Origin of the sequence: Gilvimarinus sp. 2_MG-2023 (assembly GCF_030547685.1) — a bacterium.
In the GTDB taxonomy this organism is placed as follows: domain Bacteria; phylum Pseudomonadota; class Gammaproteobacteria; order Pseudomonadales; family Cellvibrionaceae; genus Gilvimarinus.
This window is the reverse complement of sequence record NZ_JAUOQM010000005.1, coordinates 15,570-130,912: the sequence shown is the minus strand read 5'-3', so window position 1 is coordinate 130,912 and position 115,343 is coordinate 15,570. Positions and strand designations below refer to the sequence as shown.

The window sequence follows — 115,343 nt, the reverse complement described above, 5'->3', positions numbered from 1 at the left end:
CAGAAAGCCGATGTCGTGATCGCGAGATCGACGATCTTCTAATACCGCGCGAAACTGGGGACGGCGTAATTGCGCCGCTTCGCGCAGTGCGGGGTCACCGGTCACTTGATAGGCGAGCCAAAGCTGCCCTGAGTAGAACCCCATGACCCAGTCGTAGCCCTGACAGTAAGACCAGCGATTGCCTTCTTTGCCAATTTTGGGGTTGCGCGCTCCGGCCAGTACGCGGGATTCGTTCAGCCGGTCAACACAGCGCATCAGCGCTTCCCGGTGGGCGAGGGTCGGCGCGGGGTCGTCCTTCCGGGCGAAATAGGATGCTTTTTGAACCTGCATGACACTTTACCTTAGTAAAAATTAACGAAAACATTGTGCTTTAGAGAAAAAGTTTCGTCAATATCTATTTTTTCGTTGATATTTCTTGTTATATTTGCCACCATCAAAATCATAGGTCGTATCACAGGGGTAAGCCCCAGGAGGTTGAATAATGCGCTTTGGTTCTGTCGCGTTTAGTTTGCTGACCCTGTTCATCCTCTCGGGCGCTGCGCCGTCGTGGGCTGAAACCTACCGCATCGCCACCAGTGTCCAGAAAGATGGAACCGCCGGTCGCCTTATAGAGGAGGCCGCTCTGAACATAGAGCAACGCACCGATGGGCGCGTGCGTTTTAAAATTTTTCACAACGGTCTGCTGGGAGATCAGCTGCAGTATCTGCAGCAGGTTCAGCGTGGCGTTATCGACGCCGGATTGGTTAATAGCGCGGCTCTGGAAAGCGTGATTCCCGAATTCGGGGTGGTCAATATGCCCTACCTCTTCCGTTCGGCAGATGAGTACCGGGCTGTGATGAGCAGCCCACTGGTGCACGAGACATTGTTTGCCTCGGCTACCCGCCACCACTTTGCGCCGCTGGCGTTCCTTAGCAGTGATTTTCGCAGTATTTACACGACCGTGCCGGTGCGGGACATTAATGACCTAAAGGGATTGAAGTTGCGCAGCATTCCCAGCAAAACCTATGTAGAGATGCTGCAGCGTTTCGGCGCCACGCCTGTGTTGATGCCATTCGGGGAGCTTTACTCGGGCTTACAGCAAGGGGTAGTGGACGGTGCTGAGGGTGGGCTGGCTGGCCTGTATCAAGCAAAGTTTGGCGAGGTTGCCAAGTATGTTTTGGTGACCGAGCAAACACGTTTGACCGATTTTGTGGTCACAAGTCTACAGTTTCCCCAAAAAATGGCGCCAGAGGATTGGGCGATTGTTGAAGAAGAATTTCGCCACGTCAGTCTTAAGTCGGTTGATTTCGCCGAAGCCAATGAGGCGGAGACGGTGGCCCTCGCCAAGGAAGAGATGGGCGTTCATTTTATTCAGGTGGATAAGGCACCATTTATCAAAGCCGTTCAGCCCATGTACCGCGAAACGCTTCAAGACCCTAAGCAAGGCGTGATTTTGGAAGCAATCTTTCGTGCCGCCGGCCGCGATATACCCCAATAAACGATCATTGCGAGTGAGCCACCCATGACCACACCACAACCTGCAATCGGCACTGGCCGAACATTCACCGCTCTGATCAGTAAAGGGCTGGGGTACAGTCTCGCCGCTTTGTTGGCCTTAATGTCTCTGGCAATTTTTTATCAGGTGCTGTCCCGTTATTTTTTTAATGCTCCGAGTATGCTGACGCAGGAGTTTTTACGCTACGCATTAATTTGGTTAGGGTTGCTGGGCGGTGGTTATTGTTTCCTTCTCGGTCGGCACTTGAACCTGCCGCTGTTGATGGATGTCCTTCCCCGCAGGGGTGAGCACTTTGTCCAAGCACTGAACCATTACCTGACACTGACCTTTGGGCTCATACTTGTCTGGGGCGGTTACGACTCTTTCTTCTTTAACGCCCTGATGCGGACGCCGATGTTGCAAGTGCCGGTGGGGACTTTGCAATTGGTGTTGGTGTTGGCGGGGTTGATAACGGCCTATTCTCAGCTGCGCAGCTTGGCCCTAATGTGGAAACAGCCGGAAACTACGTCCTTACTGCTGGTGTTGCCGTTTGTGTTGCTCAGCGTCATCGTTGCCACCGTTTGGGCGATAGCCGATGCGGGCCTCTTCCAGCAATGGGGGGCGAATAATCCTGCACTAAGTTCCTTGGTGGTGATGTTCGGGACTTTTTTTGTTTTCTTAATTATTGGCAGCCCTATTGCGGTGGGGCTCGCCTTCTCGGGCATACTGACGCTGTTTTTGCACGTTAATCCGGCTACGGTGATGCCCACTATCGGCGAAACTATATTCAGTGGGCTAGACAGCTTTGGTTTTCTGGCGTTGCCCTTTTTTGTTCTTGCGGGCAACTTGATGAATGAAACCGGATTGGCTCGGCGTCTTATCGATTTGGCCATGATGTTAGGGCAGCGCATACCCGGCAGTTTGTGGCAGGCCAACATCCTGTCCAATATGTTGTTCGGTACCTTGTCGGGTTCTGGTATCGCGGCCGCGTCAGCCATTGGCGGAATTACCAGCCCGGTCGCGCGCGAGAAGGGCTACGATATGCCCATGACTACCGCTATTAATGCGGCGTCCGCCCCGGCCGGAATGTTGATTCCTCCCTCCGGCGCGCTGATCGTTTACTCTATCATCACCGGCGGTAGCGCCTCTATTATCGCGCTTTTTGTCGCCGGCTATTTGCCCGGCCTGATCATGAGTGGCTGCGTTATGTTGGTCGCTTTGTGGTATGCCAAGCGCAAGGGCTACGCTGCGGAAAGCCATCGTTACGGACGAAGTGAAGTTGGGCGGATTATTCTGCGGGCGATCCCTAGTTTGCTGATGGTGGTGTTGGTTATTGGCGGTATTCTGGGTGGCGCTTTCACTGCCATCGAAGGGTCGGGCGTCGCTGTGCTTTACAGTTTTATTTTGGCATTGCTGTATCGTACTCTGAGCGTGAAGTCGTTAATGAAGGTGCTGCTCGATACGGCGGTGGTCTCAGGCGTTATTTTATTCCTCATTGCCTGCTCGGGGTTGATGAGCTGGACCATGACGTTTACGTCGATTCCGGAAACGATTGGCCATCTACTCACGCTGGTCAGTGATAATAAGTACATTATTCTTTTGATGATTAATGCGATTTTGCTGATTGTCGGCGTATTTATGGATATGTCTCCGGCAATGCTGATTTTCACCCCGATTTTCTTCCCGGTGGTCACAGAGCTAGGTGTGGATCCCATCCATTTTGGCATTATCATTGTGTACAACCTTGCGCTGGGGTTAGTGACTCCGCCGGTCGGTACCGTTTTGTTTGTTTCCTGCAGTATTACCGGTGAAAAAATCACTCGAATTATTTCGCCACTGCTACCTATCTTTGCCATGCAGGTTGTCGGCCTGTTGTTGGTTACCTTTTATCCCCCCATCAGTCTCGCTTTGCCTAGACTGCTGGGTTTCTAAATTAGCAATCGTCCATAGAAAGTGCCCAGTTTGGGCCTAATGACATAGGAGAAGTAAGATGAAAATTGCGTTGATGAACGAATTTAGTCAAGCAGAGAAAAACCCAACCATTCTTAACGAGCTTGAGTATGTGGGGAGCAACGGCGGTCACACCGTTTTTAATGTGGGCATGGATGGTCCGGATGACCACCGTTTGACCTATATCCACCTGGGGATTATGGCGAGTCTCTTGTTAAATTCTAAAGCTGTAGACTTTGTTATCAGTGGTTGCGGAACTGGGCAGGGCTCGTTGATGTCACTCAATGCTTATCCGGGTGTGACTTGTGGTTATTGTATTGATCCTTCGGACGCTTACCTGTTTGCGCAAATCAATAATGGTAATGCCTTAGCTTTGCCTTTCGCGAAAGGTTTTGGCTGGGGTGCCGAGCTGAACATGCGCTATATCTTCGAAAAAGCCTTTGAGTCCGAGCGTGGTCAAGGTTATCCGCCCGAGCGTAAAGCCTCACAGGTTGAGAATGCGGGGATTCTTAATAACATTAAAGAGTGGGTGGCTAAGGATTTTGTAGAAGCGCTCAAGAGTATTGATCCGGCTTTGGTAAAAACAGCGGTATCGGGTAAGCGTTTTCAGGAATGCTTTTTTGAGCACAGCCAGGATGAAACCTTGAATGCATTTGTACGAGAGGTGTTAGAAGCCTAGCGAATCATCACAGGCGGCACTGTTGTGTCGCCTGTGATTTGTTAATTGTTTGAGCCTTTACCTCTCAGAGGTATAGTCAAGCTGGATTGTGCAAGACTACAGTGCGATACAGTTGCCGCTTCGGGTCCACATTCTTTGCGACTTACCGGTCACTCCTAAGGCGATACTCTCGAAAAAATGATATTAAAAATAGAAGATTTTATTGCGTCTTTTAGTTTTATTTCGACGCCTTTATAGATATTTTTATAGTTGCTCAAATCAAGTGCGATGCATCAAAGAATATCCAGCTCATCCCACAGTGCGTCAATCTTTTCCTTAACGGCCGGATCCATTACGATGGGTTCACCCCATTCGCGGTCGGTTTCGCCGGGCCATTTGTTGGTGGCATCCATACCCATTTTGGAACCCAGCCCGGAAACGGGGGAGGCAAAGTCGAGGTAATCGATCGGCGTATTTTCTACCAGTGTGGTGTCGCGCGCAGGATCCATGCGGGTGGTGATGGCCCAAATCACATCTTGCCAGTCGCGGGCGTTGACGTCGTCGTCGGTGACGATCACAAATTTGGTGTACATGAATTGTCGCAGGAATGACCAGACGCCCATCATGACGCGCTTGGCGTGGCCGGGGTACTGTTTTTTCATGGTAACCACGGCCATGCGGTACGAACAGCCCTCGGGCGGTAAGTAGAAATCGACAATTTCCGGAAACTGTTTTTGCAGCAGCGGGATAAACACTTCGTTCAGGGCCAGGCCGAGTACGGCGGGTTCATCCGGTGGGCGGCCGGTGTAGGTGCTGTGGTAAATTGGGTCGCGCCGGTGAGTGATACGGGTGACGGTGAATACTGGGAAGTTATCCACCTCATTGTAGTAACCAGTGTGATCGCCGTAGGGGCCCTCGGGTGCCATGTCGTCGGGGGCAATGTGGCCCTCTAATATAAACTCGGCCGAGGCGGGCACTTGCAGTTCGTTATCACCAGCCTTGATCACTTCCGTTTTATCGCCGCGCAAAAGTCCGGCGAAGGCGTATTCGCTTAACGTGTCGGGTACGGGGGTGACTGCGCCTAAAATGGTGGCCGGATCGGCGCCTAAGGCCACCGCTACGGGAAAAGGTTGGCCCGGATTTGTTTGCTGCCATTCACGAAAATCCAAGGCGCCGCCGCGGTGACTTAACCAGCGCATAATCAAACGATTTTTACCGATTTTCTGCATGCGGTATATGCCGAGGTTTTGTCGCTCTTTGTGCGGCCCGCGAGTGATAACCAAAGGCCAGGTAATGAGTGGTGCGGCATCCCCCGGCCAGCAGGTTTGGATAGGGAGTCGGTCAAGGTCAACGGCGTCGCCTTCTAATACCACCTCTTGGCAAGGCGCTTTTTTTAATACCTTAGGTGCCATATTTAAAACTTGCTTAAAAATGGGCAATTTTTGCCATGCGTCTTTTAAGCCTTTGGGTGGCTCGGGTTCTTTTAAAAATGCCAGCAGTTTACCGATCTCGCGCAACTCGGTTACCGACTCTTCGCCCATGCCCAGAGCGACGCGCTCGGGGGTGCCGAATAAATTACCCAGTACGGGGATGTCGTAGCCTTTGGGGTTTTCAAACAACAGGGCGGGGCCACCGGCACGCAGAGTGCGATCACAGATTTCGGTCATTTCCAGATTGGGGTCAATCTCGGCGCTGATGCGCTTTAGTTGGCCACGTGCTTCGAGCTGTTGAATAAAATCGCGAAGGTCGCTGTACTTCATGGTAAATCCGGATGCGGGTTACGGGTTATGAAAAGTATAACGAAAAACGGGGAACATTTTACGTTCCCCGTTTTTCGTCAACCATTCACCGATTTATTACTTTCTCTTCATAGAGAGGAAGAACTCATCGTTGGTTTTAAAGTCTTTGAGCTTGTCGACCAAAAACTCAGTAGCCGAGACGTCTTCCATGTCGTTCAGCAGGCGGCGCAGAATCCACACGCGCTGTAGCTCATCGTCTTTCATTAGTAGGTCTTCGCGACGGGTGCCAGAGCGGCGGACGTTAATGGCCGGATAGATGCGTTTCTCGGCGATCTTGCGGTCCAGGTGCAACTCCAGGTTACCGGTACCTTTAAACTCTTCGTAGATGACTTCATCCATCTTCGAGCCGGTATCGACCAATGCGGTGGCGATAATAGACAAGCTGCCGCCCTCTTCAATGTTGCGCGCGGCACCAAAGAAGCGTTTGGGGCGCTCCAGAGCGTGAGCGTCGACACCACCGGTGAGTACTTTACCGGAGGAGGGGATGACGGTGTTGTAGGCACGGGCTAAGCGGGTGATGGAGTCGAGCAGAATAATAACGTCTTTTTTGTGTTCAACCAGACGCTTGGCGCGCTCAATGACCATGTCGGCCACTTGTACGTGGCGGGCCGGTGGCTCATCGAAGGTTGAAGCTACCACCTCACCGCGCACCGAACGCTGCATTTCGGTTACCTCTTCCGGGCGCTCGTCGATAAGCAAAACAATCATGTGACACTCGGGATTGTTGCGAGTGATCGCCTGAGCGATGTTCTGCATCATAATGGTTTTACCCGCCTTGGGCGGTGCGACAATCAAGCCGCGCTGACCTTTACCGATAGGAGAGATTAAGTCGATGATGCGACCGGTCAAATCTTCGGTAGAGCCATTACCAGCTTCGAGCTGTAGACGTTGATCAGGGAAGAGCGGGGTGAGGTTTTCAAACAGAATTTTGTTGCGGGAGCTTTCGGGCTTGTCAAAGTTAATCTGATTAACCTTGAGCAAAGCGAAATAACGCTCGCCTTCTTTAGGGGGGCGAATCTTGCCCGCAATGGTATCACCGGTGCGCAGGTTAAAGCGTCGAATTTGGCTGGGTGATACGTAGATGTCGTCGGGGCCCGCTAGGTATGAACTGTCTGCCGAGCGCAGGAAGCCGAAACCGTCCTGAAGGATTTCTAATACCCCGTCGCCGTAGATGTCTTCACCGCTTTTGGCGTGACGTTTAAGGATATTAAAGATAATGTCTTGCTTGCGAGAGCGAGCGAGGTTTTCTTGACCCGTTTCGCGAGCGATATCAATCAGTTCTTCAATGGGTTTCTTTTTTAGATCGGTTAGATTCATACAGTTGGACTTGGTTGTGAATGAATAAGTTGCAGGAATTTGCGGCCCAGCAGGCTAAGTGACAGATACCATCGGTTTAAGGATTTAGGCACCATCGGTAAAGCCGGCGCGTATATTGTTGTTTTGCGACGCAAACTTCAATTAAATTTCTATTACAGTGCTCAGGTTTGATACTCCTAGCTTGCGAATACCCACAGATTTAAACTCTGGAAAGTAAAGAAGGTAGCAGGGAGTCTTAATTTTGCCCAAATCTGGCGGGTTGGTGGCGCTGATACCGGGCTGAACTAATGAGAGCTGTAACAAGTGATTCGGAGTATAGCGGCAAATTTCAAAAAGTGCAAAGCCCTGAAAAATTATCTGGAATGATTAACGCCGCGGTTTCACGGCGTTAATAATGGGTAGTGTATCGCTGAGCTGTTAAAGCACAGATTCGATAAACTCAACCAGTTGCGGGCGTGACAAAGCGCCCACTTTGGTTGATTCAACACTGCCGCCTTTGAAAATGATCAGTGTGGGAATACCGCGAATACCAAACTTGGCCGGAGTCTCCTTGTTGGCATCGACATCCATTTTGGCAATTTTAATCTTGCCTGCGTATTGATCCACCAGTTCGTCGAGCACGGGGGCGATCATTTTACAAGGGCCACACCAAGCAGCCCAGAAATCGACCAATACCGGTAAGTCGGACTGTAGTACGTCGGCATCAAAGGAATCGTCGGTAACGTGAACAATAGCGTCGTTACTCATAATCAAAAAGTCTCCAAACCCACTATTGGGTAATTAGTGTTCAGTGCATTGTCATTGGGAATGCACCTGATATGGGGGCTGAGAACAAAAATTAAAGCCCTCTGTCCGCCTGAGCTGGGTAAATAATAAGGATAGTCCCGCTTGCGTTCAAGCGAGCGCTCGCTATGACGGTGATTGTGAGCAGCTATTTTACGCGAAATTCAGCCTTTGGGGGCGAATCAACGCTCGGCAATGCGGTTGTCGACATTGATGCCGGGTGTTAAGCCAAGTTTGTCCAGGGCATTGGTTAGGTCATCCAAAGTGATCGGTTTGCACAAAAAATGATCCATGCCGCAGGCAAATACGGCCTCGCGGTGCTCTTGCAGGGCGTGGGCGGTGAGCGCGACAATGGTTGTGGCGGTTAGATTATTGCGCTTTTCGTAATCGCGAATGGCTTCGGTGGCCTCAAAACCATCCATTTCCGGCATTTCACAATCCATCAATATAAGATCGTAACCGCCCTCACTGGTGCGAAGCGCCTCCAGGGCTTGGCGACCATTCTCCGTCATCATAGGTTCGATGGATAATTTACCCAGCAGGCCCTTGATGACCATGCGGTTAACGGCGTTGTCTTCGGCGACCAGCACTTTTAAATGCGTCAGCGAGTTGTGTTTACGGATGGGATCGGTTTGATTGCGCTCCCCTGTGGCCAGTGTGACCCCCTGAGTTGTGCATAAAGCGGCGTAAAGCTTCTTTTCAATGATAGGTTTGCGGAGAATATTGGCGATCGCCAAACGCTCCAATGCGCCAGTGGCCAGTGCTTCATCTGAACCACTAAGTAAAATAATGGGCAGTTGCTCGGCGGTTTGCTCGCGCCGAATTCGCTCGGCGAGCTGTAGGCCAGATAAAATAGGCAGCTGCTGGGATAGCAAGGCAATATCAAAGTGCGAGCCTGCCTCGAGTGTTTCCAGAGTCTCACTGGCACTGCTGAGGCTCACAAGCTCAATGCCCCAATGGCTGCAGTAGTGAGATATCAGCGTGCGTATGGCTTGGTTGGGTTCGGTTAGTAGCAGGCGCTTACCTGCCAGTGCTTGATGTGCCTCGGGTATGTTGGCAACGCTATTAGACGGCGCAAAGCAGGCGGTAAACCAGAAAGTGGAGCCCATACCTTTGCGACTGAATACGCCGATCTCCCCGTGCATTAACTCCGTAAGGCTTTTGCAAATAGCTAGCCCCAGCCCCGTGCCGCCGTAGTGGCGGGTGGTGGAACTATCGGCTTGGTTAAAGGCGTCGAACAGAGTGTCTTGTACGGTTTTACGGATACCAATACCGGTGTCGCTGACACTGACTTTGATTTTGGGAGCAATGTCGGTACTGTCCTCTTCCAGCGCCACATCGACCGAGATTACCCCTTCGCTGGTAAATTTGAATGCGTTACCCACCAAATTAGTAATGATCTGTCGCAACCGGGTGGGGTCGCCGCGCAGTTTGGTGGGTATTTCGGGAGCAATATAGCAATACAGTTCTAGGCTGCGCTTGTTGGCCGTGGCCCCAAACAATTGAATGCAATCCTCCACCAGCGAGCGAATATCGAACTCTGCGGTTTCCAGCTCCATTTTGCCCGCTTCAATTTTGGAGTAATCGAGAATATCGTTAATGATGTCGAGCAGAGTTTCACCGCTGCGGTGGATTACCTCTAAATAGTGTTTTTGGTTATCGTCCAGACGTGTGTCGCGTAGCATTTCCACCATACCAATCACCCCATTCATAGGAGTGCGGATCTCGTGGCTCATGGTGGCCAGGAACTGACTTTTGGCACGGTTGGCATCTTCGGCGATCAGTTTTTGCCTGCGCGATTCTATTTTCTCTTCTTTTTCTGATAATAAAGCCAGCTCCATAGAGCGGCGACGCTCAATATCGTCGAGCAGTGTCTCACGCATGTGGTTGATGGCGTTGGTGACATTGTCCAGTTCATCCGGGGCTTGGTCAGTCTTAATGCGATTCAGTGTTAAGGGAGTGGACAATTTTTTAAGATTGAGCTGGTTAGCGTATTGGGCAATGGTGACCATATGACGGGTCAGCATTGTGTGGATTAGCCATAAAATCAGCAGTGAAATAATCAGTGTTTTACCGCCTTGAATGGCAGCAATAAAGAAGGCGCGTTCAAACAGTTTATCGTAAATACTGGTCAGGTTGGCAGTGACCGTGAGCGTGCCGAGGTGCTGGGCGCTGGTGCTGGCATCTTGATAGATTAGCTCGTACTGCTTGATCAGGTAACGGTTGGGGTTGCTCTTTATGGTGCTGTTGTTAATGTTGGGATGAGCGGCGGTCAGAGTTTGGGGTTGATTGTTCCAATCGTGCCAGTCGACTTGTACCTGCACCACGTCGGCCACTTCTAAAACACCGTCTACCTGGATTTGCAGTTGCTCTTGATCGAAGCCCCACAGGCTTTTGGTGATGCTGGCCAGAGTGCTAACTCTAACTTGGTCGAGGCGCTTCTCCAGCGAAGAGACGTCATCGTTAAAGCTGGCGTAGAGCTGAAAAATAATGGCGATCAGGGTAATTAGGGAGCTGCATATAATAATCAGCCCGAGCAAACGGGTGGCGATTGGGTTCTCGCGGGCGTATTTAAAAAAGGACAGCATGTAAGTGGTGTCACATCCGAATGGTCTGCTTTTAGTAATTGTAGCAGTGAACGCAGGAAAGTCAGATGTTTAGGTCCGATTCTTTTGCAAAGGGCGATGGTGGCGAAACTTGTCGCGCTGTTAAGGCCAAGGTTTAATTGTCGCTTAGGTGTAGGCACCTAAGACATCGTTGAGAAATCGCATGCCGAGCTCAGTGGTGCCGATACGTAAATGGCGCGGGTGTACTAAGCCTTTATCGACTAACCCTTGCCAGTGCGGTTCGAGTGCTTGTGAGGGGAGGCCGGTGCGGGCCGGGAATAGCTCGGGAGCGCAGCCCTCGTTTAACCGCAAGGTGTTGAGTAAAAACTCTAGCGGTAGAGCCGTGGGGTCAATGGCCTCGCGGCCGGCAACAAATGGGTTGCTATAGCGCCCCGGGCCTTGTTGTGCCGATAAGTAAGCCTCGGGCTGACGAGTCTTCCACTGGCGGAACACATGGCCCGGGTTGGGCTGGGTGATTTTACCGTGGGCCCCGGCACCAATACCCAAATAGTCGCCAAACTGCCAGTAATTGAGGTTGTGTTGGGCGCGTGCGCCACGGGCGTAGGCCGATACTTCGTAACGCTTAAAACCGGCCTGTTCAAGCCTGGCGTGACCCTCATCCTGAATGTCAGCCAGGGTGTCTTCAATCGGTAGTGTGGGAGGCTGACTGTAAAACACGGTGTTGGGTTCGATGGTGAGCTGGTACCAGCTTAGGTGCTCGGGCTCAAGCGATAGCGCGGTGTTTAAGTCGTCCATCGCCGCACTCAAGCTTTGGCCCGGCAGGCCGTGCATTAAATCGAGATTGAGGTTATCGAAGCCGGCCCGGCGTGCGGTGTCCGCTGCTCTGAGGGCCGAATGGCTGTCGTGAATGCGCCCCAGTGCTTGCAGTTGTTCGTCTTGAAAGCTTTGAATGCCGATGGACAGGCGGTTGACGCCCGCGGCGCGAAAGCCTGTGAACTTGTCTTGTTCAAAGGTGCCCGGGTTGGCTTCCAGAGTAATTTCTATGTCGTCGCTAAAACCGAGAGTGCGTTCGGCGTGGTCGAGTATCTGACCGATCGCGCCGGCGGAAAATAAGCTGGGGGTACCGCCGCCGAAAAAGATACTGGTGAGCTTGCGCCCTTGGGCCAGCTCGGCATCGGCGAGTAAGTCCTGCGCTAGGGCTTGGACATAGTCCCGCTCGGGCAGCGTCGTGTCACTTTGGTGGGAGTTGAAATCGCAGTAGGGGCATTTGCGAACACACCAGGGAATATGAATATACAGAGACAGCGGTGGAAGCGTGAGCACAGAGGTTAAGTACCAGGTTAAGACATTGCGCCGCTATTATCGCATGTGTGAGATAAAAAAACGGGCCCATTTGGGCCCGAGGTAAGGAGAATAAAACGAGCAGTGGTCATTAGAAGCTTAGCTGCACACTCACCCAAAAGTTGCGGCCGGCATCTTTAACGTTGTAGTTATCGGTAAAGACCACTTCACTGACCGCACCGCGACCCGTGGCCAAGGTATAGACACCGTCGTTGTCCAGGTCGACATATTCGGTGGTGTAAGAGGTGAAGTCTTCATCTAGCAAGTTATTAACACGGCCAAAGACGGTGATGTTGTCGGTCACTTCATAGGTAATGCCTAGGTGCAGCAACGCGTAATTTTTATAGTACAACGGCTTGTCGAGCACGCTGTCCCAACTGCGGTAGCGGTCTGAGCGGAACTCTCCCTGTAGCATCATGCTGAGATTGGGCAAAATGGTCCAGTTGATAGAGGCATTGGCCATGTGCTCGGCGGTGTTGGTCAGCGGCTGACCTTCCTCAGGGCCGCTGGTCTGTTCGCTGTCGGTCCAGGTGTAGTTGGCATTCAGCGACCAGCTGTCGCTCAGAATATAGCGCCCGGCGATTTCTACGCCCTGAATATCCACTTGGTCGATATTAATTTTTTGACTGTAGGTGTCGTAACCGAGACTGTCGTAGGCACCCAGATTGACACAGGGGCGTTGGCCGCCGGTGGTCTCACAGCTGTAAATGGTATCGCCACTGGCAATTTTGTCGTCAAAGCGAGTGTTGAAATAGGTGGCATTAAAGTTGTGACCATCATTGCCGGTCCAGTAGATGGCAATTTCGCTGTTGACGCTGGTTTCTGGCTCCAGGTCTGGGTTGCCGGCAAACGGCGAGGTGCCCTGGCCGCCAAAGCCGGTGATGCCGTCGTACAGATCCGTAGTTTGCGGCGTTTTATAACCGGTGGCCACACCGCCTTTAACGGTCCAGTTGTTGTTAATGGTGTACACCCCGTACAGGCGCGGCGATACCTGACTGCCGAACACATCGTGTTCGTCGTAGCGCACGCCGGCGGTGATGGTGAATGGAGTGGCTAGAGTCCAGCTGTCCTCTACAAACAGAGAGTACATTTCTTGTTTTTGAATGCCGCCGGGGTTATTGGTTTCTAAACCGAATACGCCATCTTCCAGCTCGCCGTCAATGACCTGGCCGCCGAGCACAAATTTGTGGCTGCCGGCAGCTTCAAAGGGTATGTCGACGCGGGCATCGAGTGTGTACTGGCGGCTCTCCAGTGGGCGGTCGGGGCGCGGCAGGAAGGTGGTCTCGGCCAGATTGCGGCGCTCCTCTTCGCTCATGCCGGCATATTCGCCGGTGCCATCGTACATCTCTTGTAAGTGCAAGCGCTCTTCCACACTCAGTGGCAGGGTGCGACCGTCGTTGGCAGTGTCGACGTAAGACAGTGACAGGCTGCTGGTGCCGAAGCTCCAGTCGGCGTCGTGGCTCAAGGACCACCAGGCGCGGTTAAACTCTTGATCAGCGGCGTAACCGGCACGAGGGTTTACCTGTCCGCCACTGGTTTGCCACAGTGCTGCGATATTGTCTTTGGTGCCCAGTGGGTAAGACAGTTCACCGGTGTCCGGGTTGGTAAACGGTGTGTTGTCGTAAACCTGCTCGGAGTAGTCGTAAGCAAGACGCAGAGTGTGGTCGCGGTTTGGTGTCAAAGTTAAGGTGGCGCCGTATTCCTGACTTTCGCTGTCGACTGTGCGTCCGCCGCTGCCAAATCCGAGGCTGCGATAATGCGTTGTGCCATTGGGGTCGACGGCAGGCTCAAACTCAGGCGATGAGGCTTCGGTATCGTACAGACTGCCGCGCACACCAAGGGCGAGCGTGTCAGCAATCAGTGGTCCGGCCACGAAAAAATCCGCTTGGGTGGCATTGCCGAAGTCGCTGTTTTGCTGAATATTACCGGCTAGGTTAACGGTGCCGAACCAGTGGTCGATATCTTTTTTGGTGATGATGTTGATGACACCACCGAGCGCGTCGGCGCCGTACAGGGTGGAGGCCGGGCCGCGAATCACTTCAATTTGTTCGATGGCTTCCGCCGGAGGCATATGGCCAAACGCGTTGCCGCCAAAGTTGTTGGGGTAGATGTCGCCGTGGTTGTTTTGGCGTTTGCCGTCAATCAAATACAGGGTGTATTCGCCGGTTAAGCCACGCATACTGACGCTGCCCTGGCCGGTTTTGTCGCGCGTCGTGCCGATATCAATACCTTCTTGGTATTTGAGCATATCCAGTAAGTTAACGTGGGGGCGGGTGAGAATTTCGGTTTGATCGATTACCGAGATACTGGCTGGCGCATCCACAAGCTTTTGTTCAAAGCCCGAGGCGGTTATCACCATTTCTTCTACTTTTTGATTGTTGTGTTCGGCGTTGGCGGCCATTGTGGCTAATAACGCTGTGGTGCTGGCCGCTCCAATCAGTAGTTTATGGTGTAGCGCGGTACCTTGTGACATATCCTGTCCCCCAATTGGTGTGATAATGAAGGTGAGAATTATTCACATTTACGGATGATAATGCAAGAGAAATCTATTCGCCGCTTGCTAATGTACGTAAATTCAGTGGTGGGTGGGTCTTTTAGGGCGCGCCGGACTTGGATATAGAAGGAGAAGCTAAGCTTTGGGTTCTTATTGCGTTGATTTCTTGGAGGGGCGATAAATCCCATCAGGCCCAACTAAGTGTTGTGCCTGATGGGGCGATGTTTAGGGAGTTACGGACGAGGGTCGTCCAAGACCCAGCGTACATTATCCACTTGCAAGGTGACGCCGCCTTGCTCGCCGGCCGGCAAAATAGCGAAGGGAGTATTGACTGAGGTTAGGTCTAGCCCGCCTGTGACAAAGTCTGCCACCGGAATAACAACCGTTTCCCAATCAGCACTGCTGTCTAGGCTTATCGGGCGGTCACCAGAGGTGCAAGGGTGAACGCAGTCGGCCTTGACGATCAGCTCAGTGGTTTGCGGGCTGTAAATATCAAACACTAGGTAGCCGTTGTTAAAAGCGCTGACATCGCGCACGGTGCCCGGCTCGGTTTGGATAAACATCAGGCCGTTGCCCCCGGCTTCGGTGAACTCGCCCTGAAATACTTGGCCGCGAGCGACGTCATCCGCATCAATAATGCTGATCTGTACATGGGAACCGCTGGCGCTCCACTGGCCGATATTGCCCCAAGCCATGTCCACGGCATCAATAAAGATATCAAAATCTTCGGTGAGTGCCAGCGGTGGCTCCACCGGTTTAACGTCGCAGTTGGTGGCTCCACCCAAACAGGTAAGGCGGATGTTTTTCAGTTGCACATGAGCGGTGCCGTCGATCGGCTCAATGACAAACGGGTTGGTGATATGCGTGTAATCTACCGTCGGGCCCCACCATTCGCCATCGTTGGCCTTAAGGGACCAAAGGCGTACAGCAACCTCGGACCACTCGGCGGCTGCACCGACATCGGCGGGTATCTCAATTTCGTGAAAGCTAAGATCGGGCCAGCCGCTGTCGAGTTTAATACGCAGCTTGGTGCCGGGCTCAATATCCAAAACTCGTAAATCAAAACGTAGCTCACCCAGATTTTTAGCACGGCTGTGTAGGTTGTCGCCAAAGTTAAGACCCGTCTCGGAGGTTAAAAAAGCCGCTGCAGGCAGGGCAAAAAAGTCCAAGTCCCATACGGTTTCACCATCGGGGCCCGTGGCACTGGGCATTGAAGTGATAGTGCTGGCGTCCTCGGGGTAAATGCCGGGGGTAAGGCCAGAGGATACCTCACCTGCATCACCTTCTAGGGTGAGTGTTTGAACGCCGTCTTGATAGAAATACAGTTCATCGCGGCTGTCGGCGGGTGGTACGTGGCCGCTGATTGACTGTGGCGCTTCGCCAATGGTGGCGCAGCCTCGGCCAGTGACCGGATCGGCCGAACATTGGTAAACACGAACATAGTCAACTTCCATCGTTTGTGGAAAGCTAGTGCTTCCGTCCGGGTAGGGAAGCCAATCGGCGGCCCCAATGGCGAGATTTAAAATCATATGAAAAGGTTGGTCAAACGGTTGAGCACCGGAGGAAACTCGATAACCCGCTTCTTGCCCCGCCCAATGGTAGTTAAACCAGTTGCCGCTATTGGTGGCGAAATGTACGTCGTCCACATACCAGCGTATTTCACCTTCTTCCCATTCAACCGCATAGGTGTGGAATTCATCCCAGATGTTGGTCGGTGGTATATGGGGCGCACCGCTGTTCTGGTTCCAGGGCCATGAGAAACCGTAGTGCAATGTGCCGTGCACGGTGTTTGGGTCTGAGTCGTGGTCGGTGGTGCCGGGAGCAAAGGCTTCGAAAATATCGATCTCGCCACTTTGTGGCCAGCCGCCGTAGGCTTGGTCGGTAGGTAGCATCCAAATTGCGGGCCACATACCGCGTCCCATGGGCATACGCGCGTGGATTTCCATGCGGCCGTATTGCCAGTCGGCTTTGCTCAGCGTGCGTAAGCGAGCAGACGAGTAGTCTTTACACGCGGAGGTATCGTTAGGGTCATAGGCAGGGTCTTCCTGACTGACAGAAGGGCCGCAAATTTGACTGGGCTCTTCGCGCGCTTCGATAATTAAGTGACCGTCTTGTAGGTAGCTGTTCGCGGGATCGTCGGTATAACACTGGCCCTCATTATTACCACCGCCCCAACAGTTGACCTCGTGTTCCCACTTTGCAGAATCAATACTGACACCTTCAAATTCATCCTGCCAGACCAGATCCCAGCTCGATTCACTGCTAGTCGATGACGAGGAGTGGCTGGAAATAGAGCTGAATGCGACAGAACTGTTGGAACTTGTCGAACTTGATGAGCTTGAAGAACTCTCGGAGCTTGAGGATTCTTCGGAACTAGAAGAGCTCTCAGAACTAGAAGAACTAGAAGATTCCTCGGAGCTGCTGGATTCTGATGATTCAGAGCTTGCAGAGCTAACAGCGACTACTGAACTTGCCGAAGCCTCGCTGGAAGCTGCCTCGGAGCTGGCAATACTCGATTGCACGGAAGAGGCAGCCGCAGAGCTTTGTGAGCTCTGAGCGGGGGATGAGCTGGAAGAAGCCTCGGAGCTGATCGCCGCATCACTGGACGCGACGCTAGAGGCCTCGGAGCTGGCGAGGCTTGATTGCTCGGATGAAACTGCAGAGCTCTGTGTGCTAGACGTTGACGATGAGTTGTTGTTCTCAGTGCCGTCGCTAGTACCACCACAGGCGGATAAGGCAAGCGCTAAGGCACTCACCAGTAAGGGTAAGCCAAAATTCGATGACATGTTGACCTCGTTATTATTGTTTATAGAGGGAGCTGCTCAATAAAAAGCGCAGCCGCAAATTGCGATTGCCGATACCTTTAATGTAACGGTCTGGGCACGAGGGTAGTGTGTCTGGCGGTACGAGATCAGTCGTCCCAGTTTACTGGAGCTTTTGAAGGTGGGCGGAGTGTCTTGTTAGCGAGCAATAAATGACCATTCCCACTTTTATAGTGGGGCTGATACCAAAATAAAACCCCTGCCGGGGGTTAGTGGAATATAAAAGAGGGGTGTTGGGTTATTGTGTGAGTTGCGCCAATAGAAGTTTTAGCGCCGCCGCCCGGTGGCTGATTTTGCCTTTTTCGTCTTTCGATAATTCGGCTGCAGCACATTTGTGAGTCGGCACATAAAACAAAGGGTCGTAGCCAAAACCGCCATCACCCGCTGGTGCCGACAGGATTCGGCCCTCCCAGCTGCCTTGGCAAATAATGGGGGTGGGGTCTTCGGCGTGGCGCATATACACCAACACACACTGATACCGTGCCGTGCGGTCTTGCTCGGCGACGTTTTCCAGCTCGCACAGGAGCTGTTCATTGTTGCTGGCATTGCTGGCGCCGATTCCTGCGAAGCGGGCAGAATAGATACCGGGGCGGCCATTGAGGGCGTCCACCTCTATGCCTGAGTCGTCCGCAAGAGCCGGCAGGCCGGTTGCGCGGCAGGCATTGCGAGCCTTTAAAATGGCATTTTCCACAAAGCTTAAGCCGGTTTCATCTGCATCACTTACGTTGTAATCCGACTGCGGCTTGACGGCAAAACCGACACCGGCTAACAATTGATTAAACTCTTTCAGTTTGCCCGGATTGGAGCTGGCAAGAACGATAGTCTGCATAATTATTGACTGTCCTTAACGTAGAGCGTGCGAGAAAACTTGAGTGGTAATGGCTGCTCGCTACCCTCGGGGGTAACGTCAATGGCGAAATTAAAGACCTCTTCGTTCGTGTGTCGCAACGGGGCAATAAAATAGGTCGCCTTGCCCTCGTTAATGGTTTGGAATTTGAGTGTTTGCATTCGTTGAATCAGGTTAGTGGCTGTGCCCGTTACCTGTGCGGGCAGGCCTAAGTGAGAGGCATCTCCGTCGGTTTTGGTAACGCTAATATTGATCAGTACCTGATTGTCGGCACGGCTGATTTGATAAATATTGGCAACATCGACCGGCACAAACGCACTGTTAAACACACTGAAATGGACGGTGTGATCTTGAAAAACTTTACTGCGTTCGCTCTGCTCAATAACCCGCGCGTCAGGGATTTCGCGTGGCGCTGCGATGGTTGTAGAAGTCCATAACATCGAAAGTAAAGTGGTTAAGACTATAAAAAAATTGGCCAGTAACTGCATAGGTTGTCGCCTATTTTGCAAGGTGGTAAATGGCTGTCTCGCCGAAAAAATTAGGCGCTAAGTCGCCCAGCATTTGGGCCGACTGTTCGTTGACTACCCGGCGGTGCAAGACGCTGATGTGTTTTTCGCGGCACAGAATTTCGAAATCGGTAAAAGTGCAAAAGTGAATGTTCGGGGTGTCGTACCACTCGTAGGGCAGCAAATCTGATACAGGCATGCGTCCGCGAACCGCCAAGTGGAAGCGCGCCTTCCAGTGGCCGAAGTTGGGGAAGGTAATAATGCACTCTTTGCCCACTCGCAGCATTTCATCCAGCACGATATGGGGGTAGCGCATGGTTTGCAGTGCTTGGGTCATCACTACAGTGTCAAAACTGTTGTCTTCGAAGTTACTCAGGCCGCGGTCGAGATTTTGATTGATCACATTAACGCCGCGGCTGATGCAGGTCTGAATCTGAGCCGGGTCAATTTCTAAACCGTAGCCCGAAACCTGCTTGCTGTCGGCCAGCAGCTTTAACAAGGTGCCATCACCACAAGCGAGATCCAGCACCCGGCTTTTCTCGCCTATCCAGTTTTGCAATTGATTAAAATCAAATCGCATAATTACTCCGTTTCGATTCTGGCAAGGTAGCGGCTGAAGGCTTCACGGTAGTGCTCATTGGGGAGCAAAAAGGCGTCGTGGCCGTAGGGCGACTCAACTTCGGTGTAGCTGACATTTTTTTGTGCGTCGATTAGGGCGTCGACAATTTCGCGTGAGCGTTCAACCGGGAACCGCCAGTCGGTACTGAACGAAGCCACGTAAAAGTCGCACTGGGCGCGGCGAAAAGCGACGCTGGCATCGTCGCCGTATTCGCGTGCTAAATCGAAGTAATCCAGCGCGCGGGTCATAAGAATATAGGTGTTGGCGTCAAAGTTTTTAGAAAATGTGTCGCCCTGATAGCGCAAGTAACTCTCGACCTGAAATTCCACTAAATCTTCCAGCCCCTGATCGAAACTGCCAGTGCGCAACTCGCGGCCAAACTTTTCACCCATCACATCGTCCGACAAATAGGTGATGTGGCCAATCATGCGGGCGATAGCTAAGCCGTTTTTGGGGTAGGTGTCATGGCTTTGATAATCGCCGTGATAAAATTCCGGGTCTTTTAATATGGCCTGACGGGCGGTTTCATTAAAGGCAATATTTTGCGCACTTAATTTCATGGCCGAGGCGATCACGATACAGTGGCGCAAACGATCGGGGTACTCCAGTGCCCAGCGCATGGCTTGCATGCCGCCCAAGCTGCCGCCAATCACAGCCGCCCACTGATCAATACCCAGCGAGTCGGCAAGCCGGGCCTGGGAGTGAACCCAATCGCGTACCCGCAGTTTAGGGAAGTCCGCCCCCCAAGGGCTGCCAGTGGCCGGGTTAATACTGCGCGGGCCAGTGGAACCGCTACAGCCGCCGAGGTTATTAAGCGACACGACGAAAAACTTATCGGTATCGATCGGCTTGCCCGGGCCAATATAGCCATCCCACCAGCCGGGTTTGCGATCTCCCTCGCTGTGAAAACCCGCTGCGTGATGATCTCCTGAGAGTGCATGGCAAATCAGTACGGCGTTCGACTTGTTGGCGTTAAGGCTGCCGTAGGTTTCTACCACGAGCTCGTAAGTCTCTAGAGTACGGCCGCTGGCAAGGCGCAGCGGTTCATCGAACTGCACGGTAAACGGGGTTACCAAGCCAACGGAATCTGGAGCGGAGCTTTGGGTCATTGATGTCTCTTGATCATCACCGGATAAGGCGGCAAAAGCGCAAGTCTAAAGTCGCGCTTGCCTGCCTGCAAGTGTCGGGCCTCATTTAGCCCGTAAAGCGGGGTTAGATTAGGCTTGTTTTCGAGCCGCCTGTAAAGATACCACTTTGGCCTCTGGGGTGGGTTTGGCAGCGGGGGCTCGGGTGACTTCTAAGAACAGGGGCTTCAAGTCGCCGCGCGCGGTGGCCAAAGCGTGCAGGCCTTGCTCTAGCGATTGGATCTGTTCGTGGTGCGAGCGAGTTTGCGAGCGCATTTCACCCAAGCGCATCATGTGGTGTTCCAACAGTTTTTTCTGGTGTTGGTTGTGATGGGTTAGTGGTGTTAACGCATCTTGCAGCCAATCGTTAATATCGCGGCGCAAATCACTGAATAGGTTGTTGACCTCTTTAACCAGTGTACCCAAAAAGCGGCTGATCAGAGTGTTCTTGGTGGCCAGGACGCTGTTGAGTGAGCGGCGTAAACGGTCGGCATTGTTTTCCAGATTACGGAGACGGCGACGGTGGCTGGTGATATTGAGCTTATGGCTGTGGGCCATGGCTGCGGCCTCTGTGCCGTGCTCTGGGCGGTCGTAAATACTGGCCAGTACTTTGTTGGCCCGCTCGATTTCACGCACTAAGTGATTAACGCTGGTATCGACGTTGTCGAAAAAATCGCCAATGGCTTGCGATAGGCCCACCGTGGTCCAGCTTTGCATCATACGTTCTTGAGTCTCTTCGCTTAACCCTTGAACTTTGCTTTGGGTTACTGGTGCCATTAAGGCGGTGCGCTGGTTATTGAGCAAGCGTTGGCTGGTTTTTAGTGACAGCGATTGTTTATGGAAGCGGTGGTGCGCGTTGCGAATTTTGTCTCGCTGACGGGTCAGTTCGTCGATAGCATCCTGATCGGTGGCTTGTTGTAACGCATGCAGTTCGCTCTCGCTCTCATCAATGCGGCGAGTAAGGCTATTGTATGTATTGACGATCATCTCGTGGCTGTTGCTGACTAGTCGGTGACTGATGATCTGCTGCTGCGAACGCAGGATGCACTCGGCCAAGCGCTGTTCCAACTGCGGGAAATTACTTTGCAAAAGATCGGCACGACGATTTTTGACTTTGGCCAGCAGTGCTTTTTTGGCAGAAATGGGCAGGATATATTCCGGCGCCAGCTCCAACAGCTTGGCCGTTTGCAAGCGCACGCGTTCTATATTGGCGGCTACTTCTGCCTCGGGCGTGAGTTCATCCCAGAGTGTATCGATTTTGTTGAGTAGCCCCAGCACAGCGGTGCAGCGGTCATCGCGCAAGCCGGAAATATGGTCGCGCCAAATGGTCATATCGCTGGCGCTAACGCCGCTATCGGCCGCCATTAAAAACAAAATTGCCTGGGCCTCGGGCAAGGTTTTTAAGGTTAATTCCGGCTCGTTGCCCAGCGCGTTCAGCCCCGGTGTGTCGACAATACGCAGGCCTTCTCGCAACAGGGGGTGGTCGAAGTTAATTAAGGCGTGACGCCAGGTGGGGACCTGCACCAGACCGGTTTGTTCATCGACTTCCAACTCGCTAGCGCTGAAGCCGAACTTAATGGCCTCTTTGCGGGTCACCATTTTACTGGCGGAAACCTGGCCGATTGCCTCGGTGACCGACTGGAAGTTGTCCGGGTCAAAACTAATGGTAAACCAGTTCTGCGGAATGCGCTTAAAGCTTTGCATGCTGGTGGCGCTGCGGCGGGTTTCGATCGGCAATAGGCGCACACAGTTTTTGGGTTGTTTGGCGTCCCAGAAGATCTCGGTGGGGCACATGGTGGTGCGCCCGGGCTGGGAGGGCAGAAAGCGACCGTTGTTTTGGTTGTACAACAGGGCGTTAATCAGTTCGGTTTTACCGCGTGAAAACTCGCCCACGCAGGCGATCGTGAATTGATCGCCGCCGAGTAGCTTGCGGGCTTTGTGCAGGTAGTTTAAGGCATCTGAGGTGACCAGCTGGTGTTTTTCACTCCAGTGGCAAAAGCCTTGTAGGCGTTTGTCGAGAGCTTGCTTCCAGGCGCTGTACTGCGCCATTTGCCGATGTAATGCCTTAATGTCCATGTTATTAGTGTTTTCCCGTGGTTTCGCCCAAACGTGACCGTGTTCGCTATTAAAGCGCAAATTGCCCCTGTCAGCCAGTTTTTAGCCTAAATGACAGGACTGGCGGGACAATTTGCGGGATTATCGGTCTATTATGGTGGCGTTAAAACCCCAGCAATAGACCTCTCACGCCCAGAAGGCCGGCCAGTGCCGGAATCAAAAACTGGTTAAACAGATTGAGAATCAAAAAGAAAAAGATCGGTGAGATATCAATCGGCCCCATGGCGGGGATGATTTTGCGCAGCGGTGCCATGGCCGGCTCCACCAGTTGGCGCACTAATAAAAGCGCCGGATTCTGGCTAAAGGGCGCGATCCAGCTGGCGACGATATAGACGATCATGCCAACAAAGTAGATTTGCACCAGCATTTTTAAAATGCCAATTAGCCCCATAGGGATGACCACCAGTGGGTTAAGCAAACCCTGGCCAGCCACTAAGTAAATTAACTGCCCAGCAACCCACTGCAGCAACATGGCTAACACTAAAGATGCCATGTCGATGCCGTAAATGCCGGGAATAACCCGGCGCAATGGCAGTAATAATGGGTTGGTAGCCTTACCGATGCCCTGAGAAATTGGGTTGTAGAAGTCGGCGCGTGTCAACTGCAGCAAAAAGCGCAGTAGTACAATTAGCATGTACAGCGACCCCAGAGTTTGAATTAGGTAGACCAGCATTTCCTGCATGGTGTTCATTGTCTCTCCTCAGTAATTGGGCACGGTTTAAGTGATATTGGGGCAAAATCTTATTTTGCCAGCTCATCGGATAGGCTTTGTGAGCGTTTGGCGCAGTCGTTCATGGCTGTATCAACCAGTGCGGATAAATGGCCCGTCTCAAACGCATTTATGGCCCGCTCGGTAGTGCCTCCGGGCGACATGACTCGTCGTTTTAACTCACCCACCGGCACATCAGCACGGCCGGCCAAAGTGGCGGCCCCCAATGCCGTTTGTAGGGTGAGTTGGCGCGCTGTTTCAGGGCTGAGACCGAGCTTTTCGCCGGCGTCGATCATCGCCTCCATAAACAAGAAGTAATAGGCCGGGCCCGAGCCCGAAACAGCGGTGACGGCGTGCATTTGAGCTTCATCTTCTACCCACACACACAGCCCAGTGGCATTGGCGATTTGTTCGGCAAAGGCTAAGTCGTCGCGGTTGGCCTTGGCATTAGCGAACAGGCCACTGGCGCCGACGCCAACCTGAGAGGGGGTGTTGGGCATGCTGCGCACAATGGCGAAATCACCGTCCAGCCAACGCCCGAGGGTGGCGGTATCAATGCCAGCCGCGACCGACATGATGAGTTGTTGATCCAGCGCGCCACGCAGGGATGCACAGGTCGCTTGCAGCATTTGCGGTTTAACCGCGAGCACGATTACATCGGCCCACTGGCAGGTGCTGAGGTTGTCAGTAGAGGTGTGAATCCCCAGTTGCGCGGCGGCTCGCTCGGCGCTTTCGGCGCTGCGAGTGGTGGCGCGGATAGACTCGGATGGGTATTTCTGTGCCAGTAAGCCTTTGATAATAGCGCCGGCCATATTGCCGGCGCCGATAAATGCTATGTTTTTAATCATTAGGTATAACCTATTTGTGCGGGGGGGTGGTTGGGGGTGTCGCGCGCGGGCCAAAAATATCGGTGCCGATACGGACCATTGTGGTGCCCGCGCTAACGGCGGCCTCTAGGTCGGCGGACATTCCCATCGATAAACTGTCTAGTGGCCCCTTGCCGGTTGGGGCTTCGGAGCTGGTCTCATTCAGCGCTACCAGCAATTGATGCATGCGGATAAAGCTTTCCCGCTGTTTGTGAGCATCTGACTGGGGGGCGGGAATCGCCATAAGGCCGCGCAAGTGAATATTGGGCAGAGCGTTCACCTCGCGGGCGAGGGCAGGCAGTTGTTCGGGCGTCACACCGGATTTGCTGTCTTCACCGTCTATATTAACCTGCAGACAGATATTCAAAGCTGGCATAGTGACCGGGCGCTGTTCGCTGAGGCGCTTGGCGATTTTGAGTCGATCGACACTGTGCACCCAAGCAAAGTGCTCGGCAATGGCGCGGGTTTTGTTGGATTGTATGGGGCCGATAAAATGCCATTCGATATCGGGTAAGTCCGCCAGTGCCTGTTGTTTGTCTAGCGCCTCCTGTAGATAATTTTCGCCAAATCGGCGCTGGCCGGCTTGGTAGGCTTGGCGTAAACACTCGGCCGGTTGTGTTTTACTGACCGCGATCAGGGCAATATCCGCATCGCTGCGATGGGCTTGCAGAGCGGCTTGTGTTAATCGAGCGGTGACATTGGCGAGCTTCTCGTCTATCTTGTGCATTTGGTTCCCGACATTTGCCCGCGCTTGGCATATCATAATAATGTGCGCAGCATTAACAACAATTGAACAATATTAAGGGTTTAGCTGTATGGATATCACGGAGCTCCTCGCCTTCAGCGCCAAACAAGGCGCCTCAGATTTGCACCTCTCGGCCGGCTTGCCGCCCATGATTCGTGTCGATGGGGACGTGCGGCGGATTAACCTGCCCCCCATGGATCACAAGCAGGTGCATAGTTTGATCTACGAGATCATGAATGACAAGCAACGCAAAGACTTTGAGGAGTTTCTGGAAACGGACTTTTCATTCGAAGTGCCAGGCGTCGCCCGCTTTCGGGTAAACGCTTTTAATCAAAACCGCGGTGCCGGCGCAGTATTCCGTACCATTCCTTCCAAGGTGCTCACCATGGAAGAGTTGGGTATGGGGCAAGTGTTTCGCGACGTCAGTTCGGTGCCGCGCGGCTTGGTTTTGGTGACCGGACCTACCGGTTCTGGTAAGTCCACCACCCTGGCGGCGATGATGGATTACATCAATGACAACAAATACGAACATATTTTGACCATTGAGGATCCGATCGAATTTGTTCACGAGTCAAAAAAATGCTTGGTCAACCAACGTGAGGTGCACCGCGACACCCACGGCTTTAGTGAAGCCTTGCGCTCGGCGTTGCGTGAGGATCCGGATATTATTCTGGTGGGTGAGCTGCGTGACTTAGAAACCATTCGGTTGGCGCTCACAGCGGCCGAGACGGGCCACTTGGTGTTTGGCACCTTGCACACCACCAGCGCGGCTAAAACCATCGACCGGGTAGTGGATGTATTCCCTGCCAATGAAAAGGCCATGGTGCGTTCCATGTTGTCGGAATCACTGCAGGCGGTGATCTCGCAAACGCTGATGAAGAAAAATGGCGGCGGTCGGGTTGCGGCTCATGAAATTATGCGTGGCACCCCAGCTATTCGTAACTTGATCCGTGAGGATAAAGTGGCGCAGATGTACTCGGCTATTCAAACCGGGGCATCGGTCGGTATGCAGACCATGGATCAATGTTTGGAAGACATGGTGGCGCGCCGTATTATTTCCCGCGAGGCGGCTAAAGAAAAAGCCAAGATGCCGGAAAATTTCTAAGAACGCAGGAAGCTCAAGCGTTGTGCAAGGTACACCGCCAGCGCTTAAGTCGTTGAGAAAACATAAAATATTTGGGTTCCTATTATGGATTTCGATCGATTATTACAATTGATGGTGGATAAGAACGCATCGGACTTATTTGTGACCGCTGGTGTGCCGCCATCTATCAAGCTGCACGGTAAAGTGGTGCCGGCCACCGCAACGCCGCTGGCGCCGGAAAAAGCGCGCGAGCTGGTGCTGTCAGTCATGAACGAAAAGCAGCGCAAAGAATTTCTAGAATTTAAAGAGCTTAACTTTGCCATTAGTGCCCGCGGTATTGGTCGTTTCCGGGCCAGTGCTTTTTATCAGCGCAATTTGGCAGGTATGGTGTTGCGTCGCATTGAAACGCAGATTCCTAAGATTGATGATTTAAATTTGCCTGAGGTTATTAAAGAGCTGGCCATGACCAAGCGCGGGTTGGTCATGTTTGTGGGGGCAACCGGTACCGGTAAGTCCACCTCGCTGGCGTCGATGATTGGCCATCGCAATCGCAACTCCAAAGGGCATATTATTTCAATCGAGGACCCCATTGAATTTATCCACCAGCACGAGGGTTGTATTATTACCCAGCGCGAGGTGGGAATTGATACGGACTCGTTTGAGGTGGCACTGAAAAACACCCTGCGTCAGGCGCCGGATGTGATTTTGATTGGTGAGGTCCGCTCGCGCGAAACCATGGAGCACGCCATCGCTTTTGCCGAGACTGGTCACTTGTGCCTGTGTACTTTGCACGCCAACAATGCCAACCAGGCGCTGGACCGTATTATTCACTTCTTCCCGGCCGACCGTCACCGTCAATTGTGGATGGACTTGTCGCTTAACTTGCGCGGTATTGTGGCCCAGCAGCTGATTCCAACGCCGGATGGCAAGGGCCGCCGGGCCTGTTTGGAAGTGCTGCTCAATACACCCTTGATGTCGGATTTGATTCGCAAAGGTGAGGTGGGCGAACTAAAAGAATTGATGAAAAAATCCACCGAGCTGGGCATGCAAACCTTTGATCAGGCGTTGTACAGCCTATACGACGGCGGTGAAATTACCTACGAAGACGCCTTGGCGCACGCCGACTCACCCAACGACCTGCGTTTGATGATCAAACTCGGTTCAGAAACGGATGCCACCTACTTATCCAACGCGGCCGATAGTTTATCCATGGAGGAAGAAGATAGCGGGCGTGGGGGGCGGATGTTTTAAGGGGGCTTCGCCCTTAGCGGAACGCAGTACGCAGAAGGCCAAAGGGTGCCCCTTTAAAGGGGCGCCCTTTGGTTTGACGATCAGCGGTAAGTTTCTTGGCTCGTTACAAGAAGCATTAATACAACTGCATTCTGCATTCAGTGTTCAGTGTTCAGTGTTCTCGCCCAGCCACGTCTCCAATATAATCCTCGCCGCGATGGCGTCTACCGGGTCGCTGCGAAAGTGGGTGGAGCCGCCTGCGGCGAGGTGTTCTTCTTTGGCGGCCACGCTGGAGAGCCGCTCATCAACCATTTCTACCCGGTGGCCGAAGCGGCCGTGAATACGATTGGCGAATTTGCGTGCGCGCGGGCAAAAATCATTTTCCGTATCGTCCATATTCAGCGGCAAGCCCACCAGTACTAAATCCGGTTGCCATTCATCGAGCAGTTGTTTGATCTCATCCCAGTTGGGGATGCCATCGCGGGCCCGCAGTTCGGTTAGGGCGGAGGCGTTGCCGGTGGCGGTTTGACCTACGGCCACACCGATACTGCGCAGACCATAATCGAAGGCCATAAGACTGATATTGTCTGCCATTAGGCGTGACCGACGCTATTGGAAATCAGGTTAAGGTCAATGCCCAGATCGCGAGCGGCGGCAGACCAACGTTGTTCGGCGGGGGTGTGGAATAAAATTTGATCATCTGCGGGCACGGTCAGCCAGGCGTTTTCGGCAATCTCTTGCTCTAGTTGGCCCTGCTCCCAGCCCGCGTAACCCAGCGCCACGATATAGTGCTCGGGCCCTTCACCGCGACTCATGGATTCGAGAATATCTTTTGAGGCGGTCAGGGCGATTTGGGGTGAAATGGACGTGGTGGATTGCCAGCGCTGTTGTTCTAAATTGGGGTGCAGTACAAACCCGCGCTCAGCGCCGACTGGGCCGCCGGCCAGAGCAGTACTCTGGGCGGATGTGTCGTCACAGGATAGGCCTAATTGTTGATAAATTTCCGCCAAGGTAATGTCCATTGGCAGATTGATAACCAAGCCCATAGCGCCATCGTCGGAGTGCTCACAAATGTAAGTCACACTGTGAATAAAGTTGGGGTCTTCCATGCCGGGCATGGCAATCAAAAATTGATTGCGCAGGGAGCCTAGCTCGAAGCTTGAGGTGTTGGGGGTGTTGCTTGATGTTGTATTCGTCATGGCGTGAATATGGGGGCTGTGGGTTGGAAACTCAAGGGATATCTAGGCCCGGGCGGCGGCGAGAAAAGAGCCGGTCGCTTATTAGTCGGAGGTTGCAGCCGTCGATAGGCCATTGATCTCAAAGCTCCAGGTGCGGATGATTTGCAGCTGGTCAAACTTTTCGCGCACGCTGGCAGGAATGGGATCAAAGGGCGCGGCCAGTCGAATGATTTGTAAGGCGGCCTGGTCGAGCATGCTTACGCCAGAAGACTCAGATAACTCTAAATCGCGAATCGTGCCATTGGCGTTTAGCGTGACAGTCATGCGCAGCTTGCCGGTGATGCCCTGACTGAGGGCCTGCTGGGGATAATTGGCGTTGCCCACCTGTTCAACCTTGCGGCCCCACTCCAATAAATAGGCGGCCTCGGGGGCGGTTTTGGTGGCTACCGAGGTGAGTCGACGTACGCGAGGGCGCTTGGCGTACTCTTGGCGCTGACGATCCAGCTTGGCTTGCAAGCTGGCGATTTCGGGGGTAATCATCGGTTGCTCTTCGGGCAGCCCTTCGCGCGCCTGTTCTTGTTGCTCGCTGATATCATCATTGTGTTTTTGTACGTTGCGAGAAGACTCACCCTGAGTGGTGATGACTTGGGTGAGCTGATCGGCGGTTTGATCGGCGGCCTGTACTTGCGCCATGGGATTGATGTCATTCACCGTGGGGGCGGCAAAATCGGCCTGCTGATCGGTCGTAAGTTGCTCGTTAGCCAGCTCGGTGCCACTGGCCTCCTGGTTGTGCTGAGCGAGAAAGTTGGCGTCTTCCGGGGCGATTTCGGTGCTGTGGGTGGCCAGTGTAATTTCCAGCGTGGGGGCCGCATCGCTCGGTTTGGGGATGGTAAAGCTGAGACCAAAAATCAGCATGGCATGTGCAATAACCGCAATAAAAACGGTAAAGCTCAGCCGATCCGCTGATTTAACACTGGTGTCGATGCCAACCGCAACCTGGGCTTGACTGCTCATGTGTGCGGGATCGCTTTAAGGCTGTTTTCAATCGACTGGATTAACTTCTCGCCAATGCCTGTGTCGTAGGCCTGGTCGATCTCGCGAGCACAAGTGGGGCTAGTGACATTAATTTCGGTTAGGTAGTCACCGATCACGTCTAGGCCAACAAAATACAGGCCGCGCTCTACTAAGGAGTCTTTGACTTGATCGACTATCCAGTAATCACGTTCGGTTAAAGGCTGTGCCACGCCGCGCCCGCCTGCAGCAAGATTGCCGCGGGTTTCGCCTTCGGCGGGGATGCGCGCCAAGGCGTAGGGGATGGCCTCGCCATTTACCACTAGTATGCGTTTATCGCCGTTGCTGATCTCGGGAATAAACTTTTGCGCCATGGTTAGGTGCTGGCCGTGATTGGTCAGTGTTTCTAAGATAACGCCGACATTGGGATCATCACCTTTACAGCGGAAGATACTGCTGCCGCCCATGCCGTCTAGAGGTTTGAAAATGACGTCACCATGCTCGCGATGAAAGGCTTTTAGCTGCTGCATTTGCGCGCTGACAATCATCGGTGGGCAGCATTGAGGAAATTGGGTGGCAAACATTTTTTCGTTGCAGTCGCGCAGGCTTCGTGGGTTGTTGACCACCAGCGCCCCTTGTCTTTGGGCAGCCTCAAGCAAATACGTGCTATAGATATAATCAGTGTCAAAGGGCGGGTCTTTACGCATCAAAATGGCGTCTAATTCACCCAGTGGGCGATCGGCTACTGGGCCTAGTTTGTACCAGCAATCGCCGTTGTCGAACACTTCGATCGGGCACATGCTGGCCCGGGCTTGCTCTTGAGACTGATAGAGATCGGTGATCTCCATGTAGTAGAGTTTGTGGCCGCGCGCTTGAGCGGCCAACATCAGGGCGAGGGTAGTGTCTTTGTAGTAGGCAATATTTGCGATGGGGTCCATCACAATGCCGATCGATAAGCTCATGGTGTTAATCCGGCTGGTTCAGTCCGTAGATGGTCAGGCAGTCGTAAGTTATCCCCTTGGCGATGGTTGCGCAAGTCCTGTTTCATCATAATTGTGTGGAATATCAAAACGCTTAAAAAGTTAATTTACGTATATATTCAGGCGGTTATAGATTAACCCTACAAACTATGTTAAAAGTTGAGCATAGAATAAAACAATAGAATTTATTGCGGCCGGCTTAAATGCGTATTAAGGTGACAGGCGTGAACCAGATCGCATTTTGGGCCTCAACGATACTAACCAGCGTAAAGGTCAGCAGGTATGGACGTGAGTTTGGAAAGTCTAAAAATAATGGTCATCGACGATAGCAAAACGATTCGTCGAACCGCGGAAACATTGTTAAAAAAAGCCGGGTGCACCGTGATTACGGCCACCGATGGTTTTGATGCATTGGCAAAAATAGCCGATACGCGTCCGGATATTATCTTTGTGGATATTATGATGCCTCGTCTTGACGGTTATCAAACCTGCGCGTTGATTAAAAACAATACCGAATTTAAATCTACCCCAGTGATTATGCTGTCCAGTAAGGACGGTCTATTCGATAAGGCCAAGGGTCGCATCGTGGGGTCGGATCAATATTTAACGAAACCGTTTAGTAAAAGCGAATTGCTAGGTGCCATTGAAGAGCACGTAAAGCAAGCACAGGCTTCGTAATTATTAACCAATAACAACTTCTCTTTTTGATACCTCGGGGACGCTATGGCTAGAGTATTAATAATCGACGACTCGCCGACTGAGACGTATAAATTAACCACCATGTTGGAAAAAAGTGGGCACGCTGTCTTGACTGCACCCAATGGCGAAGAGGGTGTGGCCTTGGCCAAAAAAGAACTACCCGATTTGGTATTGATGGATATCGTGATGCCGGGCTTAAATGGGTTTCAGGCTACACGCCAGCTGACCAAAGCGCCGGAAACTGCTGATATTCCTGTGATTATTGTTACTACCAAGGATCAACAAACTGATCGTGTGTGGGGCATGCGCCAGGGGGCTCGCGCCTATTTGGCTAAGCCAATCACGACAGATGTGTTGATGGATGCCATTAGCGAAGTGATGGCATAAGTGGAATGAATCCGCACCGGATTAAAAACAATAACGGATCATAACTATGGCAGAAGCATCGAGCGCTTTTCATGCTCTGGCTCAGTTAGCGAATCAAAGTCGGCAGGCCGCACAGGGATTGCCGGCGCAGATTGATGCTCGCGAACAATGGAGTGGAATTGGTTTTTCACTGTTAGGCAGTTACTTTATTGCCTCAATGGATGAAGTCTCTGAAATGCTAGAGGTACCGCATTACACCCACTTGCCGGGTGTCCAGCCTTGGGTGCGGGGTGTTGCTAATGTGCGCGGTCGTTTACTCCCACTGTTTGATCTCGCCGCCTTTTGCGGCGGTCGGTTAGTGGGGGGGCGTAAGCGGCGCAGGGTGCTAGTTCTGGAGACAGAAACTCTGTACAGCGGCCTCATTGTTGACCAAGTCTTTGGTATGCAGCATTTCCCTGTGGATGAGTTCCAACAAAAAAGTGGCGATATCGTAGATCCTATTCGCCCTTATGTGCAGGGCAGTTATATCGGTGAACAGCAGCAATGGAATGTGTTTTTGTTGTCTGAGTTAGCCCAAGATCAAAGATTTATCAGTGCGGCGCGCGACTAGCGTGCATTAAAACGAATATCAATGGATAAAGAAGAGTGGGCCTTTAGTGTCAGCTCTTTCTCAATTTACGAACAACAAGCTAAAAAAGTCGGTCGGGAGTGAGTCAATGAAAACTGAGTCCAGAACTATCGCTGCGACGATCAAGGGTAATCCTGTGATTGTTTTTGCCGGCGTCTTGCTGGTGGTGTTTTTGATCGCAGCGGCGGTCGTATTCACCATCGTACAGCGCAATGCAGATAACGATCAGCGCTATCTTCAACAGGCGGCCGAGCTTCGTGCTCAGGCGTTCCGGTTAACAGGTCTAACGCGGGACGCCACCGCGGGTGATGAGGAGGCCTTTGGAGAGCTTTCTCAGGTTGTTAGCACGATGGATGCTACCTGGGCCAGTTTGCGAGATGGCAGCGCCGAGCTGCGTTCGGTGCTCACCGCTGAGTTTGATGATTTTGGTGGGGTTTGGAAAGAGCTGAAAGGCCAAGCCTCGATTATTCTGGACAACCAAGAAAACATTGTTTTCATTAATGAAAAAGGTCGCGAGCTAAACGCCAATCTGCCGACCCTGCAGGCACAGCATAATATTATTGCTGAAATTCTGCTGGAAACGGATGCTCCAGCCGAGCAGCTATCGCAAGCGCGCATGCAGTCATGGCGAGCCGAGCGTATCGGGCGCAACGTTGACAAAATGCTTCGTGGTGGTGACGAAAGCGATGTTTCGAAAGTGGCGGATCAGTTTAACCGCGACGCCAATATATACCAGCGAGTACTGAACGCCATGCAAAGTGGCGATGACATGATGGGTATTTCTCAGGTAACGGATCCCGACGCCCGTGCCAGCCTAGAAGAAGTATCCACTTTGTTTGATGGCATCAGTGGTTCGATTCAAACAATATTTGATGGTGCTCAGCCGCTGTTTGCTGTGCGCTTAGCTGAAGAAATCATTCTCGATCAAACCCCTGCTTTGCTGCAGGCATTGAGTGAAATCAGTGACACCATTACGGCGCAGGAAACCGAGCGTCCAATCAATGAAAACGTGATGGTAGTGCTGGTGGCTGCGGCTATTCTGGCTCTTGGTGTTATCGGCTTCTTGTTGTATCAAGGTACGCGTAAACGTCTTGCGGTGACCGCCGAAGCCAATGAGCGTAACCAAACAGCAATTTTGCGATTACTTGATGAGTTGGCCGACTTGGCCGATGGTGACTTAACTACGACCGCTACGGTAACCGAGGATTTCACCGGTGCGATTGCTGACTCGATTAACTACACCATTGACCAGCTGCGGATCTTGGTGGCGCGCATTAACGAAACGGCCGTAAACGTATCGGCTGCAGCGCAAGAAACCCAGCAAACTGCCCTACATTTAGCCGAGGCATCTGAGCACCAAGCGCAAGAGATTGCCGGGGCATCGGCTGCGGTTAATGAAATGGCAGTTACCATTGATCAGGTATCGGCCAACGCCTCTGAATCTGCCGCGGTGGCAGAGCGAGCGGTATCCATCGCCAGCAATGGCGCCAAGGTGGTACAAAACACCATCAATGGTATGGATACAATTCGCGAACAGATTCAAGATACCTCGAAGCGTATTAAACGACTGGGTGAGTCATCTCAGGAGATTGGAGATATCGTATCTTTGATTAACGACATCGCCGACCAAACCAACATTCTGGCACTTAACGCTGCGATTCAGGCCTCGATGGCCGGTGATGCAGGCCGTGGTTTCGCGGTGGTTGCGGATGAGGTGCAGCGCCTTGCGGAACGTTCGGCTGCTGCGACTAAACAGATTGAAGCGCTGGTTAAAACCATTCAGAACGATACCAATGAAGCGGTTATCTCGATGGAACAAACCACCTCTGAGGTGGTGCGCGGTGCGCGTTTGGCACAAGACGCCGGTGTGGCACTGGAAGAAATTGAAAACGTATCCACCAGCTTGGCGGAATTGATTCAAAACATCTCCAACGCCGCCCGTCAACAGGCATCGTCGGCCGGTCATATCTCGAATACGATGAATGTTATTCAAGAGATTACAACTCAAACATCCGCGGGTACCAGTGCAACGGCACAGTCGATTGGTAATCTTGCTGCCATGGCCATGGATCTACGTGAATCGGTAGCCGGTTTCAAACTACCGGAAGAAGATTCCGGAGAAATGGACTTGTCTAGCTTTGGGCAAACGCCTGCCATCGGTACTGATGTAACTCCAGAAGCAGAGATTGAGCTTGATGATGTCGTCGACCTGGATGATAACGACGTGGTCGATTTGAACGACGAAGTGGAAATCGACATTGACGGTGACGACGATGATGACTTGGATATTACTGGCAGCAGGAAAACGGTGTAACTGACAGCTTCGGCGCAGTCAGTTAGGCAGGCTATACGATGGGCTGGTCTTTACGCACCATTGCAGATCTAAGCGACGCTGAGTTTGGTCAGTGGGCGACGTTGCTGGAAGAGAGAGCGGGTATTCATCTTTCTTTTCCGCAAAAGTCGCTCCTGCAATCTCAACTATCCATTCGCATGCGCGAATTGGGTTACGACAGCTATGCCGAATATTATTCTCTGGTGACCGATGGCTTACAGGGCCGTTTAGAATGGTCTATTTTAATCGATCGGATAGCGGTTAAAGAAACCAGTTTTTTTCGTCATCGTGCCTCTTTTGAATTCGTTAGACGCCTACTGCAAGACAAAATCAATAATCAACAACTAACTGAAAGCTTCGATGTATGGAGTGTTGGCTGCTCTACCGGTGAAGAGCCTTACTCGCTGGCTATGGTCATTAATGACTGCTTTGAGCTGGCTCAGCTTGAACCCTACTACGGCGTTACCGCTCTCGATATCAGCTCTACTGCACTGGCTAAAGGGCGACTCGGGCGCTACTTGCCCCGATCATTGGAAAACATGACGGGAGAAGAGTCCAAGCGTTATTGCACTTTGTGTAGTGATGGCAGCTATGAAGTGGTTCGTAAGCTGCGTGACCGTGTATGTTTAACTCACGGTAATGTATTACAAATTCAGGATATGCCAGCGGTGCAAATGGACGTTATATTTTGCCAAAACCTGCTAGTGTATTTTCGTCGCTGGTTGCGACGCGATATTTTGAATTCGCTGGTGGATCGTTTAAAGCCCGGCGGCGCATTGATCATTGGTGTTGGTGAAGTGGTGGAGTGGGATCACCCTCGGTTGCAACGCGTTGCCAACGAAGAAGTTCAGGCCTATGTCCGTCACCAGTAAAAAAACAACGAGGAAGGCGTTAGATGGCAGATAATCGCAACTTCGCGGCCCTAGATTGGGTAATTAACGAAATTGCCGAAACGCTTACCCAAGCAAGGCAGTCGCTGGAGTCCTATGTGCAGGATACCAACGATAAGTCACGCTTGCGCTTTTGTCTGACGCACATTCATCAAGTGCGCGGCAGTTTGCAAATGGTCGAGTTCCACGGCGCCGCTATGCTGGCCGAAGAAATGGAACAATTAACCCAGGCCATGATTGGCGACAGTATTGATAATCCTGGTGAAGGCGCTGAAGTTTTAATGCGCGCCATATTGCAATTTCCTATTTATTTAGATCAGGTTAAATCTTCGCGCCGCGACAACCCACTGGTTGTTTTGCCTTTGTTAAATGATTTGCGCACCGTGCGCGGCGAGTCATTGCTGTCCGACACCAATTTATTTATGCCAGATCTGTCGCCGGCGAAGAAAGTCAGCGGTGAACCACTCGATCTGTTAAAAGATAACGCCCAGTTTAAGGCGACTGTACTGAAATTACGACAAATGTATCAGTACGCTGCGGCAGGTTTTATTAAGTCCGTGAATGCCGATGAAAACCTAGCGTATTTGCAAAAAGTTTTTCAGCGTTTATATCGATTGACCTCGGGTACCGCGCGTCAAAGTCTCTGGCAGATAGCGGTGGCTTTAGCTGAAGCGTTGGAAATGGATGCCGTCGAGTCGAGTGTGTCTATTAAAAATCTTCTACGGCGCCTGGATCGTGAAATAAAAGTTTTGGCTGTGCATGGCACAAAAGCTTTACAAGTGGCCAGCGACGATGAGCTGCTGAAAAACTTACTTTACTACGTGGCTCGCTCAGGTAAGCATGCCCCGGGATTCGCCAGTGGCTCCTTTCTTAAACAGGTCTATGAGCAGTATCAGTTAGAGTCAGCCCTGCTAGAAGGCAAGGAGGAGGCCAGTGGTGACAGTTCTCTGTCTAGCCCCGATCCTGAAGCCATGCGTTCGGTGGTCACTGCATTAAAGGTTGAACTGGACGGTGTTAAAAAAGCATTAGATTTGTGTCTGTCGGGTGCTGACAAACAAAAACCACTGAGCGATGCAGTTGCTATTATTAGGCGTGTAGCCGATACCATGGCGGTGTTGGGTATTGGTGATTTGCGTCGATCCATTCTTGATCAAGGCGCTGCATTAGAACTTGCGGTTGAAGGGCAGACAGAGCTGACTTCAGATCAACTAATGGCCGTTGCGGGTCAAATCATCGACATTGAAGGTGAGCTAGATGTGCTCGCCGCCAATGCGGGCAAAAGCCCCGATAAAGTCGTTAAAGACCAGGCAGGTATTACACTTTCCGATGCCAAAGCCTCCGTTATGCGTGAGTCGCGCAATGGCTTAGAGCATGCGAAAGACGCTATCGTTGAATATATTGCTTCGCAGTGGAATCGAGAACATCTTGTTAAAGTGCCACAAATGCTGCGCGATATTCGCGGCAGCTTAGAAATTGTACCGCTGCCTCGGCCCGGTCGTATTCTCAGTGCTTGTGCGCGTTATATTGAAGAGCAGTTATTGCAAAAAGAGCTGACGCCTGAATGGACAACTCTGGATACACTGGCCGATGCGATCACCAGTGTGGAATATTATTTAGAACGGCTCAGCGGTGAAAGCAGCGAAGAAGAAAATGATCTGCTGTTATTAGTGGCTGAAGAGAGTGTGGCGGAGCTGGGTTACGCGGTTACTAAGTTTTCCGGATCTACATCGGCAGACGACAAGGCCGAATCGGACGAACACGAGTCAGTTATTTCCAGTGATGAGCACGAGTTGCAGCAAGCCTATGCTTCTGTGGTTGATGCGGATAGTGCATCGCCCGATGATGTCGATTTAGAAATCGATACCGACTCAGAAGTGGAAGTTGGCTCTGATGGTTCACTTGAGTCTGAGCTGGACAACAATGAAACGTTAATCGAAAGCGAAGAGGAATCTGCACCTCCAGTGGTTCAGGTTGAGGAAGCTGCGCCTGACGAAGACGAAGTTGATGACGAAATTCTCGAAATATTTATTGAAGAAGCCGGTGAAGTTACCGAGGCAATTACCGAGTATTTTCCTCGCTGGGCGCAAGACTTTGAAGATGGTAATTCATTAACAGAATTTCGCCGCGCGTTCCATACGCTTAAAGGTAGTGGGCGCATGGTTGGCGCCCATGATTTAGGTGAGTTGGCTTGGGCTGTGGAGAATATGCTCAATCGTGTTATCGATGGCACAATCAACCCCGGCACGGACCACGTCACTTTCATTGAAAATGTGCGCCTCAAGCTGCCTGGCTTGATTGACGCCTTTGCCCAGAAGCAACCTACGCCAGAGCCCGATGTGATCAGTCGCATGCGAGAGCAGGGTGAGCAGCTCTCTCGTGGGGAGACTCCGTTTGATTTAATTCCCCTTGCGTCGACTGAGTCGGGTCAGGCCTCTGAAGCGCCAATCACTGACGATAATGTAAGTAATCAAATAGAAGAGGATCAAGAAGAACCCTCAACTATTGACCCTGCCGATGATGACGCACAGTTGTGGGACATTTTTAGTAGCGAAGCGCTCACACATCTGCACCTTGTACAAGAATATATCGATCGTATGGAAGCGGCCCGCCCCTTATTTGAGCCACCCAGCGATGACATGCAAAGAGCACTGCACACGTTAAAAGGCAGTGCGCATATGGCCGATATTACGCCAATTGCCGAGTTAGCAACGCCGCTGGAAAAATTTGTCAAAGAATTGCGCAGCTATCAAATTAATATCAATGACGATATTTTACAGCTACTGCGCGACGGTGTTAGCTATACCCATGAGGCGCTTGAAGAGCTCAATCACGGCACCAGTGTTGTTATTCCCAAGCTAGATCAATATCTGGCACGTGTCGCTGAACTTAGGGAAATATACGTCGCGCCTTTGGCAAAAATGCAAGAGGGCGATGCTAACGGTAAGCGACAAGTCGACCCTGAACTATTGGCAATCTTTATGGCAGAGGAGATGAATGTCCTTCTCGATGCCGATGAATTATTGAATGCTTGGCAGCAACAGCCAGAACCCGTTGACCAGCTGTCGCCTGTTATCGACGAGTTGAAAAATTTAACCCGCGGGGCTGCACATGCCAACTTGCCCCCTATGGCGAGCTTGGGCGATAAACTGTATCAGGTGTACCTGCGCATTATTAATGGCGAGCTACAGTGCCAAGTTGATTTGTGTGCAGACTTGATTCGAATGCACACCGCCCTGCTGGATATGGTCGACGCGGTTGCTGCAGGGCAAAACCTGACGCCAATACCACCGGCCATAGACGCGGCGCTGGCTCAATGGCTTGACGGAGCTTCACCTGGCGCTAGTCTGTTAGCCGAAGCCGAAGCCGAAGCCGAAGCCAGTATTAGTGAAGAAGAAATTGAACTCTCTGCTATTCCCGCCCCCGATGTGGAAGAAGTTAACTTAGGTGAACTCGACTTAGAGGGCTCAGATAATGTTGAATCTTTGCCCGTTGCGGGCATTGATTCAGATATTGAAGCTGAGCTAGATATAGAAATTGAGCTTAGTTCGGAATCAGAGTCAGAACCAGAAGTAGAGTCGGCGCTGGAAGTAGAGTCAGAGCCGGAAGTAGAATCAGAGCCGGAAGTAGAATCAGCAGAGTTAAATGTCAGTGAAGAAACTGAAGCACCTGTTGAACAAATTGATGATAGCGCCTTTGCTGAAGATGTTGAGGTGGAAGACGAACTCGATGAAGAAATTTTAGAGATTTTCATGGAGGAGGCCGACGAACTCAACGAAGATATTGAGCGCTCGTTGCACGACTGGCAAGAAGACTGGAACAATCAAGATTGTGTCGAAGAGCTTAAGCGTAGCTTGCACACCCTTAAAGGTGGCGCTCGACTGGCGGGTTTAACGGAGTTGGGTGATCTTACCCATGAGTTCGAAAGTAAAATCATCGAACTTAATATCGCCGATATGAACGAAACCATCCATAAGCAGTTGGTCAGTTATCAAGATCGTATCCACCATGGTGTGCAGGTGGTTCGAGCAAAATTGAATGGTGAGACTGCCCCTACAGCGCCAAATTCCGTTGGCTCTGCAGCACCAGTTGAAGAGTCGGCGGGTGTAGACCAGCAGCCGTCAGCGACAATACCGGGTCCAGCTGAAACTGAAACAGGGGAGCAGGGAAAAATATTGCCGTTTGCCCCCAAGCCGAAACAAAAGCCACAAGCATCAGGCCCTGGCGGCGGCTCGGGACAGGTCGCAACCACCGGTGCGCAGGCACAGCATCTAGCGGCCAAGCGAAGTGGTCCACAAGAGGTTGTAAAAGTATCGGCAGAATTGTTGGAAGAGCTGGTTAACCTAGCCGGTGAAACATCGATTGCTCGTTCGCGTGTAGAAGAGCAGGTAGGTGATGTCGGTACGGCTTTGGATGAAATGGACTCGACCATTGAGCGTCTGCAAGAGCAGTTGCGCCGTTTGGATATTGAAACCGAAGCACAAATATTGTTCCGCCAAGAGCAGTTAGCTCAGCACGAAGATTTTGATCCGCTGGAAATGGACCGTTACTCGGCCCTACAGCAATTGTCGCGATCGCTGGTGGAGTCGGCCTCCGATTTGTTGGATTTGCGTATGACGCTGGCCGACAAAACTCGGGACACCGAAACTCTATTGCTGCAACAGTCGCGTATTAATACCGACTTGCAGGAAGGGCTAATGCGTTCGCGTATGGTGCCCTTTACACGTCTAGTACCTCGCTTGCGCCGGATTGTACGGCAGGCGGCCACTGATTTGGGTAAAGATGTCAGTTTTGAACTCGACAACGTTGAAGGTGAGCTAGACCGGTCGGTGCTAGAGCGCATGATTGCACCGCTGGAGCACATGCTGCGTAACGCCGTTGACCACGGTATTGAAACCAAAGAAGAGCGCGAACAGGCCGGTAAAAATGAAGCCGGCCGAATATCGCTTAATCTGTCTCGCGAAGGCGGTGATGTGGTCTTGCGTCTGACCGATGATGGTCGGGGTATTAACCTTGAGCGTGTGCGGGCCAAAGCCATTGAGCGCGGTCTGATGAGCGATGATGCTCAGCTGTCCGATCAGGACATTATGCAGTTTATTTTGCATGCCGGTTTCAGTACGGCCGATAAGGTTACCCAGATTTCCGGTCGCGGTGTGGGCATGGACGTAGTGCACTCCGAGATTAAGCAGCTAGGTGGCGCTATGTTTATCGCCTCACGCTGGGGTGAGGGCACCGAATTTACCGTTCGCTTGCCATTTACCGTATCGGTGAACCGCGCTCTGATGGTGCAAATCGGCGACGATTACTACGCGATTCCACTCAATACCATTGAAGGTATTGTGCGGGTTAGCCCGTTTGAATTAGAGCATTACTACCAAGATGAATCGGCCCGCTTCGAGTACGCCGGCGAGCAATATTTGGTGCGTTATTTGGGTGCCTTACTAGACAGTGAGGCACTGCCGAAGCTGGACAGTCAATCGCTACCGCTGCCCGTTGTGTTGGTGCGCAGTGCAGAAAATACCGTTGCACTACAAGTTGACCGCCTTATGGGTAGCCGCGAAATTGTGGTAAAAACCTTGGGTGCTCAGTTCAGTGCGGTGAGTGGTGTTTCAGGCGCGACCGTAATGGGGGATGGCTCGGTGGTTGTGATCCTCGATCTGCACGCGCTGATTCGTGAGCAACTTGCTCTCGGCTTGGCTGAATCCACGTTGCTTGAGCCGTTTGCTATTAAAGAGGTAGCGCAAGAAGACGACGTAGAAAAAACCGTTATGGTGGTGGATGACTCTGTAACCGTACGTAAAGTTACCGGGCGCTTCTTGGAGCGTGAAGGTTACAATGTAATCACCGCCAAAGACGGTGCCGAAGCCATATTACTGCTGCAGGACCATATTCCTGATGTCATGCTGCTGGATATTGAAATGCCGCGTATGGATGGTTTTGAGGTCGCAAAAAACATTCGCACCAGCTCGCGATTAAAACATTTGCCCATTATTATGATTACCTCACGTACCGGTGACAAACATCGGGAGCGAGCACTGGGCTTAGGGGTGAACCGCTATATGGGTAAGCCCTACCAAGAAGATATCCTGCTGACCAATATCAAAGAATTGGTTGATGGAAGTGAGGACGAATAGATGAGCGCACCGCTGCGACTGGGAGTATTGGTCGATAGCGAAGCGAAATTATCCCTGTTGAAAACCGCCGTGGGTCAGACAGGGCAAAAAATTGAATATTGCGCCTTGGTGCCGTCAGTGGATGACGATAAGCAAACCGAAGTACCCATACTGTCACTGGATGATTTAGATCGTATCAGTGGCTTGGATGCTTGGCTGGTGGACATTATTCACGCCGAAGACGATGCCGGATATGTACCCGGCGCGCCTATTTTAAACGCATTATTGTCGGCTTCGCAGCCGGTGATACTGAATGACAGCAGTGAACTTGGATCAACGCCGGCCGATCGCCTAGCGTGGATTAGGAAAATTAAGTCGCGCCTGCAGCGGCTGATTGGCGAGGTTAACCTGCAACATCAACAAGCCGCGCCAGAGGTCTGGATACTGGCAGCCTCCACCGGAGGGCCGGCAGCGGTGTGCAATTTTTTGCAGGCCTTAGAGCCTAATCTAGGTTTGGGTTTTCTTTATGTTCAGCACATTAATGAGGGCTATTCGCCCACATTAATGAACATGGTGAGTCGCGCTGGAGAGTATCCTGCTGTGATGGGAGAACAGGGTTCGGTCATTCAGGCCAATACCGTTACCTTGGTTGACCCTATGCAACGAGTAGAGGTGCAAGAAAATAGTACGTTGATTTTGCACGATGAGCCATGGGGTGGCTGTTACCAGCCCTCGATTGATCAGCTGGCAGCAAATTTAGCCCGTTCCCACCGCAACCGCTGTGGCATGATTGTGTTTTCAGGGATGGGAGAAGACGGCTCGGCTAGCTGCCGGTTTATCAAGCAGCAAGGTGGCGCGGTTTGGGCTCAAGCGCTGGATGATTGCGTGGTTGATTCCATGCCCACCGCGGCCATCGCAACAGATTGCGTTGAATTTAGTGCAAAACCGAATGAGCTCGCTCAGGCGCTGGCTCAACGTTTGCACAAGCAAGAACCATTTACTGAGGAACCGTTCGCTCATGAGAGCTCAGCAATACATCGAATCTGATTCACATCAGGAAATCGCGAGCTTGTTGATCCCTATTGTCGACAAGTTACTGCTGATGCCCAACGTAACCGTGGCAGAAATTGTGCCGGTCGCGCAAATTTTACCCGTGGCCAATAGCCCCGAATGGTTGCTGGGCGATTTCCCTTGGCGCGAGCGCAATATACCGCTAATGTCCTATGAGTTACTCAATGGCCACGCTAAACCAACGATTAACTCGCGCTCGCGTATCGCCGTACTCAACACATCAGGCGAAGATGAAGATCTTGGCTTTATCGCCATTTTAACTCAGGGGTTACCTCGTTTGGCGCGGGTTACACCCGATGAAATCGCAGAAACCAAAGACGCGCCTCACGACACATACGACGATATGGCCGTGAGCTGGTCGGGTGAGTTGGCTGCTATTCCATCGATTGTTCGCATGGAGCAGGCCTATCTGAAGGCACGCCATAATTTCTAACACAGTATGAATAGCAGGAAATGTATGCAACCCAAAGGGTTAGTTGTTTGGTTGATACTGGCACTGCTTGCCAGTGCTTGTGGTGCAGAGCGGGATGAACCGTTCGATCCAGGGGTAACAGATGATGACGACGAAACGGTAGAAAGCATTAGTGTGCGCCGTGTTATCAGTGACGAGCAACCCTTACTGGCTATTGATGGCCAAAAGCAATTGTTAGTGTTGCGCGATGAAGACAATTACTTTTTGTTTCTCGATCGCTACACCGATCAAGCACTGGCTTTCGATCCTGACTTTGATGAAGGGCAAGTTGTACTCATCGACATGGGTGATCGCGACGATAATAATTGTGACTACGCCCTTGAGTTACAGTCGGTGTCGGCGCAGGTAATCGATGACGATGCCGCGCAGGTTAATGTCGACTATGCGCCGCTTAGTGTAGATACCTCCGAGGTCTGTCCCGAGGAAGACGCGTTAAGCATTCGCCCGTTCTACTTTTACTTTGTGGAAACTCGCAGTGAGTTAGTGATTCACGAAACCGTTGATGACTGATCAGCCACAGCTCAATTTTGTAAGTCGCCCCAGAGATACTGCAGTATAGAGATTGCGGAGAGTGGGGCGGTCTCGGTACGCAAAACCCTAGGACCCAAGGTTAATGCTGTAAAGCCTGCCCCTTGAGCTGCAGTAATTTCTATATCGCTTAAGCCACCCTCGGGGCCCACCAGTAAGGCTGCCGATGAGGGGGGCGAATCACCAACGGCTAAACTCTGGTTGTCGCGATGGTGCAGTACATATTTGTGATCCCCTGCGGCTAACGGCAGGTAATCAGTCAGCGTTGTAAGCTCGGCTAATTCGGGGGGGTGATTGCGCTGGCATTGCTCACAGGCACTGATGGTGATTTGGCGCCAGTGCTGCCACTTTTTAGCGAGCCTGTCGCCTTTCAGTTTTACCTCAGTACGCTCGGTTAGTAGCGGTACGATACGTTTGACACCCAGTTCAGTGGCTTTTTGTAATACCGTGTCGAAGCGCTCCCCTCGAGACAGCCCAATCGCCAGTTCAATCCCCAGAGGCGATTCACGATCGCCGGGTAAAAATTCACCGAGAGCGATAGTCACACATTTTTTACCTACCTGACCCAAAGTGCCCCGATATGCACCGCCCTGGCCGTTAAACAGTTCCAGCTCTCGCCCTTCGCTCATACGCAATACGCGGCTGATGTAGTGAGCTGTGTCACCCCCGAGTTCGAGAGTTGTGTCAGGGGTTAAGGGTTGCTCGGTATAAATTCTGGGTATACGCATACTGTAACCTGTACCAGAAAGGAGTAAGCTGGGTTTGGCCGCTGAGATACCAACAAGGAGGCTATAGTAATGATTGTATCGGGTTTACAGCACATGATTTACCCATCGAGAGTGCTTTATCACTTGTATTGCTTGCCTTGAGATTGTTAATGGTCAGCGGATCATAACCCTAAAATTTTGAATGCGTATTTTAACCCAAATAGCGACCCTTGCGAGTTTAAGCTGGGAACTTGAGGGATGGATATGAGCCAAAAAACTCGTCACAGGAGCGGAGTATGCGACAATTTGCATTATTTGGGCTGTTGTTATCATTGGGGATGAATGCCCTCGCCGAAAGTTGCCCAGAGCACTTGGGCGGAGAGTATCGCAAGCTTCATGCTTCCGAGTCAGTGAATTTATGTGACGTTATCAATAAAAAGCCCGCTCTAGTGGTGAATACCGCCAGTCACTGTGGTTATACCAAACAGTTTTCGGGGCTCGAAGCGCTGCATCAAAAATACCAAGCTGAGGGGTTGGTGGTGATCGGTTTTGCCAGTAACGCGTTTAAGCAGGCAGCAAAATCGGAAGCCGAAGCGGCCGACATCTGTTATACCAATTACGGGGTGAGTTTTACCATGCTGGCGCCCACCGAGGTGACCGGCACTGAGGCCAATGCGTTATTTCGCTGGTTGGCCGAGCAAACCGTAGCGCCTAGCTGGAATTTCAATAAATACCTAATCAACCCAAAAACGGGTGCGGTGAAGCACTTCGACAGTCGAACGGCGCCTAATAGCGAGGCGCTGACCAAAGCAATAGAAGCGGCGCTATAACAAGCCGATTATTCTTGTTCCAGAGAAATATCCCAGTGGCCGTCACTGTCCTGATGCAAATGTATCAAGATGGGTTGGCAGCAGACGTGGCAATCTTCGGTGTAAGAGTGGTCGGCCCCAGCTGATGTATCAATTAATAATGTCAGCTGGGCGTCGCAAAAAGGGCAGTGCGCGGAATGTTCTAATAAACCATTCATCGCTGGTATCCGTTATAAAACCTTAGAAGCGATAGTCTAAGGAGGTAGTAATGGTGGTGAAGCGCTGGTCCTGCACGTGGATTAAGCTTCGATATTCAAAATTTAAGTTTATTTTGGGCGCTATTTTAAAGCCTGCACCAAGCCCCCAAGAGAAATCATCTTCTGAAATAGTGGCCGTGGCGCCATTGCCCACAACGGTGTATTCCAAGTCGGTGTAGCCGAGAAGTGCGTAAAAACTACCGGTTTGGTTTACGGCCTCGGCGCGGTAGTAAACACTCATCGAGTTATCGATATCCATTTTTACTGTACTGGGTACATCCGCTTCTAGCCTTAGCTCTTCATTGCCCAGCCCTTCACTGTAACGAACTTCACCGCCCAGCCAAGCATTGTGTTTGTAGCCGCCAAAGATCTCTGCAGTCCACAGGTTGGCTTTGTGAAACGAAGGACTGTCGTCGACATTCACCGCTGAGGCGCCAACCCCGGCAAAAAAACCTCGATTGCTATCGGCTAAAGCAGAGCCACAAAACAATAATGCAGTGGGTAAAACTAGAGCAGAAATCATTTGGGACAGTTTCATAATCGTTTAACCTTGACGTTAAAAGATCCAGGCAATCAATAGCCAGATCACAATAAAGAAGGAGAAGAATCCTCCCAGTATAAATTGCAGCTCACCGATCAGACCATCACCTGAACTAATGGCAAATACAACCAGCAGCGCCATGGTGACGAAAAATGAAATAACAGCGGCATCTTTAAGACCTACACCAGCACTAAAAATGCCGTCGGTCGCTTCCCCTAGCAAAGGTAGCGCCAGTACAGTGGCAGCCAGGGCGAGCAAGCCTACAACGACGAGGGCGACTAATGTCGCCCGTGCTTGAGTCTTGTCTTTGTCGTCGCTGCTCACGGTGGCGCCTCGTTAGTCGTTGGCTTTAATAATATCGCGCACGGTATTCGGATCGGGCAGTCCTTTGGCGACAATTTCTGGTGAGTCACCTGCGGTATACAGCTCGATAGTGCCAGTACCAAAAACGCGATTCCAGAAGGACTGTTTGACCTTAACCGTGCGAATACTCTTGATATTGAGCTCGGAGCGCTCTTTGCTGAGCAGGCCCTGCTCAAACAAAACGTCTTCGTCGGTAACAACCAGACGCGATGATTTGTTTTTTAAGTGCCACACCAGAAAAATGATGAAGCCGATGCCTACTAAGCAAAGAATTAAAGTCGCAATAAACCCTAGAGGGTTGTTTTTGAACATTACCGGGTTGGCTGCGTAAAGCTCTTTCATGTAGTTAGCCTAGCTCGTGAGTTTTAATCCAACAATGCCCACGAGTATAAGGGCAATACTACCTAGGCGCAAAGCACCGAGCTGCTCGCCGAACAAGAAATACCCCGTAATAACCGTCCCCATCGCGCCAAACCCCATCCAAACCGTATACGCAGTACTTAGGGGCAGTTGGCGCAGGGCCAGAGCCAGCAACGCTAAGCTGCCCACGACGGCAATAAGAGTGAACAAGGTAGGCCACAGGCGGGTAAAGCCATCGGTATATTTGAGCCCGGTCGCCCAAGCAATTTCCAGCAAGCCGGCAAAAAACAGTAATATCCAGGACATAATGGAGCAATCTCGAGGTGGGGCCGTCCCCTTATGCAGGTAGCCTGTGGGTCGTCCCACAGGGCGCTGTTGGCTAAGTCGGGTTGCCCCGCAGCCGACAGCGGTCGGTATCAAGCTATAGCATCGACTAATCTAAGGTTGATATAGTTAAACTTCAATAGGGAAAAGAGACTTTAAGTCATTATGTTAGAAGCCGTGTGGATTGCCTTTGCGTTTAGCTTGGGGTTGTTAGTGCGGGCAGTGGGCTTGCCGCCACTGGTGGGATACCTTGCCGCAGGCTTTGCTATCAGTGGGCTGGAGTATTATACCACTTTGCCGGAACACGGTGATGAGGTGATCTCACACTTGGCGCACTTAGGTGTGTTGCTGTTGCTGTTTACGGTCGGCCTTAAATTGCGCGTACGCAACCTGGTTCAGCCGGAGGTCATTGGCGGTGGTTTACTGCATTTTGTCGCCTCGGTAGCGCTATTAACCCCCGGTATCTATCTTCTGCTCGATATTACTGCGTACGAGGCGCTGCTGCTCGGGGTGGCGCTGTCGTTCTCCAGTACCGTACTGGCGGCTAAGGTGCTGGACAGTAAGCGCGAGCTGCGGGCCTTCCACGGCCGAGTGGCTATTGGTATTTTGGTAATACAAGATTTGTTGGCGCTGCTGGTGATCAGTGTGGCCGGGGGCACCTCTCCTTCGGTGTGGGCGCTATTGGTGTTTGCGCTGCCGCTGGTCCGCCCCCTGTTGTTTAAGTTACTGGATGTTTGCGGTCACGATGAGCTGATGGTGCTCCTTGGCTTGTTGTTAGCTCTGGTTATTGGCGGCTTGGGTTTTGAGGCGCTGGGGTTAAGCTCCGAATTGGGTGCGCTGGCGTTTGGGGTTTTGTTAGCCAAGCACAAGCGTGCCACCGAGCTGTCCAACTCCCTGTGGAGCATCAAAGAGGTCTTTTTGGTCGGCTTCTTTTTACAAATTGGCATGAGTGGCTTGCCCGGAATGGATGCGCTAATACTGGCCGGAGCAGCCACCTTGGCCTTGCCTTTGAAAGGCCTGTTGTTTTTTGTGCTACTGATCGTGTTTAAACTGCGCGCTCGCAGTGCTTTTCTGACATCGCTGGCGCTCACCAATTACAGTGAGTTTGGTCTGATTGTGGCGGCGATTATTTTGCCCCAATGGCTGGTGCCCTTAGCACTGACGGTTGCTGTATCGTTTGTGGTATCAGCGCCGTTAAATCGTATTGCCCACCCATTTTACGAACGCTTAGCCAATAAGTTGTTGGGTTTTGAGCGCAACCTACATCACCCAGATCAGCAACCCATCTCCCTCGGCGAGGCTGAGGTGCTGATCTTTGGTATGGGGCGCACGGGAACGGCGGCGTATGAACAGCTTAAAGACAAGGTGCCGGGCTTAATTGCGTTGGACTCCGATCCAGGTAAGGTCGATCGGCACCGGCGTGAAGGGCGCTCGGTGTTATTTGCCGATGCCGAGGACCAAGTCTTTTGGCAGGGGTTGAAAATGGACAGTGTGCGTGCGGTCATCCTTAGTATGAGCGATATCGAGGCTAAAATGATTGCGGTCAAACAGTTGCGCCAGCGCGGCTTTACCGGCTTTATTGCCTCGCATACTCTGTTTCAGGACGAAGCCGATAAAATTAACGCCGCCGGCGCCGATGAAACCTATTTAACCATGTCGGAAGCTGGTGTCGGCTTGGCTGAGCATGTGCAAGAGGAAGTGTACTCGCGTTCATTGGCAGACGGTTAATCCACAGTAAGGAGTGCTTATGAAAGTTACCGAATTTATGTCGTCGAAGGTGGTCGTGGTCGAGATGGATGACACCCTGAAAACGGTACAGCACTTGTTTGATAAAACGACTTTTCATCATCTGTTGGTGGTGGACAAACAGCAATTGGTCGGCGTTATATCCGATCGTGACCTGCTGCGGGCGTTGAGCCCGAATATTGGCACTGCGGCAGAAACAACCAAAGACTTGGCGAGCTTAAACAAAAAAGCCCATCAAATTATGACGCGCAATCCAGCCACCTTGACGCCCGACGCAGGCCTACCCGAAGCGGTGCAAGTGTTTAACGAGCAATCGGTATCGTGCATCCCCATTATCGATGATGAAAGGCATGTGAAGGGTATTGTCTCTTGGCGCGATATTATGCGGACCTTGGGCGCAGCCTATGCCAAAGCCCGAGCGAAAACCTAAAGCCATTCAAAGCAACAGAGATTAATATGCAAGCTATTGGATTTACTGCAGATAAAACACTGCGCTATCTCAACTGTGAAAAACCTGTGGCAAGGGGCCAAGACATACTGGTGCGAGTAAAAGCCGTTGGTATTAATCCGGTGGACGAAAAAATCCGTAGCCGTGTTACACCGGCGTCGGGCGAGCAGCAAATATTGGGTTGGGATGCCGCTGGTATAGTGGAAGCTATTGGCGACCAAGTACAGGACTTTCAGCCGGGTGATGAGGTTTGGTACGCCGGTGCTATCAACCGGCCCGGCTGTTTTAGTCAGTGGCACTTGGTGGATCAACGTATCGTTTCTCATAAACCGCAAAGTTTAACGTTTAACGCGGCTGCGGCCATGCCTTTAACCTCGATAACCGCATGGGAATTACTGTTTGACCGCTTTGGCGCAAGCAGCGATAGTGAGGGCTATTTATTGGTGATCGGTGGTGCTGGCGGCGTGGGCTCCATGTTAATTCAACTGGCGAAAAAGCTCACTGGTCTTAAAGTGATTGCCACCGCATCGCGCCCTGAAAGCTGTGCATGGGTTGAGCGTATGGGGGCCGATATAATCGTGGATCACAGCCAGCCTCTTGATGTCGAGTTAAAAAAGCTAGGCATCGGTGCCGTGCCTTTGGTGGCATCCTTAACCCATACCGAACAACATTTGCCAAGCATTGTTGAGCTTATCGCCCCTCAAGGTAAGCTCGGTGTCATTGACGATCCATCGGCGCTGGATATCATGCCCTTTAAGCGCAAGTGTGTATCGGTACACTGGGAGTTTATGTTTACCCGGTCACTGTTTAATACGTCCGATATTAAACAGCAGAAGAAAATCTTGCATCAGGTGGCAGCGGCTGTGGATAACGGTCTGCTGCAAAGCACTTTGGCACAAGATTTGGGCCCTATGACGCCGGAGGTTGTTACCCAAGCGTTGAGTGAAGTGGCGAGTGGGCGAATGTTAGGTAAGCTGGTTATGGCGGGTATTGAGATTGAGTGATCAGCCTGCGGTTTAACTTAAAGGATACGCCAAAAAGATAAAATGGCCGATATTAACCGTGGCATGAGTTATCACCGCCATGGCAAAACGGCGAGTGTAGGTAAACACCGCGCAATATAAGCTGCCGGCTAACACATAGAGGGCAAAGTAAGGGTGATCGGGCGGTAGGTGTGCTAATGCAAAAAAGATCACGCTAACGATGGCTGCTACGCCAATAGCCAGGCGGCCATCGCCCCATAACTGAGTCAATTGTTGTTGTAACTGTAAGCGAAAAAACGCCTCTTCGGCGAGTACTGTAATACCGATATTAATCAGTAAGAACCACACAATACCTGCGGGCAGCTTGACTTGCCAAGCTACGCCTAAGATGTAAGCCGCCGCTAAAATTATAATCGCCGCCAGTAGCGCCAGCACAAGGCTTAAGCTGAGGCTTTTAGCGCGGCCGGTCACGGGCCATAGCCAGGTGATTACCAGGATTCCTGCTAATCCTTTGCCCAAGTTTGCGTACAGCGTAAAATCTAAGCTGATAAAGTGATAGAGCAGCGGATAATGAAAACCTTCTGGTCGGTAGAGCGCAATAAAAAATCCGAGAGCCAGGCCGAATAGCCACAGCCCCACTTTGCCCGGCCTATGCCAGCGATAGTCTGGCGATGGGTGCCAGGCCGTTAAGGCAAACAGGCAGGTATTAAAGACAAACAGCATTGCCAGTATAGCCAGGGGCAAGGCATCGCAAAGGTAAGCAAATAGCGCCGCCGCAAGTAGGGCAGCGCTAAGGTTGGGGCGGGTTAGCAGTGGGTGGGGCATATGCATTCCTTGCGGTACTGCAATAATTTATACCGTGCGCTGGTAAATTAAATCCCACACGCCGTGGCCCAGCTTTTCGCCGCGCACTTCAAACTTGGTGATCGGGCGGTAGTCGGGGCGCCCGCTAAAACCGCCGGCGCTTTCGGTGTTGGCGTAACCATCGGCGGCCTCCATCACCTCTTGCATATGCTCAGCATAGTTTTCCCAGTCAGTGGCCAAATGCAGAACACCGCCAACGGCTAATTTTTGTCGAATTTTTTGCACAAACTCTGGCTGCACAATACGCCGCTTATTGTGCTTCTTTTTATGCCAGGGGTCGGGGAAATAAATTTGTACGCGGGCTAAACTGTTGTCGGCAATACAGTCGTCCATCACATCCGTGGCATCGGCCATATACACTTTAAGGTTTTTTACCTCTGCCAGGCCCGCGGTCTGAATTAGACGGCCGACACCCGGGGGGTGAACTTCAATGCCGATAAAATCTTTGTCGGGCTCGTTTTGGGCCATCTCTAGAAGAGAGGCGCCCATGCCGAAGCCAATTTCCAGCACCAGTGGTGCCTCCCGGCCAAACGATTGCTCGGTATTTAAGGGGCCTTCGAACAGGCTGGCACCGTATTGAGGCCAATAGGTTTCAAAGGCTCTTTTTTGGCCGTCGGTCATGCGGCCGGCGCGGATGACAAAGCTGCGAATGGATTTTTTTTTGTATTCGGGGCGAAATTCTTCGGTCATGGTGTGGGTTACTTAAGGTGTTTAAAAGCGGCGATAAACAGGCAAATCCAGCCCAGCATAAAGCACAGGCCGCCAATGGGAGTTATGGGCCCCAGCCAGCGGGCGCCAGTGAGTGCTAAAGCGTAGAGACTGCCACTGAACAGCAGTGTACCTAGTATAAACAGCCCGGCGCTGGCCGTGAGCCAATTGCCCGGTGTTAGTTTAACTAAAATAGCCAACGCTAACAGCGCCAACGCATGGTACATCTGATACTCAACGCCGGTCTGAAAGGCTGATAGTAAGTTGTCCGCAAGCTTATGTTTGAGCCCGTGTGCAGCGAATGCACCGAGGGCGACAGCGATTAAGCCGAAGGCGGCAGCGGTGGCGAGTATCAGCTGTGGCATGGTGGGTTATCTTTAGGTTAAAACAAAAAAGCCGCGCAGGGCGCGGCCTTCCGGTGACAGTGGGCGGGGTTTAGGCAGCCGCTTCCATCATGGTTTTTACTTTTTTCATGGCGTTTTTTTCCAGCTGGCGAATGCGCTCAGCGGATACGCCATACTCGGCGGCCAGATCATGCAAGGTGGATTTACCATCGCTCAGCCAGCGGCGTTGCAAAATGGTACGACTGCGATCATCCAGCTGAGCCATAGCGTTTTCAAGCCCATTGACGTTGGTCGCTTCCCAGTCGGCCGCTTCTAATTGCACTGCCGGATCTTGGCGCTTGTCTTCTAGGTAGTGGGCTGGGGCCACAAAGTGGCTGTCTTCGTCTTCGTTTTCCGGTGCGTCGAAAGCCGCGTCGTAAGAAGACAGGCGGCTTTCCATTTCGCGTACATGCTTAACTTCAACGTTTAAGTCTTCGGCCACGGCCTTAGCTTCATCGTTGGTTAGCCACGCTAAGCGCTTCTTCGCACCGCGTAGGTTAAAGAACAATTTGCGCTGGGCCTTGGTGGTGGCCACTTTGACAATGCGCCAGTTCTTTAGAATAAATTCGTGTATTTCGGCTTTAATCCAGTGCACGGCAAAAGAAACTAAGCGCACGCCTTTTTCTGGGTTGAAGCGTTTTACCGCTTTCATAAGGCCGACATTACCCTCTTGGATTAAATCACCCAAGGGTAGGCCGTAACCGTTGTAGGAACGGGCAATGTGCACAACAAAGCGCAGATGGGCCATAATTAGGCGCCGCGCCGCGTCGACATTGTCGTTGTAGTAAAGGTCTTCAGCGAGGTTTTTCTCTTCCTCTTGGGATAAGACGGAAAAACCGCTGACAGCCTGCACATAGGCGTTGAGGTTCGCCCCTGGCGATAGATTCCCCAATGGCTGTAGGCTAGTGCCCATACTCGTAAACTCCCGAAATTTAACCTTAAGTTGTCCCCAAACCGTTCGATCTGGGGTCGTTTAGTCTAGCATTACTACTTGGAGACTGCCAATAACCAAAAGTTCCCATCTTTTGGTAGTCTTTTCAAGGGCTTAGTACATCTTTACCCAGTTGAGTGGGTGCGGGGGATAAAACCGGCTGTTTACTCTGGTTTTATGGCGCGTAAATGACGCCCCACTGCCAACCAGGCGCCAGCGAGGCCTACTAAGCCGGCCAATAGCACCAACTGTAAGCTGGTGTAAAAGTTAAGCCCCTGCAGGTGAAACTCACTGTGATAAAGGTTGGCAAGTTTTGCCACCGGTACCGACAGCCATCCCAAGCCTAAGGCCAATAAAATCAGCGCAATCACTCCGCCGCCTAAACCGTACCAGAGTCCGGTGTACAAAAACGGGCGGCGCACGTAGGCATCGGTTCCGCCGACAAGCTTCACTACCACGATTTCATCGCGGCGATTTTCAATCGCCAAACGAATGGTGTTGCCAATGACCAGCAATAGACCTAGCACCAAGAGCAACGCTAGAAAGAATACGCCACGCGAGGCGAGATCGATCAATTGCTGCAGCCGTTGTACCCACATCATGTCCAGTTTGGCTTCATCGCTCAGGGCGTGATCGTTAAGTGATGCCAGCAGTTGCTCCAGTGCGGCCCCTTGGCTGGCCTCTGCCCGCGGCTGCACCAGAAGAACCGGGGGCAGAGGGTTTTCCTCTAGATCATTTAAAACCTCACCGAGCCCAGAATGCTGGCGAAACTCGGCCAGGGCATCAGAGGGGCTGATGTAGTCTACCTGCTCAATACCCGCCTGTTGGCTCAACTCCGTGCGCCAACGCTCTATGGCCTCGGGGGCCGTCTGGCGCTTGATAAACACGGAGATTTGGCTGGAGTCCTGCCAGTTGTAGCCCAATGCCTGTACGTTTTGCAGCGCTACATACAAGGTGGCGGGTAGAGCAGTGGCAATGGCGACCACCAGCCAGGTCAGCAAGCTTTGCAGGGGGGAGCGGGTTAGCCGGATAAGGCTTTCAATGGCGCAGGTGCTGTGGTGTGCCTGCCAGGCTTCTAGCCGGTCGCGCCACTGGGTTTTACTGTGAATGGCGCCCTTGGGGCGAGCGGGTACTTGGTTGGGGCGGGCCATTATACGCCCCCGCCGGAGACGACCCGGCCCTGCTCTAGATGCAGTACTCGCCGGTTCATGCGTTCGATGAGGTCGATGTCATGGGTGGCGATTACCAGCGTCATCCCCAGCTCGTTAAACTGGCGGAACAAATTCATAATCTCGGCCGACAACTCGGGGTCGAGGTTGCCGGTGGGCTCATCGGCCAGTACCAATGCGGGTTTGTTGACCACCGCGCGGGCGATACCAACGCGCTGCTGTTCCCCGCCGGATAGCGTTATGGGGTTTTGTCGCTCTTTGTGTAGAAGTCCGACTTTGTCCAGAGCGGCCCGCACCCTGCGGCCAATGTCGGCGTTTTGAAAGCCCGCCACCTGCAGGGGCAAGGCGATATTGTCGAATACACTGCGATCGAACAACAATTGATGGTTCTGAAACACGACGCCGATATCGCGCCGGTAGTGGGCAATCTGTTTGGCGCGGATACGCTCAGTGTTGCGCCCGCCCACCACGACTTGGCCGCTGGTGGGGCGTTCCATCAACATAATGAGCTTCATCAGGGTACTTTTACCGGCGCCGGAGTGGCCGGTTAAAAATACCATTTCGCCGCGCTCAATATGAAAGTCCACCCGGCTTAAGGCGTCTTGCCCGGTAGCGTAGCGCTTGCTGACTCCGCTGAATTGAATCACCGGTTAAACAGGGCCTCAACAAAGGGTTTGGCGGCGAAGGGTTGCAGGTCGTCAATACTTTCACCCACGCCAATAAAGCGCACCGGCAAATTAAATTGCTTAGTTAGGGCAAAAATGACTCCGCCCTTGGCGGTGCCGTCGAGCTTGGTTAAGACTAAACCGCTGACGCCCGCGGCCTCGGTAAAGTGCTTGGCTTGGCTGACGGCGTTTTGGCCTGTGCCGGCATCCAGTACCAGTAGGGTTTCGTGCGGGGCACTGTCATCGAGCTTGCCCATCACGCGACGCACCTTGGACAACTCTTCCATTAGGTGGTCTTTATTGTGCAGACGGCCGGCGGTATCGGCGATGACGACATCCGTGCCGCGCGATTTAGCCGCTTGTACCGCATCGAAAATAACCGAGGCGCTGTCAGCGCCCGTGTGCTGGGCAATAACGGGTACCGCATTGCGCTCGCCCCACACTTGTAGCTGCTCCACCGCGGCGGCGCGGAAGGTATCCCCCGCGGCCAGCATCACCGACTTGCCCTCGTTTTGCAGGCGTTTGGCCAGCTTGCCGATGGTGGTGGTTTTCCCCACCCCATTGACGCCGACAATTAAAATCACAAACGGCGAGTGACTGGTATCGATACTCAGTGGTGCCTCAGCCGGGGCGAGTAGCTCGCCCAGCGCTTCTTGCAGGGCGGTGAACAGCGCTTGTGGGTCAGATAATTGCTTGCGCGCTACCCGGTCGGTGAGATCGGCAATGATGGACTCGGTCGCCTCCATGCCCACATCGGCCACCAACAGCTGGGATTCAATATCCTCCAGCAGCTCGTCGTCGATTTCTTTTTTACCCAAAAATAGATTGCCGAGGCCCTCAGAAAACTGCCCGCTGGTGCGCGACAAACCGCGTTTAATACGACCGAAAAACCCCTCTTTGGCGGGTTTTTCCGGTGGCTCGGAAGCCTGAGTGGCAGGCTCTGGAGCGCTGGACTCTTGTGTGTTGGGCTCAGGCTTTTGGCTGATGTCGGTTTGGGGCTCTTCAGGAGCGCCTTTTTTAAAGCGTTTGAAAAACATGGGTGCAGGTAACCCTTATGGAGAATCAACAAAGGCGCTATCCTACCACTTCTCAGGAGTAGGGAGAGACCGTTGTGTCCAAATCGCGGGCAAGAGCAAAAAAAACCATCGTAAAGCCGCAAGTTTTGCGCATTATTGGCGGTCGTCACCGCGGCCGCAAGCTACCCGTGGCCGATGTAGACGGGCTGCGCCCCACTGGGGATCGCATTCGCGAAACACTATTTAATTGGTTGGCGCCTTGGTTGCCGGGTTCGCGCTGCCTGGATTTATTCGCCGGTACCGGCGCGTTGGGGCTGGAGTCGCTCTCGCGCGGGGCCAGTTTGGTGGAGTTGTGGGAACAGCACCCCGCGGCGGCCAAAGCCATCGCCGAGTCTTTGCAGCTATTGCAGGCGCCCGAGGCACACTTGCGCCGAGGCGACACCTTGGTCGCGCTGGCCCAAGCACCTAAAGAGCCCTTCGATGTGGTGTTTCTCGACCCACCCTTTGCCGCCGATTTGTGGCAAAGCTGCATTGACGCGTTAGCCCCTTGGCTGGCGTCAGAGGCTTGGGTGTACATTGAATCTCCGCTTGAGGCGCGTTATCAGGTGCCAGTTAATTGGCAAGTGCACCGGCAAAAGCAGGCGGGCCGGGTCTGCTATGCTTTGTTTCGGGTGCTATAAGACTGAATAACCACCCGGCGAGTGGTCGGGCTGGTAACGCGCTGATGATTTTTGTAGTATCCGCCCCTTAAAACCCCAATTGAGAATAATGCTATGCGCAAGGTCGTCTACCCGGGCACGTTTGACCCGATCACCAATGGCCACAAAGATCTGGTAGAGCGCGCTTGCCGCCTGTTTGATCATGTCGTCGTCGCTGTGGCAGCCAGTACCCGAAAGCAACCTTTGTTTGATCTGGAAGCTCGGGTGGCGCTGGCGCAAGAGACGCTGGCGCACTTGGATAATGTCGAGGTGTGTGGTTTTGATAACTTGTTGGTGGAGTTCGTTAACGACCAGGGTGCCCATGGCGTATTGCGGGGTTTGCGTGCGGTGTCGGATTTTGAATACGAATTTCAGCTGGCCAATATGAATCGGGCCCTAGACCCGGAAATGGAAAGTTTATTTTTAACTCCGGCGGAGCACCTCTCTTATATCTCCTCATCCATTGTGCGCGAAATCGCCGCGCTAGGCGGTGATGTCAGTAAATTTGTCACGCCCGAGGTTGAACTGGCTCTTAAATCTAAGTTCCAAGAGCGCCGCTAGCCTTGAAGGGGTGTTTGGTGGACGCGCGGGTTTGAATTGCAGTTGAGGGCGTTGTTGGGCATTATGCTGCCCTCGTTTAAAAGCGCTGTTTTGAAAAAGCCGTAGGTCTAATGTCACACAATCTAACATATCAATCACAACGTTTGAGCCACTGGGTGCAGCGAGACGCGATTCCCGTTTGGCTCGAGCGCGGTATTCACCCTGAGCTGGGTGCCAGTGTAGAGCGTTTGACCGCACACGGGCAGGCCGATACTCAAGCGGATGTACGGGTGCGAGTTCAGGCCCGCCAAGCATTCTTTTTTACCGCCTGTGAAGCCTTGGGGTGGTGTGCTGACGGTGCAGCAATCGGTGCGGGTATGTTGAAGTTTGTCGAGACGTGCCAAGTCGAGCCAAGTGTTGGTGGAGGCTTCCCTCGCTTGCTCAGTCCCGAGTTTAAAGTCTGCGATTTCGATCAAGACTTGTACGATCACGCCTTTTTTTTGCTCGCCTACGCTTGGCAATACCGTGTAACAAAAGACGCCTCGGTGCTAGCGAAGGCTGATGCATTAATGCAGTACCTAGATCGAGCTTTTGCCTCACCTTACGGCGGTTGGAGTGAAGGCAATTACGTTTATAAGTGGCGCCGGCAAAATCCCCATATGCATTTGTTCGAAGCTTTTATGGCGCTGTATGAAGCCAGTGGCGATCGGCAATGGTTGCTGCGTGCAGGGCATATATTCGATTTGTTCGAGCGTTTTTTTTTCTGTGCCAAGCAAGGTGTATTGCAAGAGTACTTTTTCTCGGATTGGCGGCTGGCCAGCGGGGCTGATGGCCAAATTATCGAGCCTGGTCATATGTTTGAGTGGGTGTGGTTGTTGGACTGGTATCAGCGCTTATCTGGCCGCGATCTAGGCAACTACTTACAGATATTGTATCGGCGTGCCTATGAGCTGGGCTACCAAAGTGATAGTGGCTTAGTGTGCGATTCTGTCACCGCTGCAGGTGGCATTTTACAGCAGACTAAGCGTTGTTGGGGGCTGACAGAGATGATAAAAGCTTGCCTAGTTATGGCCGAGCATGGTGATCCAGAGGCAGAAGCATTGGCCGCAGTCGGTATTGAGTCACTTTTCACCTATTATTTGTGTGGCATAACTCCCGGCACTTATGTGGATCAACGCGGCGCGGACGATGAAATCGTAGTCGATACCGCACCGGCCAGTACGCTTTATCATTTAATGGTTTTGATCCAGCATCTGCAAGCGTTCCTGGCCGGTCGCGAAGCCAAATAATCACCGCCAATTGACAGTGGATTAGGAATTGTTGGCGGGAACCGTGGTGCTTTTACGAATCACAAATTCCGCCGGTAATACATTTTCTTGTTGTACCAGCTCTTGCCCGTCGAGCAGGCGCAACAGTATATCCATCGCCAAGCGGCCCATTTCATCTGCCGGTTGAGTCACCGTAGTTAAGCTCGGGTCGCAATAGCGCGCATAGCTAATATCATCAAACCCAGTTACCGAAATATCTTCCGGCACTTTTAGCCCTTGCGCTTTAAAGGTTTGGACCGCCCCAATTGCCATTTCATCATTCATACAAAACACCGCTGTTGGCAGTGGCGTCATGTGGCAAAACTGCTTGGCGCTGTTGAGACCCGACCAAGCGGTGTAATCCCCCTCGGCAAGTAATGCGTGGTCGTGCTCTATACCAGCGACCGCTAGCGCTTCATAAAAACCCGCTAAGCGGTCTTTAGTGTGAGGGTTTGTGCTAGGGCCGGAAATAACCCCAATTCGGCGGTGACCGAGGGAAATTAAATACTCCACCACAGAGCGCGCTGCGCCGCGGTTGTCGATTCGCACTCGCGGTCCGGAGCTGGCTTCGCAGTCAGACACTTTGACATAAGGTATGTCCTCGCCAATGGCGAGAGGTGAGCTTGGGTTATCGGGATGCAATTGAATAACGCCATCGGCCATACGCGTTTCTACCCGCTGCACATAGGCTTTCTCTCGCTCGGGCAGGCCGTGGGTGTTGCCCAACAAAACCGCATAGCCTTTTTGTTGGGCGCGCTCTTCGATTGCCCGCACAATTTGCGCTGAAAACGGGTTGGTGATGTTGGGTACTAAAACCACTATGGTATGGCTTTTCGCTGAACGAAAGCTGCGTGCCAGCATATTCGGCCGGTAGCCCACCCGCTCAATGGCCGCATGCACTTTGTCCAACCGAGCCTGCGACACTTTATGGGGGTCACTAAGCGCACGCGAAACCGTCGCGACGGAAACCCCAGCTTCTTTGGCTACATCTCGAATGTTGGACACGGCAGGCTCGTTTGGTTTTTTGTTGGTGTGGTGGGATATTAGCATACTGGTGGGAGTGGGTTGGCCTTGGTGGCTCTTAGGTTATACGCCGGGCCTCAACCATCTGGCTTTCTCGGCAACATATTATCGCTGGGATGAAAATAAGATTTCGACTTTTGGAGTAGGTGCTTTTTACTGCAAAAGGTAACCAAGTCGCTCATGCGCAAAATCCAGGCTAGCTTGTGGGCGTTTTCAGTGCATTAACCTTCTTTATACAAGCTGACCCACTAAAATAAACCTGAGCTTGCCTCACTTTAGTGGGTACATTAGGTCAGGCATCTGGAGGTGAAAGTGCTGAACTATACAAACCCATGTAAAGCATGGGAATATTCAAGAGAGTTTAACGTTCGGACGGTAAAAATGAGCTGCTGTACGACTGTGAACTTGCCCCATTTTAGTAACATCACCTAGATGATGTTCGTTTGATTTTTGTGACAGGCTGTAAGGGACGTTATGAATCCGGTTGATATTGGCAAGGCCTACGATCAAATCACGCACTTATGGCAGAGTGAGAAGTTTAATCTTTTAAATGGTATAGAACCTCACAAGAAGGCTGTTTCTTTTGTTAAAACCACCGGTACGGCGTTGGATATTGGGTGTGGCTGTACGGGCAGATTTATCGATTTGTTATTGGCTGAAGGCTTTACCCCAGAAGGGGTGGATATATCTGCAAAGAAAATTTCTCTGGCCCAAAAGAAGCATCCAGAACTTACCTTTTACCATAAAGATATTTGTACGTGGGCTATACCTCGAAAATACGATTTTATTACAGCGTGGGATAGTCTTTGGCATATTCCATTGAATGAGCAGAGACGTGTTCTTACCAAAATCGTCGAGAGTTTAAACAAAGGCGGGGTGTTTATCTTCTCTTTCGGAGGAACGGACGAGCCTGATGATCACACGGACAGTTTTATGGGCCCGGAGGTCTACTATTCAACCTTGGGCACGAGCGGCTTCTTATCTGTATTAATGGAGCTTGGGTGCATATGCAAGCATCTTGAATTTGATCAACACCCAGAATTTCATGCATACATTATCGTACAAAAAGCCTAAAAGGCGTACGTTGATAAGGGTAAAAACGAAGGTATTTATCTTTTAGGTGTTTGTCTTCAGTTCCATAACCTAGATATTTTGAGCCGCCCTATAATAGTGGTGAAAGCCTCGATTCCCAGCTTTTAATACGTTTTCACCAGTCGTCCAAGTATTGTTCGACCATCCTGTTTACTCCTGCTGGAGCTTCCATTTTATCTCCCGATTCGTTTTGGCCTGAGCCGTCGTGGCCCTGAATAAGGACTGAAATGTCAGTGGTTTGAGCGCTCCATATCTTCCTCGGTGGCCTTCTTTGTGGGTGTTCAAGCATGTTCTTCATGCCTATTGATCTTCCTTTGTCGATTTATATATACAATTATTTGGCTGAAAAATGGCCTTGACTTTAACTCCCAAGCTGTTAATTTGTCTGATAAATCGATTTAGTAGAACGTTTTAGTAAATCGGTTTATAGGGTTGCCATGGATGAAAGCCAATTATTTATATAAAAACCAATACGGCACCACGCCGTAAAAGGGGAGTTTATGAAAATTAAATTAAATAAAATCAATAAGGTACTGCAAAGCCATAGATCCCAAACCTTGATTTGTAGTACGGCTTTAGTTGCTGTTTTAACAGCGCCAACTGCAATCGCTCAAGAGAGCCAAAGCTCGCAAGCAGACGGTAAGATTGAAGAGGTTGTGGTTACCGGGATGCGAAGCTCGTTAACCAATGCGCTCGCCGAAAAGCGCGAGTCGAATAATTTAGTTGAGGTGATTCAAGCGGTTGATATCGGTAAATTACCCGATCAGAATTTAGCCGAGGTGCTGGAAAATGTTTCCGGTATCCAGATTACCCGAACCGCCGGTGTGGGTACCGGTGTTCAAATACGTGGCACCAATGCTAACCGAACCGAGATTAACGGCGTATCGACTGTGGGCTCGGGGGCCGGGCGAAGCGGCATCAGTTTTGATGATGTGTCAGCCAGTATTATTTCAGCGGTTGAGGTCACAAAAGCGCCCGATGCAAAAACGATTGAAGGCTCTGTTGGTGGCACTATAAATTTAAGAACCATTCGCCCGCTTGAGCTAAATGAAACTCTGGCGGCGGTTAGAATTCAAGGGGAGTCAAGCAGCCTCTCTGATGATGGGATGACGCCACGTTTCTCTGGTACCTATGGCGACAACTGGGAGACAAGTGCTGGTAACTTTGGTGTTGTGATTAGTGGTAGCTATGCTGAGCAAGATGTTACTGCATTCCGACCGCGCGTAGACCGGGATCATGTTGTCACCTCCGATGGCGGCACCGCCAATGCGCAAGATTTCGATTTTCTTGGCATACAATTCTTAAATCAAGATTACGATAATTTCGAATATGAAACCGTAAATTTTTCCGGCTCACTTGAGTGGGAACCCAATGATGATATGCGTTTGTATTTTGACAGTATCGTCAATGATCAAGAGCGATACTCAGAAAGTGTCGCCGTGCAAGCGTCGGGCGTCAGTGATCTGATTGGCGTGTCGGTGCCTAGTGAATTCGAAACTGTAGACTTTGGCTCTTTAGGTGGTCAAGACCTTGGCAGTATTCAGGCGGCAATCAAGGGTGTTATTCCTGTTGAAGACGGAGGGGCCGATCCGAACTTACGTTTTGCCGGAGATACCATCTCGCGTGTTACTAAGAGTGAAATTTTTAGGCTCGGCGGTGATTGGAGTGGTGAAAACTTAAAGACCACCGTAGAGTTGTCATCCTCGAGATCGGAGTCGACCAAACCTCAAATTAACACAACGCTTAACTTCATAAATCCTAATGCAGCGGTTAATTCATCCAATGAAAACGGAACTCCGTTTGTGTATGATTTAACAGGTGGATCCTTGGCTTTTGACATTGCATTCGATGAGGCTAATGCTCCCAGCGCTGAAGATATGATGAACCCGGCTAACTATATGCTGCGTTCGGTAGACACCGCGCGGGATCTCACCGAAAACACAGAAGATGCGTTCCGTACCGATTTCGAATACAATCTTGACTGGTCTGTATTCACCACGCTGGATTTTGGCTATCGCTACAGTAAAGCCACCAGTATGACGGATCAGATCCGTGCTAACGTCAGCTTGCGCAACTACGACGACAGCCCAACAGGCGATCTTTTCGCTGAGTTGCTTACCGCCGGCCCTGATAACTTTGGCGATGCTGACGGGCGGGATTTGTTTGTACAAGACTTCCTTATGATCAACCCAGATATGATCGCTGCCGATCAGGATAACGTGTTGAGTTTGCTCAATGATGCCGTAACCGCTCATGGCGGCTCAATACCAGTTACCGCACCAACCTCGGAAGTCGATGCCTTCTTTGATATCGAAGAAACTACCAACGCACTTTACGCACAGGCCAATTTTTCTACTAACTATATTCGCGGTAATATCGGTCTGCGTTATCTGGAAACGGAAGTTGCCTCAACCGGAAACTCGACCACAACCGATGGTGATGGAAATCCGACGGTTTCACTCGTTACGACTGTTCGCGATTACGACTTCTTGCTGCCCAGACTTAACATTGTGGCTGACCTGACTGATGAAATCGTGCTGCGGGCGGGTTGGGGTAAAGACATCCGTCGTCCGGACTTTAACGACCTCTCAACTTCAGTGACTTACCCGCTGAGCCCTAACACTTCTGTGGCGGTGGGAAATCCGGGGCTGACTCCAGAAGAGGTTACCTCGTTCGATATTTCTGCTGAATGGTACTTTGCTGAAGCAAGTGTATTAAGCATCGGCTACTTCCATAAAACCCGTAAAGATTTGCATGTAGGTCAGCAAAATAACCCCTACGAAGATCCAGAAACTGGTTACCGGGATATTGTCGGGCCTGAGTGTGAAGAGGGGGGGATCTGGAATCCTATCGCGGATATCAACGTATTTGGCCCTGTAGGTGTCGGTGTATGTGTGCCATGGGCCACTACTATCAACGACACTGGTGAGACAACTCAGGAAGGGGTTGAGTTGGCAATACAGTACGACCTGGCAGGATTTGAGGATCAGCTTGGTTGGGCGTCAGGGTTCGGTATATTGGCAAACTACACCTTTCAGGAATTTTCTGGCGGCGAGGCTGTTGATACAGCGACAAGCCGTGCCAGCGCAATCTTTGCAGCATCAACGGGCAACGATGATATAGACGTTTCCGCAAAACAGCAATTGATAGACCTGTCTGAGAATGCCTATAACTTTACGCTCTACTATGAAAAATACGGGCTGTCGGCTCGTATGCGTTATACCTGGCGTGAAGCATATCGCTCAGAGGACTTCGGTAGCACCTTTAACTACCCGTGGGGCTTTCCGGTAGTACAAGAAGACCGCGGTCAGCTTAATGCTAGCGTGAGTTACGATGTAACTGACCAGCTCAATATAGGTATTGAAGCGGTCAATTTAACGGAGTCTAAAGTGGAGCAGTCTTGTGTTAATGAAGGCGCATTGTTGTGCTTCCAAGGTCTTACTGATCGTCGTGTGACCGTTGGTGCTAGTTATCGTTGGTAGGCCTTTAGTGTTACTGCGTTAATGTTTTAAATGATCAATGCAGACGCTTAGGTTGTGTACAAATCTTATTGAATGTTCGTGGACACTATGCCGTATCCAGTACGGCATAGTGTCTTTGAGCCACTTATTATAAATTTGGCTCCAAAGCTGTCTGCTATTACTCACAATGTGTTCGGGAACTATAGAGTATGAAAATTTTTAAAGTACTGTTGAGTGCGGTGATATTTGTTTCGCTTGCCGTTGATGCTAAAGAACAAAAACATTATAGCCTCACCGATGCTGACGTGACGGTTGTCCGTGGTGTTATTACCGCCTCTACGTTGACCGATCAAGCCGGTGAAAATTATCGGCCAAATATTGTTATTGCCGGTACACTGGATGACCAGAAAATCACTGGGATTGGCGATAGAGTTTTTCAAGCTAAAGGTTTAGCCAGTGTGAAGCTCCCTGCAGAGTTAACCTCTATTGGCAACTTTGCCTTTCAGAATAATCGTTTAACCGAGGTGGATTTGCCCGATAGTCTTACCACTATCGGAGAGGGAGCATTTGAGTTTAACGGCATAACCCATGTGGATTTTCCCGCGGGAATTACCCGTATTGCTGATTGGGCTTTTGCCACGAATAGTGTTGTTGAAGTGACTTGGCCGGATGGACTAACCGCTGTAGGCGATAGTGCTTTTCGCGACAACAGTTTGATTGTCGTTGATCTACCGGCGGGGGCGACTTCTATTGGCGAGTTTTCTTTTCAGAATAACCGTATTATCCAGGTTAATTTTCCCGCTGGGCTGACAACCATTGAGCACAGTGCGTTTAATGTGAACTTTCTCACCCACGTAGACTTGCCGGCCGGCCTTAAAGTTATTGAGGATAGTGCTTTTCGCGATAATCGCTTAACCAGTATCGAATTGCCGGAGGGGTTAGAGTCTATTGGCTATAAATCCTTTCTCGCCAATCGCTTAACTCAGGTGGAATTGCCTGCAAGTCTTAATTATATTGGCGAAGAGGTTTTCAAAATTAACGAAGGATTTGAAGGGTTTACTCTGCCTGAATCTACAATTGATGGCTCTGAAGTGAAATGGCAAGAAGGTAGTGGTGTTGTGGTACAGGGCGGCTATTTTGTTAAACCTGAGGATTTTGAAAAAAGCTATACCGTAATCGTGAAAGAATAATCAGGTTAAAGGCGGTTTTATGGGGCGGCGATATAGTCTATTTTAACGCCGCTGTTTGTTAAAGATTGTATAACGCTGTCTTTATAAGCCGAGCCGCCTTTATCTGTCTGAATCACAAATCTGTAATCAGTGTCGTTGTTTAATAATCGCGCTATCTCGGTAGACAACGCCTCGATACTCAATGATTCCTTGTGTATTGAAGTAAATACTTCGTCGCTATTATTGATGGCAATCATTACCAGCTCTGGCTTATCGCCAGAGGTGTATAAGGTGGTGTCTTTATCGCATGCGCTGAGTACCGGCGCGAGCAATACCCAAAGTGTTAGAAATCTAACGTGTCTGCTACGCATTAATAAATTTTATGTGTTCGTTAAGGCGCCAAAAAATACAAACCTGTATTATTGACCCAAAGACAAGCATCAGCCAGTCAAAGGAGCTTGCAGAGATTGATAGAGCTTGGCTCAATACTCCAATGATGACGCCAAAGGCTAAAGAGATGACAAATGCTTTGACCGAGATAGGAAGTGCTAGGGCCGTCATTCTTGCTATATAATCAGTACCATCGTCACCTTTATTAGAATGGTAAGTAAAACTTACCCCAAAAATAAGAATTCCGATCATTACAATCGCTTCAATCAAAACCGCCATTAGGCTAGCGTGAGGTGTCAATGCAGTGAGATAAATGGCAATTGTCACAAATATTGAAGCTGCTAAGTAGTATTTACGCCATTCGTTTTGATTGACATTATGGTTTTTAATGTCTTTAGAGAGAGCGGCAGTTTTCCAGATGTACATAATCATTCCTTATTTTAATTATTCTAGAGTTGTCGACTGTGTAAGTTCTAGCAAGCTTCTGCTACCGATTTTCCTGATTATTATGAAAATAATGACATTGATTCATCTGTGTGGCAAGTTGTTAGCGAGCCAGGTCAAATTATAAGCATTGTCAAATTATGGGTAGCGTTAACCCCGAAAAATGTAACTAATTATGCTCGGCAGTTGCAAAAAGATCTAATACTTACCGCAGGTCAATATCTTATTTTGTTGCAATAAAAACTAATGCTGCAATCGCCATTGCCCAGCCCGCTAATGCCGCGACTTTCCAAACACGCTCCGGGTGTCTTTCAATTAAGGGCTTGTGCTTGGCGGTCAGCCAGTTAGGGTTGGGGCGTTTGATATCACGCAACCATTCAGAAAGTGCTTCGTAGCGCTGCGCGGGTTGTATATAAAGAGATTTTTCCAAAGCTCGGTCTAGCCAGACAGGAACAAGGGGGTTAAATTGTAGGGCGGACCGGTAAGTAAGCTTTTGAAATTGTACTAACGACATGGCTTTGCCGTAGGCGTCACCATAAGGGTGTTTTCCGGTTAGCATTTCATAGACTAAAACAGCGAGAGAGAACTGATCCGAGCGCGGGCCGGTGAGGCCACCGTAACGGTACTCGGGCGCGGAATAATCCAGTGTCCCCAGCACCTTGTCGGCGGCAATGGGTGAGGCCATCTCTTCAATGCCGGCAACCCAGCAAGAACCAAAATCAATCAAGCAGGCTCCCCAGCGTCCCATAACAATATTGTCGGGTTTTAAATCTTGATGCAGGGTGTCTTTACGGTGCAGGGCACGCACGCCGGTAACCAGTTGTTCGGCAAGCTCAATGGCATCGGCCACGGCGAAAGGCGCCCGCTGGTGAATCAGCTCCCCGAGGGTGGGGCCGGGAATATATTCGGTTAAATAATACAGGCAGGTGCGTGTTTGGCTGGGCTCGACTACTCGCACTACTTGGCGGTTGTTGAGTCGTGAGCCAATCCAGGACTCGCGCACAAAGCGCTCAATAAACGCGGCATCGTCTTGATAATTGGGAGACGGGGTTTTCATTACTAATAAAGTGCCATCGGCCCGCTTTACTAAGTAAACCTGGCTGCGCTCAGATTCGTGCAGAATTTTTTCCACCGTTAAGCCGTCAAGACTTTGGCCAACGTCCAGTATCGGGGGGAAGGGCAGGCGCGATAAAACAGTAATAGCGTCACTTTCACTGGGCCTGCCCACGTCATCGATTCGTGCTGCCTGTACACTGATATTATCTTGTGAACCATTGGCAAACGCTGTGTCGTGCAGGGCTTGAACAAGGGTGTCGAGGTTAGGTGTCTGCTCGATATGCTGCGCCAAGTCGCGCGCACTGATGACATCGTGCAGTCCATCGGTACTGAGCAGGTAGATGTCGCCGCGCTCAATCTCGTGAGATTGCATATCCACTTCCAGGGATAAATCAGCTCCCAGTGCGCGCGTTAAGTAAGTAGTGCTGTGGTCAACACGCTGACTGTGGTCCCGTGTTAGTTGCTCTAAGCTGCCGTGGCGGTATCGGTAAATGCGGCTGTCACCGATGTGAAAGGTGAACATCTTATCGCCTTTTATAATCAGCAGCGACAGCGTGGTTAGATGGCCTTCTTGTCGAACACTGTTCTGGCTTTGGCTCCAAAGGTATCGATTGAGCGATTGAATCACACGATTGGCCGACTGTCCGGTACGCCAGGTGTCGGGGGTGGCGTAGTAGTCGGCCAAAAAACCTGTGATCGCGGTTTGACTGGCTTGCTTGGCTGATTGGGAGCTGCTCACCCCGTCGGCAATGGCCAGAGCGATGCCTTTAGTTGCTAACGCGGCGCCCTCGGGGAAACGAGCCCCGACGGTATCTTGATTTTCATCTTTGCGGCCAGCCGCACTGATTTGAGCAAAGCTGACTGCCAGAGAGGACTGTAAATGTTCCATAGGCGCGCTATTAGAATTATCGTTGCCTGTCATCATAGCGCGTCCCCAAGCCAGCGCAAACGCGCCGGCATTATGGTTTTTAATATTAGGTAAGTTCGATCTGAGTGATTGAACCATCATCGTTGACTTCGTGCATGTGCCCGGCCGGCTCTTCTAAAAACTGCACGATCAGAAAAATAATCAGCGCCGAGCCGCCAATGACCATAAAGAAGGTACTGGCATCGACAAAGCTGTAAACCGTTAAAAATGTTACGGCACCCACATTGCCAAATGCGCCAGCCATACCGGCAATTTGCCCGGTCATGCGTCGCTTCACCAGTGGTACCATGGCAAATACGGCGCCTTCACCGGCTTGTACAAAGAACGAGCAAAACATGACTGCTGCAACCGCCAGGGGAATCGGCCAGCTACCGCTGACTTGTGACAAAGTGAAGTAACCAATAGTAAGGCCGATAATAAAAATCGACATGGATAGTCGACGGCCAAATTTATCGCTGATGTAGCCACCACCAGGGCGAGCCACTAAGTTCATAAAGGCGTAAGCGGCGCCCAAGGCCCCTGCTGCTGCCAGTGACATACCCTCAAAGGTCTCTAAGAAAAAGGCGGGCAGCATTGATACGACCGCCAGCTCAGAGCCGAAAGTCACAAAATAAGCCCAGTCTAAAATGGCCACTTGCTTAAATTTGTACTTGTCGTGCTCGGCTACCGCGCCACCTTGCAACAACTCTTTATTGACCTTGTAAATCTGGCTGAACTGATAGCCGCACAGCACCGCTAATAATAAGTACATAACATAAGTCATGGTTTGACTCAGTAAGCCGACCCCTGCGGGGGACAACTTCCAGGCCAGAACGGCTAAGATAATATACATCGGCAGGTTCATGGCCAGATAAAAATAGAAGTCTTGTTTGCTGGTAACTTCCAGGCCGCCGGTTTTCTTGGGCTTAAAGTAGGTTGAGCCTTTGGGGGTGTTGCGCGCTCGCAAATAAAAGACCACTGAGTAGGCCAATGCCATTAAGCCGGTACAGGCAATCGCATAGCGCCAGCCATCTTCGCCACCAAACATTAGCGCTACCGTAGGCAGTGTGAAAGCTGCTGCTGCGGAGCCGAAATTACCCCAGCCACCGTAAACGCCTTCGGCTAAGCCGACATTGCGCGCAGGGAACCACTCCCCAACCAGTCGAATGCCAATAACAAAGCCGGCGCCGACAAAGCCTAGCAAAAAACGGAACAGGGCCAATTGTTCGTAACTTTGAGCACTGGCGAAGGCCAGGCACATAAGACCACCGGCCGCGAGCAATAGAGTGTACACAATACGCGGGCCGAATTTATCGACCAGTATGCCGATAATTATCCGGGCGGGAATGGTTAACGCCACATTGAGTATCAATAATGCCTTCCATTGAGCTATGCTCATATCGAAGGCTTCCATTATCAATGGTTTCAACGGCGCATGGGAAAACCAAACGACAAAGGTGAGAAAAAAGGCAAACCACGTAAGGTGTAAAAGCCTGATATTGGCCTTGGTAAGATCGACTAAATTTAACTTTTGTGAGTTCATTGCGCGAAATCCATCGGGTAAATTGGGCAAACTGTCATTGCGGTGATGTGTGTCCGCACATGGCAAAACAGCTATAGAGCAATGGTTGTGCCAGCTCACAATGCTGCGCATTGGTGCGCCGCGTTGAGCTTATGCTGTGCGGCCGGTCAAGGTGAGTGTTATATAATGGTGCTTGTGTTGGTGGTGTTTGGTGGCCTTGTTGCATATTGGGGCGCGCTTAGGGGGTCATGGCTGGTGCAAAAAACACGCAGGTGCACGGAACTGGTTCACGGGGGTTTATTGAATTCTATGGTCGAGCGCGGAGAAGTGTGTGACAGATAACCAAAAATTTACTGAGATCCGCTCCTTGCTTGGGCTCGCGACTAATCAGCGAGCACCTGTAACGGTCTCTGCCTTACACAGTGTCGATCATGACTTTTATCAAGCTGAAGATATCTGGCCCGCCTATCAGGCCTTACCCTATGGGAGCAATGCGGGTTTAGCTGGGCTGTACGCCACGTGGTTGGCCAAGGCCTTGGCTGACAACCTTTTAGTACCAGAAGATCTGCAGTCATATAAAGAGCAGTTACTGAACCGTATCCTTACTTACGTGGTGAGCGATGAATCGTTGCAACTAACAGTACTGCACGGTAACCGCCGCGCCCTCGATCAGTGCTTCTTTCATTTGCAAACTTGGTACAACGGCTTAGGGGCCAGCGGTAGAAAATTTGTCGAGCGTGTCGAGTTATTGTGTGGGGCTATGCAGTCTGACACCAGTGTTTGGGCCCAAGCGCTTGAAGACTTCAATAAACTTGGTGACCGCGAGTTGGATAAGGCAGCAATGTTAGCCGAGCGCATGCAAGTTTCAGAGTTAGGTCGTATTCGGGCTGCCACGGCGCAACAAAAAGTGACCGATATTTACAATCACGTGGTTGCCCGACGGATGCTGCCAGAGTCAGCACTGGTGTTTATCGAAGAGGTCATTTTACCAAGCTTGCAGTTCGCTTTGATAAACGGCGATGATCACGATTCTGAGCGAAATTTTTGGGAGCGTTCGTTGCGCTTACTGGTCTGGGCACTGAACCCAGAAAAGTCAGAGGAGGATCGGCAAGCATTCTTTCAAAAAGGTCCAGCGTTACTATCGCAATTAGAAACGGCCAAAGCCAATCAAGTATGCACACCTGATGTTTACCAAAGCCATCTGGATGATTTGTCGACTCAGGTGATTACGCTGCTGAAAGGCCAGACCATAGATACGGTGGAGGCCGCTAAAAAACAAGAGTCAGAAGATGCAGAATCCCTGAAACAGTTGCAAACTGGAGCGGCGCAGCATCAGTTTGCCAGTGGGGATTGGATTGAATTTAATGATGGTCAGCAGCGCTTGCGTTGTCAGTTCTTAATGCAAGCGCCGGGCACAGACAAATTATTATTTGTGAACCGTAACGGTCATAAAGTGTTGCAAAAGTCAGTGGCAGAGATTGCCGCTTGCTTTGATGCTGGTATCGCCCATGAAATACCCCACCTGCCGGTTTTGTCGGCAGCGCTAACGGCAGTCAATGCCAGAATGGGTCAGTTGCAACAACAACTTGAAGCCCGCGCTCAGGTCAAACAACTTGAGCGGCAAAGGCTGGAGCGTAAAGCACTTGAGATTAAGCAGGCCAAGGCAAAAGTGCAGGCAGAGCGCAAGGTCGCTGAAGCCAAAGCGCGCGCTGAGGCGGAGCGCTTAGCGCAGGAGAAAATTGAACGCGAACGACAAGAGCGCGAACAGCAAGAAGCGGAACAGCGCGAAGCTAAAGAACAGGCCATGCGCGACCTGATCGATCAGCTCACCCTGGGTACCTGGGCCGATTTACCTACAGAAGCTGGTAAAACCGTGCGTTGTAAATTGGCGGTAAGCTTGCGCTCAACGGGTAAGTATATATTTGTCGACCGGGTGGGGACTAAGGTGGCCGAGTTGAAATACGACGAGCTGCTTGAGTTTTTACTGCAGGGCAAGGCTGTTTTTTATCAGCCGGAGCAAGGGTTTGAAAATCGGTTGGAGAATATTGTGCGTGGCTTAAGGCGCACTGAATAACAATGATAAAGGATAGATAGCAAATGTCTCACGCCACAACGTCGCCAGATCAACGTCAAGAATATCGGTTAAATGCCTCCGAAACCGTCTACCTTGAGCTGGAAGCTGGCCAAGATAATGAGCCGGCTAAAATTGTGATTAGCCGCTCTACCGACTTGTCCGCTAATGGCTTGCAGGTGGAGTTAGATCGTCCCTTGCCAGCAGGTCATATCTACCCGTTGTGTATACAGCTGCAAAACCCAGAGGTGCGTTTTGTCTTGACCGGTGAGGTTAAGTGGTGTCGTTCGGCGGTTGGCCGGTATCAGGTGGGGATTGCGTTATTCGAGTCGGATAATACCGCCATTCAGGCCTGGAAAGAGGAGGTCGCTCGGCGTTTAGCGGCGCAATAATAGCCAACCATTACCAGAAAGGGTTCTCGGTATCGTTAACGCTGTTTTAAGCCTGTACATTTAGCCGAAGGCCTCTTAAGCTCCTCTACTAATAGATGCCCAGAAGGCACTAATAATTAAAAACGACTAAGCCCGAGGTGATAAACGTGGCGATACCCTCTTCTCATAAGCTCTCTCTCTTGGAAAAAAGCGGTTACGCCATGGGCGACGCCGCGGCTAACCTAGTCTGGCGCGGTGCTCTGGCCTATTTGGCTGTGTTTTATACCGATACCTTAGGTATTTCTGCGGCCGCAGCGGCCATACTCTTGCTGATTGTACGCGTCTCTGATGGTATCACCGATATCGTGATGGGCATGATCGCCGATCGCACTCAGTCTAAGCACGGCAAGTTTCGCCCATGGGTTTTGTGGTCAGCCCCGGTGCTGGGCTTGTTTATGGTGTTGTCATTCACCGCGCCGGATGTCAGCTTAGAAATGAAGTTGGTATGGGCTTATTTCACCTATATAGGTTTAACCCTCGCTTACACTGTTAATAACGTACCTTATTCGGCCCTTATGGGCGTGATGACACCGAGCCATGAAGAGCGCAGCGTACTTTCTGGTTACCGTTTTGCGGGGGCATTTTTAGGCGGTGTATTAGTTATGGGCTTTACCCCAGATTTAGTCGCTTTTTTTGGTCAGGGTGATGAGGCTAAAGGTTATCAGCAAACGATGTATGTATTTGCGGCGCTCTTGGTGCTGTTGTGTTTAATGACTTTTTTTACTACCAAAGAGCGGGTGCAGCCGACAAAGACCAGTGGCTCGCTGGGCCAAGAACTTAAGGATTTATTGGGCAACCTGCCGTTTATTGTGGTGCCGCTGTTGTCGATCTCCCTGTTCTTTTACTACCGCAATCTATACTCAGGTTTGTTTTTTGCCGTGGTTATGGCGTTCACTTGGTTCGCTGTGCAAAAACTGATTAGAAAACCAGAAAGTGAAACCACCCCATCGCAACGCGACCTGATCGATTTGTTAACCAATAAACCTTGGTTAATGATTCTCGGGCTTGGCTTTTTAACCATGCTGTTTAATGGCATTAAATATGGGGTGATTGCCTATTACTTCAAACACTTTATTCACGATCCAACCCTGACCGGTCGCTACTTTATAGCCCTGTTGATTACTTCTATTATCGCGGCGCTAGTCTGTGGTTACTTTTCGCGTCTAGTGGGGAAAAAAGCCTTATTTATTGCCTCTTTGTTGATCAGTGGTGTGTTGACCGGTTGTATCTCTTTTTTAGGGGCGGGGGATGTGAAAATCTTATTTATACTCGGTTGTGCCGCCGAATTTTTTGCCGCATTTATGCCGGTACTGGTTTTCAGTATGCTGGGCGATGCTGCCGATTACTCTGAGTGGAAGCACGGCCGACGCGCCACGGGCTTGTTCTATTCGGCGGGCACTTTTATTCAGAAAACCGGCGGCGGCTTTGCCGGGGCTTTGGTGTTAGTGGTGCTGGGTTCGTACGGTTATGTCGGCACCGACCCCAGCACCATCGCGCAAACCACCGATGGCATGATTTTGCTAATGAGTTGGATTCCGGCCGTCTTTGCTTTTATCGCTGTCTTATTGCTGATTGTTTACCCGCTCAGCTCTGAGCGCATGAGTGAAATTGAAGCCGATTTGGAAGCGAGAAGGGCACAAGTCGCTTAACGCTAAAGATAAATCCACGTCTATTCAAAAGGGCTGACTATTCAGCCCTTTTTCGTTTCTGCACAATATGTTGATACCGTTAAAGACTAAAGCGTGCTGAGTTTTATTAGAGATGCTCTTAAGCTTTTGATTTGTTTTAAATGTAAATCCATTCAATAGCTTGAACAGAATTCCTCCGAATCAGGAAATGGGGCATTGGATTTTAACTAATTCCTCGAATGATATTTGAGAAATATGTGTCCTAGCTTCCCCTATGTTGATTGGGAAAGTATTTTTTTAATAAGTCCTTCTCCATCATCCGTGACAGCCCCGCTTTAGATTTTCCCGTAGCAAAGTCATAGGTGTCCTCTTCTTGCTCATAAAAATCCACGAGTAAATCCCGAAATGTTTCCGCAATAGGACGTGTTTGGTAGCCTGCATTAACGGCTTTTTGCGTTGAAATAGCAAAGGTTCCACGGTCCTTTTGCCGGGGTGCCCACATGGGTATATCAACGTACGGGCGGAATTTTTCTTTCGCCAAGTGCTCATGGGGGATCCAGATTAGTTCACTCGGTTTGGCGCTTAAGGCTTTTAGGCCATATAAATAGGCATCGAAGCGTTCGGTGGTAAAGGTGTTAAAGGCGCCTTTTAATTTATCCTCAATTGCCAAGGCGATAAACCGAGCCATGTCTTTCATGTCGATAAACTGAGTTGTGTCAGCGCCGTCACCGGGAGCCGCAATAATTCCTCCTTGCTGTAAGCGTACAGGCCAGTAGCGTTGATTGTCAGATACATGTGTCATGCGCGCCCCACTAATAGAGTGAGGACGCAAGATACAGCCGTGGGGGAGAGAGCTCACCATTTTATCCGCGATGCGTTTAGCTGCATCGTAGTCAATCATCGTGTAGTTACTAGGCATGGTGTCATCGGGTAGCGGGAAAGATTCGGTGATACCGGCTCGCTCTTGCAGTGCTTGATAAGGGTAAACCGCCATACTGGAGATGTAGATATATTGCTCACAACGTTTTGCCAGTAGCTTTAGAGTGTCACGCACGCATAGAGGGCTCTCATTCCAGGTATCGATGATGACATCCCAGCGGCGTTTGCCTGCTAAGGCCGCCAGCCCTTTACCTCGATGTTGGTAGCGATCTCCTCGTAGCTTTTCAACCTTGGGGAAGAGCTGAGGGTTGGTTTGGCCCCGGTTGAATAAGGTGATGTTATGCCCTTGAGCAAGGAGTTTCTCAACGATGGCTGGACCGGTATAACGGGTTCCGCCAAGAATGAGTATTTCTTTTTGTTCTCCTTTGAGCAGCTTAGTTCCGAGGCTATGGGGTGCCATGGCGACAGTACTTAATAGGCCTGTTGTTCTTATAAAGTCACGTCGATTCATGCGAGTCTCCTGTTTTCTAGTAGCTGCAATGTAGTCTTTCATAGGATTAAATACTTGTTAATCTCATGGTAAAAATCTGACCAAAACTTGACATCGTCACTTATATATTCAATTTTCTCCAAAAAAGACGAGCTAAAGAGGGCTAGATTAGATATGAGATGCACAGAGACTGCTTTTTGTTATTATGCTTCTGGTCAACACATCGGGGCTGCGTTTTGAATTACCAATTTTCGACAATTATCTTTAAACCCAATGCATTAGTGCTTGTGCGAGGAGATCAGAGTGTAGATATCGATAAGCAAACAGCGACTTTGTTACTTTTGCTTATCGAAAATGCCAATATCCCCGTCAGTCGACACAGCATGGTAGAGACGATTTGGCAGGGTAAAGTAGTCAGTGACGCGGCTATTTCCAGTGCCATTCGCCGTTTGCGCAAAGCGCTTGCTGAATTGGACTCTGAGCAGACCTTTGTGAAGACTATCCCCAAGGTTGGTTATCAATGGCAGCTTGGGGTCTGTGAAGCTATCCAAAGTGAAGATGCTGAGACATCAGAGCACCTAGTAGCGGAGCGCTTAGCTCCAATAAACGCAGTGACTCGTCTTCGACTAATATTATCAGGCTCTGTTTTGGCAGCTGTACTATTGTTGCTCGTGTATTGGCAAGCTGACAAACGGCCTGTGGAAGTCAAAGCTGTCCCACCGGCTTTCACACAAGCCTGGCATCTGTGGGTGCAAAAGAGAGAAGAGCTTTTACCTAAATCGGTCGACTACCTAGAACAAGCCCTACAGAAAGACCCTGATTTTTTTGAGGCACACAATATGCTGGCTCACATATACTCTTTTAAAATGAGTCGTCATATGGGCCTATCTGATGATGAAATTGTTCAGCGAGCACAAAGGCATATCCAAGCTGCCGAGAAACTTGCCCCTGGCAACATCAACTCTCGCATTGCTCGCGCCATGTTGAACTTATTTTATTTACGTAATTTAAGTGAGGTAGATGTTTACTTAAACTGGGCGGAAGAACAAAACAACTGCAGTGCGCTTTGCCACTTTCTCGCTGCACATGCAAGTTATGTATTGAAGAAAACTGATCGTATGATATTTCACGCCGAAAAGGCCTACGCTATTCAGCCCGATCATGTTCTTTACATATGGGAGCGCGCTTGGGCACAGTTTATGGCAGGTAACTATGAGCAAGCGCTTGTGCGGACTCAGGAAGCCGAGCATTTTATTTCTCGTACCAGTCACATTATCCGAGCCATGATTGCTCAAGCCCAAGGCTCAAATGAGCTATCTCTTACCCATTGGATACGTTACTACCAAAATAAGAAAAAATTAACAAAAGCACAAGCGCAGGATTTACAAGGAAAGTTTGTCACTCAATCCAATTCGACTATTGCTCTTGAATTAATGAGCTTAGTGGGGGATATCCCTCCTGATCAAAAAATTAATTTGTATTTAATTGCGAAGGAAAAGGAAAAAGCTTTGGCGACAATTTTGAACACCAAGGGGCGCCAGGATATGACGTATATACTCGGTGCCGAGATGAGCCCTATTTTTACCAATGCTTATAATAACAAGGAGCTGAAAAAAATTGGTGAACATTTGTGGGGACAGTGATATCAATATACCTTGTTGTGCTGCAAGGATGAAAATTACAATGGCATATTCCCAGAAACGACAGAAATGGGGGCACTCACAAACTGAACAATGCCACAGCTCTAAACCAAAGTAAAAGTCCGGGCTGCGAATACGTTTGGTGGCCATGGCGTTAGTGTGGCAACAGGCTGTCGGTGGCGAGCCTGACATGGGGTAAAAGTCTGTGTTAGGCTAGGGTCACTAAGTATCACCTGTGTCTGTCAGGTGCGTAATAATCATATATAAAACAATAACGTACAATTATTATGAATACTCAAAGCATCACCCGCTGGGTGGGGGTCGCGGCACTTGCGGCGGCAACTTTACTCTTTCTCTATGTCACGCTCTTTGATTCCTTTGCCAATGGATTGCCAGTGGTGATTGCGGCTTTATTCATGGCAATTGCCTGTAGTGTCCTTGGTGTCTTGCGCCAAGGGGCTTATACCTTATGGATTCTTACCGCGGTAACCGCTTCGATGTATTTTCCGGAGTTGTTTCGGCAAGTTGGCAGTTTTGACCTGAAACAACTCATTGTGCCCTTGTTACAGGCGATTATGTTTGGCATGGGTACGGCCATGAGTGTCAAAGACTTTGCCGGTGTGGTGAAAACCCCGCAGGCCGTAGGAATTGGCCTGTTGTGCCAGTTAACGATTATGCCGGTTATTGGCTTTTCTTTGGCTTACACATTTAATTTTCCGCCGGAAATTGCCGCCGGGGTGATATTGGTTGGCTGTGCGCCCAGTGGTTTGGCCTCCAATGTGATGGCTTATATTTCTAAATCGAACTTAGCACTTTCCGTAACTTTAACCGCTGTGGCTACAGTATTGTCGCCGTTTACCACGCCATTCTTAATGAAGGCGTTTGCCGGTGAATATATCGAAATAGACGCTTGGGCCATGATGTGGACGATCACCAAAATCGTCATTCTGCCGATTATTGCAGGCTTGGTGTTTAACCACTTTTTACACGGCCGAGCTCAGTGGCTGGATAAAGCCATGCCGCTGGTGTCTATGGCGGCTATCGCGTTGATTATTGTGGTCATTACGGCGGCGGGGCGCGATGCGCTCTTACAAATTGGTTTGTTGTTGATTCTCGCCGCCTTTATTCACAATGTGTTGGGATACATGATTGGTTACGGCTGCGCCCGCTCGCTTAAAATGGATGAACAGTCTTGTCGCTCAATCGCCTTTGAGGTCGGTATGCAGAATACCGGTTTGGCCTCGGGCATAGCCAGCGAAATGGGTCGGGTGGCAACTCTGGGCTTGGCGCCGTCAGTATTTGGCCCGCTTATGAACATTACCGGTTCGGCCCTGGCTTCGTGGTGGAAAGGTAAGCCGCCGCAACATCAAACTGAATAACGAGTGGCGCAAGGGCTTAATCTGTACTTTGATTACCTGTTGAGGTAGGCCAACGGGCAAAGTCGGCCGCAGCTCAAGCGGCATTAGGGTAATTAGTGTGAGGTGCTGACAGTCAGTTAAGGTCCCTCTTGTGTGGAAATTCCCGCCATAATATTATACGTACTCATACTTACTTAAGGAAAGAGTGCTATGCAGTGCGTTCGTTTTGGCTTTCTTGTTATTTTGTCGGGCTTGTTAAGTGCTTGTGGTGGTTCTTCTTCTGATGAGGGGAGCGGTGCTATTAGCAGCTCGACATCCTCATCCAGTAGTTCAACCTCCATATCATCCAGCGTGAGCTCATCAAGCTCTAGTATCGATTCATCCAGCTCCTCGTCGGTGCAGAGTTCGCCAAGTAGCTCTAGTGTCGATTCATCCAGTTCCTCATCAGCACAGAGCTCACAAAGCAGCTCGAGTTCGGAGCCTAGTTTACTGACGGGCGTCTTTATCGACAGCGCTGTCGCAAATCTGGATTACCAAACTGCATCTACCTCGGGGCAAACCAGCCCCAATGGTGAATTTCAATATGCGGCAGGAGAGTCGGTAACTTTTTCTATTGGTGATTTGCAATTGCCTGTTGTGGTCGGTGGGTCTGTTATTACCCCGATGGACCTAGTGGGCACAGCCGACCCGCGCGATAAGCAAGTATTAAATATTGTACGCCTGCTGTTAACCCTGGATAAAGACGGGGATTCTGACAATGGCATTGAGATTGCCGATGAGGCTAAAACGGTAGCTACTCAGGTAGATTTTACTCTGTCGGCTAATGCATTTGCTTCGTCTGCGGCTGTCGTGAACTTGATAGCTAATGCAGGGCAAGATTCAACGGTAAATGAGTTGGTGAGTGTTGATGATGCTCAAGCTCATTTTGCCCAATCATTGCAATTGAACGGCACCGAGAATTATGTATTACAGGGGACTGAAACGATTGTTGCCTCTGGGGCTGAGCCTACGTACTACGGTGTTTCAGGCATTATTACCCTAGCGTCGGATGGCAATTGTTATTTGTCGGCTAGCGAAGGGTACCGCGCTGCGTGTACTTATGATGCTACTAGTGGGGAATTGATTACCGACTTTGCCACGGTGACAGGAACTCTGGGGGCAAATAGTCTCACCATTATTGCTAAGCCCAATATGGCCGGTGGTGAATCTGTGTCCGCGTTTTTTCATGCTTCAGAGGAGGCGACTGTTAACGTGAGTGCGGGAACTTATAGCATATCGGGCCAAGAGCTGATTGCACAAAATGATAGTAATCCTCAGGGTCCGGATGTTACAAACCTGGCCGGAACTTTCACCATTAATGCTGATGGCAGTTGCGAGATTAGCCACAATGAGGGTGATATTAGCTGTCAGCTTGAGGGAAGTGAAATACAGGGTACGGGGGATGCGGCCGGTAAAGTTATGGGAACGGCTACCGAGTCAGAGCTGACAATTGTGTACCACTCGCCAGGTGATGAATTGGTATATGGTTACCTGATCGGTTCACGCTAGCAGGCAGAATAGTACCAATTTACCAATACTTAAAAAGGGTCGGAAAATCCGGCCCTTTTTAATGCCTCACACAGCGGTTAGTGCGCCCACTCTTTTTCCAGTAAGGTGGCTTTATCGCCATCGAGCTTGATTTCATTTTTGTGGGTTTTCTCGCCCTCTACAAAGTAAAATTCATACACAATCACACCGTCCATCTGTTTGCTTTCGATAATGCGCTGCGGGGTTTGCTCGGCAAAGTGTTGTGCGTAAACTGCCTGAACCGGCTCTGGACATTCAGCCAGTGTTAAGTCGCGTTGAATTTCCACCACCTGCCACAGGCCCTGTTCATTGAGGAGCATATCGAACTCTATTTCGGCACCCGCCGCGGTGACACCTTCCAGGTCTAAGTATTGATTGCCGTGCTTGGATTCTTTTTCCGCCTCTTTAAGGACAAATCCCGGCGCCAGTTTCTGTATCTCTTCTAGCGCCTGGGCGGGTACGGACTCGCCGGTGATTTCTTGTTTTTGGTAGAGATCGGAGCCGACGTCGGACTGGCCGGCTACGGCGGAGCCGCCAATGCCAATGGCAGCGCTAAACAATAGGGGGGTGATAGCATTTTTCATAGTGATACCCTGTGGTCGGGAGTGAAATTAACGATTGTTTTGATCCGTTTAGCTGTCAGCGGGCTCAGCAGGCGGTAGGGGCCGCCGGTTGTTTTAATTGTTTTAGTCGCCCCGAGAGTTTGCCTTGGCCTGTACGGTTTGTAAACACGCCTCGCCTGGGGCGGTCGCGACGGCTTGGCAAATAAGAGTCGAGGCGGGTAAAGCCATCACAAGATGGAAGCTTGGCGGCGTATCAGGTAAAATGTTGCGCTCTATGGCCCACCTCGGCGAGTGCACACTCAAAGTAGATTAAACAATGGCAAAAGTAAGATTAGTCGATGTGGCGGCTCACGCCGGCGTCTCAAAAAGTACGGTATCTCAGTTTCTCAGCGGCCGATTTGACTATATGTCGAAAGACACTAAGGCGCGTATTGAGGCGTCTGTCGCCGCTTTGAACTATGTGCCCAATGCCATCGCCCGCAGCTTAAAGACCAACACTACCAAAACCATCGGTTTAGTCGTTCGCGATGTTACGGGTTTCTACACCAGTCGCACCATTCGCGGTATCGACGATTTCTGTAAAAACAGCCAGTACAATGTGCTTATTTACAGCACCGATTTTGACCCCAAAAAAGAAGCCGAGGCCCTGCAGAACCTGAGCCAAATCAACGTCGACGGTATTGTTATTGCTCCCTCCGGGGCAAACACAGCGTTGATCGATAAGCTGCTGGGGCAGGGGCTGCCCATTGTCCAATTCCAGTTAGAGCAAGATGGTACCGAAAAATACATTATTTTGTCGGATTACAAAAAAGCCGCTTTTGAGGCCACAGAATACTTGCTCAATCTGGGGCACCGCAAAATTTGCTTTGTGACCCAAGAGTTCGAGGCGATGAAGTCCCGCCGCGATCGCTATCAGGGTTACTGCGAGGCCCTTGAGGCCCAGGGTGTAGCCTACTCAAAAGACTTGATTTTGCACTGGCAAAGAGAAACCGGCTTTTCACGGTCGCCGGTGGATTTGTTGCGCTCCGAGGTGGCTCCTACCGCTTTTTTCTCACAGCATTTGGCCATTACCATCGAGCTGTTAGAGGTGTTTAATCGGCACAATATTGCCATTGGCCAAGATGTGTCACTGCTGGGGTTTGATGATATCCCCATGGTGGAATTCTTTAAAACCCCAGTGACCGTTATCAAGCAAGAGCCCTACGATATTGGCCAAGAGGCGGCTAAGTTACTGCTGACTCTAATTAATCAAAAAGAGACTCCCGCGCAACGTATTACCACCCCTTGTACCTTGGTGCCACGCGACTCCTGTCGCAAGCTCAATTAATCGAGGCAATAACGGCCGAGCCCTGAGCGATCAGGCTTACCCGTATTCGCTCCAGTCACTTTTCGGTGGTTGGGCGTAAACCTTCAAAACGCCCACCTTCCTAATAGCGCTGGGTAACAACCAGCCTTATAGCCTGAGTACGCAAGTGGCTTTTTCAGCCACTTGCTGGTCTACACTCAATTGGGGCGAGGGCTGGTGCGCACCCAAAAAATCATTTATTGACTGAGTTCACGGTTTGACATTCGCTGAGAATATGATAAATTATTAACTAAACCGATTTAGTAAAACGTTTTACTCGATATGGTAAGGCGTCTTTAGGACTGTATATTTATGAAAATTGACAACATTGAAGTGTTCGTTAGCTGCCCGGGAAGAAACTTCGTAACCGTCAAGGTAACCACCGACGACGGCGTTACCGGATTGGGCGATGCCACCGTGAATGGCCGCGAGCAAGCGGTGGTGGCGATGCTGCAAGAGCATGTTATTCCCTGCCTGATCGGTCGCGATGCGCACGGTATCGAGGACATTTGGCAGTATCTCTACAGGGGCGTTTACTGGCGCAAAGGCCCGATTAATATGGCGGCGATAGCGGCCATTGATATGGCCTTGTGGGACATCAAAGGCAAGGTGGCCGGCCTGCCGGTCTATCAATTGCTGGGCGGCAAAAGCCGTAAGGCGGTAGGTTTGTATGCCCACGCCAACGGCGAAACCATTGAGCAGACCCTGGCCAATGCCGAACAGCACGTTCGCAACGGCTTTGGTGCGGTGCGATTGCAATCAGCAGTGCCCGGACTGGATGTAACCTATGGCGTGTTGGGCGATAAAAAAGACTACTTTGAGCTGCAGGGCAACCGCCCGCTGCCGCCGGAGGAGTCGTGGTCGACGCCCAAGTATATGGAGATGATCGTCGAGCTGTTTGCCGAGGCGCGCCGCCGCTTGGGCAACCAAGTGCAGTTGCTGCACGATGTGCACAGTCGCTTAACGCCAATTGAGTCGGCCCGTTTAGGTAAATTGCTGGAACCATACAACCTTATGTTTATGGAAGACGCCAGCATTGCCGAAAATCAAGACAACTATAAAGTGATTCGCCAGCACACCACAACGCCGCTGGCCATCGGTGAAACTTACAACACCATTTGGGACTGCAAAGATTTAATTCAAAATCAATTGATCGATTATATCCGCGTGGCTGCCACCCACGCCGGCGGCATTACCGCGCTGCGCCGGATTACTGATTTTGCCAGCCTCTACAATGTAAAACTGGCTCCACACGGCGCGCCCGATTTGTCACCCGTGTGTTTTGCCGCGCATATGCATTTGGATGTGTGGGCACCTAATTTTGGTGTGCAGGAATTTGTCGGTTTGGGCAACGAACAGTTGCAACAAGTGTTTCAGCACAACCATCAGGTACACGATGGTATGGCCCACGTCAGTGATGCGCCGGGCCTGGGGGTTGAGTTAAACGAGGAGGCCGCGCTCGCGCTGCCGTACAAACGCTCGTATTTACCAGTGAGTCGTCTGGAAGACGGCACCATGTGGAATTGGTAACACTCAATCAAGTTATAAACGAAATCAGATAGGTGGAAAGATGGCTAAAACAGTAAAAGTTCTCGTAATGGGCACCGGCTTTGCCGGACAGGGGCATACCGATGCGTTTCGCGCAGTGGGTGCCGAAGTGGTCGGTATGGTGGGTAGAACACCGGAAGTAGTGCGTGAAGTGGCAGAAAAAATGGGGATTCCTTACGCCGGAACCGACTGGCAAAAAGCTCTGAATGAGTGCCAGCCGGATTTGGTTTCGATTGCGACCCCCGGCGGCGCTCACTACGAGCCGATCAAGCAGGCGATTGAGCACGGCTGCCACGTGTTTTGCGACAAGCCCCTAACCGATACCGGTGACAGCGCCATCGAACTGTACAAGCTGGCCGAGGCAAAAGGTGTAAAAACCGCCTTTGCCGCCAGCTTCCGCTACATGCCAGACATTATGCACGCCAAACGTTTGGTGGCCGAGGGTGTTATTGGTGAGCCGGTCGAGGTTGAGTGTATTTCACATTTTAATCTGGAGCGCGAAATCCCCTTTGGTTGGTCGCACCGTGCAGAGCAAGGTGGTGGTCGCCTCAATAATAACTTCACCCATAAATTGTCTATTGTAACTTCTGTTATCGGCGAAAAGATCACCGATATTATTGGTGAAGTACGCGATGATATGGGTAAGGCGCCTATCGTTGAAGGTGTTCGCAACTTTAAAACACGCCGCGATTTTATTCCCAAAGATATTAACGATCCTAACCTGAAATGGGGTGAGAGCAACGTCGAGTGGACTTACACTGTGCTCGCCAAATTGGAAAGCCCGCACGCCAGCAAGCCGGTATCCGTTCTGTTTAAACACGGCGGCCTGAACCCGCGTTTCCATGAAGACCATATTGTTTTTTACGGTACCAAAGGCGCTATTTACATCAAAGGCCATTACGGTAGCGGCCCACTGTATTTGTGGGGGCAAGGGCAAGAGTGGCAGCAACTGCCACTGCCACAAGATATTGTCGACGATATGCCTAAGGTCGAAGGCGATACCGAGCGCAACTGGCAGTATTTAGCGCGCGAGCTGGTAAAAGATATTCAGGGCGAGCAAGTGCCGCCGTATCAAACCTTCAAAGAAGGCAGCCAGTATCAACAGCTGATTGACCTTATCCGCAAAAATAATAATTGGACAGATGTAACGCATCTGCAATAAAGGTTCTTTTTATGGTTATTGACTATATCGTCATCGCCGGTTACTTCATTCTGGTTCTGGCTGTTGGTTTCTCCTTTACCAAAATGGCAAAGCACTCCACCAGCGATTACTTTCGCGGTGGCGGTCGCATGCTTTGGTGGATGGTGGGCTCGACAGCGTTTATGGCGCAGTTCTCGGCCTGGACTTTTACCGGTGGTGCGGGCAAAGCATTCTCCGATGGCTTTGCCATCTGTCTGGTCTTTTTTGCCAACACGGTCGCTTACTTTTGTGGCTGGGCTTTCTTTAGTCATCGCTTTCGCCAAATGCGGGTGGACACACCATCGCAGGCCATCAAGCGGCGCTTTGGCGACCAGAATGAGACCTTTTTTTCCTGGGCGTTGATTTTGTTCAGCTTTATTAACGCGGGTGTTTGGCTTAACGCATTAGGCGTGTTTGCCAGTGCGGTGTTTGAAGCCGATATTGCCGTGACCATTATCGCCACCGGGCTTGTTGTGCTGTTTATTTCAGTGCTCTCGGGCTCTTGGGGTGTGGTCGCTTCTGACTTTGTGCAGACTTTGATTGTGGCTGTGGTGTCCGTTGCCTGCGCCGTGGTCGCCTTGGTTAAAGTGGGCGGGCCGGTGGAGTTGGTCAGTAATTTTCCCGGCGGTTTTATAATGGGGCCGGATATGAACTACGGCTTGATTTTGGTGGGTACGTTCGTCTTCTTTCTCGCCAAGCAACTAATTACCATTATGAACATGCACGATTCATTTCGGTTTTTGAATGCGAAAGACTCTGACAATGCGCGCAAGGCTTCATTGCTTGCCATGGTCTTGATGGGGGTGGGTAGTATCATCTGGTTTATTCCTCCCTGGGCATCCGCCATTCTCTATCCGGATGCTGCCACAGCTTACACCCAGCTTGGGGATAAAGCCGAAGACGCGGTTTACTTAGTGTTTACCCGCAACGCAATGCCGGTGGGTACCGTGGGCCTTCTTATGGCCGGTTTGTTTGCCGCTTCTATGTCGTCAATGGATTCGGCACTCAATAAAAATGCGGGTATTTTTGTGCGCAGCATCTATCAGCCATTTATCAAGCGTCGCGGTCGCGAGACCGATGACAAAAAGCTGATGAACGTCAGTCGATTGGTAAGCCTTATTAACGGCATATTGGTTATTGTTGTGGCGCTTTACTTTAAATCGCTGAAAGAATTGAGCTTGTTTGAGTTGATGATGTCGGTATCAACCATGATTCAAGTGCCGTTAATGATTCCTTTGTTGTTGGGGTTGATTATTCGCAAAACTCCGCAGTGGGCACCTTGGGCTACCGTCGCATTGGGTATGGGCGTGTCCTGGTTTGTGGCGAAAGTTTTTACCGCGCATGTTTTCGCCGATATGGTGGGAATGCCAGCGATCACGGATCGCGAAGCGGTAGACATTAACTTGATGATCACCCTGGCCGGCCACATCGTAATTACGGCGGGCTTCTTCTGCCTCACGACGTTGTTTTATCGCGCAGACAAAGATAAGTGCAAGGTGGAAACCGATAAGTTTTTTGCCGACCTGTCAACGCCGGTAACCTCGGAAGAAGGGCAGGACAACTACGATCGTCAGCAGCGTTTAAAACTCGGCTTAATGATAAAAATCATGGGTGGCGGCATGCTGCTGCTAACGCTGATACCCAACCCAATGTGGGGGCGTGTAATGTTTGTTGCCTGCGCATTTATTATTTTTGCAATGGGGGCAATGCTGCAAAAAAGTGCCAGTACACCGCCGAACAAATCCAGTTCTGCTGCGGCCTAAGGGCCCGGGAGAAGGTGCCTTGAGCAGGCTCATTCTATGTCATGAGTCTGCTCCTTTTTATTCTCTGCGATGGCAGGTCTTTGGCCATCGCCTCAACCCCTTTACCTTAAGACTCGGTGGACAGGCATTGCTGTGAAAGGCTCCGGTGATTACCTAAAGCAAAATGGCTCTTTAGCCTGGCCTTTGGCCTTTAATGCGCTTTTGATCCAGTCCATGCTGATGATCGACACTCTGTTGGTGGCGCCGCTAGGAGAGTTGTCGGTTGCAGCAATGGGTATTGCGACCACCATTATTACTTTTGTTTTAGGGGTGGAAATTGCCATCGGCAACGGCATTCAAATGCTGGTGGGAAAGGCCTACGGTTCGGGCAAAAAAGACGATTTAAAAGTTGCGTTCTGGGCCGGGCTTTTGATCAATAGTCTTACCGCCCTGTTTTTTTTCCTTCTGTTAGTGTTGGCAAGTAAAGATCTGGTTAACTTAATTACAAACGATACCTTGTTAGCGCAAGCGACACTCCGTTATTTAGAGGTGGCGCAGTATGTCGTTCTGATTACCGCCTATACCCAGACGTGCACAGCTTTCTATAACGGAGTGGGGAATTCCAGAATACCCCTGGCGGGCTTTTTATTGGAAATTCCGCTCAATGTTGCCCTGAGTTACAGTCTTATTCACGGTGTGGCCGGGTTTGCCGGTATTGGATTGGCGGGGGCCGCTTGGGGGAGTTTGCTGGCAATTGTGGTGCGTGGCCTCTTTTTAACGGTGACTTTTCGCCGAGCGACCTTTAGTTTGCGTTATCCAGCAGGGCGCCCCTTTGCGTTAGAGTTAAAGCCACAATTTGATGTGATTTACCCCATCGCGGCTAACTTTATCATTCTTTCGGTTGGCGCGACCGTTTACCAATTATTATTCGCTCAGCTATCGGTTTACTCTTTTGCTGCCATCACCTTGATTTTCCCCTGGCTGCGGGCCGGCACTCAATTTGCCAATGCCTGGGCACAAGCGTCAGCTATTACTATTAGTCAGGCGTTAGGAAAGCGTCATATCGCTGCGGTACGAGATTTTATCCCGGCCTCGACCAGAGTGGGTATGGGATTGTCAGTCGTTGTGGCGTGCTTGTTTGTAGTATTAAGTCAGTGTTTGGGGCTGATTTATCCCGATGTAGCACCGCAAACACAGCGCGCGTTAATGTTGATCGCGCCGCTTTATATTGTGCTACCTATCGTGCGCGCTTACAACACGTTAGCGGGCAACATGCTGCGGGCACTGGGGCAAAGTTCACGCGTTTTAAAAATTCATTTTTACACCCAATGGGTGCTGGCTTTACCGCTCTGTGCTTTTCTTATTGTGGTGCTTGATGCATCTGTATTTTGGGCTTTCGCCATAATTCCACTGGAAGAAATATTCAAACTATTACCGTTTTATCATTATAAAAAACACTCTGCGTTGCACCTTCGTAATGCGCCGCTAAGTGACCTTTAAACTATGCCAAGAGGATGAATAATGACAGTGTACAGAATGATAAAAACCACGCTGACTCTGCTAGTCGTGTCTGTATCGATTGCCGGTTGTGCCAATCAATCGGGCCAGGCGAGTGTCAGTCTGACGCATGGTGTGGATGAGTCGGCCGGCGGCCTTCCCGCCTATATCGTCAGTATTCGCAATGCGACTTTTTATCTGGAGAAAACCGGTGGTGGTTTATCCAGTATGGTGGATAAAGACGGTATAGACTGGTTGGGCTTTCACGATGAAAAAGGCTCGGGTTGGCAGGGGGAATATCGTGGTTTTCCTAATGCAGTTCATAAGCAAGCAGGCAGTTACTTTCATGCCATGAATGCAGGCACTGACCCATCGACCTCTCAAGTGGAGATCAATACCGATCAACATGTACGCATTGTATTTACCTCAGACAATGGTAAATGGCAAGGACAGTGGGACTTTTACCCCGATCGTTGTGATTTCACTATGAGTCAGGTTAGCCTCGGCCACCGGTATTGGGTTCAGTACGAGGGTGTGCCCGGCGGTAGTATGGATGATAGTGACTTTTGGTTTAATTCGGCTAGTCGCAATAAGCACCCGATCAATGACGCTTATATTGGAGATCTTCCGGCACCGGAGTGGTACGCTTTTGGCGATGCGAAGCAGCCGCGTATGTTGTATCTCGTACACCACGAAGACGACGAGCACCCCGATGATTACGTCAGTCGACCCTATATGACAGTGCTCGGTTTTGGTCGCCACGAAAAGAGTAAATTTTTAACCACCCCGCAAACCTTTTCCCTCGGTTTTGTTGAGTCGGTGGACTATGGTGAAGTAGAAGCTTCAGTTAAACGTACCTTATCGCAATAACTTCTTCTCAGGGCGATTCTCGTCTCTTTCCGACAGGCATGTCTTAGACATGCCTGTCGGTTTTTTTCATGCTCTTATCGCTAGACGAAGTATTATTGCGCGGTGCCGTATCAGCCGTCTTCGCGTATACCAACTCCCGCGAGTTCAGGACTGAATTTGGATCGTGAGTGTGACTTTCAGGTAGGTGAAACCTTACCAAACTGATCGATAGCACCATATAACGTAATAGGTTCGTACCGATTACCAGTGTCGGCAGATTGTAGCGCGTTAAAGCGAACCAGCTCTCTGACTTACGGCCCAAAAAAGGTGTCTTGTGACGGTTTAACAATTGTATTGTGGATAAATACGACAGTTGGCGCGATACACCGCCTAGCTATAATAAGAAAATGTTACTTAAGTCCAGATTTGGCTAAAGTGTGAACTGCGTCACATTATTTATGTGTATTCGGACGCAAAAACAGAAAATATTCAAATTTTAATAATGTTAAATAACCGCTGCCCCCTTTTGTATATTCTTTAAATGAATATGCGTGTTTGGTAGCCGTGAATATTTGTTTCTATTGGTATCGTTAACGGGAACACTCCGCCCTCTTTTGGAGCGGTCTCTTGAAATATCAACATTGCTTTTCGTAAGATGCCCGTCGACTTCGCACATATTGATTTTACAGTCTCAAAATTAGGCGAAAAGTAAACTCATAAGGAAAAGGATTCCTACCCCGAGTGAAGTGCTTACCCCCGAGTAGTGATAAGCGTTCTAAGTAGTCTCGATGATAAAAGCCTAACTGATACCTTCGGTATGGCGAATGTCTTCGACGTGCTCACAGCTGTAACGATCCTACCTATAGGAGTAAGACTCCAATGCGTGCCCACGCTTTAGGTATTGAGCTAAACCAATAAAATAAGAGAAAAGTGTTAGCTATGAAACTCAATAAATTGATGATACTCATCCCCCTGGCCCTATCTGGCAGCTTTGCCAATGCGGCCACTTTTGTTATGGAAAAGTACGGCACCGGCTATTCCATTGATGGCAACGGCGGCGCCCAAGAGGGGCAGCAGCTGTACTTGTGGGGTACCAACCTCAACAATGCCAACCAACAGTGGGTTCAACTTGACCGTGGCAACGGTTATTACTCCTACAAAAAGCAAAACACGAATCTATGTTGGGATGCCGGTAGCGGCGGTTCGCGCCGACAAGCGGTCACTCTAGAAACGTGTAATGACGGCGATTACAACCAGCAGTTCTCTAAGGTGAAAATTTATTCCGGCACTGAAATTTATCGCTTTGAGAAGCGCAACGCCTCGGGCTTTTCGTTAGATGGGGCCGGTGGTGCGGCAAATCGTCAGTCTATTTACCTGTGGAACTCCAGTGACACCAACATCAATCAGCAGTGGGAATTGCACCGTGTGGATGATGGCAGCAGTGATGGTGGTGGCTCCAGCAGCGGCAAACTTGATGTAGATACGGCGTTTGACGATGGCAGCAGTCACTCCAGCTACCCTGCCTCTAAGGCGGTGGATGGCAATACGGCCTGGGCCTCTCGTTGGGCAGCATCCGGGTCGCCGGTTAACTTAACGGTTCAGCTGGAAGAAACCAGTGAAGTGACCGAGGTCGGTATTGCCTGGGGGCGTGGAGATTCGCGCGCTTACACCTTTGAGATCTACGCGCGCCCCGGCACCAGTGGTTCCTGGACCAAGGTGTACGACGATGTCAGCACGGGCTCGACAGCCGGTATTGAAGTCTTCGATATTACCGATATTGATGCACAACAAATTCGTGTAAAAACCTTTGAAAATACCGCGGGCACTAGCTGGACTAATATTACCGAGGTTGAAGTGTATGGCAGCGGCGGCTCCGGTGGTGGTGATAACGGTGGCGGCGACAACGGCGGCGGTGACAATGGTGGCGGTACTCCTCCATCTGGCTCGGCCGATATTCCATCGGATTTGATGGATAACTGTAACCAGTGGAAAATTACCTACCCTGACGGCGTAGAAGATAAAACTCTTTGTGGTGAAGACAACAATGAGTACTTCTATGTAAATAATGCGGGTAACGGCATAGTGTTTTATGCCCCGGTACGCGACGGGAATGGATCAACGCCTAACTCTGATTATATTCGCTCAGAGTTGCGCGAGCGCGAGTCAGATGGCGGTTCAGATATTTACTGGACCACCTCGGGTACACACGTGGTTTATGTGAAACAGGCTATTACTCACTTGCCAATCGTGAAAAGTCATTTGGTTGCCACTCAAATTCACGGTAACAAAGATGATGGTATCGATGACGCTATGGTGTTGCGTTTAGAAGACGACCACCTGTTCTTGAGCTTTAACGGTGGGAAGTTGCGTAGCGATGTAACCATTACCAATAACTATAGCCTAGGCACCGTCCACGAGGTTATTTTTGAAGTGGTCAATGGCAAGCACTACGCGTACTACAGTGAAGATGGCAACCTAGAAAGTGCTTATAACTCAGGTAATGCCAGCCAGTACTTAGTGCGCGATGGTTCTAACGACTACGTGATGGACCGGAGCTACGATGATGCCTACTTTAAAATCGGTAACTACACTCAAAGTAATGCCGAAAAAGAAGGCAGTGAAACCGGTAAGTCGAACAACTATGGTGAAGTGGTTGTTTATGACTACTGGGTAGAACACTGATAGCTCTCCCCTTAACTCCCGCCCATTAAGGGCGGGAGCTTTTCTTCGTCGCTCTTGATGTTCAGTCATTTTGAGCGACACTATTATTTAAAAATTCATACCCACAACCGTGATAAAGCTCCTGCTTGCAGTGAAGTGTTGCCCCCTTGTGCGCAGCTACTTAGCTTTAGTCACGTTTGACTAATAATAAAGGTATTACTGTAATGAAAATTCAAAAATTTTTACTGGCCTCTACCTTGGCGCTCATGGGCTCTATGGCCCATGGGGCCACCTTTGTGATGGAGAAAGTTGACACTGGCTATGCCATTGACGGTAATGGCGGCTCTCAAGTTGGCCAACAATTGTACCTATGGGCGACTAATCTTAATAACGTCAATCAACAGTGGGTCCAGCTCGACCGCGGTGATGGCTATTACGCCTACAAAAAACAAAATACGAACTTATGTTGGGATGCCGGCAGTGGCGCATCGCGCCGTCAAGCGGTCACTCTGCAAACCTGTGACAGCAATGATTATGATCAGCACTTCGCCAAAGTGAAAGTGTATTCTGGCAGCGAAATTTACCGCTTTGCAAAGCGCAATGCTTCGGGCTTCTCTCTCGATGGCAACGGTGGGGCGGCCGATCGGCAGTCCATTTATCTGTGGAATTCCAACAGCGGCAATATCAACCAGCAGTGGGAATTGCATCGTGTGGATGATGGCGGCAGTGATGGCGATAGCGGTGGCACCAGCGGCGGTAAACTTGCCATAGATACGGCGTTTGACGATGGCAGCAGTCACTCCAGCTATCCCGCCTCTAAAGCAGTGGATGGTAATACGGCCTGGGCCTCTCGTTGGGCGGCATCCGGATCGCCGGTTAATTTAACGGTTCAGTTGGAAGAAACCAGCGAAGTGACCGAGGTCGGTATTGCTTGGGGGCGTGGAGATTCGCGCGCTTATACCTTTGAGATTTACGCACGCCCTGGCACCAGTGGCTCTTGGACCAAGGTGTACGATGACGTTAGCACGGGCTCGACAGCCGGTATTGAAGTCTTTGATATCACCGATATCGATGCACAACAAATTCGGGTAAAAACCTTTGATAATACTGCGGGCACTAGCTGGACCAATATCACCGAAGTTGAGGTGTATGGCAGCGGCGGTTCCGGTGGAGGAGATAACGGCGGCGGTGATAACGGTAGTGGCTCTGGTTCAGACATTCCCAGCAACATCACTAACGGAAGTATCTTTGATCTCGAAGGGGATGATCCGAACCCGCTGGTAAACTCATCGACTCTGCGGTTTTTACCATTAGAGGCTCGTTATACCTCGCCTAATGGTAACGGCTGGCGCCATGAGTATAAAGTCAAAAGCAGCTTGCGTGTTGCCATGACCGATACTTACGAGGTGTTCGAGGCCGATGTTAAAGTGGATATGTCCGATGCGGGTAAAACCATTGTCGCGCAGCACCATGCCAGCGATACCGGCACCATTATGAAACTGTATGTATCGGATTCGTCCGAGTCTGGCTTCGATGACAGTGTTGCAGGCAACGGTATTTTTGATGTCTATGTGCGTCTGCGTAACACCAGCGGCAACGAAGAGAAATACGCGCTGGGCACAATCCGCAGTGGCGATACTTTCGATTTGCGCGTAGTGAACGATTATGGCTATGTCACGGTTTATGGCATGGGTAATAGTTTTGGTATTCCGGTAGAAGACGACTCCGAGTCTTACTTTAAGTTTGGTAACTACCTGCAGTCGCAAGATACCTATAGTATGGAAAACTGCGGTGAATCCGGCGATTCTGGCTCATTTGCCGATTGCTTTAATGACCTAGGGATTACCGAGTCAACCGTTACCATGACGAATGTAACCTATACGCGTATTACCGACTAAGAACTAACCGTTTAATTCGTTGTGTGACATAAAGCCGTGGGGAATTTCCCACGGCTTTTTTGTTGCGAGTTAAGTTATGTAATAACTACTGGAGTCTTGATTGTCTGTTACATACGGTTGATGGCCGCTATAAAATTTAACCCTTCGGTGTAAAAATTAAATACTTAACATCGTCGTAACCAAAGCGAAATATTTACGAACTACTCTTTTCTCGCCCTTAAGGAAAAGACCTTTCATACGGATTCACCCCAAACTTTGATTGATCAGCATGCCGTTATTGGCCCCTTGCTGACGCTATAGTTATGTCAATAAATCGCCTTTGCATACAGATTGATCGATATTGGTTGATGAAATAAAAATGGATTTGTTAATTAATTAATCTAGGAAATAATGTAATGAAACCATATTTTTTACAGTCTGCCTTAGCAGTAGGGGTGAGTGTATTAGTAGGTTGCGGTGGCGATTCAGGCACTTCCACTCCCGATGTGGAAGCACCAGTGGTAGAAGCGCCTGCTCCGGTCGACCCTACGACGATTAATATTTTACCTTATGTGCAAAACCCGACCACCAACTCAATCAGTGTGATTTGGTTTGGTAGTGCAGCCGAGTCGGCTACGGTTGAGGTTGAAGGCGTTGGCTCGTTTGAATCGGAAATACAAGCGACGGATGCTATAAGCTACGGCACCTCTGAGGTTGACTATATTCACGGCGATTCAAACTATGGTGGCATACATACGGATGTTGCCGAAGGAGAGGCACCGCAGGCTTTGTATAAGCACTATGTTCAGGTGGATGGACTTGAGCCCGGAGCATCTTATAGCTACACCGTACTTCAGCCCGGTGCTGATGAATTTACCTCGAGCTTTAAAACAGCGCCAACTAAAGAGAGCCGCGAAGCGATTCGTTTTGTGACCATGTCGGACATGGAAACCGAGCCGGAGTCGACCGAAAAAACCGTACGCTGGACGGCCAGTGCTCTGGCACTCGGCGGCGAAAAATTAGGAACCGATCCTGATACCTACACTCGTCAGTACCCTGTCGATCAAACCACGGGCTATAAGGCTAACTTGGCGTATGCTGAGCTAAGAAGCCCCGACTTTTGGGTGATTGCCGGTGATTTGGTGGAAAAAGGTGGTCGTCAGTTAGATTGGGATGAGTTTTGGCGTCACAGTGCGGGCGAGTGGGGCACTTTAGCCTCGACTACGCCGATCTTCCCCGCCCTTGGCAATCACGAAAACTATTGGCACCCCGAGCACCCAGGTTATAACGCTGAAGCATCAATGCTTTCATACGACAAGTGGGATACCTATTGGGACTTGCCGACGAATCAGGCCAGTGATGATCGTTATGAAAAACGTTACTACCGTGTTGATTACGGCCCGGTCACTTTAATCACTCTGGATTCTTCTAATGGTAACGACGCTGACCCCAGTCAAGATACCAACTTGTTTATTGATGGCGCAGCCTCACGCGTGCCGGACTTTAACCGCGGTACTGAGCAGTGGAACTGGGCCTTGAGTGAATTGGCCGATGCACAGGCACAGGGTCAGGTCATTTTTGTACAGTATCACCACAGCGCCTTTGGTACTGGTGTTCACAGCATGCCTTCGGGCTCGGCCGGTATTGCCAATGGTGAGGACAGTCAGTCTGGTATGCCAATGCGTATTTATCACGAATTGTTCCAGCGCTATGGTGTAACTGCGGTACTGTCCGGGCACGATGAATTGCTTGAGTACGTTAATATCGATGGTGTGAGTTACTGGGACGTGGGCTTTGCCGGCGACGGTTTGCGCGGTCCGGGTTACCCACCAACCACCGATTATGTGCCTTTCGACCTGCTGCCTTCAGATGCGCAAGCAACACACTGGAGCGCGCACGGCGATGCCCCTGAAGTGTGGGACGGTAATAAGTTAGTGTCAGGCGGCAAGCACTATGGGTTTCTTGAGGTGGAAGTACGCCCCTCAGGCGATTACAACTACGAAGTTGTTATGACTCCGCGCTTTGTGTTTCCGGTTATGGATGACGCGGGTATGGCGACGGGCGAATTCGATCATCGCCAGTACAACAAAGTGGTTCGAGTTTTGGTTGAACGCTAGTGTTAGCGGGCAGGCTTGCGTCGGCCTGCTGAAAAGAACAATGCAGTAAGTTTTTTAATCGTCTGCTCGCGGTCATTGTGTGACGGCTGAACAGAGTACCTCGCTTTTGGCCTTAATCTACTTTGGTGGGTTAAGGCTTTTTTTTTGCACAAAAAAATTAGTCCGCACCGGCGAGTGAAAATTTTCGCCGCCAGTCTTGGTGTTGCGTGGCAGTGCTAGCGCTCATGGCTCAACAGCATGGTCTAGCAGAGTCTTGAGCAAGACAGGTATGGATGATGGCCAATTGCAAGAGCAGGTGAGTGGTTGACGTTTAGAGGTAGGGCTTGCCGTAATCTGCCAAACTGGTTTTTGGGTTGCTTACAGTCGGCGTTTTAATCGCAGCGCTGCAACACCTGCGAGTAAAATGCCACTTGCCAGTGCAGCACTGGGGATTGCGGCAATGAGCCAGGGCCAGTGCAGGTTTAACGGCCAATAAAGGCCCCATTGGCTCTGAGCAAAACCGGTGAGGCCGCGCTCCAGGGTAATGGTTAAGGCGACGCCGGTAAAAAGACCAAGCGTGACTAACAGCGCTGTTTCTAAGCCCAATAACGTGAAAATGTAGCGCCGCGATGCGCCCAAAGTTTGCAGTAATCTAAATTCACTCATGCGTTTATCCAGATGCGTCAGCAAAGTGCTGAGCACGCCGATGGTCGCAACCAACGCCGTGAGTACCCCCAGCCCTAACAGTGCGGCCTCGATCCAGTCGAGCATTGACCACAACTGGGTAATGGCAACACCGGGTAAAATTGCCTGGCTGGGTTCGATTTTACTTTGATTAATAGCGCGTTGAACCTGAAAAGTGCGAACTTTGTTCGTGAGGGTTAAGTAAAACGCGGCGATGCTATCCGGCTGTAGAGCAGGGCTTTCGCCAATAGCCAACTGTTCGGGCAGTTGAGCAAGTTGAGCCGGCGGCCAGTGAATAGCTTCAAGACCTTCCAGGCTTACCTGGAGGGTTTTATCGATTGGTGTACCCGTCGCCGCAAGCACACCTGCGATGCGAAAACGGCGAGCGTCGTGGTGTTGAAAGCTGTGATTACCGAGGCCGTGGCTAAGTATCAATTCATCGCCTATGTGGTAACCCAGTTGCTGTGCCACCTCGTGGCCCAAAGTCACTTCAAACACCTGCTTGAAGGCGTGACCTTGAGCAAAGACTTCGCGTTCCGAGATGGCGCCGATATGAGAAAATAATTGTGAGTTGGTGCCAATAACCCGGTAGCCTTTGTGGCTGTCGCCCAACATAAGCGGCACCGCCCGCTTGACGTTTGAGTCTTGCTGCCAGCGAGTAAAGGTTGCATAGCTTAACTCACGACTGGGGGCGCCCACTTGAAACGCGGAAAATAACAACAAATTAATGTCCCCGGTGGGAGCGCCAACGATTAAATCAATGCCTTGCACGCTGCGTCCAAACGCAGACTGTGTGCCACGGTATAGGGTATCAACGGTGAGCAGGGCAATTGCGCTCAGCGTGATCATGGCAATGCAAACCCAAGCGCTAAAGCGCCGGCTAATCAAACTTTGTAGGGCGAGGCGAAAGATCATAGTGATTGACTCAGATCACACAGCGCTATGTGTTGGTCGAACTCTCTGCTAAGGCGCCGGTCGTGGCTGGCAAGTATCAAGGTGCATTGGCGCTCTCGCACCAACTCAAACAGCAGAGTCATAAAGTCCTGGCTATTGTTGTCGTCCAGAGCAGAGGTGGGTTCGTCGGCCAATAGCAGGGGCGGGTCATTGATTAACGCCCGGGCAATGGCGACGCGCTGGCGCTGTCCCACGCTGAGTGCGCAGGCTTTTTTGTGCAAAATATCGGCGGGCAGATTTAGCCTTTGCAGTAATTGGTGAGCCTTTTGCTCTAACTCGGGTTGTTTGTTTTTGCCAAAGTGCGCGGCCAGCAAAATATTATCCAAACAGCTTAAATAATCGAGCAAATTTAAGTCTTGGAAAATAATACCCAGTTGCCGGGCGCGCCACGGTGCCGTCTGCGCCGTACGGCGTTTGTGCAGCGGTTCTCCCAATACCTTGAGTTGGCCAGATTGTACAGGCTGCAACCCCGCTAGCACACTCAGCAGTGTGGACTTACCTGCCCCGGAGGGCGCCTGTAAAAACACCGCTTGCCCGGCCAAAACCTGCCAGCTGGGTAGGTGCCAGTGGGGGCCGTGATTGTGGCCATAGGTAATGGCATTAACATCTATTGCAGCTGAGCTGGGCATAAAAGGATTTGGGTCGCCGGTAAATAATAGGTTATGTTATAACGTGTATTTCGTGACAAGCAAGGGTGTTGAATGAAAACGGTAGTGAATTGTGCGTTGTTACTGATGTGCCTATTGAGTACGGCCAGTTGGGCGCGCGATTATCAAACGATAGAGTGGCCCGATCTTATGCCGGAGGAGGATTTACAGGCGTTGCTTAATCGCCCAGAGTGGATCGATGAGGTACCCGAGGGGGGCGACATCGACACTATGCCGCCGACTGGTGAGGGCTTTGCCGGCTTGCCGGAAGATGACCCTTATAATCAAGCTTTAAAGTCCGCTAAAACCATCCCCGTGTTCGACAACAAAGACGTTCGTATTCCGGGGTTTGTGGTGCCCTTGGTGTTTGACGATGAGCAGCGCATTACCGAATTTTTACTGGTTCCGTTTTTTGGCGCCTGTATCCATTTACCACCACCGCCGCCTAATCAGGTGATTTACGCCACCTATGAGCAGGGTATCGTGCTGGATGCGCTTTACGATCCGTTTTGGGTGTCGGGCAAGCTGACAATCGAGCTGGTTGAGACAGATCTCTCTCAGGCGGCCTACCAGATAACAGTGGATGATATGGAAATTTACAGCGACGGCGCAGTAGGCGGTTAATTGAAGGGTGGGGTGATTAATCAATACGAACGAGCAAATACACAGCCATGAAAAAAAGCGATAAGAAAAAAGAAAATGCGATTATTGCTGCGCTCACTCAGGCGTGTGAAATTGCTAAAGACCGTGGCGATGGGTTCGAGTGGTTAACGCACTTTGTGAACTATGATCGATTCCCCCAATCGCTGTTGGTCGTGTGTGTTTATGATACCAACGAGAAATTAGCTCGAGCCGATCAAGCGGCTATTTGTGCGTTAATTCAACAACACCTCGAATCCATCGACATTCGGGTTGCGTCTATACAACGCCAGGTAAAGTTTGATAGCGAAGAGAATTGTGAGATAGCTAACAATGGCAATTGGGATGAGCGTTTAAGACGTGTCAGCGCCTAACGTTGCGACTGCCACACGCCTTATAAAAATTTGTAAGCGTTAGTCGGTAGCGCTTGGTTTATTGGGCTAAAAACTCACTGAGTATTCGGGCGACTTCTGCCGGCTGCTCTTCGGTGATCCAGTGCGCGGACTCTACCCACTCAATGCGGGCGTTGGGAAGCGTGTCGCTTAGTTTTTCAGCGTATACTGGCTTTTGAAAGCTGTCGTGCTTGCCCCACAGAACCAGAGTCTTATGCTGGATATTAGCTAAGTCATCCGCGATGGCGAGGGTGTACTCCGGGTTTAATCGGCGAATATTGCGGAAAAAAGCCGCTTTACCAGTCTCCCCTTGCCATGGCGCCACTATCATATCCGCGAGCGCCTCTGTGGCGTTGTCCGTATTGTGCATTCCTTGAGGTAAAAAGTCCCGGAGCATTTTTTCGAGCTCCTCGGGGCTCATATCGTTTTCAGCTTCAGGCTTTTGCAAGGGTTCAAATTCAGGAATAGGCCAAGAGTCAAAGCACACCGCATCGGCCAAGACTAAGCGGTTGATTCGCTCCGGGTGGCGAGTGGCGAGTATTTGCGCCACACCACCGCCAATATCGTGCGCAACCAAATCAGCGCTACGGATTCCCAGCGCATCCATTAACCTTAAGAGAACATCACTTTGCGCGGCGATAGAGACATTTGAATCGAGCGGTTTATCCGAGCGGCCGTAGTTCAGCATATCTGGCACAATAACGCGATGTGACTGCGCTAGCGTTGGAACAATATTGCGCCAAAGTAAACCTGAGGTAGGAATGCCGTGCAATAAAATAACAACAGGCCCTTCGCCCTGATCCATGTAAGCGATTCGATGCCCATCGATACGTGCATAATAGTATTCAGAATTTTCATGGTTCATAATACAACTCCTGATAGAAAGTTTTCTAAATGTCTTTACGGATTAAATTCTGTCTGTAAATGACTGATAATAAATACCGTTCGGGCCTTGCCTTGATTAGTTGAGCATAATCAGCCCGCCGGCTATCATAAATAAGTTCTCGGTAAGAGAAACAAACCCCAAGGGAACATTGCTACCGCCGCCTACACACGCACATTTAAGGTCGCGTTTGTCGACATACACTGCTTTAAAAACGGATACAGCTCCGATAGAGCCAATAAAGATTGAGATGGGTGACACTAGCAGGGGCGAGAGCGAGGCAATCATACCTAAGCCCGCATAGGCTTCTAAAAAAGGGTAAGCATAGCCGTAACGAAGATGTCGCTGCGCCAGTAAATCATAAGTGATAAATGAATTAGTGAAGCTGTATAGATCTTGCAGTTTCTGTATCGCTAGTATCAACATCGATACAGCAATAAATAACATCAATGTGCGCACCGATATTACATTCCCAGCCGATCCCCACTGCCATGCCAGGGCAGCTAACAACGCTGTTGCAAAAATCGCTATAACAGGCTTATAAGAGGTGCCCACATTATCGATGGGGTCTTTGCCAAAATATTTACGCAGCTCCTGGTATCCACCTATTCGGCGACTCTCAATAAACGTTTGTGGCGTCGTGTCCACATTGTGCTCGCGCTTAAAGTCGTCAGCTTGATCTCGGGTGGTGAGCTTTTTGTCATCAATGGCGAAGCCCTGCCGTTTCAGTAAATCCTTAGATCTCAGCCCAAATGGGCAAAGATGCTCGTCAGTTGCCATTCGATATAAAACAGCTTTGTTGCCCATCGTGTCCTCCTTACAGTTTTAAAATATATGCCAAATATGTTGTTGCCTTTTACAAGGGCAAGGGTTGTGCCAGTGCAGGGTGGTTACTTATGTCGAGTTACTGCTCAGTCTAGGTATGCATAATGCTTGAGATATAGTGAATTCTAAGCAAAGCGAGGAAGTACTATGAGCCATCAATTTAGCAAAGGTGATCATGTGCAGTGGAACTCAGAGGCGGGGGTTGTCAGTGGAGTGATTACTTGCGTTCACACCCGGGACTTTACTTATAAAGGGCACACACGTCGGGCCTCGACTGATGAGCCGCAATACGAAATAGCCAGCGATAAAACCGATCATGTGGCGGCGCACAAAGAGTCGACGTTAAGAAAAATATCTTAGATAGGGTTGTATTTTTTTATACGGTGCGACTGAATTTTCTACAGAGTTTTGCAAAGTTTACCTGATAAGCACGGTCGTTGATGAGGCTGATAAAAACGACATTCCCTGTTTGGCCCCGCCAGCCGTGGTTATTCGTTGGGTAAATCAATACTGGCATGCAAGCTGCAAATGTACATATTGAGCAACGAGTAATCGTTTGGCATCAACCACTAGGAGGATTTGTTATGAATAGTGATCAGTTTGAAGGTAACTGGCATAAAATCAAAGGCGGCGCCCAAGAGAAATGGGGCGAACTGACCAACGATGACATGGACCGCGTAGATGGTAACCGCGAAAAGCTTGAAGGTGAAATTCAAGCTAAATATGGCAAGTCCAAGGAAGAAGCCAAAAAAGAAGTGAATGACTTTATCGACAGTCTATAAATAGACTGTTCGGTAGATCCAACACCCGGGCGGTAACAACCGTTCGGGTGTTTTTTTTGTGATAGTCGATAGGATTGAGCTAAGAAGTTGATATTTTCAGTTTTATGGACGTTCCGATTTGAATAATTATCGTAAATAAAATTTACCCGACTCCTTAGAGAAAGCAATATCGTCAGTATTGAAAGCTTTGCCAATTAAGTCGCTATTTTGTAATTCTTCTGGTGTTTTACATTCAATGTTTCCTTGGCCATCTAGCAGCCAGATATGATCGGCTAATTGAAGTGATAACTCGAGATCATGACTGGATAGTATAATAGTTGCATTGTGCTTAGTGGCGTATTCCTTTAAAAGCAACATACTGGCAACGCGTCCGGGAAGATCTAAAAATGCGGTGATTTCATCCAGCAGCATGACGTTAGGTGCCTGAGCAATAGCCCTTGCAATCATAACTCGCTGCTTTTCTCCATCGCTTAAGTCGTCCAACTGACGACTGGAAAAATCTTGCGCCTGTGTTTGTTGTAGAGCGCTGTGGACTTGATGCCAATCTTCAGAGCTGAGTTGTCCGCTCCAGCCCGTATGGGGTTGTCTTCCCATGCTTACGGCATCTTCGACGGTAAGTCCAATGCCGAATTGTCGCTCGGTCAGTACCACGGCAATTTGTCGGGCTCGTTCGCGAGGGTCCATAAGGTGAACGTTGTGCTCGTTCATCAGGACGCTGCCCTTAAGCGGCTTTTGTAGCCCTGCCAATGTACGCAGTAGGGTGGACTTGCCGGTACCGTTACGGCCAAGAAGACAAATTAAGCCACCCGTTGAGTGTAAGTTCAGGTTCGCTAACACGATTTTTCGGTTTTCGGGGTAGCCGATACTCACATCGTCAAGCTTTATCATGACTGTCTCTTTGTTACCGATGAAAAGACCAGTAAAAAAATAACTACAGGTGCGCCAATCATACCGAGTACAGCATTGAGGTGAAGAAAATGCATTTCCCAGGGTAGGTGTACTACAAGATCGGCTGTTAGGGCTAGGGCGGCCCCTGCTAGCGCGGATAACGGTAGCAGCGGCAGTATTTGCGCTGAGCGGGAAATAGCTCTGGCTAAGTGCGGTACGATAAGGCCAAGAAACGTAATAGGCCCGCAGTAGGCTGTGACAGGTGCGACTAATAATACAACGGCTAGTAGGGTAAGGCGTTGTAAGCGAACAACGTCTGTGCCAAGACTGCGTGCGTATGTTTCCCCTAGCAACAAAGAGGTTAGAGCTTTTCCGTTGGCCAATGCGAAAATCAATCCGATGGCGATAGGAACAGACATCATGCCAATGCCTTCAAACGTTGCGGCTGCAAAGGTGCCATCGGCCCAGCCGGAATAGACTTTACCGCCGATACGGTTGGCAAAGTGAATGATCACACTCACCAGGCCTTGAACCGAGAACCCCAACATTAGGCCCACGACTAATAAAGAAATAGTCCCTATCCGGCGTGACAAAGCCATCATGCCTAGCGCGGACAATAGAACGCCTAAACCTGCTGAAATGGTGAGGCTTATGCCGTCAAACACCTGAATAAATCCAATGGCAGTGGGGCCCACAAATCCGGCTGCGGCCGTCGCTAGGGCAACCCCCAGTTGTCCACCTGCTGTTAGACCAAGCGACCAAGCGTCGGCCATAGGGTTGCGAAATAAAGTTTGCATCAAAACACCGGCTACGCCCAGAGCTGCACCGGCTGTGATGGCCATCAATACACGCGGAAGTCGAATGTCGGCAACAATATGATCGAGCATAGGATTGCTTGATTCGCTGAACAAAGCCTTGGTAACGTCTGAAAAATCAACAACTACTTGTCCCACACTTAATGAGCATATTGTGAGTGCTAGTAGGGTAATAAAGAGAGTTAAAGCACCGATTAAAATTCGTGAACGATTACTCATAAAGATCAGTGTCTGGACGAATATAGTTGAAAGATTTATCAGTTCTAAGCTCGGGATGTAACATATGAACCAAGTCTTTTAAGATTAAATCCGGTCTTATAATGGCGCGTTCGTAGTAATCGAATGCATCGGCATTAGGTTTATTCATGCCGTCTACTGCGAATACGCAATGGTCACGAAACGCTTGAAATTGTTGTAACGTTTTTTCATCTCGAAACGGTTGGGAGTGGCTATCGCGCATAATGGCACACTCGGCGTGAGCGGCTTTTAATATTAACGATTCTGTGCTCAGTTTTTGAAACACATCTCGCCTTAAATCGTCGGGCTCTTCTAGTAAATTTTTACCATTAGCGTCACGCAATAATGTCGCTTCTGCATTGCGCACGGTAGCCATCCAGCGACCGCTGCCGCTGTACCATGCAGAAAACATAGTAGTAGGTGAGAATGCAGCCGCTTGTTTTTTCAGTGCTTGAACTTTTTGCTCGATACTGTCGACATAGGCTTTCGCCTCGCTGTTTTTACCTGTCAGCAAACCCACTAAACGTATATATTCAACCTTCCCCATGTAATGAGGTTCGGAGTCGATAAATAAAGGTAATACTGGAACGCCGAGATCACGAATACGATCTAGCTGGCGGCTGTGACTTAAGTCGCCCATGGCCATTAGTAAAACATCAGGTTCAGATCCGAGCAGTGCATCAAGTGTCGGTGGCATGTGCCAGCCATATCCAATTTTTGCGAGCTCGCCATTAAGCGCACGTTGGCGAATGGCATCGTTATAAGACTTTGCCCCGCCTACGGCGACTAATGTCTGATCAGAGTCGAGTGCAGTCAGCATGGCCTCGAAAGGGGCGAGATTAACCGCTATGCGATTAACGGGGGTGCGAATAACTTCTGCGCCTTGGAAAGGGCCTTCAAGTGCTGGCACCTGGCTACTGTGTGGTACCAACAGTACGCGTGCCGCTTGCTCTGGCCCGTTAGCCTCTCCCCCCCAGGAGGCAATACTCGCTTTTAGGTCGACTACCCAGAAGTCTCCCTGCCATGTAGCGTTAAAAGTACTGGCATAGTTAAGCTCCAATGCTGTCCAGCTTTCTTGGACGTTATTGTCTATTGGCGCGTTTTTTTTCGCTTCGGGGGAACGGTCGCAGGCGGCTACGATAGCCGCCAGAGACAACAGAAGGCTTTTAAGAATCCTTACCACTTAAACTCCAGGCTCGCGCGTACTTCGCGTTCTGTGCCGGGCATGGCATAAGTGGGCGCCGTTCGGTCACCAAAATAATAGTAGTACTCTTCATCCAGTACGTTGAGAGCGCTCAGGGTGATAGTGGCGTTTTTCCACCACGATGGATAAATACTTGCCCCCAATGTTAATAAATCGTACTGCCCACCACTTACACGGTTGTCTTGAGTGATTTGGTAGTCATCGTAAAATTCGTAAATAGCTCTAATTTCCAACCACGACGTTACCTGATGGTCGTATGACACATAGAGGCTGTTCTCGGCTACGCCTACCGGTGTAGTGCCAGATAAATCGATTTCTGTACCGTAGCTATTTATCAGGTACTCATCCCACTCGGGGTTAATATGACTGGCCGATATTGCAATGCGTGCGTCTTGAGTGAGCAAGTAGGCGAAAGAGAGTTCTATCCCCTGGCTGTCATAGCGCTGCCCATAAGTGATCAAATTTGAGGGCTGCGAGTAATCATTCTCGGCAGCAGGGTTGGGAATAGTGGAGCGGCGGTCTTTTTGGTATGTTTGAAAAATCGCCATTTCCAGCTGCAGCCGATCGTTTAAGGTTAGTGTTTTCCAGCCCAGCTCAAAACTATCGATGGTGGTGGGTTTATTTTCTGGGCGAGCGTAATTTGCAGGATTCCACTCAAAAACAGGCCCAAAATTAGAGTTAAAACCACGACCGTAAGAGAAATAGATATCCCCAATGCCACTTTCCCAAGAGAGTGCAACGCGTGGTGATAAAGCGTCGGTATCGCCACTGAGCTCGCCACTGGCACTGGAACCTTCAACGGGCTTAAAGGAAGCGTCTCGCTCAAATGCGTCGTAGCGAAGGCCGAGGGTAAGGTCTAACGACTGAGTGAGGGCAATTTCATCTTGAACAAATATGCCCCAGGCACTGTTGTCTATTTCGTTATCGCTGAAAGGTAAGTCGACTACAAAACAAGGGTGATCACGATTGAGTATTTCACCGGTGGAGTAGTCGATCTCGATCAAGAAAAAGTTATAACCACACGTAGCTGTAAATCCGTGCTGGCCTGACCATTTATCCAAAGCGGTAGAGTTGGATTGGTCTGCACTAAAGCCGGCTACTAAGTTATGACGACCACTGCGCCAATTAAAGCTGCTATCAAAGACGGCGGCATCTTGAGTTTTTTCAGCACTAAAGCCGTTAATGGCGTAGGCATTTTGCTCTGGCGAAAATCCATAGGCGTCATAAAAATTAAAACTACTATCGCGCTCGGTACGTCTTAGTTGAAGGGAGCTGGTGAAGGATAGATTGTCGTTAAATGTATGCTCAAGCTTAAGGCTGCCGACCCATAACTGATGATCATTGTGGGGTTCATTAAATCCTAGAAATGCGGTGCGGCCGCCTGCGACAGGTATAACATTGCCATCGTTATCCAATGGTAATCCATTAGGGGCTTGTTTATCTGTGTCATAATAATTTACGTAAGCGGTTAAATCGGTGTTTTCACCCATTGGGACATGCAGCTTGCCGAATAGATTGATTTTGCTGTAACCACCTTGCTCGCGCCAACCGTCGTACTCCTCGACCGTGCCATTGAGTAGCAATCCCATGCCGTTATCTAATCGGTGTGAAATCGAGCCTTGGCCACGGGCATAGCCATTACTGCCAGCGCTAAGTGACAGTGTCGACTCATCTTCGTCGGGAGACTTGGTAATGTAGTTGGCTAAGCCATACACAGCACCGCGACCATACAGGGTCGAGCCGGGCCCTTTAACAACTTCGATACGATCGACGACGCTGTATGGGATTTGGTCCAGAGGAGCTTCCTCAAGAACTCCGACATAGGGAATGCCGTCAACGAGTGCGAGGTAACCATCAGTCCCTGGTGAGCCACGAAACGAAACGAAAGGGAATAAGTCTCCCCCGCCTTCTCCGCGACGAAACGATATACCCGGTACACCTCGAAACTCATCGGTGCCGAAGGTGAAGCCATTTTCTTCTAGCGACTCCATATTTTGAACACTGATCGACATGGGGACATCTTGCACGTTTTCTTCTGTGCGTGTGGCCGAAACAATGACCGTTTCTATATTAGCGTGTGTCTCTGGAGGGGTGTCGGCAAAACCACTCAGGGGTGTCAGTGCCAATAAGGCAAGGGTTGATAGGCAGTATTTGGTGGCAGTGTTGTTCACGTTAATCCCCAGTAATCATTGTTCTGAATTGAATATATCGTTATGTTATAACATTGCAAGTTGTTTCACAAATACACTGCCGCCAGCGATAAAATGATCTGCTCACCATTAGCGGTTCTTTTGGTTTCGGTTGCAGTATTGTGGGGCAAAGTGTTTAAGATCAGCGATAGAGTTGCGGTTCCGCGGTCCAGTTATGGTGCTGTGTTGGTGCAGGTGAACGATGAATCTTTAGATTGGGACGGGGGGATTGTGTACGGCTTCTCCTATAAACATATCTGCCACTCAGAGGCGCCGTCAGCGTAGGTTTATAAGCTCATCGAAGTGTTGGTGCTCGATCAAAAATGGTGAGGGGGCGCCGAGCGGTTGGCTCTACCTCTCGGGTTACGTGGATTTACATGCCGCAGCATTTTTTGTATTTTTTGCCATTGCCGCAAGGGCAGGGGTCATTGCGGCCCACCTTGGCTTCGGTGCGTTTGATCGGCTCGGCCGGTGCACAACAGCTGGCGTTGCTGCAGCAAGAGTCGAGTTCTTCTTCGAATTCATTGCTTGAGGGCTGATTTGAGGTCATGGGCGAAAATCTCTGTTGATGCGAAATATGTGTTGTGTCGATACTGACGGTGTTGCGCGCGCGTCAGCTTCCATGGTGTTCGGCCTTAACCGAGTCACCTAGGGTTCAATCGCAGCGCTCTAGTGTGGATTTTAACCTTTGCGTTGCCGCTTCGCAAAACATTCAGAGTTTGGCGTTAAGCCGTCTGGCGGCTTCTTTGGCGAAGTAGGTCATAATGCCATTGGCGCCGGCGCGTTTAATACACAGTAGCGATTCCAGAATTACCGCGTCGGTGACAATGCCCTGCTCGATGGCAAACTTATGCATGCTGTATTCGCCGCTGACTTGGTACACAAAGGTGGGGACGGAAAACGCTTGTTTTATTCGGTTGACGATATCCAAATAAGGCAACCCGGGTTTGACCATCACCATATCGGCGCCCTCGGCCAAGTCCAAAGCAATTTCGTGCAGTGCCTCATCACTGTTGGCGGGGTCCATTTGATAATTGAGTTTATGGTTTTTCCCCAAGTGAGAGGCGGAGCCCACGGCATCGCGAAAAGGGCCGTAATAGGCGGAGGCGTATTTGGCTGCGTAGGCTAGAATCTGACAATTGATAAATCCCGCATCGTCCAGCGCTTTACGTATCGCGCCTACGCGCCCGTCCATCATGTCGGATGGAGCAATTACGTCAGCACCTGCGGCGCTATTAACCTTGGCCTGCTGACACAGAGCGGCAATGGTTGTGTCGTTCAATACATAATCGTTGGCGTCAATAATGCCGTCTTGGCCGTGTGTTGTATAAGGGTCCAGTGCGCCGTCGCAAATCACACCCATTGCGGGGAATTCTTTTTTTATCGCTCGCACGGTGCGGGGTATTAACCCTCTGCAGTTCCAGGCTTCGGAGCCGTCAGTTGTTTTGAGGGAGGTATCTATGCAGGGGAATAAAGCTATGGCGGGTATGCCTAGCTCTAAAAGCTCCGCCACCTCCTTCAGTAGCAGATCAATCGACAGCCGCTCTACACCGGGCATGCTGGAAATGCTTTGGCGCTGATGGTGGCCATCGACCACAAACATCGGACAAATCAAATCGCTAGAGCTCAGTTCATTTTCGCGCACTAAGCGTCTGGAAAACTCGCTAAAGCGATTGCGACGCATACGAGTCGTTGGGTATTGCCGATAAACAACATGAGGGTGCATGGCTATTAGCTCGTGGAGTCAAGAGAATCTGTGGGATAGCTGATGTCTACCTTCTCCATTAGGCTGAGGCCAATATTTCGGTCGTAGTACGCCGCTTCATTAATAAAAGCGCCATAAACCGTGTCAACGCCCTGATACACAATGGTTTCACCTGTCAAAGTTATAAAGAGGGGATCGCCGGGGTCTATTGGCTGATAGTCTTGCCCCTGTAAGACTGGATGAATCATGCCGGTTATCTCGCCTTGATCGTTGGTTGGAAAAGGAATTTTCTCGATAAATCGGTAGCCGGTCATGGCTTTTGGTACCTCTGGCGGCGCCTCTACATTGTAAAGTTCTAGGTAGTCTAAGGCGTGCATGACCGCTGTGCGAGTGTCGGCGTACACCTGATAATTCAGTAACCCCTGCGAGATTGGCCCCACCTCAATGACCAGGCCACCAAAGCGGCCCATCGAGCGCAAAAAGTTGTCCTCCAGGCGGTCAGTCGGGCTGTAGAACAAGTTGGCATTTGGCATTTTTTGCTTGATATAAAATGCCATGCCTATCACCAGCGGGTGGTTGGAATTAAAGACCAACGACATGCCCATATTGGCCGTAGTGGTGTGCATGTCGATAACAAAATCGACTCTCGGGCCTTCCTTGGGCCCCAGCAAGGTGTTTAAGGCTTTGGCCCGCTGTTGCTCGCAACCTGCGAGCTGCGGATCAGCAAGATCAGCGATATTGAATTGTCGATTTAGATCTTGATCGACGTAGCGCCTGACCTCTTGAGTGGCAGCGGGGTTGGCTATATGCAGCTCTGGTGTAAAGCTACTGCGTGCAACTTCTTGCGGTTGTGACTGCCAGTGCTTGATAAGGTAGACACCGGTAAGCTCATTGCCATGGGTTCCGCCGGTGATGGCTACTGTGTTAATCGTTTTGTTCATAATGCACCTTTAGTCTACTTTTCGTTGTCGTATCTAGAGCTATGTGACTTACAATGTCCTCGGTATCTGCGATGAGTGGTGGTGTAAAATTGGGCTGGGTTTATTTAGGTTTAACACGTAGCTAAAGCGGGCTTCAAAGTTAAGCACTTCTCCGTCGACGGCAAAGCGCCAGTTATAGATGCCGCCCAGGGCAAAAATCTGGTTGGACAAATCTTGCGTTGTGAGTGTTTTCTCATGCAGGGCAATGCTCAGCTCGGGCCGTTTTGCCAACTGTTCAAAATAATCGCGCAGCTTTTCGGGTGTGTTTCGCACTCGATTGGAAAAGGTTGGAATTAATACCGCATCGGTGTCGTACAGTTGCAGCAAGGCTGCTACATCGGCACTGTTAACCGCCTGCATCCATTGCTCTAAAATTAATCGTGGGTCTGTTTGCATTGTCGTGTCCTATGGCAAACTGGCGCAGCGGGTGTTGGTTTTGCTCCGGTCAGCGCAGCTGGGTAAACAGATTTTAAGTTAGGGTTGCATCCAAAAACTGAAGTTTTTTTCCCTGTGGTGTGCCGTTTAACGCCTCGTCTCGCATTGCCAATGTGCCGCGTATTACGGTGTGGATTGGCCAGCCCGTCACCTGCATACCATCGTAAGGCGTCCAGCCACTGATGCTGGCAATCCATTCGTTGCTAATAACGCGCTTGGCGTTTAGGTCGACCAGGGTTAAATCGCAGTCGTAGCCGAGTGCGATACGGCCTTTGCCTTCAATACCAAAAATCCGTGCGGGCCCAGCGCTGGTTAAGTCCACCAAGCGCTGCAAGCTCAGCCGACCGGCGTTGACGTGGTTGAGCATGGTGGGTAGCAAGGTTTGCACGCCGGTCATACCGCTCGGGCATTGAGGATAGGGCTTGGCTTTTTCCTCGCGGGTGTGGGGCGCGTGGTCACTGCCAATAACATCCACCACACCATCGCGAATGGCTTGCCAAAGGGCTTGCTGGTGATGCTGTTCGCGCACCGGTGGATTCATTTGTGCAAAGCTGCCGAGACGCTCGTAGCATTCAGGCGCATGCATGTTTAAATGATGCGGTGTCACCTCGACGCTGACGCGGCGTTTATGCTGTGCCAAAAAAGCCATTTCTTCGGCGGTGGTGACATGCAGCACATGCAACCGGCGATCGGTTTCGGCAGCGATACCGACGATGCGACGCGTGGCCTTAAACGCGCTTTCCACATCGCGCCAATGCGGATGAATGCGCACATTGCCGCTCGCTTCGGCCAAGGCTTTGCGCTCAGTTAGCCGCGCTTCGTCTTCGGCGTGTACAGCTAAGCGACGTTTACCGTTGCGCAAAATGCGGCGTAGCACCTCGTCTTCATCTGCTAGTAAATCGCCAAACGAGCTGCCCATAAACACTTTAACGCCAGCGCAGCCGGGCAAGTTTTCGAGTGTGTGTAAATGGTCTGCATTGGTGGCCGAGCCGCCAATGTAAAACGCGTAGTCGCACCAGGCGCGGCCATCGGCCGAGTCTAGCTTGGCTTTTAAGTCCGACTCCCACAGTGTTAGCGGGTTGGTGTTGGGCATTTCAAATACCGCTGTTACCCCGCCCAATACCGCGCCGCGGGTTCCGGCTTGTAAATCCTCTTTATGCGTTAAGCCGGGCTCGCGAAAATGCACCTGACTGTCGATCACCCCAGGCAACACATGCAGGCCGGTGGCATCGAGTGTGTCGTCTGCGCTCCACAGGTTGGCTAAATTCCCCAAGGCAACAATACGACCCTCAATACAGGCGAGGTCAATGCGCGCAGCACCGTTGGGTGTCATCAGAGTTCCGCCTAGCACCAACAAGTCGGCGTGGTGTGCGGCAAGCTTTTGTTGTGAAGCGGCTGAATTACTCACTCTGTTTTGCCTTGCAGGCGCGTGTGCAAACTCTGAATCATGGCGGCGCGAGCATCCTCGTCGGGCGCTTTGGCTTCGCCGCGCAAGAGCTCTAATGCTTGCTCAATTGGCAACTCCCCGAGATTGTCGCCACCTCTGTTGCGTACCGCAACCGTGCCGGCGTCGCGTTCGCGCGAGCCGGCCACCAACAAAAATGGTACACGCGCGAGCGTTTGTTCGCGAATTTTGTAGCCTATTTTTTCGTTGCGAGTATCGGCCTCGGCGCGCAATCCTTCAGCGCGCAGCAGCTGTGCCAAATCGTTGGCGTAGCTGGCGTGATCATCGGTGATCGACAGTACCGCCACTTGTAACGGTGCCAGCCACGTGGGCAGCTTGCCGGCAAAGTGCTCGATAAGAATGCCGGTAAATCGCTCCAGCGAACCGAACAGAGCGCGGTGCAGTAACACCGGCCGTTTGCGTTCGCCGTCTTCGGCGACATATTCAATACCGAAACGCTCGGGCAAGTTCATGTCGACCTGTAGGGTGCCGCACTGCCAGTCACGGCCAATGGCATCGCGCAATACAAATTCCAGTTTGGGACCATAGAAAGCCCCTTCGCCCGGATTGATTTGATAATCCAGATTCATATCTTGCAGTGATTTAACCAGCGCGCCTTCAAGCAGATCCCAGCTGGCATCATCACCCATGCGATTTTCCGGCCGGGTAGACAGTTTGAGGCGAATGTCGTCAAAACCAAACTGGCGATAAATATCCAGCACTAAGCTGACAATTTCGCGGCACTCGGCATCCATTTGTTGCGGTGTGCAATAAATATGGGCGTCGTCCTGGGTAAAGTGACGTACGCGCATTAAGCCGTGCAGCGAGCCCGACGGTTCGTAACGGTGAACCTTGCCAAATTCGGCCATGCGGATGGGCAGGTCGCGATAACTTTTAAGTCCGTGGCGGTACAGTAAAACACTGCCGGGGCAGCTCATGGGCTTGAGCGCCAAGACGCGTCCGTCTTCGGTTTCGGTGGTAAACATATTGTCGCGGTAGTTTTGCCAGTGGCCGGAAATTTCCCAAAGGCTTCGGTCCATGACATCGGGCGAGTTAACCTCGGTATAGCCCGCGTCTTGTTGGCGCCGACGCATATAGGCGATGAGCTCCTGCAGCAACGTCCAGCCATGGGGGTGCCAGAATACCGCGCCGGGTGCGTCGTCGTGAAAATGAAATAAATCCAGTTCGCGCCCCAATTTTCGATGGTCGCGTTTTTCAGCTTCTTCCAATCGTTGCAGATAGGCCTTGAGGGATTTTTTGTCGGGCCAAGCCGTACCGTAGATACGCTGCAGTTGTTCGTTGTTGGCATCACCGCGCCAGTAGGCGCCGGACAGTTTAGTAAGCTTGAAGTGTTTGAGAAAACGCGTGTTGGGCACGTGTGGGCCACGGCACATATCCACATATTCTTGATGGAAATACATGCCCATTTGCTGCGCTTCAGGCATGTCTTCTATCAGGCGCAATTTGTATGACTCATCGCGCTCGGTAAAGGTGTTGATGACTTGCTCGCGCGGTAATACCCGTTTAATAACGTCGTAGTCCGTGGCCATTAACTCGCGCATACGCGTTTCGATGGCACTGAGGTCGTCGGTGGTAAACGGCCGCTCATAGGCAATGTCGTAGTAAAAGCCGTTGTCTATGACCGGGCCAATAACCATCTTGGCATCGGGGTAGAGTTGCTTAACCGCATGGCCGATCAAATGAGCGCAGGAGTGGCGAATAATCTCCACACCCTCATCATCTTTGGGCGTAATGATCTGCAGCGATGCATCCCGATTAATGGGGTCGCAGGCATCCACAAGTGTGCCGTTTACTTTGCCGGCCAGTGTGTTTTTGGCAAGCCCCGGACCAATAGCGGCGGCGACTTCCAGTGCCGAAGTTCCACTGGGAAATGCTCGCTCGGTGCCATCTGGCAGGGTAACGGTAATGGACTGTTGATCACGGTTAGTAGCAAGTTCTGTCATAGTGGTTAAGTCTGTTGTCAAAGTGGTTGTGATAATGTCGTGTGTAAGCTGCGCGGCTTCAGTGAGCTGCCATAGGGCTGGGACTGTATTGTGTGGCGAAAACATAACGCCCCGTTGTAAACGCCGAATGAAATCTAAACTTCATACGCTGTTGTGCCGAACTGAGAGGTTTTAAACCGGCTGCAGCTCAGTTTTTTCCTGTTCGAACCACTGCAATGTGTGCCGGTGCTGCTCGTTACCGTACAGCCGTATAAACTGTTCGGTGGTGTGGTCATTGGGGTTGTTCAGCGATTTAATACGCTGCTCAATGTAGTTTGCGGTTAAGGGTATTTGGCAGATCTCGGTAATACAGTGACGCCATTGTGCGTAGGTTTGAGGTACGATTGAGTCAGTCATATTGAATCCGGTCAGCGGGTAAATTAGAGGGGGCGAAGTTCGCTCTCGGTTTAATGGCCTAAGCTAGCTGGTTGCTGCAGCTCTTGTCTTGGCTGTGTGTTACTGGCTGTAGGTCATAGCTCAAATATTCTCTCAGTAATAGGGCTAAACTTAGTATCGATAACCACAGCATTGTGCGCGTGTAAGCTTTCTTGATGTTCGACTTTAAACCAGTAGTCCTGCACCCAGTCACAGTGTTCAAGCATGGCTTTTAATTTTCGCGCCGCGTCTTCGCAGAACATCAGATTCTCGGCATTGAGTCGGGCAAAATCTTGCTCGTCACGGCGTTTCACCATGGTTTGAACCGGCGTGGCTAGAGTGGCTTCGGTTTGACTGATCAGCGACTTTAATGAAGGCCATTGGTCGTCGCGCAATGATAGGTTCAGATAGGCGTAAGAGCGCTGGCTATGTGGTGTGGCGACACTGGTGGCTTGCACCCAGCTCAATAAATCTTGTTTGTTAATCTGGCCGTCGACGAACTGAGTATCGATAGCTTCGGCCAGTAACTGCCGCGACAGGGCTGCGGAGCAAGGGCAAGTGCTGGAATAAGGAACGGTTAACGCCAGCTTGTAACTGTTTTTACCGTTGTGATGCTCACCGGAAATACGAACTTCATAGGACTGAAAGCCGGATTCATCGCTCAGCAGTGAACTCTTTGCCAGACAAAAATCAAAGCTCAATTCGATTTTCGCGCTTTTGCTAATTTCTCCCTGGGAAGACACGATCTCGTGCAATAAAGAATCGAGTTGCGCTTTGTCGCAGAAGTTGTTTTCTAGTTGGTTAAGGCGCCGGTGCAAACGCGACATATGTATGCCCTTAGCGCTTGGATCGTCCAGGCTGACATAAATATTAGCCTTTGCGGTGACTTGTTGCTGGCCACCATTTTCGCTGGCAAGCGTTAAGGGAACCGCAATCGCTTCCATACCCACCCAGCGCAAACTGTTAGTGGCTGAATGTGTGCGGGTGTTGGCAATATCGGGCAGCTGTTTATTTTGTTGCATGACTTGTTAACTTTTCGGTTTATGAGGTTAGACGGTAACCACTTATGTGGTTAGTTGCTCGGCGGTACCCGTTACCTGAACGAGCCGCTCTTGATTGTCGACCTTTAAGTAAAAGCACGACTGGCGACCGGTATGACAGGCTGCACCGCGCTGCTCTACTTGGCAAAGAATGGCGTCGCCGTCGCAGTCGAATGACATGCTAATCAGCTGCTGGATGTGGCCACTGGTTTCGCCTTTACACCAAAGTTGTTCGCGGCTGCGTGACCAATAGGTCATTCGCTGATGGGTTATGGTGTGTTCTAGTGCGGAGCGATTCATCCATGCGAACATTAATACCTGGCCGCTCGTGGCATCTTGAGTGATCACAGGAATCAAGCCTTGGGAGTCAAACGCGAGCTGATCGATAACCTCATCCAGAGGCAGGGGCGGGTGCCCCTTTTCTAGCGCAAGAAAATAAGGTCTTATCATGATACTTCTGCTTGTTTCTGGCTTGGACAAGGGCACGCTTTTTCTTTGTGAACGCGGCACAGGCGAAAGTTCATTGCATGGCCTAAGGCAACACACACAGCCCCGGCTAAGGTTAATGCTTTTTCACCGGCTTCGCCGATACGCGCTGCACCTAATGCAACGGCCATTACCAGAAGGACCAGGCCGAGAGTGCCCAGCAGTAGTACGTGTATACGGCGATGTTGTTTGCAGCCGAGGGTAAGAGCGAAGAGGCTGCTGGGAATGACCGCCGCGACCATCCAGACATGAAATGTTTCGTGATCCAACTGTAAGGCGGCTAAGCTTGGCAGTAATACCAATAGCAACGGCAATGTCAGGCAGTGTATGGCGCATGCCAGAGATAAGCCAATGGCCAGTTTGTCGGTAAGAGCTTGCGCGGTTTTCATGAATGGTAAATCCTGTTAGTCATCTTAATGTTGAGCGAGAGGGTGGTTCGTTAGGCGTTATGCGGTTTGCAGTCGTTGCATAGACAATTCATTTCCAATTGTGGTGTTGACAGAGTAAAGCCGGCATCCGCCACATTGGTTTTAAGGTTTGTTATAGTGTCGGCCTTTATGCGAATTTCGCGTACTTTATGGCATTTTCGGCAGATCAAAAATTGCGGTGTGTCATGTTCGTGTTCACAGTTAATATGAGCGCAGGCCACATATTTGTTGGCGATGTTGAGCCTGTGTGCTAAATGTTCCTCTTCTAAAAATTCCAAAATTCGATAGATCGACATGGCTGAAAAGCTATCGCCATAATGCTGCTTGCAAAAATCAATCAGCTCGTAGGCCGACATGGCTTTGCCCGACTCGATCAGCCCCGATAAAACTTGCTTTCTTTTGGCGGTCAAGCGACTGCCGCGAGATTGGCAGTGCAACTCGGCCTGCTGGATAATACTTTCGGTGCGGTTCATTGTTATTATTTGAAGTCTATCTTTGGGTTTTCGGAGGTTAGCGTTGCGCTTCCCTGTGTGGCTTGTTTAATCCACATAAGCTCAATGCGCTCAGTGGCGGGGAAATGTAAAAGCCAGGTAGCCTTCGCGCTGCTTGGCAAAGCATTTTTTTTACAGCGATACTCTTGGCGAGCCACAACGTCTGTGTGATGCTCACCGTGTTCGTGTTCGTGTTCG

103 protein-coding genes (1 of these 103 only partly in view) are annotated in these 115,343 nt (G+C 50.7%); 43 read left to right on the top strand and 60 right to left on the bottom strand.

Features of this window, described 5'->3' with window-relative positions; all coding sequences use genetic code 11:
* Positions 1-330, bottom strand: partial view of a glycoside hydrolase family 88 protein gene (locus Q4526_RS01440; RefSeq protein WP_215974931.1) — the 5' end (the start) only. It extends 852 nt beyond the left edge of the window; only the first 330 of its 1,182 coding nucleotides appear in the window; its start codon is at positions 328-330; the stop codon falls past the left edge of the window.
* Positions 331-481: 151 nt separating this feature from the next.
* Here Q4526_RS01440 and dctP point away from each other — a divergent pair, with 151 nt between their 5' ends.
* From dctP to Q4526_RS01425, 3 genes are read left to right on the top strand one after another with little or no spacing between them, the layout of a single operon-like run.
* The gene (dctP, locus tag Q4526_RS01435) at positions 482-1,477 is read left to right on the top strand and encodes a TRAP transporter substrate-binding protein DctP (RefSeq protein WP_215974930.1); all 996 of its coding nucleotides are present in this window, start codon (positions 482-484) and stop codon (positions 1,475-1,477) included.
* Positions 1,478-1,501: 24 nt separating this feature from the next.
* Positions 1,502-3,406 carry a TRAP transporter large permease subunit gene (locus tag Q4526_RS01430; protein ID WP_215974929.1) on the top strand — a complete coding sequence of 635 codons (1,905 nt, stop codon included), beginning with the start codon at positions 1,502-1,504 and terminating at the stop codon, positions 3,404-3,406.
* A gap of 58 nt (positions 3,407-3,464) precedes the next feature.
* Positions 3,465-4,103, top strand: a complete 639-nt coding sequence (locus Q4526_RS01425; protein WP_215974928.1) for an RpiB/LacA/LacB family sugar-phosphate isomerase — start codon at positions 3,465-3,467, stop codon at positions 4,101-4,103.
* Between the two features lie 272 nt (positions 4,104-4,375).
* Here Q4526_RS01425 and ubiD read toward each other — a convergent pair whose 3' ends face one another.
* The 15 genes from ubiD to Q4526_RS01350 form a co-directional block, all read right to left on the bottom strand.
* Positions 4,376-5,842, bottom strand: coding sequence for a 4-hydroxy-3-polyprenylbenzoate decarboxylase (gene ubiD / locus Q4526_RS01420; protein ID WP_215974927.1), 1,467 nt, complete (start codon positions 5,840-5,842; stop codon positions 4,376-4,378).
* Positions 5,843-5,938: 96 nt separating this feature from the next.
* On the bottom strand, positions 5,939-7,198 hold the full coding sequence (rho, locus tag Q4526_RS01415; RefSeq protein WP_215974926.1) for a transcription termination factor Rho: 1,260 nt from the start codon (positions 7,196-7,198) through the stop codon (positions 5,939-5,941).
* 417 nt (positions 7,199-7,615) lie between these two features.
* Positions 7,616-7,945 (bottom strand): thioredoxin TrxA, encoded by a 330-nt coding sequence (trxA, locus tag Q4526_RS01410; protein WP_215974925.1) that lies wholly within the window; start codon positions 7,943-7,945, stop codon positions 7,616-7,618.
* A gap of 218 nt (positions 7,946-8,163) precedes the next feature.
* Positions 8,164-10,569 carry a response regulator gene (locus Q4526_RS01405; RefSeq protein ID WP_215974924.1) on the bottom strand — a complete coding sequence of 802 codons (2,406 nt, stop codon included), beginning with the start codon at positions 10,567-10,569 and terminating at the stop codon, positions 8,164-8,166.
* A 144-nt stretch (positions 10,570-10,713) separates the two neighbouring features.
* The gene (hemW, locus tag Q4526_RS01400; RefSeq protein WP_215974923.1) at positions 10,714-11,871 is read right to left on the bottom strand and encodes a radical SAM family heme chaperone HemW; all 1,158 of its coding nucleotides are present in this window, start codon (positions 11,869-11,871) and stop codon (positions 10,714-10,716) included.
* 109 nt (positions 11,872-11,980) lie between these two features.
* The gene (locus tag Q4526_RS01395) at positions 11,981-14,362 is read right to left on the bottom strand and encodes a TonB-dependent receptor (RefSeq protein WP_215974922.1); all 2,382 of its coding nucleotides are present in this window, start codon (positions 14,360-14,362) and stop codon (positions 11,981-11,983) included.
* Between the two features lie 254 nt (positions 14,363-14,616).
* Complete coding sequence (locus Q4526_RS01390; protein WP_215974921.1) at positions 14,617-17,169, bottom strand: glycoside hydrolase family 16 protein; 2,553 nt, start codon at positions 17,167-17,169, stop codon at positions 14,617-14,619.
* A gap of 274 nt (positions 17,170-17,443) precedes the next feature.
* Complete coding sequence (gene rdgB, locus Q4526_RS01385) at positions 17,444-18,034, bottom strand: RdgB/HAM1 family non-canonical purine NTP pyrophosphatase (RefSeq protein ID WP_215974920.1); 591 nt, start codon at positions 18,032-18,034, stop codon at positions 17,444-17,446.
* Positions 18,035-18,036: 2 nt separating this feature from the next.
* Positions 18,037-18,540, bottom strand: a complete 504-nt coding sequence (locus tag Q4526_RS01380; RefSeq protein WP_215974919.1) for a DUF4426 domain-containing protein — start codon at positions 18,538-18,540, stop codon at positions 18,037-18,039.
* A 10-nt stretch (positions 18,541-18,550) separates the two neighbouring features.
* Positions 18,551-19,138, bottom strand: a complete 588-nt coding sequence (gene metW / locus Q4526_RS01375) for a methionine biosynthesis protein MetW (protein ID WP_215974918.1) — start codon at positions 19,136-19,138, stop codon at positions 18,551-18,553.
* A gap of 2 nt (positions 19,139-19,140) precedes the next feature.
* The gene (locus tag Q4526_RS01370; RefSeq protein WP_215974917.1) at positions 19,141-20,286 is read right to left on the bottom strand and encodes a homoserine O-acetyltransferase; all 1,146 of its coding nucleotides are present in this window, start codon (positions 20,284-20,286) and stop codon (positions 19,141-19,143) included.
* A gap of 108 nt (positions 20,287-20,394) precedes the next feature.
* Positions 20,395-22,377, bottom strand: a complete 1,983-nt coding sequence (locus Q4526_RS01365; RefSeq protein ID WP_215974916.1) for a dynamin family protein — start codon at positions 22,375-22,377, stop codon at positions 20,395-20,397.
* A 142-nt stretch (positions 22,378-22,519) separates the two neighbouring features.
* A complete protein-coding gene (locus tag Q4526_RS01360) occupies positions 22,520-23,107 on the bottom strand; it encodes a YggT family protein (protein ID WP_215974915.1) in 588 nt (195 codons plus the stop codon).
* Positions 23,108-23,157: 50 nt separating this feature from the next.
* Positions 23,158-23,973 (bottom strand): pyrroline-5-carboxylate reductase, encoded by an 816-nt coding sequence (proC, locus tag Q4526_RS01355; protein WP_215974914.1) that lies wholly within the window; start codon positions 23,971-23,973, stop codon positions 23,158-23,160.
* Positions 23,974-23,983: 10 nt separating this feature from the next.
* The gene (locus Q4526_RS01350) at positions 23,984-24,718 is read right to left on the bottom strand and encodes a YggS family pyridoxal phosphate-dependent enzyme (protein WP_215974913.1); all 735 of its coding nucleotides are present in this window, start codon (positions 24,716-24,718) and stop codon (positions 23,984-23,986) included.
* Between the two features lie 88 nt (positions 24,719-24,806).
* On the opposite strand from Q4526_RS01350, the gene Q4526_RS01345 reads away from it, so the two are divergent.
* Together Q4526_RS01345 and Q4526_RS01340 are read left to right on the top strand one after the other, a co-directional pair.
* A complete protein-coding gene (locus Q4526_RS01345; RefSeq protein ID WP_215974912.1) occupies positions 24,807-25,841 on the top strand; it encodes a type IV pilus twitching motility protein PilT in 1,035 nt (344 codons plus the stop codon).
* Between the two features lie 84 nt (positions 25,842-25,925).
* Positions 25,926-27,071, top strand: a complete 1,146-nt coding sequence (locus tag Q4526_RS01340) for a PilT/PilU family type 4a pilus ATPase (RefSeq protein ID WP_215974911.1) — start codon at positions 25,926-25,928, stop codon at positions 27,069-27,071.
* 144 nt (positions 27,072-27,215) lie between these two features.
* On the opposite strand, the gene ruvX is transcribed toward Q4526_RS01340, so the two are convergent.
* The 4 genes from ruvX to gshB form a co-directional block, all read right to left on the bottom strand.
* Entirely contained in the window at positions 27,216-27,644 is a 429-nt protein-coding gene (gene ruvX / locus Q4526_RS01335) for a Holliday junction resolvase RuvX (protein ID WP_215974910.1), read from the bottom strand.
* On the bottom strand, positions 27,644-28,249 hold the full coding sequence (locus tag Q4526_RS01330) for a YqgE/AlgH family protein (RefSeq protein WP_215974909.1): 606 nt from the start codon (positions 28,247-28,249) through the stop codon (positions 27,644-27,646). The genes ruvX and Q4526_RS01330 overlap by 1 nt, the downstream gene beginning before the upstream one ends.
* Positions 28,250-28,330: 81 nt before the next feature.
* Positions 28,331-29,242, bottom strand: a complete 912-nt coding sequence (locus tag Q4526_RS01325) for an energy transducer TonB (protein ID WP_215974908.1) — start codon at positions 29,240-29,242, stop codon at positions 28,331-28,333.
* The gene (gshB, locus tag Q4526_RS01320; RefSeq protein WP_215974907.1) at positions 29,239-30,201 is read right to left on the bottom strand and encodes a glutathione synthase; all 963 of its coding nucleotides are present in this window, start codon (positions 30,199-30,201) and stop codon (positions 29,239-29,241) included. The genes Q4526_RS01325 and gshB overlap by 4 nt, the downstream gene beginning before the upstream one ends.
* Positions 30,202-30,501: 300 nt before the next feature.
* Between gshB and pilG the strand changes: the two genes are divergently transcribed.
* From pilG to Q4526_RS01275, 9 genes are all read left to right on the top strand, one after another.
* Positions 30,502-30,897, top strand: a complete 396-nt coding sequence (gene pilG / locus Q4526_RS01315; RefSeq protein ID WP_215974906.1) for a twitching motility response regulator PilG — start codon at positions 30,502-30,504, stop codon at positions 30,895-30,897.
* A gap of 45 nt (positions 30,898-30,942) precedes the next feature.
* Positions 30,943-31,305 carry a twitching motility response regulator PilH gene (gene pilH, locus Q4526_RS01310; RefSeq protein WP_215974905.1) on the top strand — a complete coding sequence of 121 codons (363 nt, stop codon included), beginning with the start codon at positions 30,943-30,945 and terminating at the stop codon, positions 31,303-31,305.
* 46 nt (positions 31,306-31,351) lie between these two features.
* Entirely contained in the window at positions 31,352-31,894 is a 543-nt protein-coding gene (locus Q4526_RS01305) for a chemotaxis protein CheW (protein ID WP_215974904.1), read from the top strand.
* A 106-nt stretch (positions 31,895-32,000) separates the two neighbouring features.
* On the top strand, positions 32,001-34,226 hold the full coding sequence (locus Q4526_RS01300; protein WP_215974903.1) for a methyl-accepting chemotaxis protein: 2,226 nt from the start codon (positions 32,001-32,003) through the stop codon (positions 34,224-34,226).
* Positions 34,227-34,264: 38 nt separating this feature from the next.
* The gene (locus tag Q4526_RS01295) at positions 34,265-35,116 is read left to right on the top strand and encodes a protein-glutamate O-methyltransferase CheR (RefSeq protein ID WP_215974902.1); all 852 of its coding nucleotides are present in this window, start codon (positions 34,265-34,267) and stop codon (positions 35,114-35,116) included.
* Positions 35,117-35,139: 23 nt separating this feature from the next.
* Positions 35,140-41,265: an Hpt domain-containing protein gene (locus Q4526_RS01290; protein ID WP_215974901.1), complete on the top strand. Its 6,126-nt coding sequence runs from the start codon at positions 35,140-35,142 to the stop codon at positions 41,263-41,265.
* On the top strand, positions 41,266-42,291 hold the full coding sequence (locus tag Q4526_RS01285; RefSeq protein ID WP_215974900.1) for a chemotaxis protein CheB: 1,026 nt from the start codon (positions 41,266-41,268) through the stop codon (positions 42,289-42,291).
* The gene (locus Q4526_RS01280) at positions 42,263-42,748 is read left to right on the top strand and encodes a chemotaxis protein CheW (RefSeq protein ID WP_215974899.1); all 486 of its coding nucleotides are present in this window, start codon (positions 42,263-42,265) and stop codon (positions 42,746-42,748) included. Before Q4526_RS01285 ends, Q4526_RS01280 begins: the two co-directional genes overlap by 29 nt.
* A 24-nt stretch (positions 42,749-42,772) precedes the next feature.
* Complete coding sequence (locus Q4526_RS01275) at positions 42,773-43,297, top strand: hypothetical protein (protein ID WP_215974898.1); 525 nt, start codon at positions 42,773-42,775, stop codon at positions 43,295-43,297.
* An 11-nt stretch (positions 43,298-43,308) separates the two neighbouring features.
* Here the strand turns inward: Q4526_RS01275 and Q4526_RS01270 are convergent, their stop codons facing one another.
* Positions 43,309-44,043, bottom strand: a complete 735-nt coding sequence (locus tag Q4526_RS01270) for a 16S rRNA (uracil(1498)-N(3))-methyltransferase (protein ID WP_215974897.1) — start codon at positions 44,041-44,043, stop codon at positions 43,309-43,311.
* Positions 44,044-44,318: 275 nt separating this feature from the next.
* On the opposite strand from Q4526_RS01270, the gene Q4526_RS01265 reads away from it, so the two are divergent.
* Complete coding sequence (locus Q4526_RS01265; RefSeq protein WP_215974896.1) at positions 44,319-44,852, top strand: glutathione peroxidase; 534 nt, start codon at positions 44,319-44,321, stop codon at positions 44,850-44,852.
* An 8-nt stretch (positions 44,853-44,860) separates the two neighbouring features.
* Here Q4526_RS01265 and Q4526_RS01260 read toward each other — a convergent pair whose 3' ends face one another.
* Genes Q4526_RS01260 through Q4526_RS01240 form a run of 5 tightly spaced genes read right to left on the bottom strand, consistent with a single transcriptional unit; the run spans position 44,861 to position 46,658 of the window.
* Positions 44,861-45,049, bottom strand: a complete 189-nt coding sequence (locus Q4526_RS01260) for a CPXCG motif-containing cysteine-rich protein (protein WP_215974895.1) — start codon at positions 45,047-45,049, stop codon at positions 44,861-44,863.
* Positions 45,050-45,071: 22 nt separating this feature from the next.
* Positions 45,072-45,626, bottom strand: coding sequence for a porin family protein (locus Q4526_RS01255; RefSeq protein ID WP_215974894.1), 555 nt, complete (start codon positions 45,624-45,626; stop codon positions 45,072-45,074).
* 18 nt (positions 45,627-45,644) lie between these two features.
* Entirely contained in the window at positions 45,645-45,953 is a 309-nt protein-coding gene (locus Q4526_RS01250) for a hypothetical protein (protein WP_215974893.1), read from the bottom strand.
* A 12-nt stretch (positions 45,954-45,965) separates the two neighbouring features.
* The gene (locus Q4526_RS01245; RefSeq protein ID WP_215974892.1) at positions 45,966-46,334 is read right to left on the bottom strand and encodes a PH domain-containing protein; all 369 of its coding nucleotides are present in this window, start codon (positions 46,332-46,334) and stop codon (positions 45,966-45,968) included.
* 9 nt (positions 46,335-46,343) lie between these two features.
* The gene (locus Q4526_RS01240) at positions 46,344-46,658 is read right to left on the bottom strand and encodes a multidrug efflux SMR transporter (RefSeq protein ID WP_215974891.1); all 315 of its coding nucleotides are present in this window, start codon (positions 46,656-46,658) and stop codon (positions 46,344-46,346) included.
* Between the two features lie 183 nt (positions 46,659-46,841).
* On the opposite strand from Q4526_RS01240, the gene Q4526_RS01235 reads away from it, so the two are divergent.
* From Q4526_RS01235 to Q4526_RS01225, 3 genes are read left to right on the top strand one after another with little or no spacing between them, the layout of a single operon-like run.
* Positions 46,842-48,404 carry a cation:proton antiporter family protein gene (locus Q4526_RS01235; RefSeq protein ID WP_215974890.1) on the top strand — a complete coding sequence of 521 codons (1,563 nt, stop codon included), beginning with the start codon at positions 46,842-46,844 and terminating at the stop codon, positions 48,402-48,404.
* A gap of 19 nt (positions 48,405-48,423) precedes the next feature.
* Entirely contained in the window at positions 48,424-48,852 is a 429-nt protein-coding gene (locus tag Q4526_RS01230; protein ID WP_215974889.1) for a CBS domain-containing protein, read from the top strand.
* 26 nt (positions 48,853-48,878) lie between these two features.
* The gene (locus tag Q4526_RS01225; RefSeq protein ID WP_215974888.1) at positions 48,879-49,874 is read left to right on the top strand and encodes a zinc-binding alcohol dehydrogenase family protein; all 996 of its coding nucleotides are present in this window, start codon (positions 48,879-48,881) and stop codon (positions 49,872-49,874) included.
* Between the two features lie 12 nt (positions 49,875-49,886).
* On the opposite strand, the gene Q4526_RS01220 is transcribed toward Q4526_RS01225, so the two are convergent.
* The 7 genes from Q4526_RS01220 to ftsY form a co-directional block, all read right to left on the bottom strand.
* Entirely contained in the window at positions 49,887-50,678 is a 792-nt protein-coding gene (locus Q4526_RS01220) for a CPBP family intramembrane glutamic endopeptidase (protein WP_215974887.1), read from the bottom strand.
* Between the two features lie 27 nt (positions 50,679-50,705).
* Positions 50,706-51,407, bottom strand: a complete 702-nt coding sequence (trmB, locus tag Q4526_RS01215; RefSeq protein WP_215974886.1) for a tRNA (guanosine(46)-N7)-methyltransferase TrmB — start codon at positions 51,405-51,407, stop codon at positions 50,706-50,708.
* Between the two features lie 8 nt (positions 51,408-51,415).
* Positions 51,416-51,790 (bottom strand): DUF423 domain-containing protein, encoded by a 375-nt coding sequence (locus Q4526_RS01210; protein ID WP_215974885.1) that lies wholly within the window; start codon positions 51,788-51,790, stop codon positions 51,416-51,418.
* A 70-nt stretch (positions 51,791-51,860) separates the two neighbouring features.
* Positions 51,861-52,721 (bottom strand): RNA polymerase sigma factor RpoH, encoded by an 861-nt coding sequence (rpoH, locus tag Q4526_RS01205; RefSeq protein WP_215974884.1) that lies wholly within the window; start codon positions 52,719-52,721, stop codon positions 51,861-51,863.
* Between the two features lie 182 nt (positions 52,722-52,903).
* Positions 52,904-53,890 (bottom strand): permease-like cell division protein FtsX, encoded by a 987-nt coding sequence (gene ftsX / locus Q4526_RS01200; protein WP_215974883.1) that lies wholly within the window; start codon positions 53,888-53,890, stop codon positions 52,904-52,906.
* A complete protein-coding gene (gene ftsE, locus Q4526_RS01195; RefSeq protein WP_215974882.1) occupies positions 53,890-54,555 on the bottom strand; it encodes a cell division ATP-binding protein FtsE in 666 nt (221 codons plus the stop codon). The genes ftsX and ftsE overlap by 1 nt, the downstream gene beginning before the upstream one ends.
* Positions 54,552-55,610, bottom strand: coding sequence for a signal recognition particle-docking protein FtsY (gene ftsY, locus Q4526_RS01190; protein WP_215974881.1), 1,059 nt, complete (start codon positions 55,608-55,610; stop codon positions 54,552-54,554). Before ftsY ends, ftsE begins: the two co-directional genes overlap by 4 nt.
* A gap of 74 nt (positions 55,611-55,684) precedes the next feature.
* Here ftsY and rsmD point away from each other — a divergent pair, with 74 nt between their 5' ends.
* The 3 genes from rsmD to Q4526_RS01175 all read left to right on the top strand — a co-directional run bounded on the left by rsmD (position 55,685) and on the right by Q4526_RS01175 (position 58,116).
* Positions 55,685-56,269 (top strand): 16S rRNA (guanine(966)-N(2))-methyltransferase RsmD, encoded by a 585-nt coding sequence (gene rsmD / locus Q4526_RS01185; RefSeq protein ID WP_303609497.1) that lies wholly within the window; start codon positions 55,685-55,687, stop codon positions 56,267-56,269.
* A gap of 93 nt (positions 56,270-56,362) precedes the next feature.
* Positions 56,363-56,848 carry a pantetheine-phosphate adenylyltransferase gene (coaD, locus tag Q4526_RS01180; protein ID WP_215974880.1) on the top strand — a complete coding sequence of 162 codons (486 nt, stop codon included), beginning with the start codon at positions 56,363-56,365 and terminating at the stop codon, positions 56,846-56,848.
* A 110-nt stretch (positions 56,849-56,958) separates the two neighbouring features.
* A complete protein-coding gene (locus tag Q4526_RS01175) occupies positions 56,959-58,116 on the top strand; it encodes an AGE family epimerase/isomerase (RefSeq protein WP_215974879.1) in 1,158 nt (385 codons plus the stop codon).
* 21 nt (positions 58,117-58,137) lie between these two features.
* Here Q4526_RS01175 and Q4526_RS01170 read toward each other — a convergent pair whose 3' ends face one another.
* Complete coding sequence (locus Q4526_RS01170; protein WP_215974878.1) at positions 58,138-59,139, bottom strand: LacI family DNA-binding transcriptional regulator; 1,002 nt, start codon at positions 59,137-59,139, stop codon at positions 58,138-58,140.
* A 492-nt stretch (positions 59,140-59,631) separates the two neighbouring features.
* Here Q4526_RS01170 and Q4526_RS01165 point away from each other — a divergent pair, with 492 nt between their 5' ends.
* The 3 genes from Q4526_RS01165 (at position 59,632) to Q4526_RS01155 (ending at position 64,900) form a co-directional block, all read left to right on the top strand.
* The gene (locus Q4526_RS01165; protein ID WP_215974877.1) at positions 59,632-60,231 is read left to right on the top strand and encodes a trans-aconitate 2-methyltransferase; all 600 of its coding nucleotides are present in this window, start codon (positions 59,632-59,634) and stop codon (positions 60,229-60,231) included.
* A 518-nt stretch (positions 60,232-60,749) separates the two neighbouring features.
* Positions 60,750-63,731: a TonB-dependent receptor gene (locus Q4526_RS01160; RefSeq protein WP_215974876.1), complete on the top strand. Its 2,982-nt coding sequence runs from the start codon at positions 60,750-60,752 to the stop codon at positions 63,729-63,731.
* 188 nt (positions 63,732-63,919) lie between these two features.
* Complete coding sequence (locus Q4526_RS01155) at positions 63,920-64,900, top strand: leucine-rich repeat domain-containing protein (RefSeq protein ID WP_215974875.1); 981 nt, start codon at positions 63,920-63,922, stop codon at positions 64,898-64,900.
* Positions 64,901-64,917: 17 nt separating this feature from the next.
* On the opposite strand, the gene Q4526_RS01150 is transcribed toward Q4526_RS01155, so the two are convergent.
* The 4 genes from Q4526_RS01150 to Q4526_RS01135 all read right to left on the bottom strand — a co-directional run bounded on the left by Q4526_RS01150 (position 64,918) and on the right by Q4526_RS01135 (position 69,219).
* Positions 64,918-65,250 (bottom strand): hypothetical protein, encoded by a 333-nt coding sequence (locus Q4526_RS01150; protein WP_215974874.1) that lies wholly within the window; start codon positions 65,248-65,250, stop codon positions 64,918-64,920.
* Positions 65,243-65,695, bottom strand: a complete 453-nt coding sequence (locus Q4526_RS01145) for a hypothetical protein (protein ID WP_215974873.1) — start codon at positions 65,693-65,695, stop codon at positions 65,243-65,245. Before Q4526_RS01145 ends, Q4526_RS01150 begins: the two co-directional genes overlap by 8 nt.
* Before the next feature lie 241 nt (positions 65,696-65,936).
* Positions 65,937-67,658 carry a bifunctional protein-serine/threonine kinase/phosphatase gene (locus Q4526_RS01140; RefSeq protein WP_215974939.1) on the bottom strand — a complete coding sequence of 574 codons (1,722 nt, stop codon included), beginning with the start codon at positions 67,656-67,658 and terminating at the stop codon, positions 65,937-65,939.
* An 85-nt stretch (positions 67,659-67,743) separates the two neighbouring features.
* Complete coding sequence (locus tag Q4526_RS01135) at positions 67,744-69,219, bottom strand: NarK family nitrate/nitrite MFS transporter (protein ID WP_215974872.1); 1,476 nt, start codon at positions 69,217-69,219, stop codon at positions 67,744-67,746.
* 310 nt (positions 69,220-69,529) lie between these two features.
* On the opposite strand from Q4526_RS01135, the gene Q4526_RS01130 reads away from it, so the two are divergent.
* The 3 genes from Q4526_RS01130 to Q4526_RS01120 all read left to right on the top strand — a co-directional run bounded on the left by Q4526_RS01130 (position 69,530) and on the right by Q4526_RS01120 (position 73,349).
* On the top strand, positions 69,530-71,272 hold the full coding sequence (locus tag Q4526_RS01130; RefSeq protein ID WP_215974871.1) for a DUF1631 family protein: 1,743 nt from the start codon (positions 69,530-69,532) through the stop codon (positions 71,270-71,272).
* A gap of 23 nt (positions 71,273-71,295) precedes the next feature.
* Positions 71,296-71,661 (top strand): PilZ domain-containing protein, encoded by a 366-nt coding sequence (locus Q4526_RS01125; protein ID WP_215974870.1) that lies wholly within the window; start codon positions 71,296-71,298, stop codon positions 71,659-71,661.
* A 146-nt stretch (positions 71,662-71,807) separates the two neighbouring features.
* On the top strand, positions 71,808-73,349 hold the full coding sequence (locus Q4526_RS01120) for an MFS transporter (protein WP_215974869.1): 1,542 nt from the start codon (positions 71,808-71,810) through the stop codon (positions 73,347-73,349).
* A gap of 241 nt (positions 73,350-73,590) precedes the next feature.
* Here Q4526_RS01120 and Q4526_RS01115 read toward each other — a convergent pair whose 3' ends face one another.
* Positions 73,591-74,718: an NAD-dependent epimerase/dehydratase family protein gene (locus Q4526_RS01115; RefSeq protein ID WP_215974868.1), complete on the bottom strand. Its 1,128-nt coding sequence runs from the start codon at positions 74,716-74,718 to the stop codon at positions 73,591-73,593.
* A gap of 215 nt (positions 74,719-74,933) precedes the next feature.
* Here Q4526_RS01115 and Q4526_RS01110 point away from each other — a divergent pair, with 215 nt between their 5' ends.
* The 3 genes from Q4526_RS01110 (at position 74,934) to Q4526_RS01100 (ending at position 79,243) form a co-directional block, all read left to right on the top strand.
* A complete protein-coding gene (locus tag Q4526_RS01110; RefSeq protein WP_215974867.1) occupies positions 74,934-76,340 on the top strand; it encodes a winged helix-turn-helix domain-containing protein in 1,407 nt (468 codons plus the stop codon).
* Positions 76,341-76,624: 284 nt separating this feature from the next.
* A complete protein-coding gene (locus tag Q4526_RS01105) occupies positions 76,625-77,716 on the top strand; it encodes a bile acid:sodium symporter family protein (protein WP_215974866.1) in 1,092 nt (363 codons plus the stop codon).
* A 189-nt stretch (positions 77,717-77,905) separates the two neighbouring features.
* On the top strand, positions 77,906-79,243 hold the full coding sequence (locus tag Q4526_RS01100; RefSeq protein ID WP_215974865.1) for a hypothetical protein: 1,338 nt from the start codon (positions 77,906-77,908) through the stop codon (positions 79,241-79,243).
* A gap of 77 nt (positions 79,244-79,320) precedes the next feature.
* Here Q4526_RS01100 and Q4526_RS01095 read toward each other — a convergent pair whose 3' ends face one another.
* A complete protein-coding gene (locus tag Q4526_RS01095; RefSeq protein WP_215974864.1) occupies positions 79,321-79,845 on the bottom strand; it encodes a hypothetical protein in 525 nt (174 codons plus the stop codon).
* Between the two features lie 295 nt (positions 79,846-80,140).
* On the opposite strand from Q4526_RS01095, the gene Q4526_RS01090 reads away from it, so the two are divergent.
* The 9 genes from Q4526_RS01090 (at position 80,141) to Q4526_RS01050 (ending at position 94,640) form a co-directional block, all read left to right on the top strand.
* Complete coding sequence (locus Q4526_RS01090; RefSeq protein WP_215974863.1) at positions 80,141-81,151, top strand: LacI family DNA-binding transcriptional regulator; 1,011 nt, start codon at positions 80,141-80,143, stop codon at positions 81,149-81,151.
* A 330-nt stretch (positions 81,152-81,481) separates the two neighbouring features.
* The gene (manD, locus tag Q4526_RS01085; RefSeq protein ID WP_215974862.1) at positions 81,482-82,699 is read left to right on the top strand and encodes a D-mannonate dehydratase ManD; all 1,218 of its coding nucleotides are present in this window, start codon (positions 81,482-81,484) and stop codon (positions 82,697-82,699) included.
* A gap of 40 nt (positions 82,700-82,739) precedes the next feature.
* Positions 82,740-83,879 (top strand): Gfo/Idh/MocA family protein, encoded by a 1,140-nt coding sequence (locus Q4526_RS01080; RefSeq protein WP_215974861.1) that lies wholly within the window; start codon positions 82,740-82,742, stop codon positions 83,877-83,879.
* An 11-nt stretch (positions 83,880-83,890) separates the two neighbouring features.
* A complete protein-coding gene (locus Q4526_RS01075) occupies positions 83,891-85,660 on the top strand; it encodes a transporter (RefSeq protein WP_215974860.1) in 1,770 nt (589 codons plus the stop codon).
* A gap of 132 nt (positions 85,661-85,792) precedes the next feature.
* Positions 85,793-87,139 (top strand): MATE family efflux transporter, encoded by a 1,347-nt coding sequence (locus Q4526_RS01070; protein ID WP_303609496.1) that lies wholly within the window; start codon positions 85,793-85,795, stop codon positions 87,137-87,139.
* 21 nt (positions 87,140-87,160) lie between these two features.
* Positions 87,161-88,006 (top strand): hypothetical protein, encoded by an 846-nt coding sequence (locus Q4526_RS01065; protein WP_303609495.1) that lies wholly within the window; start codon positions 87,161-87,163, stop codon positions 88,004-88,006.
* A 918-nt stretch (positions 88,007-88,924) separates the two neighbouring features.
* The gene (locus Q4526_RS01060) at positions 88,925-90,667 is read left to right on the top strand and encodes a polysaccharide lyase family 7 protein (RefSeq protein ID WP_303609494.1); all 1,743 of its coding nucleotides are present in this window, start codon (positions 88,925-88,927) and stop codon (positions 90,665-90,667) included.
* Positions 90,668-90,870: 203 nt separating this feature from the next.
* Positions 90,871-92,544: a polysaccharide lyase family 7 protein gene (locus tag Q4526_RS01055; protein ID WP_215974858.1), complete on the top strand. Its 1,674-nt coding sequence runs from the start codon at positions 90,871-90,873 to the stop codon at positions 92,542-92,544.
* A 395-nt stretch (positions 92,545-92,939) separates the two neighbouring features.
* On the top strand, positions 92,940-94,640 hold the full coding sequence (locus Q4526_RS01050) for a metallophosphoesterase (protein WP_215974857.1): 1,701 nt from the start codon (positions 92,940-92,942) through the stop codon (positions 94,638-94,640).
* A gap of 357 nt (positions 94,641-94,997) precedes the next feature.
* On the opposite strand, the gene Q4526_RS01045 is transcribed toward Q4526_RS01050, so the two are convergent.
* Both Q4526_RS01045 and Q4526_RS01040 read right to left on the bottom strand, forming a co-directional pair.
* Positions 94,998-96,218 (bottom strand): ABC transporter permease, encoded by a 1,221-nt coding sequence (locus Q4526_RS01045; RefSeq protein WP_215974856.1) that lies wholly within the window; start codon positions 96,216-96,218, stop codon positions 94,998-95,000.
* Entirely contained in the window at positions 96,215-96,886 is a 672-nt protein-coding gene (locus Q4526_RS01040) for an ABC transporter ATP-binding protein (protein ID WP_215974855.1), read from the bottom strand. The genes Q4526_RS01045 and Q4526_RS01040 overlap by 4 nt, the downstream gene beginning before the upstream one ends.
* A 72-nt stretch (positions 96,887-96,958) precedes the next feature.
* On the opposite strand from Q4526_RS01040, the gene Q4526_RS01035 reads away from it, so the two are divergent.
* Positions 96,959-97,528, top strand: coding sequence for a DUF3299 domain-containing protein (locus tag Q4526_RS01035; protein ID WP_215974854.1), 570 nt, complete (start codon positions 96,959-96,961; stop codon positions 97,526-97,528).
* 47 nt (positions 97,529-97,575) lie between these two features.
* Positions 97,576-97,917, top strand: a complete 342-nt coding sequence (locus Q4526_RS01030) for a hypothetical protein (protein WP_215974853.1) — start codon at positions 97,576-97,578, stop codon at positions 97,915-97,917.
* 58 nt (positions 97,918-97,975) lie between these two features.
* Here the strand turns inward: Q4526_RS01030 and Q4526_RS01025 are convergent, their stop codons facing one another.
* Together Q4526_RS01025 and Q4526_RS01020 are read right to left on the bottom strand one after the other, a co-directional pair.
* The gene (locus Q4526_RS01025; protein WP_215974852.1) at positions 97,976-98,800 is read right to left on the bottom strand and encodes an alpha/beta fold hydrolase; all 825 of its coding nucleotides are present in this window, start codon (positions 98,798-98,800) and stop codon (positions 97,976-97,978) included.
* A gap of 96 nt (positions 98,801-98,896) precedes the next feature.
* On the bottom strand, positions 98,897-99,625 hold the full coding sequence (locus Q4526_RS01020; protein WP_215974851.1) for a MauE/DoxX family redox-associated membrane protein: 729 nt from the start codon (positions 99,623-99,625) through the stop codon (positions 98,897-98,899).
* A gap of 165 nt (positions 99,626-99,790) precedes the next feature.
* On the opposite strand from Q4526_RS01020, the gene Q4526_RS01015 reads away from it, so the two are divergent.
* Both Q4526_RS01015 and Q4526_RS01010 read left to right on the top strand, forming a co-directional pair.
* Positions 99,791-100,003, top strand: coding sequence for a DUF2945 domain-containing protein (locus Q4526_RS01015; RefSeq protein ID WP_215974850.1), 213 nt, complete (start codon positions 99,791-99,793; stop codon positions 100,001-100,003).
* A 224-nt stretch (positions 100,004-100,227) separates the two neighbouring features.
* Positions 100,228-100,425 (top strand): CsbD family protein, encoded by a 198-nt coding sequence (locus Q4526_RS01010; protein WP_215974849.1) that lies wholly within the window; start codon positions 100,228-100,230, stop codon positions 100,423-100,425.
* Positions 100,426-100,551: 126 nt separating this feature from the next.
* Here Q4526_RS01010 and Q4526_RS01005 read toward each other — a convergent pair whose 3' ends face one another.
* The 16 genes from Q4526_RS01005 to Q4526_RS00930 form a co-directional block, all read right to left on the bottom strand.
* Complete coding sequence (locus tag Q4526_RS01005; protein WP_215974848.1) at positions 100,552-101,313, bottom strand: ABC transporter ATP-binding protein; 762 nt, start codon at positions 101,311-101,313, stop codon at positions 100,552-100,554.
* Positions 101,310-102,347: an iron ABC transporter permease gene (locus Q4526_RS01000; RefSeq protein ID WP_215974847.1), complete on the bottom strand. Its 1,038-nt coding sequence runs from the start codon at positions 102,345-102,347 to the stop codon at positions 101,310-101,312. Before Q4526_RS01000 ends, Q4526_RS01005 begins: the two co-directional genes overlap by 4 nt.
* Positions 102,340-103,548, bottom strand: coding sequence for an ABC transporter substrate-binding protein (locus Q4526_RS00995; RefSeq protein WP_215974846.1), 1,209 nt, complete (start codon positions 103,546-103,548; stop codon positions 102,340-102,342). Before Q4526_RS00995 ends, Q4526_RS01000 begins: the two co-directional genes overlap by 8 nt.
* On the bottom strand, positions 103,542-105,740 hold the full coding sequence (locus Q4526_RS00990; RefSeq protein WP_215974845.1) for a TonB-dependent siderophore receptor: 2,199 nt from the start codon (positions 105,738-105,740) through the stop codon (positions 103,542-103,544). Before Q4526_RS00990 ends, Q4526_RS00995 begins: the two co-directional genes overlap by 7 nt.
* A gap of 391 nt (positions 105,741-106,131) precedes the next feature.
* Positions 106,132-106,308: an SEC-C metal-binding domain-containing protein gene (locus Q4526_RS00985; RefSeq protein WP_215974844.1), complete on the bottom strand. Its 177-nt coding sequence runs from the start codon at positions 106,306-106,308 to the stop codon at positions 106,132-106,134.
* Between the two features lie 162 nt (positions 106,309-106,470).
* Entirely contained in the window at positions 106,471-107,484 is a 1,014-nt protein-coding gene (gene hemB / locus Q4526_RS00980) for a porphobilinogen synthase (RefSeq protein WP_215974843.1), read from the bottom strand.
* A gap of 5 nt (positions 107,485-107,489) precedes the next feature.
* Positions 107,490-108,404: an aspartoacylase gene (locus tag Q4526_RS00975; protein ID WP_215974842.1), complete on the bottom strand. Its 915-nt coding sequence runs from the start codon at positions 108,402-108,404 to the stop codon at positions 107,490-107,492.
* A gap of 48 nt (positions 108,405-108,452) precedes the next feature.
* On the bottom strand, positions 108,453-108,839 hold the full coding sequence (locus Q4526_RS00970; RefSeq protein WP_215974841.1) for a nuclear transport factor 2 family protein: 387 nt from the start codon (positions 108,837-108,839) through the stop codon (positions 108,453-108,455).
* A gap of 73 nt (positions 108,840-108,912) precedes the next feature.
* Positions 108,913-110,286, bottom strand: coding sequence for a dihydroorotase (locus Q4526_RS00965; protein WP_303609493.1), 1,374 nt, complete (start codon positions 110,284-110,286; stop codon positions 108,913-108,915).
* Complete coding sequence (thrS, locus tag Q4526_RS00960; protein WP_215974840.1) at positions 110,283-112,286, bottom strand: threonine--tRNA ligase; 2,004 nt, start codon at positions 112,284-112,286, stop codon at positions 110,283-110,285. The genes Q4526_RS00965 and thrS overlap by 4 nt, the downstream gene beginning before the upstream one ends.
* A 171-nt stretch (positions 112,287-112,457) precedes the next feature.
* Complete coding sequence (locus Q4526_RS00955; protein WP_215974839.1) at positions 112,458-112,682, bottom strand: hypothetical protein; 225 nt, start codon at positions 112,680-112,682, stop codon at positions 112,458-112,460.
* 113 nt (positions 112,683-112,795) lie between these two features.
* On the bottom strand, positions 112,796-113,722 hold the full coding sequence (folE2, locus tag Q4526_RS00950) for a GTP cyclohydrolase FolE2 (protein WP_215974838.1): 927 nt from the start codon (positions 113,720-113,722) through the stop codon (positions 112,796-112,798).
* Between the two features lie 42 nt (positions 113,723-113,764).
* Positions 113,765-114,190: a phosphoribosyl-AMP cyclohydrolase gene (gene hisI / locus Q4526_RS00945; RefSeq protein ID WP_215974837.1), complete on the bottom strand. Its 426-nt coding sequence runs from the start codon at positions 114,188-114,190 to the stop codon at positions 113,765-113,767.
* Positions 114,187-114,615 carry a MerC domain-containing protein gene (locus tag Q4526_RS00940; RefSeq protein ID WP_215974836.1) on the bottom strand — a complete coding sequence of 143 codons (429 nt, stop codon included), beginning with the start codon at positions 114,613-114,615 and terminating at the stop codon, positions 114,187-114,189. Before Q4526_RS00940 ends, hisI begins: the two co-directional genes overlap by 4 nt.
* A gap of 50 nt (positions 114,616-114,665) precedes the next feature.
* Entirely contained in the window at positions 114,666-115,127 is a 462-nt protein-coding gene (locus Q4526_RS00935) for a Fur family transcriptional regulator (RefSeq protein ID WP_215974835.1), read from the bottom strand.
* A 5-nt stretch (positions 115,128-115,132) separates the two neighbouring features.
* Positions 115,133-115,343, bottom strand: a 211-nt coding sequence (locus tag Q4526_RS00930; RefSeq protein ID WP_215974834.1) for a DUF2796 domain-containing protein, incomplete at its 5' end; no start/stop codon positions are given.

Coding starts and splice junctions, on each gene's coding strand:
- Q4526_RS01395 (WP_215974922.1), bottom strand. CDS start 14,362: ATGTCACAAGGTACCGCGCTACACCATAAACTACTGATTGGAGCGGCC.
- Q4526_RS01350 (WP_215974913.1), bottom strand. CDS start 24,718: ATGCACAAGATAGACGAGAAGCTCGCCAATGTCACCGCTCGATTAACA.
- Q4526_RS01275 (WP_215974898.1), top strand. CDS start 42,773: ATGCAACCCAAAGGGTTAGTTGTTTGGTTGATACTGGCACTGCTTGCC.
- pilG (WP_215974906.1), top strand. CDS start 30,502: ATGGACGTGAGTTTGGAAAGTCTAAAAATAATGGTCATCGACGATAGC.
- Q4526_RS01300 (WP_215974903.1), top strand. CDS start 32,001: ATGAAAACTGAGTCCAGAACTATCGCTGCGACGATCAAGGGTAATCCT.
- coaD (WP_215974880.1), top strand. CDS start 56,363: ATGCGCAAGGTCGTCTACCCGGGCACGTTTGACCCGATCACCAATGGC.
- Q4526_RS00975 (WP_215974842.1), bottom strand. CDS start 108,404: ATGAACAAAACGATTAACACAGTAGCCATCACCGGCGGAACCCATGGC.
- ruvX (WP_215974910.1), bottom strand. CDS start 27,644: ATGGCAGACAATATCAGTCTTATGGCCTTCGATTATGGTCTGCGCAGT.
- Q4526_RS01150 (WP_215974874.1), bottom strand. CDS start 65,250: ATGCGTAGCAGACACGTTAGATTTCTAACACTTTGGGTATTGCTCGCG.
- ftsX (WP_215974883.1), bottom strand. CDS start 53,890: ATGGCCCGCCCCAACCAAGTACCCGCTCGCCCCAAGGGCGCCATTCAC.
- Q4526_RS01005 (WP_215974848.1), bottom strand. CDS start 101,313: ATGATAAAGCTTGACGATGTGAGTATCGGCTACCCCGAAAACCGAAAA.
- Q4526_RS01330 (WP_215974909.1), bottom strand. CDS start 28,249: ATGACGAATACAACATCAAGCAACACCCCCAACACCTCAAGCTTCGAG.
- Q4526_RS01145 (WP_215974873.1), bottom strand. CDS start 65,695: ATGTACATCTGGAAAACTGCCGCTCTCTCTAAAGACATTAAAAACCAT.
- rpoH (WP_215974884.1), bottom strand. CDS start 52,721: ATGGGCACTAGCCTACAGCCATTGGGGAATCTATCGCCAGGGGCGAAC.
- Q4526_RS00955 (WP_215974839.1), bottom strand. CDS start 112,682: ATGACTGACTCAATCGTACCTCAAACCTACGCACAATGGCGTCACTGT.
- Q4526_RS01230 (WP_215974889.1), top strand. CDS start 48,424: ATGAAAGTTACCGAATTTATGTCGTCGAAGGTGGTCGTGGTCGAGATG.
- hisI (WP_215974837.1), bottom strand. CDS start 114,190: ATGATAAGACCTTATTTTCTTGCGCTAGAAAAGGGGCACCCGCCCCTG.
- Q4526_RS00935 (WP_215974835.1), bottom strand. CDS start 115,127: ATGAACCGCACCGAAAGTATTATCCAGCAGGCCGAGTTGCACTGCCAA.
- dctP (WP_215974930.1), top strand. CDS start 482: ATGCGCTTTGGTTCTGTCGCGTTTAGTTTGCTGACCCTGTTCATCCTC.
- Q4526_RS01360 (WP_215974915.1), bottom strand. CDS start 23,107: ATGAACACCATGCAGGAAATGCTGGTCTACCTAATTCAAACTCTGGGG.
- proC (WP_215974914.1), bottom strand. CDS start 23,973: ATGATTAAAAACATAGCATTTATCGGCGCCGGCAATATGGCCGGCGCT.
- Q4526_RS01390 (WP_215974921.1), bottom strand. CDS start 17,169: ATGTCATCGAATTTTGGCTTACCCTTACTGGTGAGTGCCTTAGCGCTT.
- Q4526_RS01010 (WP_215974849.1), top strand. CDS start 100,228: ATGAATAGTGATCAGTTTGAAGGTAACTGGCATAAAATCAAAGGCGGC.
- Q4526_RS01135 (WP_215974872.1), bottom strand. CDS start 69,219: ATGAACTCACAAAAGTTAAATTTAGTCGATCTTACCAAGGCCAATATC.
- Q4526_RS01165 (WP_215974877.1), top strand. CDS start 59,632: ATGAATCCGGTTGATATTGGCAAGGCCTACGATCAAATCACGCACTTA.
- gshB (WP_215974907.1), bottom strand. CDS start 30,201: ATGAGCTTATCGATCGGCATTGTGATGGACCCCATCGCAAATATTGCC.
- rdgB (WP_215974920.1), bottom strand. CDS start 18,034: ATGCAGACTATCGTTCTTGCCAGCTCCAATCCGGGCAAACTGAAAGAG.
- Q4526_RS01325 (WP_215974908.1), bottom strand. CDS start 29,242: ATGAGCAGTCAAGCCCAGGTTGCGGTTGGCATCGACACCAGTGTTAAA.
- Q4526_RS01265 (WP_215974896.1), top strand. CDS start 44,319: ATGCGACAATTTGCATTATTTGGGCTGTTGTTATCATTGGGGATGAAT.
- Q4526_RS01270 (WP_215974897.1), bottom strand. CDS start 44,043: ATGCGTATACCCAGAATTTATACCGAGCAACCCTTAACCCCTGACACA.
- Q4526_RS00985 (WP_215974844.1), bottom strand. CDS start 106,308: ATGACCTCAAATCAGCCCTCAAGCAATGAATTCGAAGAAGAACTCGAC.
- ubiD (WP_215974927.1), bottom strand. CDS start 5,842: ATGAAGTACAGCGACCTTCGCGATTTTATTCAACAGCTCGAAGCACGT.
- Q4526_RS01425 (WP_215974928.1), top strand. CDS start 3,465: ATGAAAATTGCGTTGATGAACGAATTTAGTCAAGCAGAGAAAAACCCA.
- Q4526_RS01000 (WP_215974847.1), bottom strand. CDS start 102,347: ATGAGTAATCGTTCACGAATTTTAATCGGTGCTTTAACTCTCTTTATT.
- rho (WP_215974926.1), bottom strand. CDS start 7,198: ATGAATCTAACCGATCTAAAAAAGAAACCCATTGAAGAACTGATTGAT.
- Q4526_RS01285 (WP_215974900.1), top strand. CDS start 41,266: ATGAGCGCACCGCTGCGACTGGGAGTATTGGTCGATAGCGAAGCGAAA.
- Q4526_RS01345 (WP_215974912.1), top strand. CDS start 24,807: ATGGATATCACGGAGCTCCTCGCCTTCAGCGCCAAACAAGGCGCCTCA.
- Q4526_RS01160 (WP_215974876.1), top strand. CDS start 60,750: ATGAAAATTAAATTAAATAAAATCAATAAGGTACTGCAAAGCCATAGA.
- Q4526_RS01115 (WP_215974868.1), bottom strand. CDS start 74,718: ATGAATCGACGTGACTTTATAAGAACAACAGGCCTATTAAGTACTGTC.
- Q4526_RS00970 (WP_215974841.1), bottom strand. CDS start 108,839: ATGCAAACAGACCCACGATTAATTTTAGAGCAATGGATGCAGGCGGTT.
- Q4526_RS01105 (WP_215974866.1), top strand. CDS start 76,625: ATGAATACTCAAAGCATCACCCGCTGGGTGGGGGTCGCGGCACTTGCG.
- metW (WP_215974918.1), bottom strand. CDS start 19,138: ATGCGATTTGATTTTAATCAATTGCAAAACTGGATAGGCGAGAAAAGC.
- Q4526_RS01035 (WP_215974854.1), top strand. CDS start 96,959: ATGAAAACGGTAGTGAATTGTGCGTTGTTACTGATGTGCCTATTGAGT.
- Q4526_RS01235 (WP_215974890.1), top strand. CDS start 46,842: ATGTTAGAAGCCGTGTGGATTGCCTTTGCGTTTAGCTTGGGGTTGTTA.
- folE2 (WP_215974838.1), bottom strand. CDS start 113,722: ATGCAACAAAATAAACAGCTGCCCGATATTGCCAACACCCGCACACAT.
- Q4526_RS01050 (WP_215974857.1), top strand. CDS start 92,940: ATGAAACCATATTTTTTACAGTCTGCCTTAGCAGTAGGGGTGAGTGTA.
- Q4526_RS01020 (WP_215974851.1), bottom strand. CDS start 99,625: ATGGGCAACAAAGCTGTTTTATATCGAATGGCAACTGACGAGCATCTT.
- Q4526_RS01255 (WP_215974894.1), bottom strand. CDS start 45,626: ATGAAACTGTCCCAAATGATTTCTGCTCTAGTTTTACCCACTGCATTA.
- Q4526_RS01405 (WP_215974924.1), bottom strand. CDS start 10,569: ATGCTGTCCTTTTTTAAATACGCCCGCGAGAACCCAATCGCCACCCGT.
- Q4526_RS01370 (WP_215974917.1), bottom strand. CDS start 20,286: ATGACCCAAAGCTCCGCTCCAGATTCCGTTGGCTTGGTAACCCCGTTT.
- Q4526_RS01065 (WP_303609495.1), top strand. CDS start 87,161: ATGACAGTGTACAGAATGATAAAAACCACGCTGACTCTGCTAGTCGTG.
- Q4526_RS01080 (WP_215974861.1), top strand. CDS start 82,740: ATGGCTAAAACAGTAAAAGTTCTCGTAATGGGCACCGGCTTTGCCGGA.
- Q4526_RS01260 (WP_215974895.1), bottom strand. CDS start 45,049: ATGAATGGTTTATTAGAACATTCCGCGCACTGCCCTTTTTGCGACGCC.
- Q4526_RS01280 (WP_215974899.1), top strand. CDS start 42,263: ATGAGAGCTCAGCAATACATCGAATCTGATTCACATCAGGAAATCGCG.
- Q4526_RS01075 (WP_215974860.1), top strand. CDS start 83,891: ATGGTTATTGACTATATCGTCATCGCCGGTTACTTCATTCTGGTTCTG.
- Q4526_RS01430 (WP_215974929.1), top strand. CDS start 1,502: ATGACCACACCACAACCTGCAATCGGCACTGGCCGAACATTCACCGCT.
- Q4526_RS01060 (WP_303609494.1), top strand. CDS start 88,925: ATGAAACTCAATAAATTGATGATACTCATCCCCCTGGCCCTATCTGGC.
- Q4526_RS01100 (WP_215974865.1), top strand. CDS start 77,906: ATGCAGTGCGTTCGTTTTGGCTTTCTTGTTATTTTGTCGGGCTTGTTA.
- ftsY (WP_215974881.1), bottom strand. CDS start 55,610: ATGTTTTTCAAACGCTTTAAAAAAGGCGCTCCTGAAGAGCCCCAAACC.
- Q4526_RS01055 (WP_215974858.1), top strand. CDS start 90,871: ATGAAAATTCAAAAATTTTTACTGGCCTCTACCTTGGCGCTCATGGGC.
- Q4526_RS01210 (WP_215974885.1), bottom strand. CDS start 51,790: ATGCCACAGCTGATACTCGCCACCGCTGCCGCCTTCGGCTTAATCGCT.
- Q4526_RS01090 (WP_215974863.1), top strand. CDS start 80,141: ATGGCAAAAGTAAGATTAGTCGATGTGGCGGCTCACGCCGGCGTCTCA.
- Q4526_RS01015 (WP_215974850.1), top strand. CDS start 99,791: ATGAGCCATCAATTTAGCAAAGGTGATCATGTGCAGTGGAACTCAGAG.
- Q4526_RS01240 (WP_215974891.1), bottom strand. CDS start 46,658: ATGTCCTGGATATTACTGTTTTTTGCCGGCTTGCTGGAAATTGCTTGG.
- Q4526_RS01225 (WP_215974888.1), top strand. CDS start 48,879: ATGCAAGCTATTGGATTTACTGCAGATAAAACACTGCGCTATCTCAAC.
- Q4526_RS01175 (WP_215974879.1), top strand. CDS start 56,959: ATGTCACACAATCTAACATATCAATCACAACGTTTGAGCCACTGGGTG.
- Q4526_RS01380 (WP_215974919.1), bottom strand. CDS start 18,540: ATGCAGTTACTGGCCAATTTTTTTATAGTCTTAACCACTTTACTTTCG.
- thrS (WP_215974840.1), bottom strand. CDS start 112,286: ATGACAGAACTTGCTACTAACCGTGATCAACAGTCCATTACCGTTACC.
- Q4526_RS01030 (WP_215974853.1), top strand. CDS start 97,576: ATGAAAAAAAGCGATAAGAAAAAAGAAAATGCGATTATTGCTGCGCTC.
- Q4526_RS01220 (WP_215974887.1), bottom strand. CDS start 50,678: ATGCCCCACCCACTGCTAACCCGCCCCAACCTTAGCGCTGCCCTACTT.
- pilH (WP_215974905.1), top strand. CDS start 30,943: ATGGCTAGAGTATTAATAATCGACGACTCGCCGACTGAGACGTATAAA.
- Q4526_RS01365 (WP_215974916.1), bottom strand. CDS start 22,377: ATGGACATTAAGGCATTACATCGGCAAATGGCGCAGTACAGCGCCTGG.
- Q4526_RS01305 (WP_215974904.1), top strand. CDS start 31,352: ATGGCAGAAGCATCGAGCGCTTTTCATGCTCTGGCTCAGTTAGCGAAT.
- trmB (WP_215974886.1), bottom strand. CDS start 51,407: ATGACCGAAGAATTTCGCCCCGAATACAAAAAAAAATCCATTCGCAGC.
- Q4526_RS00940 (WP_215974836.1), bottom strand. CDS start 114,615: ATGAAAACCGCGCAAGCTCTTACCGACAAACTGGCCATTGGCTTATCT.
- manD (WP_215974862.1), top strand. CDS start 81,482: ATGAAAATTGACAACATTGAAGTGTTCGTTAGCTGCCCGGGAAGAAAC.
- Q4526_RS01025 (WP_215974852.1), bottom strand. CDS start 98,800: ATGAACCATGAAAATTCTGAATACTATTATGCACGTATCGATGGGCAT.
- hemB (WP_215974843.1), bottom strand. CDS start 107,484: ATGCACCCTCATGTTGTTTATCGGCAATACCCAACGACTCGTATGCGT.
- Q4526_RS01045 (WP_215974856.1), bottom strand. CDS start 96,218: ATGATCTTTCGCCTCGCCCTACAAAGTTTGATTAGCCGGCGCTTTAGC.
- Q4526_RS01140 (WP_215974939.1), bottom strand. CDS start 67,658: ATGGAACATTTACAGTCCTCTCTGGCAGTCAGCTTTGCTCAAATCAGT.
- Q4526_RS01095 (WP_215974864.1), bottom strand. CDS start 79,845: ATGAAAAATGCTATCACCCCCCTATTGTTTAGCGCTGCCATTGGCATT.
- Q4526_RS01290 (WP_215974901.1), top strand. CDS start 35,140: ATGGCAGATAATCGCAACTTCGCGGCCCTAGATTGGGTAATTAACGAA.
- Q4526_RS01125 (WP_215974870.1), top strand. CDS start 71,296: ATGTCTCACGCCACAACGTCGCCAGATCAACGTCAAGAATATCGGTTA.
- Q4526_RS01295 (WP_215974902.1), top strand. CDS start 34,265: ATGGGCTGGTCTTTACGCACCATTGCAGATCTAAGCGACGCTGAGTTT.
- Q4526_RS01155 (WP_215974875.1), top strand. CDS start 63,920: ATGAAAATTTTTAAAGTACTGTTGAGTGCGGTGATATTTGTTTCGCTT.
- trxA (WP_215974925.1), bottom strand. CDS start 7,945: ATGAGTAACGACGCTATTGTTCACGTTACCGACGATTCCTTTGATGCC.
- Q4526_RS01340 (WP_215974911.1), top strand. CDS start 25,926: ATGGATTTCGATCGATTATTACAATTGATGGTGGATAAGAACGCATCG.
- Q4526_RS01245 (WP_215974892.1), bottom strand. CDS start 46,334: ATGAAAGAGCTTTACGCAGCCAACCCGGTAATGTTCAAAAACAACCCT.
- Q4526_RS01040 (WP_215974855.1), bottom strand. CDS start 96,886: ATGCCCAGCTCAGCTGCAATAGATGTTAATGCCATTACCTATGGCCAC.